The sequence below is a fragment of the Klebsiella sp. GB_Kp056 genome, assembly GCF_040064755.1.
In the GTDB taxonomy this organism is placed as follows: Bacteria; Pseudomonadota; Gammaproteobacteria; order Enterobacterales; family Enterobacteriaceae; genus Klebsiella; species Klebsiella quasipneumoniae.
The window spans coordinates 56,030-158,777 of the sequence record NZ_JBEAJA010000037.1; the positions used below are offsets into that span (position 1 = coordinate 56,030).

Here is a 102,748-nt window from a genome sequence, read left to right on the forward strand (position 1 = left end):
ACCTGACGATGGTGGAGAAACTGGACGGCGTGGCCCTGGAATCTTCCAACGGCTGGAATAACGCCGGTACCGGTCACTCGGCGAATATGGAGCTGAACTATACGCCGGAGCGGGCGGACGGATCGATTGACGTCAGCAAAGCGCTGGATATTAACGAACAGTTTATGATCTCCCGTCAGTTCTGGTCGGCACAGGTGAAGCGCGGTATTTTGCACGATCCGCACTCCTTTATTAATTCCACGCCGCATATGAGTTTCGTCTGGGGCGATAATGTCGACTATCTACAGAAGCGTTATACCGCGCTGCAGCAGACCACCTTATTCCAGGGGATGAAATTCTCCACCGACCACGCGCAAATTAAACAGTGGGCGCCGCTGGTGATGGAAGGCCGCGATCCGCAGCAGAAAGTCGCTGCCACCTGGACGCCGGTCGGTACCGACGTGAACTACGGCGAAATCACCCGTCAGCTAATCGGCAGCCTGAAGAAAAACAGCCATTTCACCCTGCAAACCTCCTCTGAGGTCACCGATTTCAAACGCAATGCCGATAACTCCTGGCACGTGACCATTAAGAACGTGCAGAGCGGGGAAGCGCAGACTATTGACGCGAAATACGTCTTTATCGGCGCCGGCGGCGGCGCGCTGAAGCTGCTGCAGAAAACCGGTATTCCGGAAGCGGACAACTATGCTGGCTTCCCGGTGGGCGGTTCGTTCCTGATGACCGAGAACCCGGCGGTCACCGCGCAGCACCTCGAGAAAGTGTATGGCCAGGCTTCGGTCGGCGCGCCGCCGATGTCGGTACCGCACCTTGACGCCCGCTACCTGGATGGCAAGCGCGTGGTGCTGTTTGGGCCGTTCGCCACCTTCTCGACCAAGTTCCTGAAAAACGGATCCTTCTTCGACCTGTTGAGCACCACCACCACTGACAACGTGTTGCCGATGACCCACGTCGGACTCGATAACTTCGACCTGGTGAAATATCTCGTCAGCCAGGTGATGCTCAGCGATGATGACCGCTTCGCCGCGCTGAAAGAGTACTACCCGGACGCGCGTAAAGAGGACTGGAAGTTGATCCAGGCCGGCCAGCGCGTGCAGATCATTAAGAAAGACGCAGAGAAGGGCGGCGTGCTGAAACTGGGTACCGAAGTGGTGGTCGATCAGCAGAAAACCATTTCCGCGCTGCTCGGCGCGTCGCCGGGGGCTTCCACCGCCGCGCCGATCACCCTCAATGTGCTCAAGCAGATGTTCCCGACGCAGTTTAACTCGCCGGAGTGGCAGACCCGTATCCACCAGATCGTGCCGAGCTACGGCCAGAAGCTGAACGGTAACGTGGCGCTGACCCAGCAGGTTTGGGATGATACCGCCGCGACCCTGCAGCTGACGAAACCGCCGGTGATCCAGATGCCAGCGGCTGCGCCCACCGCGACCGCGAAGCCGGCGGAGCCGCAGCGCGACGCCTCGCCGCAGCACGATATGGCGCTGTAAAAGCAAACTCGATAGAGAACAAAAGGGAAGACCACGGTCTTCCCTTTTTTGCGTTCCTTGCCGGCCTAAGCCGCTCTCTGCCTGCAACTTTGCCGTCATAAACGATATACTGATTTGAATTGAAAAAAGAAAAGCAAATCAGGAGCGTGGAAGGGCTATGCAAGACGATATCAACCAGGAGATCACCTTCCGCAAGCTGTCGGTCTTTATGATGTTTATGGCGAAGGGCAATATCGCCAGAACCGCCGAAGCGATGAAGCTTAGCAGCGTCAGCGTTCACCGCGCGCTGCATACCCTGGAAGAGGGGGTGGGCTGCCCGCTGTTTGTCCATAAAGGGCGCAATCTGCTGCCGCTGCAGGCGGCGTGGACGCTGCTGGAATATTGTCAGGATGTGATGAGTCTGATGAGCCGCGGCCTTGAGGCGACGCGCAAAGTCGCCGGCGTCGGCCAGGGGCGGCTGCGCATCGGCACCCTCTATTCCCTGACCCTGGAAACCGTCCCGCGCATTATCATGGGTATGAAGCTGCGTCGCCCGGAGCTGGAGCTGGATCTCACCATGGGCTCTAACCAGATGCTGCTGGATATGCTGGAAGATGACGCTCTCGACGCTATCCTGATCGCCACCAATGAAGGGGAGTTCAACAATACCGCTTTCGACGTGGTGCCGCTGTTTGAGGACGATATCTTTCTCGCCGCCCCGGCGACAGCGCAGCTGGATAGCACACAGCTTGCTGACCTGCGCGATTACGCCGACCGGAAATTCGTCTCGCTGGCGGAGGGGTTCGCCACCTATGCCGGGTTCCGGGAAGCGTTTCATATCGCTGGCTTCGAGCCGACGATCGTCACCCGGGTGAATGACATCTTTTCGATGATTAGCCTGGTGCAGGCGGGCGTCGGGTTTGCGCTGCTGCCGGGGCGGATGAAAAAAGTCTATGAAAAAGATGTACAGCTGTTAAAGCTGGCGGAACCGTACCAGATGCGCCAGCTGATCTCGATTGTCTATTCACACCATCGCGAACGCGATGCCGACCTGCTGGCGCTGGCGGCGGAAGGGAGAATGTACGCCCGGAGCCTTAATCGCTAAGCCGCTGCGCCAGATGGCGGGCGACGTCCGCGCCGCTGCGTTCCAGCGAGAGGGTCTCCCCGCGCCAGCCCGCCTGGCGGGTCAGGCAGGTCAATACCCCGCCGGGGGGCATCTCAATGGCTAAGCGCGCGTCGCGCTCATCGGCGGCGATCATCGCCTCCTGCCAGTGGACAGTGCGCGCCATGTTCATCGCCAGATCGTCGGCGATCCGCTGGGGATCCCACAGCACGCGCGCCGTCGAGCCGCTTAAATAGGCGCATTGCGGGCGCGTTAAGGTCACGTCGGCAAAGGCTGTTGCCAGCGCGGCGGCGGGTTTATCCAGCAGCGCGCAGTGCGACGGGACGCTGACCGCCAGCCGCTGCGCCTTACTGGCGCCCGCCTGCAGCGCCAGCTGCGCCACCTCGGCCATGGCTTCATCGCGTCCGGCGATCACGATCTGCGTTTCGGCGTTCAGGTTGGCAAGATAGACCTCGTGACCCTGCATCAGCGCCTCAACCCGCGGGCGGGTCAGGCCCATGATCGCCGTCAGCCCGTAACCTTCGGGATAGGCCTGCTCCATAAGATCGCCGCGCAGGGCCACCAGGCGCAGCGCGCTGGCGAAATCGAGCGCGCCGGCAATCACCGCTGCGGGAAAGGCGCCGATGGACAGGCCGCTGACCATCTGCGGATTGACGCCCTGGCGCTGTAGCTCGCGCGCCCAGGCTACCCCGGCGATCAGCAGGCAGAGCTGGACCGCACGGGTATGTTTTAGCGATCCGGCGCTATCGAGGGCCTCGACTTCATTCCCCAGCACGGCGCGCGCCTGGCTGAGGATCGCTTCGCGGTCGGGGATAGCCGCCAGCATGCCGGGACGCTGGGCACCCTGTCCGGGAAAAGTAAACAAAATCTTCATCATTCCTCCCTGCGCCACGGCGCAGCGGTTAAGCGCGCGCCGCGGGACGTTTTCAGCAGCGCTCGCCCATCGCGTAGCCACTCATTGAGGGCGAAGGCGCCGTATGGCGTTTCGACCTGGGTATCGGCGCGGCACGGGAGCTGGGCCACCCGGGACTGCCATTCCAGCAGCGCCTCGCGGGCCAGCGGCTGCGGGGCGCGGATCAGTAGATCCAGATCGCTTGCCGCATGGAGTACCGGGATTTCGGTCGCCAGCGCGTAGCCGGTGCTGCCGGTGACGCCCCAGCGCCAGGGCCAGTCGCCCAGCGTCAGGGCGATGGCCGCCTGGACCGGCGGCTGCGAAACAAAAGGGGAGCCCAGCAGGCGCTCGCGCTCCACCAGCATCTCCGGGGTGACGCTGCGCACGATATTGTGCGCCTGTACCCAGCCGGCGGCGCGCTGTTCGCGCTTCATGCCCCGCACCCCAACCGGGATGCGGGCCTGGCCGTCAACATCGCGCCTCACCACCACCGGCAGCGCGGCTCGCCACTGCTGAGCCACCCACGGCTCGACAACATCTTCCAGGGCGCTGGCGTGGTTTAACCACACTAAATCGTGGGGACGCGGTGTTGATGACATGGTTTACAGTCCTGAAGTCAAAGAGATAAATAGCGGTAGCGACAGGATACACAGAACCGAGCTCAACAGCAGCACGGCTTCAGCATCCGGGGACTGCACGCCGAAGCGGTTGCCGAAGACCACGCCGAAGAAGCCGGCGGCCAGGGCAATCATCAGGATCGCGGTGATGGCGATGGCGCCGTGCAGACCCAGCAGCATCACCAGTCCCCAGGCGATAAACGGCTGCACCAGCAGTTTCACGATGGTGGAGGTGGCGATCAGCGCATTGAGCTGCAGTTTACGCGCCGAGAGGATCACCCCGGTGAGGAACAGCGCCGCGGCGGTGGCGGCCAGGCCCAGCGGTTTGATGGCGGCCAGCAGCAGGTCCGGCATTTTAATGCCGATAGCGGAAAGCACCACCCCGAGCAGCGGGCCCCAGACGATCGGCTTTTTCACCGAACGCCACATCAGCACCGGCAGCATCGCCAGCGTAGAACCGGTGGTTTCCCCCGCGGCGCGGGCTTTTTCACGTTCCAGAATCAGCAGGCAGAAGGGGGTCATCAGTACCGAACCGCAGGCGATAGAGACCGCCACCGACAGCGAAGTCGATGCGCCTTCGCCGAGCACGCTGCCGAGGATCGGCAGGCCCAGCGCGGCATAGTTCGGCAGGGCGACGGTGAGGGTCAGCACCGCGGCATCCTGCGGGGTGCGTTTGAAGACGCTGGTGGCGAGGAAGTAAATCCCGGCGTAGGTGATCCACATCGCGCCAGTGAGCACCAGCACCAGCGGCGACTGGGCGACGATACCGGCCCACGGAGTTTGCACCGTGGCGCTGAACAGCGTAGCGGGTAAGGCAAAGTCCATTACAAAGATATTGAGCAGGGAGACATTTTTGTTATCTACCATCCCGGCCTTACCGGCCCAGAAGCCCAGCAGCATAATGACGAAAATCGGGGCAAGAGCATGAATAATCACATAAGTCATAAATCACCTGTAAATAAAATAGAGTACTGGCGCGATTGTTATTTTTTCTAAAAGCCGTCCCTACCCGGCGCGGTTATTACGCGCTCCGGGGGACGGCTTCCGGCAGATTTTCTTCTACTACTTACGTACGAACGTGTTACCAGCTGGCGCGCATCAGGTCGCGGACCCGCTGCGAGCTGCGGCGGTTTTCCGCACCCAGGCGGCACTTCAGCGAGGGATCCTGGCGCGCGTCAGCGATGGCGTCGCGCAGGGTGTGGCTGACCAGCGCCAGATCGTGGTCGTCAGGGGCGTCCGGATGGCTGATGTCAAGCAGAGCGGAGAGCAGGCCGAGCGTGGCGTAGTTGCTGACGTCATAGGCCATCGGCGGGATGGTCGCCGCCAGTTTCTCCAGCGCCTCCACGCTGCGCAGGGTAATGCGCGCGGCCGACGCTTTACCCATCGCGTGGACCAGTACGCCGCTGTCGTTAAAGGCGATCAGACGGTTGGCCTGGTAGCCGTGGGCCAGAAACGCCCCGGACATCGCTTTGCCGACGATCAGGCCAATCACCGGGTGGCCGGCCAGACGGGCTTTGGCGTAGGCGCCTGCCGCTCCGGCCAGCGCCTGGTGAATACCAAAGGCTTCTTCGCGACGGCCATAGGCCTGGCTGGGGACATCGATAACCGCGATAATCGGGCGCTTTACCGTTTTATCGGCATCGGCGTCGAGGGTTTCGTTGACCACTTTTGCCAGCGTCCAGCCTTCGAGCAGGCCGACTTCGCCACCGGCGGCGCGCGGGTAGTGGTTATTGGCGTCAGGCACTACGGCGATAAAACGCACCTTTTCGCCATTAAGCTGGCCGTCTGCCACCTGCACGGAAGGGCACAGGCCGCTCATCAGCGGCGCCTCGGGTGCCAGTTTGTTCAGCCATAGCGCGGCGCGGTTTGGGAACTGACTCATTATTTTTCCTCCCGGGCAAAAAGCTGTTTAATCTGCGCGGTATCCGCCTGCTGGCGGGTGTCGAACTGGCTCAAACGGCGCAGATAGTCGTCATAATTGTCGCTGCGGTGCTGCGCCGGTACGCCTTTGGCGATCGCTTCGTTCATCGCGGTTTTGACGGCCTTGACGCCATCGTTAACCAGCGCGTCGACCAGGCCGCTGGCGGCGCGAATTTCGCCGCCGGTCATGCTCCAGATAAACGGCCGGTTACGCGAGTCGTACTCTTCAATGCCGGCTTCCTGCTCGATAACCTGCGGGCCGTTGAGGCCGAGACGGGCTTCTCGGGTGACGATGAGATAGCTGCACAGCGCGGCGGCGATGGACATGCCGCCGAAGCAGCCGACGGTGCCAGCGATGATGCCGACTACCGGGGTGTAGCGGCGCAGATCGACAATCGCGGCGTGAATATCGGCGATGGCGGCCAGGCCAAGGTTGGCCTCCTGTAGCCGGACGCCGCCGGTTTCCAGGCACAGGACCGCCTGCGTCGGAATACCGTTGCGGTTATCCTCCGCCGCCAGCTCCAGCGCGGCGGCCATTTTGGCGCCGGAGACTTCGCCCATACTGCCGCCCTGGAAGGTGCCTTCGATGGCAATCACCACCGCCGGCTGGCCGTTGATAGCGCCTTTGGCGACCACCATACCGTCGTCGGACTGTGGGACAATGCCCTGCGCGCCGAGCCACGGCGACATAATGCCGTCAAACGGATCCAGTAGTTCGCGGTAGCTGCCGTCGTCCAGCAGTGCGTGGGCGCGTTCGCGAGCGCGCAGTTCGATAAAGCTGCGATCGTTACGCATGAGCGGCCTCCTCAAAGACTTGTTCGATACGAATACGGGCGACGCCCGGCGTGGCGCCGAAGTCGTGAATAACCAACTGCCCGGCGGGCAGGCCGTTGATCAGGCTCAGCCGGTCGAACAGCGCCTGCCAGCGCGCCTGGCTGTTATCCACCGAGGTGGTAATTTGCACGCTGAGCGTATCGCTTCCGGCGGCGGTATAGAGCACTTCCATATCGCCTGAACCTACAACCCCTGCCAGCGCTCGGCCGCGGAGGGCGCGGCTGGCAGGAAATGACAATGTAATCTGTTCCATAACATCCTCTGAATGCGTTAGCCGGCAACCCGGTCGAGAAACAGGGTGGCGGCAAGGAGATCGGCGGCGCCGCCCGGCGAGGCGTTGTGCGCCAGCATCTGCGCGTCAAGCCGCGCCAGGGCGGCGCGTCCGGCGACGCTGGCGCACCCGCCGGCCGCCAGCACCGCGCGGGCGCCCTGCTGCATGGTCTGCAGGCCGGTCATGCCGGCGCGCGACAGCACGCAGGTATCGCTCAGCGAGGTCATGATGGCCATCAGCGCGTCAAGTCGCGCCTGCGGCTCGCTGGCGCCCCGGGCGCGGCTTTGCTGTAACTGCGGCAGCGCCAGGGCGGTGATATGCGGGAAACCGCGCTGCGCCTCTTCGCGCGCGCCCGGCACCTGCCAGCGGCGGCAGGCGCGTAGCCCTTTACTGAAGCTTTTCGGCGCCAGGCCGTCGGGCAGACGGGCGAGGGCGGCGGCGGTGTCGGCGATCGCCTGTGAATGACCCGCTCCCCCCAACATCGCTACCGCGCTGACCAGCAGCCCCAGCGCCCAGATGGCGCCGCGGTGGGTGTTGACCCCGCCGGTGGCCTGCATCATCTGCGCTTCGCCTTCCCGGCCGAGGCGGCCGACGGTTTCGCGCAGCGCGATATCCGCCGGGCGGCGCCAGCTTTGCTGGGCCAGCGCGTGGAAGGTCGGCTGCAGGCTGCGGGCGGAGCGTTCCATCAGCGCCAGCGTGAGGTCCTGATGCGCGCCGCTGCCGCGGCTGTCGACCAGACCCGGTTTCGGGCTCAGACGGGCTTCGTCAATCAGACAGGCGCTGGCGGTATCCGCCAGCCAGCTGACGCGGCTTTCTGCGTGCAGGGGGGAGAGAATTTTCATTACCAGCTCCGGAATTTTGCCGGTGGGTTGTACAGTCCGTCGGACCATTCCACCAGGTCGGCGACGCTGCCGGCGGCCAGCAGCGAACGGGTGGCCTCGCTACGGCGAATGCCGAGATCTTCCGGGTAAACCACTTTGCCGCTCTGACGCAGGGCAGCCACGCGTTTCGCGTCCACTCCGAGACCGATGTCGGTGATCCCGGCTACGGCGGCGACCATCGCCCGGCGCTCTTCCAGGCTTTCCGCACGATACAGGTAGGCGATACCCTCTTCGGTCAGCACGTGGGTGACGTCATCGCCGTAAATCATCACCGGCGCCAGCGGCATGCCGGAGGTTTTGGCGACGTCGACCGCGTCGAGGGTCTCAACAAAGGTCGGCTTCACCCCGGCCTGAAAGGTTTCGACCATCTGCACCACCAGTTTTTTACCGCGCTGCATGGGGTCTGGCTCGGTGATCATATTGAGCCAGGCAGGGGTGGCGTGGCGGCGGCCGTGCGGATCGTGGCCCATGTTCGGCGCGCCGCCGAAGCCGGAAAGGCGGCCGCTGGTGACGGTCGAGGAGTTAGCCAGACCATCAACCTGCAGGGTCGAACCGATAAACATATCCACCGCGTACTGCCCCGCCAGCTGGCAGAAGGCGCGGTTGGAGCGCATGGAGCCGTCCGGGCCGGTAAAGAAGATATCCGGACGGGCGCGGATGTACTCTTCCATCCCCAGCTCGCCGCCGAAGCAGTGCACGCTCTCCACCCAGCCGCTCTCGATCGCCGGGATCAGCGTCGGATGCGGGTTCAGGGTCCAGTGTTTACAGATTTTGCCTTTCAGACCGAGCTGTTCGCCGTAAGTCGGCAGCAGCAGTTCGATGGCGGCGGTGTTGAAGCCGATCCCGTGGTTGAGGGACTGCACCTGATGCTCGGCGTAGATGCCCTTGATCGCCATCATCGCCATCAGAATGTGCTCTTGCTTAATCAGGCGCGGGTCGCGGGTGAACAGCGGTTCAATAAAGAACGGCTTGTCGGCGACCACCACGTAATCAATCCACGAGCCGGGAATATCGACGCGGGGCAGATCGCACTCGTCGTCCACCAGTTCGTTAACCTGGGCGATAACAATACCGTCGTGGAAGGCGGCGGCTTCCACCAGCGCCGGGGTATCTTCGGTACTCGGCCCGGTATACAGGTTACCTTTACGGTCGGCTTTGTAGCCGGCGATCAGCGCGACGTTGGGCGACAGATCGACGTACAGGCGGGAGTAGAGTTCGATATAGGTATGAATGGCGCCGATTTCTAGCAGGCCATCTTCCAGCAGCTGCGAAATGCGCAGGCTTTGGGTACCGGAGAAGGAGAAATCGAGTTTGCGGGCGATACCTTTTTCAAACAGGTCCAGATGCTCGCTGCGACCGACGCTCGGCATGATCATATGCAGATCGTGGATTTTCTGCGGATTGACTTCCGCCAGCATGCGGGAGAGGAAATCGGCCTGCTTCTGGTTGTTGCCTTCCAGCACCACCCGGTCGCCAGGGGCGATCAGGTTTTCCAGTACGCTGACCAGCTGGTCAGTGGGGATGACTTTGCCGGGGATGTTGGCCTCGGCCAGCCGCCGCTGCTTTTCCGTCCGGCGACGGTTCCAGACCCGCCCCGTCGTTTGTTCGGCATTCATTATTAACCTCCTGATTCGACAAATCGTTTTGTTTGTCCTGGTGGAGGGTAGTGTGCGATGCGAGGCGCGGAGCATCAATTAAGCACGGCGGCCAATCGTTAGCCTGAGAGTAACAATTGTGATTGGCCCTTTGTGATGAGGATCAATAATACGAAAGGCGTAGTGGTCTACCACAGGTGTCAGGGAGAGGGGGCCGGCCAGTCGCCGGCCCGGGGAAGGGTTACTCTTTGCTCACATCACTTAATAAGAATGCGATGCTCTGGCCGCCGCTGGTCTGCTCGAGGGCGATTTTGACGATGATCGTCAACGGCACCGACAGGAGCATACCGACCGGACCCAGCAGCCAGCCCCAGAAGATCAACGACAGGAATACCACCAGGGTGGAGAGTCCCAGGCCACGCCCCATGATCCGCGGTTCGAGAATATTGCCGAACACCAGGTTAACGATCAGATAGCCGGCCAGCACCACCAGCGCCTCGTACAGACCGCCGAATACCAGGACCTGCAGGATCGGCGGGATGGCCGCCAGCACGGAGCCAATATTGGGAATATAGTTCAGCGCGAAGGCCAGCAGCCCCCACATAAAGGCGAAACGCACGTCCAGCAGAACCAGCATGCCCCAGACCACCAGCCCGGTGACCAGGCTAATCGCGGTCTTCAGCACCAGATAATGCGACACGCTGTCGATGGCGCGCTGAATGGCCCCCATGCCTTCTACCGGGCGGGACATTAGCTGCTGCAGTTTGGCGGGCAGTTGCGGAACCTCCAGCAGCATAAACACCACCGTCAGCAGCAGCAGAAAAATCGAGGACATGGCGTTCGACAGCTGAGTGAGCAGACCGGTGACCAGGGTCATCACGGCGTTGGGGTCGATGTATTTGTTAAGCTCCACCACCGAGACGGTAAAGCCCAGGCGCTGCAGCCAGGGAGCGATGGTTTGCATCGGTTCGTAGAGATAGTTGCGGTACTGCGGCAGGGTGCGCGCCAGCTCGTTAAGCGAAGTCCCCAGCGAGGCCAGCAGCACAACGGCTAACATGACGATAAGGCCGATCAGCAATGAGATCGCCAGCACGCGTGGCACCCGGCAGCGGACCAGCAACTGGACCAGCGGATTAATAATCACCGCCAGAAAAAGCGCGAGTATAAACGGGACAATAATGTCTGCCGCAAAGCGAATGCCGGTCAGGATGATCACCAGCATGCCCAGCATGATGACCATCTTTAATCCGTTAAGTGTAATAATAGGTTTAGCCATAGGATCCCGTCCTCAATCTTCCTTGCCTGTTAACAGGTTGCGTTACATTAGCATAATGACGTTTTTTTTCAGAAAAAACGCATTGCAGCAAAACCGCGGCGTAAAGAATTGCAAAGTCTTTGAATAAAATGTAGCACTATGCTACAAATCTACCTGTGTTTAACTACTGAGGACAATTTTCATCCGCACCGGACGAGAAGCAACACCGCGGATAATTGTAATTTTATGGACAATCAGTTCAGGATGTATATTTTAAATCACCCCGCAGTATCCCTCACTTTTTCCCGTTTTGCCGGCGAACAGCACTGGCATTCGGCGCTATAGTCACCTTCTTTCTGCCTGAGCTGGCGCCAAGCGCACAGCGAAATCTACGTCAGAAATTTTCCTGTTTACGCGTCGCGTAAACGGTAATGGATTATATTCTCAAGCAGGAGAAGGGATCATGTTTTATTGGATTTTATTAGCTTTAGCGATTATTGCTGAAATTACCGGCACCTTGTCGATGAAATGGGCAAGCATTAGCGGTGGGCATACCGGCTTTATTTTAATGCTGGCCATGATTGCCCTGTCATATATTTTTCTCGCCTTTGCGGTTAAAAAAATTGCCCTCGGCGTGGCCTACGCGTTATGGGAAGGGATTGGTATTTTGCTGATCACCCTGTTCAGCGTACTGTTGTTTGATGAAAGCCTGTCGCTGCTGAAAATAGCCGGTCTGACCACCCTGGTGGTGGGGATCGTCTTAATTAAGTCCGGCACCCAGAAAAAAGCGTCGTCGAAGCCGGAGGTGGCTCATGCAGCAGTTTGAGTGGATCCACGCCATCTGGCTGGCTATCGCCATTGTTCTGGAAATTATTGCCAACGTCTTTTTGAAGTTTTCCGACGGTTTCCGCCGCAAGGTCTATGGCATTCTGTCGCTGGCGGCGGTGCTGGGCGCGTTCAGCGCCCTGTCGCAGGCGGTGAAAGGCATCGATCTGTCGGTCGCCTATGCGCTGTGGGGCGGCTTCGGTATCGCGGCGACCATCGCCGCCGGCTGGGTGCTGTTTGGCCAGCGCCTGAATAACAAAGGCTGGGCGGGAGTCATCCTGCTGGTTGCCGGCATGGTGTTAATTAAACTCGCTTGATGTCGCGCCGCCTGCAAAGCCAGGCGGCAAAACGGGTTCGCTGTAGTATGCTTACTCAAGACCGGCCCCGCAGGTATTGTGCCCGGTGACGATGAGGACTGCGCATGCTCACAGCTTTCGGCTGGCGGAAAATTCCTTCCGCCAGGACGTTGTCAATAATGATTTTTCTCGCCGGGCTCGGCCTCACCGCGTCGGTGATCTCCCTGCTTTACCTCTCGCAACACCTCATTGCCAGCAAATCCAATGAAATTGATCAGCAGCGCTCGGTCCTGTCGGTGGAAGGGGCGGTGCAGACCTCGGTCAACCGGGTGCTGTCGCTGGTGCTGGACAATGCCATCTGGGACGATGCGGTGACCCAGACTTACGCTCCCAGCCTGGATCAAAAATGGCTGTACGACTCCTGGGGATCCGGCTTCAAAATCAATAACCTGTATGACGGCACCTTTGTCCTTGATGAACATTATCACATCCTGTGGGGCGCCTTTCAGAGTCAGGTCATGCCCCGGGCAGACCTCTCATTTCTCGGCGCCGGGCTGACCAGCCTGATCCGCTATCATGCACAGGCTCTGCGCGAGGGGAAAAACGCCTTCGCCGGCATCACACGTACCGAGGCCGGGATCGCTTTCGTCGGCATCGGCCTGATACGGCCGACGAGCGGCCGGCTGCAGGTGGCTGACGAGACCCGACGCTATCTGGTCATTACCCGGCACATCAGCCCTCAGCTGCTGGAGCGTTTAGGCGACACCTTCCAGATAAGCCATCTGCATCTCAGCGACGGCCCAGGCGAACACAGGATCCCGCTGCGCACGCAGGGAGGCGAGGTTCTGGGCTATCTGGCGTGGCAGCCGCGTCTGCCCGGCGCCGAAGCGGCCCTGGCCTCGTCAGGCAGTATGCGGCTCATCGCCGGGGTGGCCGCCAGCCTGATCCTGCTGTTTATTCTGTTCAGCAGCCTCGGCATGTATAAGCTGGCCCGCGGCGAACGTCAGGCGCGGGAGATCGCCCTGATTGACTGGCTCAGCCGCCTGCCCAACCGGCGTGCGCTGCTGCTGCGGCTCAGCCAGGTGTGCGACACGAGTAAGCACGATATGCAGTGCGTGGTGTTTATCGATCTGGACGGTTTTAAGGATGTGAATGATAACTATGGCCACGATGTGGGCGATACTCTGATCCGCCATATCGCCAGCGCGCTGCAAAAACGGGTGCCGGCGGGGGCCATGCTGGCAAGAATGGGCGGGGATGAGTTCGCCATGGCGGTGAGCGGCGAACAGGCGATCGACCGGGCCGCGGCGTTCGCCTGGGCGGCGCTGGAGCTGCTTAAAGCGCCGGTGGCGCTGAGTAAACGCACAATTTATATCGGCGCCAGCATCGGCATCGCCAGCGGTACTCCGGCGGAATGCTCCAGTACCGAACTGTTTCGCCGGGCGGATATCGCCATGTACCACGCCAAGAAGAGCGGCAAGGGGCGGACGGCCTGGTATGACGACGCGCTGGATGCCGTGCGACGTCATCAGCTGATGATTGAGAATGGCATCCGTCAGGGGCTGGAGCAGGATGAATTTGAGGTCTGGTATCAGCCGGTGGTCGATGCCGATACGCTGGCGATGACCGGCGTTGAAGCGCTGCTGCGCTGGCCGCGTCGCCCGCAGGGTGCGCTGGCGCCGGATGCGTTTATCGCCATTGCCGAGAGTAGCGGCCTGATTGACACCCTCGGCCAGTTCGTCCTGCAACGCGCCTGCAGCGACCTGCAGCCGGTGGGCGATCTGCTGCTGTCGGTGAACATCTCGCCGGCGCAATTTCGCGATCCGGCGTTTGAAAGCCGGGTGATGGAAACGGTCGCTGCCTGCCGCTTTCCGCCGTCGCGCCTGCAGGTGGAGGTGACGGAGAGTTATGTGCTGGAAAATCCGGAACGTTCGCAGGCGGTGGTGGAGAATCTGAAGGCCCAGGGCATCGCCGTGGCGCTGGACGATTTTGGCACCGGTTACTCCAGCATCGGCTATTTACGCCGCTTTCGCTTTGACAGCCTGAAGATTGACAAATCCCTCGCCGGGCGGGTGGATTGCGATGCGCAGGCGGCGGAGATGGTGCGCGGCACGGTGCGCATCGCCCGCGCGCTGGGGATGACGGTCGTGGCGGAGGGGGTTGAAGATCCGCAACAGCTGGCGCTGCTGCGGCGGGCCGGTTGCGACCGGCTACAGGGCTTTTATTTCAGTAAACCGATGCCGATCGCCGACCTGCTGCAGCGGCGTCGGCAGCAGGAGTAATTACTCTCCGGCCAGCGCCTCCAGCTTATCGCGAAAGCCGGTCACCGCGATGGCGCGGTTGTCCGCCCGCCAGCGATCCTGCGGGCCGGGAGCCGAACTTTGCACGGCGATCACTTGCCAGCCGTCCGCGGTTTTCAGCAGCAGCGGCGAGCCGCTGTCGCCGGGCAGGGTGTCACACTGGTGCGACAGGACGCTGTTTTGCGCCCAGCCGGTGACGATGCAATCCTGATGGCTGTAAAGATTGTCCAGATGATCTTCAGGATAACCTGACTGGGTCACTTTCCGGTCCGCCGCCTTCAGCGCGGCGGTTAACTCGGCCTTACTGCCGGGGAAGAGCGGGATCGGCGTGATGCCCGAGGGAGCATAGCGCAGCACGATCAGGCCAAAATCCGAGGGCGCCGCGGCGGAGGGAACGATCCAGCCGTCACCGTCGGCTTTCAGACGCTTGCCTAATCCGGGATCCACGCGTCCGTCAATGCCGTGGATCTCATACACCCAGTTACCCTTGCGGGAAATAAAGCGCAGAGCGACCGCTTTGTCCGGCTTGCCGCGCGGGGGCGTTAACAGGCAGTGGCCCGCGGTCAGCGCCAGGTTGGGGGAGATGAGCGTCGCCGTGCACAGATTGCCGCTGGCGGTCTCCAGCTGGCCAATCGCGTCCCACGGACTCTCCTCCGGGCGGCTCACCGCTTTACGCTCATCGTGGCCGAAAAACAACGTCTTAATATCTTTGGCGCTCAGTCCGCTATCTTCGGCATGTGCGCCCAGAGGTAACAGATAAAATGAACACAGTAATAACAGAACGTCTCTACGCATATCACTCTCTGGGGGAGGCTATGATGTCTATTGACAGTAGCAGGAGATTTAAGTTTTTGAAAGTAAACAATAATTCTAATCAGGCCAAACGGCATGTCTCATCTGCGCGCGACGGGCTCTGGCGCGGGTAAAACCTTCTGATTTCAATCGGTTAATACCATTAACCTTCTGCTGCTATTTCCGCAGAAAGCACGGTCTGGCGCAAGCACATTCGTGTATCAGAACGTACTGAAATTGGCGAATAATGCAGCAATACCTCTTTGAGGTTATTCCTGGTTTGGCAGCATAATGCGCAAAAATAATACTTTTACCCGCCAGAACTTCACCAGAATTCGCACTTCTTTACGCCTCACGTAATTATTTTCAATGCGAAACATTTTCTCACCGAAAACGTTGTTACCGTCACCCGGCCGTTGAGTAAATAGAGAGGTAATACCGGCGATGATAGCCTGAATTCTATTTCCCCGGCGTTCGGAGGGTATATGTCTAAAAAAGGTATTCGCGCACTGGTCTATGTTTCCCTGGTCTCGGTGGCCATCTGGGGCGCAACCGGCTATCTGGTGATGGAAGCGGTACGTGCGATGTGATGAGTCTGGCCGCCGCGTGGGGGCCAGGCGCGCGATGGTGTATTGCTAACGTGTCTGGCGTCTTCGGGCGCCGGGCATGATTTTCGCCGCTGGCAGCGGCAGGGTAAAAGAGAGTGATAAGGGTGGGCAACAATATTCGCGCGACATTCACCTTGCGGGAAGTCTGAGCCAGGCGGCAAAACGGGAGAGAAAGGCGAAATGATTAATAGAGGAAAAAGCGGGTCGCAACCACTGCGCAAATGATTAACAGGATCAGGATGAGCTCAAAACGATAACGCCGCAGCATAGTGCTCTCCAGAAAAAACGGCGCTGAAGCAGCGCCGATTATTTAAGAAGGTTGGTTCACCGGGAGGAATTAGGCTGCCGGCTGTGCAGCAGGTTTAGCGGCCTGGTGTTTGGTGGTTTTGTGGTGTTTTTTCGCTGCCTGAGCTTTCTGGGCTACCGGTTTAGCGGCAGCTTTGTGGTGCTTTTTCGCGGCCTGGGCTTTCTGCGGAGCGGCGGGTTTGGCTTCTGCTTTTTTGTGTTTTTTAGCGGCCTGGGCTTTCTGGGCAGCGGCTGGTTTAGCTTCTGCTTTCTTGTGTTTTTTGGCAGCCTGAGCTTTCTGCTCTGCAGCTGGTTTGGCCGCGGCTTTATGGTGTTTTTTGTGATGGGTGGTCTTGGCAGCAGTGCTGTGGGTAGCAGCTGGCGCCTGAGTGGTGCTTACTGCGTCAGCAGCGAAAGCGGCGGAAGAGAGACCCATAGCAGCGGCAACGACCAGAGCTAATACTTTTTTCATTCTGATATCCTCGAAAAGTTTTCTTAATTTCAACCCCACTGCGGGGCCGGTGAAATCACTATATGCTTGTCTTTTCGGGCTTTCCGTGAGTGTTTGGTATCGGCGTGTAACCGAATGTACAAGGCGGGGAGTGGAAGGACGCGCCGGGCAGCCCGGCGCGGACGATCACAGATAGCGGGCGGTAAGGTGGTCGCGGAAGTAGCGGCTGTTAAGATCCTCGCCGGTGGCCTGCTGGATCAGCTGCGAGGTGGTGAAGCGGCTGCCATGCTGCCAGATATTCTGCCGCAGCCAGTCAAACAGGGCGCTGAAATCCCCTTCCGCGATATCGCGGTCTAACGTCGGCAGCGCGCGACGGGCGGCGGCCATCAGCTGCGCGGCATACATCGCCCCCAGCGTGTAGGAAGGGAAGTAGCCGAAGCCGCCGTCGGTCCAGTGAATATCCTGCATACAGCCGTCCCGGTAGTTGCCGGTGGTCGACAGTCCCAGCCAGTGCTGCATTTTCTCATCCCACAGCGACGGAATATCTTCCACCTCTATCTCGCCGTCGATCAGCGCGCGTTCAATTTCATAGCGCAGGATCACATGCGCCGGATAGCTGACCTCATCGGCATCAACGCGAATAAAGCCTGGTTTCACCCGCTGGTTCCAGGCGATGAAATTCTCCTCGCTAAAGGCCGGCCGATCGCCAAAGCGTTCGCGCACCGCCGGCAGCAGGCGTTTCAGGAAGCGCTCGCTGCGTCCCAGTTGCATTTCGAAGAACAGGCTCTGCGACTCATGGATAGCAGTAGAGCGGGCCAGTCCTACCGGCTGGTCGACCCACGGGCGAGGCAGATTCTGCTCATAGCGGGCGTGGCCGGTCTCGTGGATCACGCCGAACAGAGCGCTGAGCAGGTCGTTTTCGTTGTAGCGGGTGGTGATGCGCACATCCTGAGGGACGCCGCCGCAAAACGGGTGGGCGCTGATGTCCAGACGCCCGCCGTCAAAGTCAAAGCCGAGGATGCGCATCGCCTGCAGACCCAGTTCGCGCTGCTCAGGGATCGGGAACGGCCCCTGCGGGGCGATCAAGGTTCGCGTCGCCTGCTTATCGACCGCTTGTCGCAGCAGAGAAGGCAGCCAGGACTTGAGATCGGCAAACAGGCTGTCCAGCCGGGCGCTGGTCATATCCGGTTCGAAAATATCCAGCAGCGCGTCATAGCGTGAGCCGCCCCGGGCGTCGGCGCGGATCTGCGCTTCCTCGCGGCTCAGCCTGACCACCTCGCGCAAATTATCGGCAAAGCCAGCCCAGTCATTAGCCGGCCGCTGACTGCGCCAGGCATGTTCGCAACGGCTACCGGCCAGCGATTTGGCCTCCACCAGGCTCTCCGGCAGCAGCGCCGCCTGATCGTACTGGCGCTGCATTTCCCGCAGGTTGGCCTGTTCGAGGTCGTTGAGATCCTGCTGGCGGGCCGCCTGCAGCCATTGGCCCACTTTTTTATCGGTCAGGATCTGATGCTGTAGCACGCCGAGTTCCGCCAGCGCTTCGCCGCGGGCGGCGCTACCGCCCGGAGGCATCATGGCGAACATATCCCAGCCGGCGATAGCGGAGAGATGCGAAAAGCGCGACAGGCGCTGAAAGGTGCGGGTAAGCTGCTGATAAGGCGTATTTTCAGTCATAGTAGCGTTCGGTCCGTGACAGGTGAATGAACAGATTATCGGTATGCCTCTACACTATCCTGATACGCTTGGCGGGTCGAGCGTGGCGCACAGGGGGCGGGGTAAAGCATTAGCCGCGTAATAGCAGGAAAAAAAGCGTGGCTCTGTGAGCAGTATTGCAGAAATCGGTAACGCATCGTGACTAAACTGTGATCGATAACGCAAGTCTGGAGGTTCGGGGGTGGTTTATGAATCCGTTCACCTGGCTGTTTATTGCCTTACTGTCCGTTGATGCCGTCAGAGAGCTGATGGGCTTGTCATCTATCATGGGCATGTGGTGAAACGTGGCCCGCAGGCCACGTCACGCGCGATTATTTGAGTCGCCGATACAGGCAAGTGCCGGTCAACAGCGCGGCAAGGAGCAGCAGCGCAATAAATCCGCCGACGCCGTTCCAGCCGTAGCGATGCCAGAACACCCCGCCTAATGTCCCCGCCAGGCTTGAGCCAAGATAATAGCTGAACAGATACAGCGATGACGCCTGACCGCGGGCGCGGCGCGCGCGCGGGCCAATCCAGCTGCTGGCGACGGAGTGCGCGGCGAAGAAGCCGGCGGAGAACAGCAGCATGCCGAGGAAAATAAGCCACAGGGAAGAAAAGAGCGTCATCAGCAGGCCGCAGAGCATCACGCCGGTAAAGCCGAGCATCACCGGACCGCGGCCATAGCGTACGGTCATGGCGCCCGCTTTCGGCGAGCTCCAGGTCCCGGTGAGATACGCCACCGACAGCAGACCCACCACCGCCTGGCTTAACGACCACGGCGACATCATCAGACGGTAGCCAATATAGTTAAACAGGGTGACAAAGGCCCCCATCAGCAGGAAACCCTCGACGAACAGCAGCGGCAGGCCGCGATCGCGCCAGTGCAGGCGGAAATTAATCAGCAGCGTTTTTGGCCGCAGCGAGGTCGGGCGGAAATGGCGCGACTCGGGCAGGATTCGCCAGAACATAATCGCCGCGGCCAGGGCGAAGCCGCTGATCACCGCCAGCGCCACGCGCCAGCCGAAAAAATCGGTAAAGACCCCGGTGAGCAAGCGGCCGCTCATGCCGCCGATGGAGTTGCCGCTGATATAAAGTCCCATAGAGAAGGCCACAAAGCTGGGGTGGATCTCCTCGCTCAGGTAGGTCATACCGACCGCCGCCACGCCGCTCAGCGACAGGCCAATCAGGGCGCGCATAATCAGGATACCGTGCCAGCTGGTCATCATGGTCGACAACAGCGAGCAGCAGGCGGCCAGCAGCAGCGCGGTGACCATCACCGGCTTGCGGCCTATGGCGTCCGACAGCGGGCCGGTAAACAGCAGGCCCACCGCCAGCATCGCCGTGGAAATGGAGAGAGAGATACTGCTGCTGGCCGGCGATACGCCGAACTCGTTAGACAGCACCGGCAGGATCGGCTGCACGCAGTAGAGCAGGGCGAAGGTGGCCAGACCGGCGGAGAACAGCGCGAGCGTGACGCGCATAAACTGCGGGGTGCCGCGCTTAATAAACGGATCCGGGCGGGATGCACCAGCGACGCTGACCTCGCCCGCCGGCACGGTGTCAACGGTTGTTGTACGACTCACAGAGAATTCCTTGGGTAGAAGTTGCTGCTTACCAACAGAGTGTTGTGACCATTCAGCTCACATTTTTAGGGTATGAAAATGTAAATATTCTGTCTAATATATTAATAATCTCAAATAAGACGTTTTAAATATGAATATCGAGTTGCGTCATTTGCGCTACTTTGTCGCTGTCGCCGAGGAGCTGCATTTTGGCCGCGCCGCGGCGCGACTGAACATCTCTCAACCGCCGTTAAGCCAGCAAATTCAGATCCTCGAGCAGCAGACCGGCGCCCGCCTGTTCGCCCGCACCAACCGCAGCGTCAGCCTGACGGCGGCGGGGAAACAGTTTCTCGCCGACAGCCGACAAATTCTCGCCCAGGTGGAGGACGCGGCCGCCCGCGCCGCCCGCCTGCACCATGGGGAAACGGGCGAACTGCGTATCGGCTTTACCTCCTCGGCCCCTTTTATCAAGGCGGTATCCGATACGCTGTCCCTGTTTCGTCAGCGCTACCCGGATGTGCATATTCTCACCCGCGAGACCAATACCCGCGAACAGATTGTCCCGCTGAGCGAGGGAGCCCTCGACCTCGGCCTGTTGCGCAATACCCAACTGCCGGACACCCTGGCGTGGCAGCGAGTGCTGCGCGAGCCGCTGCTGGCGATGGTCCCGGCGGACCATCCGCTGGCCCGCCAGCCCTCGGTCAGCCTGGCGGCGCTGGCGCGGGAGCCGTTCGTCTTTTTCGACCCGCACGTCGGTACCGGCCTGTATGACGATATCCTTGGCCTGCTGCGCCGCTACGGCCATACGCCGGTGATTGCCCAGGAGGTGGGGGAGGCGATGACCATTATTGGCCTGGTGGCCGCCGGGCTGGGGGTGTCGATCCTGCCGGCCTCCTTTCAGCGCGTGCAGCTCAGCGAAATGCGCTGGCTGCCGATTGACGAACAGGATGCGGTGTCGGAGATGTGGCTGGTGTGGTCGAAACACCATGAGCAGGGGGCGCTGGCAAAACGCTTTCGTGACACGCTGCTGGCCTGGAAAAACGAGCGCAATTGAGGCAAAAAGGGGCTGGAAATGTGCGGTAAATCACAAGGCTAAGCAAAAATTTGACGTTCACCATCGAAGTGCTTCACCATAGCCGAAAGTTTATTTCGAAGCGCGAAAATAAAGGGAGTCAATGGTGGTAGCGGATAGTCAACCAGGCCATATCGATCAAATTAAGCAGACCAATGCGGGCGCCGTCTATCGCCTGATTGATCAGCTCGGCCCGGTATCGCGTATCGACCTCTCCCGATTTGCGCAACTGGCGCCCGCCAGCATCACCAAAATTGTCCGCGAGATGCTGGAAGCGCATCTGGTGCAGGAGACCGAGATTCAGGAGCCCGGCAGCCGCGGGCGCCCGGCGGTGGGTCTGATGGTGGAAACCGAGGCCTGGCACTATCTGGCGGTGCGTATCAGCCGCGGCGAGATCCACCTTTCGCTGCGCGATTTAAGCAGCCAGCTGGTGGTGGAGGAGCAGCTGGAGCTGGCCCTTACCGACAGCACGCCGTTTCTGACGCGGATAATCGACCATATCGATCGCTTCTTTATTCGCCACCAGAAGAAGCTGGAACGCCTCACCTCCATCGCCATAACGATGCCGGGTATCATTGATACCGAAAACGGCATTATTCATCGCATGCCGTTTTATGAAGAGGTCAAAGACGTCCCGTTGGGCGAAACGCTGGCCAACCATACCGGGGTGCCGGTCTATATTCAGCATGACATTAGCGCCTGGACCATGGCGGAATCGCTGTTTGGCGCCTCGCGCGGCGCCCGGGACGTCATTCAGGTGGTGATCGATCATAACGTCGGCGCCGGGGTTATCACCGACGGACGTCTGCTGCACGCCGGCAGCAGCAGCCTCGTGGAGATCGGTCATACCCAGGTCGACCCCTACGGCAAACGCTGCTACTGCGGCAACCATGGCTGTCTGGAAACGATCGCCAGCGTGGAGAGCGTGCTGGAGCTGGCTCAGATGCGGATGGCGCAGTCGATGAGCTCGCTGCTGCATCAGCGTCCTCTGAGCGTGGAGTGGCTGTGCCAGGCGGCCTTGCAGGGCGACCTGCTGGCCCGGGACATTATCAGCGGCGTCGGTCATCACGTCGGTCGCATTCTGGCGATCATGGTCAATCTGTTTAACCCGCAGAAAATCCTGATCGGCTCGCCGTTTAACCTGGCGGCAGACATTCTTTTTCCGGCAATTTCCAGCTGCATTCGGCAACAATCACTCCCGGCCTACAGCCAGCATATCGCGGTTGAAAGCACCCAGTTCTCCAACCGCGGAACGATGGCTGGCGCGGCGCTGGTCAAGGATGCGCTCTATAACGGATCCTTACTCATACGACTGTTACAGGGTTAACATTTTTTCATAGTCACACCAAAAATTGCGCTATCTCAAGCTGACCCCCAGCGGCTTCACGTAGACTTTGCCCACTGTTGATTATTTCTCTCCCGTATATTTCATCGACAAAACTGTGGGGTTAGTGATGTTTAAGCGTTTCTTTATTACAGGTACAGACACCTCTGTCGGGAAGACAGTGGTTTCCCGTGCGCTGTTGCAGGCACTTGCTGCCAGAGGCAAAAGCGTGGCCGGGTACAAGCCTGTGGCGAAGGGCAGCAAAGAGACGCCGGACGGTTTGCGTAATAAAGACGCGCTGGTGCTGCAGAGCGTCTCCACGCTGGCGTTACCCTATGAAGCTGTCAATCCCATCGCCTTAAGCGAAGACGAAAGCAGCGTGGCGCACAGCTGCCCGATCAACTACGGTCTGCTGTCGGATGGTTTGCAGCGGCTGGCCGGGCAGGTTGAACACGTGGTGGTTGAAGGCACCGGCGGCTGGCGCAGCCTGATGAACGACCTGCGACCGCTCTCCGAATGGGTGGTACAGGAGCAGCTCCCGGTGCTAATGGTGGTGGGGATCCAGGAAGGGTGCATCAACCATGCGCTGCTGACGGCCCAGGCGATCGCCAATGACGGGCTGCCGCTGATCGGCTGGGTGGCCAACCGCATCAACCCCGGTCTGGCGCACTACGCCGAAATCATTGATGTGCTCAGCAAAAAGCTGCCGGCGCCGCTCATTGGCGAGCTGCCGTATCTGCCGCGCGCCGAACAGCGTGAGCTAAGCCGCTACGTCGACTTAGACATGCTCGGCAACGTGATGGCGATAGATCGAATCCCGGCGTAACGTCCGCGACAGCACCGACGCCACCACGCAGGTGATCAGCAGGCCGGGCAGCAGCACATACTGCCCGGTCATCTCACAAATCATCAGAGTCGACATGATTGGCGCATGGGTAGTGGCGGCAAGAAACGCCGCCATGCCGGTCAGTCCCATCATCATAGCCATCTCCTGCCCCCCCGGTAGCCACAGCCCGCTGAAGCGGGCCAATAGCATGCCCATCGCCAGGCCGACAAACAGCGTGGGGGTAAACACCCCGCCCGGCGCGCCGGAGCCACTGCTGGCCAGCACCGCCAGCAGTTTGCACAGGAATACCGCCACCAGCAGCGCGCCGGGCGGGGGCAGCAGCAGATAGCTTTGCACCACGCTGTAGCCGTTGCCCCACACCGCCGGCGTGATGAGCGATAAGCCGCCGACGATCAGACCGCCCAGCGCCAGCTGCCACGGCGGCGCCAGTTTCAGCCTGACGAACCCGCGGTGGCTGTATTCCATCAGCCAGATAAACAGCGGCCCGCACAGTCCGGCCAGCAGTCCGGTGGCGAGCATCAGGCCATAGTGCAGCGCGCTGAGATCCTGCTGCAGGACAACATGGTACAACGGCGCGGCGCCGCCGTTGAGAAACTGGGTCAGCAGCAGGGCGATCACTGCCGAGATCACTACCGGCCCAAGCGAGGCCAGCATCAGCGTGCCAAACAGAATTTCAGCGATAAACAGGCTGCCGGCCAGTGGAGCATGATAGGCGCTGGCCATCCCGGCGGCGGCGCCGCAGGCGACCCACAGTTTCCATTCGGCCTGCGGCGTGAAGCGGTGGGCGAACAGCGAGGCCGCCAGCGCGGCCAGCAGGATCATGGCGCCTTCCCGGCCAATCGCGCTGCCGGTGACCACCACCAGCAGCGAGGCCAGCGACTTCACCAGGCTTGCCGGCGTATCGAAGCAACCGTCTCCGGTCTCCAGGGCTTCCATATAATCGGTGGCGGCGTGCGGGCGGGCAACGCGGCGTCGTTGCCACAGCCAGAGAAGTGCCCCTGCCGCCAGTCCCCCCAGCGCCGGGGTAATCAGCCGTCGCCACGCCGGCAGCGACTGCGCGGCGTTGACCAGGCTCCCGCTGTCGTTACCGAGAAACAGCGTTTCCAGCACCACCATGGCATGGCGAAACAGGGCCACCGCCAGGGCGGCGAGAAGGCCAATCAGCGTGGCGATCAGCAGGCGACGAAACATCACCTGCACCTCAGGATAGGGATGAAGACGGTGCATCGGTCACAGCGAGATTGGGAAAACATGGCCTTATTGTGATAGGGAATAAACTTATATGCAAAAGCGATAAGTGCGGGGCACGGAGAGCGGAGCCATCAAGGAAACCGCGCCGACTCCCGGCGCGGCAAAGGGATTAGCGATAGAGCGGCTTTTCCGCCACCGCGAGGGGCAGACCTGCCTGCCACTGCGCCAGGGTCGCCTGCGCCAGCTGGCCCAGCGCCTGGTAGAAGGGGTGGGCGGCATGTTCGACAAAGACGCTCAGGAAGCGCCCGGACCACGGCAGCAGATGCCAGGCCAGCAGCTGGGCAAACAACGCCTCCTGTTCCGTTTCGCACAGCCACGCCGCCAGCAGCAGCAGGGTGCCGAAATGGTCTTCCGGCTCGTTGCGTTCGGCGTCCAGTGCGATGCCGTTCGCGCGCATCCATTCGCGCAGGGCCAGTGTGGATTCGCCGAACAGCACCGACTCTTTATCCAGCCAGACGGATCCCCATGGCGGCGCCGGCAGGGCCCACGGTCCGATAAACAGGCGCTGCCAGGCTTCCGGCAACGACTCTTCAACCGACGCGGCAAACCCCGATGCCAGCGGGGCGGCAACCGGGAAGGGCCACTGTTGCTGCCAGCTGCCGTCCTGGAAGGCGGCCACCAGCGGCGCGATTTGCGGGCTATTCGGCGCATAAGAGAACAACGCGCCCAGGGTACGGGCGCTTAAGGCGACAGCGTCGCGGTGAGGGAACGGCATCATCACTTATTCCTTTCTGCGGCGCGCGCCGGCGCGCCGTCTCATTAACGGGCAACCGCCATACCGACGGTCATATGGAGCCCATAAAACAGGCCGCGGCCAATAAATTCCGCGATCAGGACCAGCAACAGACCGGCCAGCAGCCCCGCAGCGCGCGGCGGCTGACGGCGGATCAGCGGACACAGCCAGCAGCCAAGTCCCAGCGCCAGCAGGATCAGACGTAAGGCCTGCAGTCTGCCGTAATCCGGCAGCAGGGTGGCCGCCTGCTGAACGGCGCTGTGAATGGCGCCGAGCCCGGCGCTTTGCATCACGATAATCGCGGCGCTGATGACCAGCGCGGCCACGCTCAGCCCGGCAATAAACCAGACGTTAACGTCGACTTTCGCCATACGCAGCAGCAGGGCGGCGAACAGCGGCCCGCTGAGGAGTACCGTCAGGAAGAAGGCGCTGGTGGTGTAGCCAGTGTACCATGTCGGCACGGTATCGATTTGATAAACCCGGGTCATCGCCAGCACAAACACCAGCCCCAACAGCAGGGCGATCGCCAGCCAGACTTTCCCCAGCGCCGCCGGCATTTTTTCCAGCACGGCCAGCAGCCACCAGAATCCGCCCACGACGAAAAACAAGGCGCCGCTGGCGATTTCGTTGCTCAGCGCCGAGGCGCCGACGCGATTCAGCGAGTTAAACGCCCGCAGCGGCGAACCGAGATGCATCACTGAGGCGAGAAAACCGATCCCCATCAGCAGCCAGATAAAAAACATGCTGCGCACCAGCCGCTGCCGCGCTTCGCGCTGGTCAGCCAGCGCCAGCCAGACCAGACCGCTGACGAGGGTCGCGCCGACCACGCATTGCCCCAGTACCGTAAACAGCACCAGCGGCCATTCCTGCCATCCGCTTCCCATCTCACACCTCCTTCGGATTTGCCAGATAACCGGTGGTATCGCCACACGGCCGGGCGTTGCGGTTAGGTTTGATCGCGATGCTCGGCTGAGTGAAGTGCGCCGAGGGCAGCGGGGCCACCGCCGCTAGCTGGCCGTGCTTAGCGCGCAGTTCGGCAATGGGGCCGAAATCGAGCGCCCGCAGCGGGCAGGACTCGACGCAGATCGGCTTTTTCCCTTCGGCGACGCGCTCGTGGCAGCCGTCGCACTTGGTCATATGGCCTTTGTCGGCGTTATACTGCGGCGCGCCGTACGGGCAGGCCATATGACAGTAGCGGCAGCCGATGCACACCTCTTCATCCACCACCACAAAACCGTCTTCGCGCTTGTGCATCGCTCCGCTCGGGCAGACCTTGGTGCAGGCCGGATCGGCGCAGTGGTTACAGGCGATGGAGAGGTAATAGGCGAACACGTTCTGCTGCCAGACGCCGTTGTCCTCCTGCCAGTCGCCGCCGGCGTACTCATAGATGCGACGGAAGCTGACCTCCGGAGTCAGGTTCTTATAGTCCTTACAGGCCAGCTCGCAGGTTTTGCACCCGGTACAGCGAGCGGAGTCGATAAAGAATCCATATTGCGTGCTCATGGTTTACTCCTTAAACCTTCTCGATGTCGACCAGGTTGGTATGCTGCGGATTCCCTTTCGCCAGCGGCGACGGGCGATGGGTGGTCAGGGTATTCATGCAGGCGCCATGGTCAACCCGGTCCCCGGCCATATTGGCGTCGTGCCACGCGCCCTGGCCCATCGCCGACACGCCCGGCATGATGCGTGGCGTCACTTTCGCCGGCAGCCGGACTTCGCCGCGCTGGTTGAACACCCGCACCAGATCGCCGTTTTTAATCCCGCGTTTTTCCGCGTCCAGCGGGTTGATCCACACTTCCTGACGGCAGGCGGCCTGCAGCACGTCCACGTTGCCGTAGCTGGAATGGGTGCGCGCCTTATAGTGAAATCCAAACAGCTGCAGCGGATACTGGCTGCGCAGCGGATCGTCCCAGCCTTCAAATGTGGAGGCATAGACCGGCAGCGGGCTGATGACTTCGTCTTTCTCCAGCTGCCAGCGGGCGGCAATTTCGGCGAGCCGGCTGGAGTAGATCTCAATTTTGCCGGACGGGGTTTTGAGCGGATGCGCTTCAGGATCGCGGCGGAAGTCGCGATAGGCGACGAAGTGGCCGTTCGGGTCCTTGCGCTTGTAGATGCCCATTCGCTTCAGCTCATCGTAGGCCGGCAGCGCCGGATCTTTCGCCACCATTTTGGCGTACAGATGCTGCAGCCACTGCGCCTGAGTACGTCCCTCGGTAAAACGCTGGTAGACATCGTCGCCGAGCCGTTTCGCCACTTCGCTTAAGATCCAGTAAATCGGTTTGCGTTCAAACTTCGCCGAGGTGGCGGGCTGGATGAAAATCAGATAGCCCATATTGCCGGCGTAATCGTTGGGAATAATATCTTCCTGCTCAACGGTCATCAGGTCGGGCAGCAGCAGGTCGGCGTATTTCGCCGACGAGGTCATAAAGTTGTCGATGACCACGATGGTTTCGCACTTGCTTTCGTCCTGCAGGATCTCGTGGGTCTTATTGATGTCGGAGTGCTGGTTGATGAGGGTATTGCCCGCGTAGTTCCACAGGAACTTGATCGGCACATCCAGCTTCTCTTTGCCGCGCACGCCGTCGCGGGTGGCGGTCATCTCCGGGCCTCGAGCGATGGCGTCGGTCCAGGTGAAGCAGGAGATGGCGGTTTTCACCGGGTTTTCCAGCACCGGCAGACGCTCGATGGTGATGGTGTAGGTCGATTCGCGGGCGCCGCTGTTGCCGCCGTTGATGCCGACGTTGCCGGTTAAGATCGGCAGCATGGCGATCGCCCGGGCGGAGAGTTCGCCGTTGGCCTGGCGCTGCGGCCCCCAGCCCTGGCAGATGTAGGCCGGTTTGCTCATGCCGATGTCGCGCGCCAGCTTAATGATGCGATCGGCGGGGATGCCGGTGATACGCGAAGCCCACTGCGGCGTTTTGGCGACGCCGTCGTCGCCCTCTCCAAGAATATACGCTTTGTAGTGGCCGTTTGCCGGCGCCCCGGCCGGCAGCGTCTTCTCATCGTAGCCGACGCAGTATTTATCAAGGAACGGCTGATCCACCAGATTTTCGTTAATCAACACCCAGGCGATACCGGCGACCAGCGCGGCGTCTGTGCCGGGGCGAATGGGGATCCACTCATCTTCGCGACCGGCGGCGGTATCGGTGTAGCGCGGATCGATAACGATCATCCGCGCGTGGGAGCGCTCGCGGGCCTGTTCCAGATACCAGGTAATGCCGCCGCCGCTCATGCGGGTTTCCGCCGGGTTGTTGCCGAACATCACCACCAGCTTACTGTTTTCAATATCCGAAGTGCTGTTGCCGTCGTTACTGCCGTAGGTGTAGGGCATGGCGCAGGCGATCTGCGCGGTGCTGTAGGTACCGTACTGGTTAAGCGAGCCGCCGTAGCAGTTCATCAGCCGCGCCACCGGCGAAGCGGAGGGCGAGGAGCGGGTCATGTTCCCGCCGACAATTCCTGATGAGTAGTTAATGTACACGGCTTCGTTGCCATATTGCGCGACGACGCGTTTCAGACGGTCAGCAAGGGTATCCAGCGCTTCCTGCCAGCTGATACGCTCAAATTTGCCTTCTCCGCGTTTGCCGACGCGCTTCATCGGATAGTTAAGGCGATCCGGGTGGTTGATGCGCCGGCGAATCGAACGCCCGCGCAGGCAGGCGCGGACCTGATGATCGCCGTAGCGGTCGTCGCCGGTGTTATCCGTTTCCACGTAGACCACTTCATCATCACGCACGTGCAGCCGCAGGGCGCAGCGGCTGCCACAGTTGACCGAACAGGCGCCCCAGACAATGCGGGTGTTGTCGCCGGCAGCCTGCTGGACCGCCGCCGCGGCGCTGCGCAGCGTAAAGGGCAGGGGAAGCCCGCCGGCGGCCAGCGCCAGAGTACCGAGGGCTGTGGATTTTAGTAGCGCGCGTCGGGTGACGCCGCCGGAAGATTCCTGATTCGACATTGCTCACTCCATGATAGTTATGCTGGGCGGAGAAGGGCCGCCGCGTCATTAACAGACGCCGGGGTGAGCGATAATACGTTATGGGTCGCCGGCAGATCTTATCCCTGGTCAATGCAGGGATAAGATCTTTCGTTTGAAAGCGAGGCGGGTTTACTGAGCGTCGTTTTCGGCGGGACTGTCGCTGTTACGGGTGTAGGTGATTTTGAAGGTGTCGTTGGCGCAATGACCCACCACCTGAGCGCCGGGTTGGTCCGCCTGGTCGTTTGGCACGATGGCCAGACTGAAGGCCGTTTCCGGTACGCCATTGTTAATGATCTTCTGTTGAATATCATTTTTGACCCGTTCACAGGAGTCGGGGGCCGCCAGCACGGTCGTGGAGCACAGCAGCAGCGCGGCGCCTGTCCAGAGGGATAGTTTCATCTTACGCTCCTTATCGATGTTATCCAGATTTAAGCATAGCAGAACTGGTGTAAACAATTGTATTTGCTAATATGATTGGATGTACACAAAAGGAATCATCTGTGAAAAGACTGTATTGGCTGATCCCGGCAGCGCTGCTGCTGACGGCGTGCGACCGCGAAAGCGCCCCGGAAGCCTTCACCCCGGAGATGGCGAGTTTTTCCAATGAGTTTGAGTTCGATCCGCTGCGCGGTCCGGTGAAGGATTTTAGCCAGACGTTACTGGACGAACACGATGTGGTGGTCAAGAAGGTGAGCGCGCAGCTGTCAAAAGAGGGATGTTTCGATCTGCTGACGCTGGAGGATGTGGAGAATAACACCGGCGCCACGCTGCTGCTGGACGCCAACTATTACGTCGATGGCCGCACCCATGAAAAGCGGCTGCGTCTGCAGGGGAAATGTCAGCTGGCGGAGATGCCCGCCACCGGCGTGAGCTGGGAAACGGATGATAACGGCTTTATTATCAGCGCCCGCGGCAAAGAGACTACCGCCACCTACCGTTACGACAGCGATGGCTATCCGCTGGGGAAAACCACCACCGCCAAAGAGGAGCGATTTACCGTCGCCTCCACGCCGTCGAAGGATCCGCGCAAGAAAATGGACTATACCGCCATCAGCACCTTCAACGACCGCACGCTGGGCACGGTGCGCCAGACCTGCGACTACGATCGCCATGACAATCCGCTGAGCTGTGAGCTGCAGGTGATCGATGAAAGCGTCCAGCCGCCGCTGACCCGTCACTACACGATTAAAAACCGCATTGATTATTACTGAGCCGTCGGCTTCAGCAGAGACGGGCCCGGCGTTTTGTGTTCCGCCAGATACTGATGCTGGAACAGACACATGCGGATGGTGTTGCGGTACTCGCCGTTAATGAAAAACTCATGGATCAGTTCACCCTCGACCATAAAGCCGAGCTTGCGGTAAATATGGATCGCTTTTTCATTCTCTTTATCCACAATCAGATACAGCTTATACAGATTGAGCACGGTAAAGCCATAGTCCATCGCCAGCCGCGCGGCGCGGGTGGCGAGGCCTTTTCCCTGGAAGTCGGGTGAGATGATGATCTGAAATTCGGCCCGGCGGTGCACATGGTTGATTTCCACCAGCTCCACCAGTCCGGCCTTATCGCCATTGCATTCGATCACAAAGCGACGCTCGCTTTGATCGTGAATATGCTTGTCGTACAGATCGGAAAGCTCAACGAAGGCTTCATAGGGCTCTTCAAACCAGTAGCGCATCACGCTGGCGTTGTTGTCGAGCTGGTGAACAAAGCGCAAATCTTCGCGCTCAAGGGGGCGGAGTCTGACGTGTAGCGCGTCGGTCATGGGAATTCCTGTGGTCAAAGCGGAAAAGAGGGTACTGAAAGGCGGCGCCCGCAGGCGCCAGCGTGCTCAGGGATTGATCGCCCGGCCGGTGCGGCGGTCAAGGCAGCGCAGGGTGTTTGGTTCCCAGTAGGCATTGACGTTGGCGCTCTTCTGGCAGTTATCCTGCGCGTCAAAGGCGACATCGGTTTTGTCCCACTCTTTTTCCGCCCGTTTGTTCACCTTCTGGCGCAGGCTGCGGGTGTCGTTCCATTGCTCTTTTTCCATCGACGCCTGCTGACGGCTTTGCGCGCTGTCGCCGGACTCAATCACCAGCCGATCGGTGGCCGCGAACGAGCTGGAGGTATAGACGACGGCGCTTAACGCCAGAATGGCGGTCAGGCACCAGCGTTTGTTCAGTGTCATGTTCATCACGGTTTCCTTTAAGTGATGGGTTAACCCTCAGGTTAAGTTTACTACAGCTCTTTTGCCGGGCATAGCCGACGAAACAGCGTAGGGAAAGGGCTATTATCGCGTAGAATAGTTCAACGCTTTGTCTCTTTTACGAATCTTTTAATGCTCAAAACAACGCTGCTGTTCTTTGCCACCGCCCTGTGTGAAATCGTCGGCTGCTATCTGCCGTGGCTATGGTTAAAGCGCGGGGCCACGCCGCTGCTGCTGATCCCCGCCGGCCTGGCGCTGGGTCTGTTCGTCTGGCTCCTGACGCTCCATCCGACCGCCAGCGGGCGGGTATATGCCGCCTACGGTGGCGTGTACGTTTGTACCGCATTGCTCTGGCTGCGGGTCGTTGATGGAGTCAAATTAACCCATTATGACTGGGCAGGCGCGGCCATCGCCCTGTGCGGCATGCTGATCATCGTGGCGGGCTGGGGACGAGCGTAAGCCCGCCTTGTGTGATCCCTGCCACTTTTTTAAACCCTAATTCTTGTATGGTAGTCGACCTGTTGCCTTACTTATCAGACATCATATTGGGTTATGACTCTGTAAGGAATCACGATGGCTATTGAGACATTTGCCCCACAGGCGGGCGCGACGCCGCTGCGCATCCGTCGGGTGCAGAAGATCACCCTGACGCTGCTGTTTATCGCCGGGATCGTTAACTTTCTTGACCGCTCTTCCCTGAGCGTCGCCGGGGAGGCGATACGCGCCGATCTGGGTCTGAGCGCCACCGAGTTCGGGGTGCTGCTCTCCGCTTTTTCGCTCTCCTATGGCTTCGCGCAACTGCCCTCGGGCATTTTGCTGGATCGCCTCGGACCGCGGGTTGTGCTGGGCGCCGGGCTGATATTCTGGTCAGCGATGCAGGCCCTGACCGGGATGGTCAATTCATTCTCGCATTTTATTCTGCTGCGCATTGGCCTCGGGATCGGTGAAGCGCCGTTTATGCCCGCCGGCGTGAAATCGATCAACGACTGGTATGCGCAAAGAGAGCGCGGCACGGCGGTGGGGATATTTAACTCCTCGACGGTGCTGGGGCAAGCCATCGCCCCGCCGGCCCTGGTCATCATGCAGCTGGCCTGGGGCTGGCGGACAATGTTTGTGGTGATTGGTTTGGCCGGTATTCTGGTCGGCCTGTGCTGGTATGTGGGATACCGTAACCGGCGGCAATTCACTCTCCAGGAAGAGGAACAACGCTATCTGGCCAGCGAGGAGGCGGCCCGGCCGGCGCTGAAACTGAGCGAATGGCTGGCGCTGTTTAAACGGCGTACCACCTGGGGGATGATCCTCGGCTTCTCCGGGGTGAACTATACCGGCTGGCTATATATCGCCTGGCTGCCCGGCTATTTGCAGGCTCAGCAGGGGTTAAGCCTGGCGCGCACCGGCTGGGTGGCGGCGATCCCGTTCCTCGCCGCGGCGGTGGGGATGTGGGTCAATGGTCTGGTGGTCGACGCCCTGGCGCGCAGAGGCTACGACCTGGCGAAAACCCGCAAAACGGCGATCGTTGCCGGTCTGGTGCTGTCGGCGCTGGGAACGCTGCTGGTGGTGCAATCGTCCACGCCGACCCAGGCGGTGGCGTTTATCTCCATGGCGCTGTTCTGCGTCCATTTCGCTGGCACCTCGGCCTGGGGATTGGTACAGGTGCTGGTGGCGGAGCATAAAGTGGCGTCGGTGGCGGCGATCCAGAACTTTGGCAGCTTTGTGTTTGCCTCCTTCGCGCCGATAGTCACCGGCTGGGTCGTGGATACCACCCATTCTTTCAATCTGGCGCTGGTGATCGCCGCCGGGGTGACCTTCGCCGGGGCGCTGTGCTACTTCTTTATCGTCAAAACCCGCATCGATTAACCGACCAGGAAGCCACAGGCCCGCAGGGAGGCGCGGCCTGCGCCATGTTCCATCTTCTCTTACCGCTTCGCGGCGGATTTTCTCCTGCCATCCCAGAGATTTTGTGATCGCTCGCCAGCGACCACAACCCGCCAAATGCTTCTTGTATGGTAGTTGACAGAAATCAAAGATGTTATACCAATTGCGTGAGATGGTTGAGGCACAAAGGCATTCTCCTCGAGAGTTCTCCCAGAGAATGGTTGATGAGCCACATAACAACGAGAGTCATCATGGAAAACACCCTCTTAACCGCTAACGCCATACAGCCGGACTACGATCGCCGCGCGCTGGTCCCCCGTATCGTCCATCTGGGTTTTGGCGCGTTCCACCGCGCCCATCAGGCGGTCTACGCCGATATACTGGCCAGCGAGCACGGCAGCGACTGGGGCTACACTGAAGTCAACCTGATTGGCGGCGAGCAGCAGATCGCCGATCTCCGGCAGCAGGATCTGCTGTACACCGTGGCAGAAATGTCCGCCGACGCGTGGACCGCGCGCGTGGTCGGGGTGGTGAAGCAGGCGCTGCACGCCCAGGTCGATGGTCTCAAGGCCGTGCTTTCGGCGATGTGTGAGCCACAGGTGGCCATTGTCTCCCTGACCATTACCGAGAAAGGCTATTGCCATTCGCCAGCCAGCGGCGAGCTGCAGCTCGATCACCCGCTGATCGCCGCCGATCTCGCTAACCCGCGCCAGCCGAAATCGGCAGTGGGCGTGGTGGTGGCGGCCTTAGCGCGTCGCCGGGAGGCAGGGCTGTCGGCCTTTACCGTGATGTCCTGCGATAACATGCCGGAAAACGGTCATGTGATGCGCAACGTCGTCTGCGCCTACGCCCGGGCGCTGGACGCGGACCTCGCCGCATGGATAGAACAGAATGTCACCTTTCCGTCGACCATGGTGGACCGTATTGTCCCGGCGGTGACGGCGGAAACCCTCGATAAAATTGAACAGCTGACCGGCGTGCGCGATCCGGCTGGCGTGGCCTGCGAGCCTTTCCGCCAGTGGGTGATTGAGGATAACTTTGTCGCCGGACGTCCACAGTGGGAGAAAGCGGGGGCGGAGCTGGTCGCCGATGTGGTGCCTTTCGAAGAGATGAAGCTGAGGATGCTCAACGGCAGCCATTCGTTCCTCGCCTATCTCGGCTATCTGGCCGGTTATCAGCATATCAACGACTGTATGCAGGATGACAACTACCGCCGCGCGGCGCTGGCGCTGATGCTGGACGAGCAGGCTCCGACCTTGAAAGTGCAGGGGGTGGATCTGTCACACTATGCCAGTCTGCTGATTGACCGTTACTGCAATCCGGCGCTCAAACACCGTACCTGGCAGATTGCCATGGACGGTAGCCAGAAGCTGCCGCAGCGCATGCTGGACTCGGTACGCTGGCACCTGGCGCACCAGCATGACTTCACGCTGCTGGCGCTGGGCGTGGCGGGCTGGATGCGCTATGTCGGCGGTGTTGACGACGCCGGCCAGACGATCGAAATTTGCGATCCGCTGCTGCCGGTGATCAAGGAGGCGGTAGCCGCCAGCGCCGATGGCGAAGCGCGCGTCAAAGCGCTGTTGGGCATTGAGGCCATCTTCGGCCGTGAGCTGCCGCAGGAAGCGCGGTTCGTTTCGGCGGTGACCCGCGCCTATGTTGCGCTGCAGCGTCAGGGGGCCAAAGCCACCGTTGCCGCATGGGCTGAGGCGCAATAATCGTTTATTTCCGGTGTCGGTCATGAGGTCGACACCGGCTCTTCTGCTGTTTCCGCACGGTTCCGCTGATATTTCATTTTTTGCTGTCGATCGCTTTTAGCAGACTAAAAATATGATCGAACGCAATGTCCTTACATAACTCTATATTTCCCTGATTTACTAAAGATAATTAGCTGTTATTTTTCCGAATAAAGGCTGGTCATTCACCGCAAAAATGGCATAGTTAAGTTATTGAAAAATCACTTTCTCTGGAAAAGGAGTGCGGGCCATGTATAAAAAGATTTTATTGCCTGTTGATGTTTTTGAAATGGATTTAAGCGATAAGGCAGTGCGTCACGCGGAATTTCTCGCGTCGGCGGAAAATGGCGAAATCACCTTGCTCAACGTTCTGCCGAACAGCAGCCGTTCGTTATTACGCGGGTTTACGGCGGATATTCGTAAATTCGAAGCCTATATGCAGGAAGAGTCGGAGAAAAAGATGCGCGAGGTGGCGCGACTGTTCGACATACCGATGTCGCGGATCCATACCCGGGTCGTCTTTGGTAACGTGCGCGATGAAATTCTGGCTATCAGTAACAACGAAGCGTTCGATGTGATAGTGATTGGCTCCCGCAAACCGGGGATCTCCACCCATCTGCTGGGCTCCAACGCCGAATCCATTTTGCGCTACGCCAAAACGCCGGTGCTGGTGGTCAGATAATCCTTTCCATTACGACGGCTGCGTCTGCCTTATTTCGCAGCCGTCTGATCCTTACTCTTCGCTAAACCAGTCGCGATTCTCCTGGCGGATCAACAGCACGGATTCGCTGATTTCATGCAAATGAATACTCATGGCTTTCTCGACCGCCTCGGCGTCGCGTTTTTCCAGCGCGGTGAAAATTTCATGATGCTGGCGCAGCAGCATCTCCGGGGAGGAGACATGGTCGAGGCTCATGTAGCGCACGCGGTCAATAGCGGCTTTGATGTTTTCCACCGTATCCCAGGCCAGCTGACAATCGGCAATAACTGACAACTTCTGGTGAAATTCATCATCAAGCAGGAAAAAGTCGTTTAACTGCTGACGGTCGACGGCAATACGCTGCTGATGAAGATTCTGCTCCAGCTGATAGACTTGCTCATCGTTAATCATGCCAGCGGCACGGCGGACCACCGCGCATTCAATCGCCTGGCGGACAAAGCAACCATTGCGCACCTGAGACAGGGAAATTTTGTTGACGTAGCTGCCGCGCTGGGGACGGATCTGGATAAGTCCATTCTCCGCCAGCTTAATAAAGGCCTCGCGCACCGGCTGACGAGATACCGCAAAACGCACGGAGACTTCTTTCTCCGACAGCGGCGTGCCAGGCGGGATCAGGCAGTGAACGATATCCCGGCGGAGGATGCGATAAATTTGCTGATTGACGGGTTGCGTCGGATTCAGTTGCGATTCTGCGGCCATTGATGGTTACTTTTTATGGGGTTATGCGCACTATTTTACGCGTTTTTTGCGGTTCCGCCCATACCCGGCCAGCAGGCCGGGTGGCTGACGGTTAGCCCTGGCGGTGAACGCTGAGTCCGGCAAAGCTCTGGCTCACCGGCATCATCTCCAGGGTGTTGATGTTGACGTGTTTCGGCAGGGTGGCCACCCACCAGACCGCCTCGGTCACATCTTCCGGCGTCAGGGCTTCGGTGTTCTCGTAGGTTTTACCGGCTTTGGCGTCATCGCCTTTAAAGCGGACGTTCGAGAACTCGGTGCCGCCCACCAGACCCGGCTCGATGTCGGTGACGCGCACCGCGGTGCCGTGCAGGTCGGTGCGAAGATTGAGGCTGAACTGACGGACGAAGGCTTTGGTCGCCCCATAGACGTTACCGCCGGCGTAAGGCCAGCAGCCTGCCGTGGAGCCGATGTTGATGATGTGGCCGCGATTGCGCGCCACCATGCCCGGCAGGACGGCGCGGGTCATGTACACCAGCCCTTTATTATTGGTGTCGATCATATCTTCCCAGTCTTCCACGCTGGCGCGGTGCGCCGGCTCCAGACCGAGCGCCAGACCCGCGTTGTTCACCAGCACATCGATTGCCTGCCACTCGGCGGGCAGGTCGGCAATCAGCGTCTCAATAGCGGCGCGGTTGCGAACGTCCAGTTGCGCGATATACAGATTATCGCCCAGCTCGTCTTTCAGCGTCTTCAGGCGCTCTTCGCGACGTCCGGTCGCAATCACTTTATGACCGTTAGCGACAAAACGGCGAGTAATACTTTCACCAAAACCGGCAGTGGCGCCGGTGACCATGATAATCATCTTACTGTTCCTCAACGCTTTTTGTGTTTTCATACCATAGCACGCACAGGCGGCGACCGGTAACGGAAATCATTGCGACCCCTTAAGGAGAAGCCTAATCTTACAGGATAAGCCTGTACAGGAGAGAAAGATGTCCGAACAAAACCCCTTTTTTAGCGTCAGTCTGTTGCCTTACCAGGCGCCGCGGTTTGATCTGATTGAAGACAGTCACTATCGGCCGGCGTTTGATGAGGGCGTCCGGCAGCAGCGAGAGGAGATCCGCGCCATTATCGACAATCCGCAGCCTGCCAGTTTCGCCAACACGCTCGAGGCGCTGGAGCAGAGCGGACAGCTGCTGGCGCGGGTGACGCGGGTCTTTTTCGCCATGGCCAGCGCCCATACCAACCCTTATCTGCAGACACTGGATGAACAATTTTCCGCCGAGCTCGCCGGGCTGGGGAATGACATCTGGCTCAACGAGGCTTTATTCCAGCGGGTGAACAGCGTCTACGAGCAGCGCGAGACGCTCTCGCTTGACGGCGAATCCCGGCGTCTTCTGACCCTGACATGGCAACGCTTTGTTCACGCCGGGGCAACGCTGGCCCCGGCGCAGAAGGCGGTGCTGCGCGCCCTGAACACCGAAGCGGCCACTTTGCAAAGTCAGTTCCAGCAGCGGCTGCTGGGGGCGGCGAAAAGCGGTGGCCTGGTGGTCGATGACCGGCATCAACTGGATGGCCTGACCGATGAGGAGATAGCGGCTGCGGCCGACGCGGCGCGCGAAAAAGGGCTCGGCGATCGCTGGCTGCTGACGCTGACCAACACCACCCAGCAGCCGCAGCTGCTTGCGCTGCGCGATCGGCAAACGCGGGAGAATCTCTTCGCCGGCGGCTGGACGCGCAATCAACAGGGCGATGAGCATGATACCCGTAGTCTGGTGCTGCGGCTGGCGGCGATCCGCGCGCAGCAGGCGGAACTGCTGGGGGCGGCAAATTACGCCAGCTGGGCGCTGACCGATCAAATGGCGGCTTCTCCGGCGGAGGCATTGGGCTTTATGCGTCAGATCGCGCCGGCGGCGCGGGCGAGGGCGGAACGTGAGCTGGCGGACATCCAGCAGGTGATCGACAACGAAGGCGGGGAGTTTCGCGCGCAGGCATGGGACTGGCTCTACTACAGCGAGCAGGTGCGGCGGGCTGCCTATGCCATTGATGACGCACAGCTCAAACCCTATTTTGCCCTCGAGCGCGTGCTGCAGGACGGCGTCTTCTGGACGGCATCGCAGCTCTTTGGGCTCCGCTTCGTGGAACGCTTTGACATCCCGGTGTACCACCCGGATGTGCGGGTTTGGGAGATTTTCGACCACAATGGCGAAGGGATGGCGCTGTTTTACGGTGATTATTTCGCGCGCGATTCAAAGAGCGGCGGCGCCTGGATGGACGTGTTTGTCGAACAGTCGACCCTGCGGGAGCAGCGCCCGGTTATCTATAACGTCTGCAATTATAGCCGGCCGCAGAGCGGACAGAGCGCGCTGTTGTCATGGGATGAGGTGATCACCCTGTTCCATGAGTTTGGCCACGCCCTGCACGGACTGTTCGCCAGCCAGCGCTATGCCAGCCTCTCCGGGACCAATACCCCGCGGGATTTTGTCGAGTTTCCGTCGCAAATCTTCGAACACTGGGCCAGCCATCCGCAGGTATTCGCCCACTATGCGAAGCACTATCGCTCCGGAGAGCCGATGCCGGAGGCGCTGCGCGACAATATGTTGCGTGCGGCAACCTTCAATAAAGGGTATGACATGAGCGAGTTGCTAGCCGCCGCGCTGCTCGATATGCGCTGGCACACGCTGTCGACCACCGGATTTCCGGACGAGGTGGACACATTTGAGCAGAGGGTACTCCGGGAAGAACACCTCGATCTGGCGGCCGTTCCTCCGCGCTATCGCAGCTGCTACTTCTCCCATATCTTCGGCGGCGGCTATGCGGCAGGCTATTACGCCTATCTGTGGACCCAGATGCTGGCCGACGACGGCTATCAGTGGTTCGTGGAGCAGGGCGGTTTGACCCGAGAGAACGGTCAGCGCTTCCGGGAAGCGATTCTGTCGCGTGGTAATAGCGCTGATTTAGCTGAACTTTATCGCCAGTGGCGCGGACACGATCCAAAGATTGAGCCGATGCTGAAAAATCGCGGGTTGAGCGCATAGGCCATCGGGCGGTGAGAAGCGATCGATTGGGTGTTTTCCTTATCAGGCGCTTTTCACTGGCCATGCTTTGATCGCAGGGGATTGCGCCAGGCGCCGGTCAGGAGAAATAGCGCGAAAATAATCAAATACACATTTAGAGAAAAGCCACTTAATCCCGTTGCGATATCGAGGTAGTCTTTCAATAACGTCATGCAGGTGGTAATAAAACCACCTGCCACGATATCTCTCCCTGGAAAACGGATAAATAAATGGTTTTGATCGTTACTATGCTTATGTTTGCGCTGGCCCTGTCATTTTCGCCAGGTCCGGTTAATATGGTTATTATCTCTTCCGGCGCTGCGCATGGATTCAGAAAAACATTTTCTTTCGTCTCGGGCGCCACTATTGGTTTTACATTGTTACTGGTTTTTATTAGTTTTGGACTCTACGCGGCCATCGCAACGCACCCCTGGTTTTTTAGCTATCTGAATATCGTTGGTTCGTTATTTATCTTGTTTCAGGGCTATAAAATTGCTACTTCACATCCGGAATGGTCACTGAAAAAAGCACAGGCGCCGGGGTTTGCGCAGGGTTTTTTAATGCAATGGCTCAATCCTAAAGCCTGGGCTGCCTGTGCCTCTGGCGTCGCCTTGTTTTCTGAACCCTCGTCGCGCCTGAGTATATCGCTATTTATTATCATCTACTTTTTTGTCTGCTATCTGTCCCTGGCGGCCTGGGCGATATTCGGTGATAAAATGTCAGCGATTCTCAAAAGCAGAGCACAGATCCGCCTGTTTAATCTGGTGATGGGCGGATTATTGTGCATGACTGCGGGTTACATACTGTATTCGCAGTATATTACCTATTCATAGCGGCTGATGTTCAATGGCATTATAGATATAATTAATCAGTTTATAGGCCGCGCCGCTAACTGAAATATTGCCAGGCCATAGGGCATACACTTTTAGCGGGGCTAATGACCAGTCAGGAAGTAGTTCCTGCATGTCGCCGCGGCGGATATCCTCTTCGCAGAGAAAACGCGGCGGAGCGGCCAGGCCAATTTGTTGTCTGGCAAGGGCATAGGCGGCCTCAACACTATCGACATACACGCCGGGTGTATACTTTATTATCGCCTGTTCGCCGTTGCGATGTCTGAACTCGCGCACATTCTCCCTCATCGTCAGCCCAATCCACGGCATTGATTCAAGCATAGCGGGATGATCAATGGGGGGATAGCGCAGGAGAAAGCCCTTTGCTGCCACCAGCTTTCGCGGCAGAACAAACAGGTGCCGTGCCTTGAGAGCGCTATCGGGGAGCTCGCCAATGCGAAAGGCGACATCAATACTGTCGGCAATAATGTCCTCGCGCAGGTCACTATAAGAAATGCTCAGAGCAATATCCGGGTTCTCTTTAATGAAATTTGCAAGATGGTGAGTGAATGGGCTGTTTAAAAAAACGGCAGGTATGGAAATACGCAGCTTACCGGCTGTGGATACCGAACGTTGCTTAAACTCAATGACGCCTTTTTCATAAAGCTCGAGCATCGACCTGGCGGTCTCCAGCACACTTTCGCCATCTTGTGTTAGAGAAAGCTTTCGGGTATTTCTGTAGAGCAAAGCGCTGTTAAGGTTTTTCTCAAGCCTGGATAAATGTGCGCTTGCTGTTGCGGTCGACAACCCTAAGGCCGCGGCGCCGCCTGAAACAGAACCGCTCTCGACAATTTTGGCAAAGACTATCAGGTAGCGGATGTCATCGATCATTTACAGTCCTGTGTTCACTCGGTAACGATATGCGTGGCGCCGACAAAAAGGGATCCCGTTTCCGGATTACCATATCCTATTTTTATTGCCGGAAGTATCTGTTTAATCGCGCTTCTCAGGTTCGCTTGAACGAGTCCCAGGCATCCACAACGGCAGGGAGGGTTCGCGAAGCGTCGCGGGCCACCTCACTCGTCAAGGAGATACGTTTGCTTATTGAGACTCATCGCTTGCGGCTTCGCCCTGTCATGGCTGAAGATGTCGCCGATCTTTACCGAATTTATGGCGATCCGGCGACCAATACCTTTAACCCCGCAGGACCCTACCCGGATATTGACTATGCCAGTACGGTTCTCCAGCGCTGGCTTGCCCACTGGCACGATCGCGGGTTTGGCAACTGGGCCATATCGGCGCGTGATGCTCCGGAAAAAATCATTGGCTTTGGCGGCTTAACTATTCGTCGCTATAACGATGTCATCCTCAACAATCTTGGCTATCGATTCGCAACAGAGGCATGGGGAAAAGGGCTGGCCACCGACCTCGCGACCTCGGCGGTAAGATATGGCTTCGAGGCGATCAAACTCACGGAGATTTCAGCGGTGGTGAGGGCGAATCACCTGGCTTCGCGAAAAGTGCTCGGGAAAGCAGGCTTGAGGTTCATCAACGAGATTGCCGATATAGAAAATGCGCCGCCGAGTCTGCTTTATTCGTTGACCTTAAGCGAGTGGTTAAGCCAGTCGGGGTAACTCGCGGGGGCTTATTGGCAAGGCTGGATCGCACCGCAGCCGGCGCATCCGGCGGGGGATCGGCCACAGAGTTAGGCGCTCACTCTACTGGCTCAATTAACGCTGGCCCCTGATTGTTCACATTGCCGACCGCCCGCGATACCGCGTGCCAGGTGAAATCGTCGGCGGAGACGCTTCCGTCCCTGGCAATCTCCGCCGCATCCGCGCCGGTGAGATCCTGCCTCATCCATTCCCGGGCGGCTTCCGGCGTCAGGACCAGCGGCCGGCGGTCATGTATATCGACAAGACCGCGATCGGCGGCAGCGGTCACCAGCAAAAATCCTTCGGCGCTGTCCCCGCGTTCGAAGGGGGTGCTGCCAATAGCGGCCATAAATATCGGCTGGCCATCCTTCCGCTGGATGAAGTAGGGCTGCTTTTTGTCTCCGACCTTTTTCCATTCAAACCAGCCATCGGCGAAGCAGATCGCCCGCCCGTGCTGCCACAGCGGTTTGAACATCCTGCTGGTGGCAGCGGTTTCAACCCGGGCATTAATCAGCGGTGATTTATCCCACCATCCCGGCGCATAGCCCCAGTGAACGGGATCGAGGTGGAGTTGCTCATTCCTTTCACTCAGGAGTAACACTTTTGTCCCGGGCGCGACGTTATATCGCCCAATGGGCACCGGGTCCCAGAGGATATCGCGTTCGGCCTCTTCTGCGAGAAACGCCAGGTATGCTTCCCGCGTCTGCGCTTGCGCAAAACGTCCGCACATCGCCACCTCCAGCCAGATATCTGAAGGAAAGTATAGTTCAGCAGGGAAGGGGCGCGGTTAGACATGATTTTGAAATCATGCGATTGTGAATTCTTTTCGCAGGCTTATGGCTGACGCTTAGGCACATACTACTTAAGTTGCCTACATTGCAGGCCTTAATTCTGGCCTGAACTATATTAATTGAAGTTACACATTCGCCATGTGAATTTTTATTTCGAAAAAGGGTACGCGGGCGCAAATACTGAGCATTTGTCGCCTGAACAAGAAGTGTGGATGGGGTAGAGGGTGGTGTATTGACCCGCCGCTGCATCAGGTGAATGGCAACGGCGTCCAAAAAGGATTAGTTATCCGGGTTGTTGGAGATGCCTTTCCATACCATCCCCAGACCGATCAACATCGACGCGAAGAGGGCGAACAGGGTGGTAGAGATAAAAATGCCGGTCATAGTGATGCCTCAGAAAGTGCGTATGCAGGTTATTAGGCACGGAGGGAGGTGAAAGGTTCCTTCCCTGACGGCGTAAATTTTCGCCAGGGTCTTCCGGCTGGCGCCAGCGAGGCCAAAGTGATGTCGAGGCCGCCGCAGTTGGCGAAACGATCGTCAGGAGAACCGCATTTCTCGTGGCGCTATTGCAGGGCGACGGGTGAGGGGGCGCGATTCGGGCGTTGACATCCCCTTGAACAAGTAATATATACATGACGCTTCTGTTTATTGAATGTTAAACAGCATCAGTTATGGGACTCAGAAGCACCCCAGCCCCCGCCGTCTGGCGGGGGTCACTTTGCCACCTGACCTGGTTATTTCTTTCTGTGACTGACGAAGAAATTTTTTTATTTCAGGTCTTGAAAAACGCGCTTTAGCTATTATTTTATAAAGCGGACAAGCAATGCTTGCCTTTATGTTGAGCTTTTGAATGGATATTCAGGAGGTTAATTATGGCACTCAAAACCTTGTCAGCACTCCCGGTATTTGCTGATTCCCTTTTTGCCGATCGCTTTAACCGTATCGACCGTCTTTTCAGCCAGTTAACGGGCGATACGCCGGTGGGGACCTTACCAGCCTACGATTTACAGAAAGTGGATGACAGTAATTTCCTGCTCAGCGTCAGCGTGCCTGGCTGGAAAGATGATGAACTGGAAATAGAGACCGTAGGCGGTAATCTGCATATTACCGGTAAACGCGCGCAATCCGAAAATCATTCCGGAAACAGCCAGGGCTGGATTTATAAAGGCATTCGCCGGGCTGATTTCCAGCTTAGTTTTTCGCTTCCGGAACACGCCCAGATTAATCAGGCGCAGCTGGAGAGCGGGATCTTAAAAATCGCTATCCATCAGGAGATCCCCGAGAGCGAAAAACCGCGCAAAATTGCCATTGAGAACCAGGGGCGGGTGATCGAACACAAAGTGTGATTCCGCTTCTGTGCCGAGGTAGTTCCTTTCAAGGCCCGCGCTGCGGGCCTTTTTTTATCCACTCAGGGTGGCGTAAACGGCCTCCAGGCGACGAGAGAAATCACTATGCTATCCTGTTAACAGGGCAGTGAGGCGGTGATACTTTTCAAATTCGGCGAGGAGTGAGAATGGCTGAGGAGATCGATAAAGACGCACAACATACTCATCAACTGACGGCCGAGGTGGCCCGGGCGCTTATCGCGCGCGGCTGGCGGCTCACCACTGCGGAATCCTGCACCGGCGGCAATCTGGCGGCAGCGCTCTGTGCTCAGGCTGATACCGCGGCCTTTTATGATACCGGCGTGGTCACCTTCAGCGATGAAGCCAAGCGCAATGTGCTGCAGGTGCGCGCGGAAACCCTGGCGGAACACAGCGCTGTCAGCGAAGCGTGCGTGAAGGAGATGTCCAGCGGTATGCTGGCGATAGCCGGGGCCGACATCGCCATCGCCATCAGCGGCTATGCGGGACCGGAGGGGGGAGAGGATGGTACCCCCGCCGGCACGGTATGGTTTGCCTGGAACTTTCGCGGCCAGATCGAAACCCAACGGCTGCGCTTTACCGGTGACTGCGAGACAGTGGTGGCGAAAGCGGTGCGCTTCGCCCTGGCGGCGCTGGGCGAAAAGCTCCCCCACTGGCAGTGACGCTGCCGCCTACCGCGGCCTTACAGATCCGTGGCCTGACGCGCTATCGGCCAGCAAATTTCCCCGATGCCGTTCAGGCACGGTCGGGAGAAAAGGAACCCCTGAAACAGGCGAATGCCCACCGACTGCAGCCAGCACCACTCTTCCAGGGTTTCGACGCCTTCCGCCACCACCGTGATGCCCAAATCCTCGCAGCAGCGCACGACCGAGGCGACAATCGCCTGCTTGGCGCCGCTGATATGAATATTGCGCACCAGCTCCGCATCCACTTTGATTTTATCGGGCTGAAAGCGGGTCAGTAACGACAGGCCGGAGTAACCCGCGCCAAAGTCGTCGATGGCCAGCTTCATGCCCGCGACGCGCAGCGCTTTGAGCACCTTGCGGAACTGGTCAAAGCAGGTGATCACCTCCGTTTCGGTAACCTCTATCAGCACCTGGTCCGGCCGGAGGCCGGCCGCCAGCAGGCTGTTCATCAGCCAGCCTACGGCGTCAGGGTGGTTATACAGCGAACCGGGCAGCAGGTTAATGGCCAGCTGGTGTTTACCAAGCGGTAACTGACCGGCGAGAGAGAAGGCATACGCTTTGCTCTCGAGGTCGAAACGGTAGCGATCCTCCGCCGGGATGGCGGCAAACATCTCTACAGGAGATCCGCCGGTGGGGCTGCGGATCAGCGCTTCAAAGGAAGAGACCCGCTTCTTGGCCGGCTCGACGATGGCCTGCAGGGCAAACTGGCAAGGTTGATCGGGCAGGTGGCGCGCGGGGGCAGTGGCCGGGGCAGGCATCATCGTCCAGCGAGAAGGCTGCAGCGGCTCGGGCAGACAATAGCGCCCACCGTCGGCGATAAAGGCGCTAATCAGGCGGAACATCCGGTCGTTGACCGGCTCGGTGACCCCAAACGAGCTAAAGCGCAGGAGCTCCTCCAGCGCGCTGTCGGCTTCGAAAAGACGAAGATCCAGCAGGCGCATTCCGGTGTCGTGAAAACGACGGTAGGCCGAATAGTCGCGCATCAGTTCCACCACGTCGCGATGGCGCGGATCGCTCTGTATCTCGTGGAATAACGACTCAAGATCTTCCTCGCTTCCCTCCAGCACCTGGAAGAACTGCAGCCCGTTAAACAGCAGAATACCGGTGATGCCAAGAGGCATGTTTTTCCCGCTGGCGCGATGAATTAAAGCGTCGAGATCGGTGGGCGGGCGGGCAGGATTAACCTGGCTGCGGTATATCAGGGTGGTTAGCATAATCATTCCGGTCGCTGCGGCAGCGCGTGATGCTCCGTACAGCGCGTATTGAGGGAGGTATGGCCAGCCCCTCGGAGAAGGGAGGCTGTTTTTTTATGACATTTAACCAACCGTGATGTCCGCTACGCGGAACGGGGGCTTCACTTTGTGATTACCTTCACTCTACAGGGAATCTGAGGTTTAGCTATCATTTTCTCATTCCCAATGCAAAAAAGGGCAAACAGGCCGCTCATTCCGCCTGCGGTATTGGTCCACCGCCTTAAATTATCGGTTAACATTCGCCACCAGGAATTATCCTGCCATTATATTGCCCGCTCTCAAAAAGAGATACTGGTCTTGCCTGATTAAAAGCAAATCCATATTATCAACGTAAGTTTAATTCCTTTTTTCAGGTCTGATATGAGCGACTTATTTATTATTTTGTGTCTGATTTTTTGTCCCGTCATTTCTTTATGGAGTGGTCTTTCTTATATTCAGGAAAGACGCAAAAGACGTTACGTCTTCCGTTCCAGAAGATAATCTGCAGAGGTAATATAATGACGATTGTATTAACGTCTGGCGAGTAGTTTTACGAGGTTGTTAAATTGCTGGCGGCTGTGCAAATTGAACTTGCTCATAATATTCTTTTTATGTGAATGAATGGTTTTGTGGCTAATTTTTAGCGCCGCCGCGACTTCATGCGGACTCAGACCAATACTGAACGCGTAAATGACTTTGGTTTGCGCATCGCTGACCGACTTGCAGGCGCAATTGATGCAACGCCGCAGTCGATTGAAGGACGGGTCATGCTGAGGAGGCAAGGGGCGCTGAATCGCGCTGACTATCTCATCTTTAAGACGCTGAACGGGAGCATGGGGAGGTATAAACACCGCCTGCCGCAGACAGTTGGGTAAGCCCTCTTCGACGGTAGCTTGTTCATTGTCCTGGAAAATAAAAAGCGTGTATTGCTCTGGGGCATGCTGCAACAGGTCATGACACAGGTACCATTCTCCCGCCACCATTTCCGTGAAGAACACCTGAGATTGCGCTATCGACTCCAGGTCCCATTGTTCAGAAAACTGATAGGCTGATCCCCCGTAGGTCTTCATCGCTTCATCCACCAGCTCCGCAATAGCGACTCGCAAATAGTGATTTTTTATATTGATCAAAAAATTCGTCATATAACTTCCCTGTGGGGTATGAAAAAGGTGTCAGAATAAATTAAAGAATATAATGGTGATGCGCAGGTCTTTTTTAGCTGGGGTAATCTAAGGGATGTTTTTCATTAATGCAATATCTACCAGGAAAAGTGAGATAACGGTGTGTTGGTATGCGAAAGTTCCTAATAAACAAAATGATGAGCCTATATTAGATGCCGTTTTAAGCACTTTGATAATTTTTTATTTTTGCGATGCATAAAAAGCTTAGTGGTAGCCAGTATCTGTTGTTAAAATTAGCGGAGGACAAGATTACAAGAAGTATGCGGTGCTTATGAAGCAAATGCTCTATTTAAAAATGCTGGCGTGGCTGGAGGATAATATCTACTGTAACCCGGCGATCGATGACCTGGCGCAGTATATGGGCTATTCGCGTCGGTTTGTGTACGAGGTGTTTTATCAATATGGCCGGTTACCCATCGGGCAGTATATTCGCCTGCGGCGGCTGACCATCGCAGCGGTCAGTCTGCGTTTAACGCGGCAACCGATCGCCGCCATAGCCTGGCAGTTAAGTTACGATTCGCCGCAGACCTTCTCCCGGGAGTTTAAGAAACGTTTCTCGCTTTCGCCACGGGAGTACCGCTGCGCGGCGCACTGGGACACGGCAAAACTGTTAAAAAAATTCCCCACGGATGATGAGAGCCTGCCTTTGGCTCGGATCTGTTCCCTGCCGGAGCGGGTCTATTATGGCTACCCGATGAAGTATGAACTGCGCCTGTCGGATATGGTGTTGCAAAGTACCGGCAAGACGGCTATCAGACAAAAGGTTGACCGCTTTTTCGCCGCTGGAGGCGGTTCGCTTTCCATACTTTCCGATTACGCGGCAGCGAGTCAAAATGAGCTTAACGTCGAGGTTAACGCCTTTGTCGGTTGTCACGAGGCGCGAAAGCCGTCGTCCGCGTTGACCACCCGGTCGGGGCTGTATGTGGGGGTTGAATTCTACGGCAGCTGGTCACGCTATGCCCGTTTGTCCAGCGATCTCTATCTGGAACAGTTGCCAACGCTGGGGGTAAGCCGTCGGGATGGGCATGACATTGAATGCTTTATGACCCGTCATGCGGAAGGAGGAGAGGCAGAGGAGAAGCGCTATCACGTACGCTATTTTATACCGGTGACGCTGTCAGCGGGAGGTCAGCTGCCGGGCAGCGATAATGAGTTAGTCCCCGCGAAGGGGACACGATAAGGTGGCCGGAGCCACCCGGGTGAATATTACAGTACAAACCACAGCAGCCAGGTGATCAGGAAGCCCGTCACCCCCATGATGGTGGTCAGTACGGTCCAGGTTCTGAGTCCGTCCGGCACCGAGAGCCCGAGATAGCGCGTGACCACCCAGAACCCGGCGTCGTTAACGTGCGATAACCCGAGCGAGCCGAAACAGGTCGCCAGCGTCACCAGCACCAGCTGCAGCGGCTCCAGCCCGACGACCGCCTGTGACAACAGGCCGGAGGTGGTAAGGATCGCCACGGTGGCCGAGCCCTGCGAGGCCCGAAGCACCAGCGACAGCAGGAAAGCGGCGGGCATCAGCGGCAGATGAATCGTCTCCAGCGCCTCGGCTAAGGCATTGCCGATGCCGGAGGCGACCAGCACCCCGCCAAAGGCGCCGCCGGCGCCGGCGACGAGGATCACGTCCGCCGAGGAGGGGATCGCGCTGCCGGTGACTTCTCCCAGCTTTTTCAGGTTCATCCCCCGCCGGATGCCCAGCGTCCAGCTGGCCAGCCCCAGGGAGATCAGCAGGGCGACGGGCGGGGTGCCAATGACGGTCATCAGCTGGCGAATCGCGTTATCCGGCAGCAGCAGGGCCTGACACAGCGTTCCGGAAACAATCAGCACGATGGGCACCACGATCAGCCCGCCGATAACCAGCGCATTCGGCGGCGCCAGTCGGGTCTGCTGGGCGTTGACGGAGAGGTCGGGCACCTCGGCCGTTTGCTGCTGTTCCAGCACGTTAATCGACAGATGATAATGGCGCTGATTGATAGACCGGGCGACAAAATAGCCCACGATACCCACGACGATCGACACTCCAATTCCCGCCAGCATCAACCAGCCGACATCGCTATGCAGAATACCTGCCGCCGCCGCCGCGCCAGGGTGGGTTGGCAACGCCACATGGACGGTTAACATCACTCCGGCCATCGGCAGGCCAAATTTCAGCGGCGACAGATGGGCGACTTTACTGAAGCCGTAAATTAACGGAATGATGATAATAAAGCCGACTTCAAAGAAGACTGGCGTGCCGAGAATAAAAGCCACGATGGTTAAGGCGGCAATAGTCCGTTTAGAACCCAGCACGCCGGTCAGCGTTTTCGCCAGCGATTCGGCGCCGCCAGATATTTCAATAAGCACCCCCAGCATTGATCCCAAAATAATTATGCTGGCGATGTGGCCGAGCAGGCCGCCCATGCCTTTTTCAATGGTGGTAATGATTTTATCCGCCGGAATGCCGGTGGCGAACGCCACCAGCAGGCTGACGATCAGGAGCGCCACAAAAGGATGCGCTTTCGCTTTGATCACCAGCAGGAGCAACAGCACTACGCTGGCTAACGCAATAAGTAACAGCGCCGATGTCGACATAGTTTTGCCTCGGGTATTAACAGGTGTACAGAGAGTTATATTTTTAGAACCGCGCTTTATTTTTTCCGGTAGGGCGAGAACCATTCCAGTCCGGAAAGGGTATCCGCCCTGGGGATATATTCGCAGCCGATCCAACCGTCATAGCCGACGTTATCCAGCAACGCATAGATCCATGAATAATTAATCTCGCCCTCGTCCGGTTCATGGCGGTCGGGCAGGGAGGCTATCTGAATATGGCGGTACTGACCGGCATACTCGGTAATAAGATGGCTTAAATTGCCGTCCACTTTCTGCGCATGAAACAGATCTAATTGCACGGCGATGTTTGGCCGGTCGACCCGCTGCGCAATCTCCAGCGTCTGATATTGACTGTGGTAGAAATAGCCCGGTTTGGTCTGCGGATTCAGGGCTTCAATAAGCGCCCGCTTGCCGTGGCGGGCAAAGCGCTCGGCGGCGTAGCGCAGGTTATCGAAAAGCTCCGCCTCGCAGGCCGCGCGATCCATCCCCGGCTGCACCACGCCGGCCATAATATGCACCTGCGGACAATCCAGTTGGCAGGCGTACTCCAGCGCCAGCTCGATATCACGCCGGGCCTCGGCGCTCCTGCCCGGTAGGGCGGCGAGTCCCCATTCCCCGGCGTTAACGTCGCCGGGCGGGGTATTGAACAGCACCAGCTGCAGCTGGTTTTCCTGCAGGCGCTGTTTAATTTCCCCGGCGGCATACTCATAGGGGAACAGAAACTCCACGGCTTCGAAACCGGCGCGGGCGGCGGCGGCAAAGCGGTCCAGGAACGGCAGTTCGGTAAACAGCATGGATAAATTTGCAGCAAATTTTGGCATGGTTTTATCTCAGTTCATCCACTTCGTCAGCGGTCAGGTAACGGATCTCGCGATTGCCGAGGGTAAACATCAGCCGCGCGGTCTCTTCCAGCTCTTCGGTATTATTGGTGGCTTCGCGCAGCGATGAGCCAGTGACCACCGGACCATGGTTGGCCAGTAAAAAGGCGTTATAGCGCGGCGCCAGGCCGGCCAGCGCCTCGGCAATGCGGTCGTCGCCCGGTCGGTAGTAGGGAACCACCGGGACGTCGCCGACCCGCATCACCACGTAGGGAGTAAAGGGGCGAATGCAATTCTGCGGATCGAGCCCCTGCAGGCAGGAGAGCGCGGTCAGATAGTGGCTATGCAAGTGGACGATCGCCTTGCAGGCCGGGTTATGCAAATAGACCGCCCGGTGAAAAGCGATCTCTTTCGACGGTTTGTCGCCGGCGATCCATTCGCCTTGCAGGGTGACCACCGACAACCGCTGGGCCTGCAGCTCGCCCAGGCAGGAGCCGGTCGGCGTCGCCAGCAGGTTGCCGTCCGGCAGCAGGAGCGACAGATTGCCGGCGGAGCCGGTGGCATAACCGCGGTTAAACAACGAGGCGCCAATCTGCACCATCTCATCTCGCAGCTGTTGCTCAGTCATGACAAAACTCCTGCTGGGCACGGGCAAAGAACTGGATATCGCCGAAATTACCTGACTTCAGCGCCAGGGAGAGCGGCTGGCGGGTGTCACGCACCCAGGGAACCCCAGGGGAGATCGTCGGCCCGATATGGAACGCCTCGACCCCCAGCGTCTGCGCCACGATGCTCGACGTTTCCCCTCCGGCCACAATAAACCGGGTGAATCCTTTCTCCTTCAGCGCGGCGGCGAGGGCGGCGAACAGCTGTTCGATCCGTTCGCTGCTGGCCTTGTCGCCATACTGCGCCTGGATCCGCTGCAGCGTTTGCGGCTCAGTCGTGGCATAGACCATCGGCGCCAGCGGCGAATCGCGGTTTGCGTCCACCCAGGCCGCCAGCGTCCCGGCATAGCCCTCCAGATCGGTAAAGCAGGCGCTTAAGTCGACGGCGCGGGCGGGAGCCTGTTCACGATAGGCCGCCACCTGGCTGTTGGTCATCAGCGAACAGGAGCCCGAGAGCACTACCGCCGGGCCGGGCAGCGGCATGCCCGCCTGGGATCCTTCACCCTGGGTTCCGTGGCGCTGCGCCCAGTCGCGGGCGAAGCCGATGGCGAGACCAGAGCCGCCGGAGACCAGCTTCATCTCCCGCAGCGCCGCCCCCTGGGTCAGCAAATGCTGTTCACTGAGGGCGTCGAGCACCACATAGCGCACCGCCGGGTCGCTGATTGCCGCCAGCGCTGCAGCGACCGCCTCCGGCCCCTGATCGATAATCGGCCAGGCGATCAGCGCCGCTTTTCCGCCGCCCTGGCGCTCGATTAAGCGGCCCAGGTGGGCATCCTCCATCGGCGTCACCGGATGGTGGCGCATCCCGGACTCATTGAGTAACTGCTGGCCGACAAACAGATACCCCTGATAGACCGTGCGGCCGTTTACCGGCAGCGCCGGGGAAATCACCGTCCGGGTCTCGCCCAGCTCTGCCAGTAGAGCATCCAGTACCGGGCCAATGTTGCCCTGCGCGGTGCTGTCGAACGTGGAACAATACTTAAAATAAAATTGCTGACAGCCCCGGGCCTGCAGCCAGCGCAGGGCCGCCAGCGACTGGCTGACGGCGGTTTCCACCGGGCAGGAGCGCGTTTTCAGGCTGATCACCACCGCTTCGCTGGTCAGCGGCAGTTCGTGGGGCGGTACGCCGTTTAGCTGCACCGTCGGCATGCCATTGCGTACGAGGAAGCTGGCAATATCCGTGGCGCCGGTAAAGTCATCGGCAATGACACCAAGCTGCATCTTGTCTCTCCTCACTGTTTATGGCCCGGCAGGGTAATGCCGTTGAAGATCTTGATCACCGCGCTGTCATCTTCCCGGCCGAATCCGGCGTTGCTGGCGGAGGTGAACATATTCAGCGCGGTGGTGGCGAGCGGCAGCGGGAAGGCCAGCGCCCGGGCGGTGTCATTCACCAGGCCGAGATCTTTGACAAAAATATCGACGGCGGATTTTGGCGAGTAATCGCCATCCAGGACGTGCTGCATACGATTCTCAAACATCCACGAATTACCCGCCGCGTGGGTCACCACGTCGTACATCGTCTCCAGCGGGATGCCGGCGCGGGCGGCGAGGGCCATCGCTTCGGCGGCGACGGCGATATGCACCCCGGCCAGCAGCTGATGGATGATTTTTACCGTCGAACCGAGGCCAATGTCGCTCCCGATGCGATAGACTTTGCCGGCCACCGCGTCCAGCACTGGCGCGAGGCGGGCGAAGACGGCATCGCTCCCGGAGGCCATCACCGTCATGTCGCCGGCGGCCGCTTTCACCGCGCCGCCCGATACCGGCGCGTCGAGCATCAATAGCTGATATTCCGCCAGCGCCGCGGCAATCGCCTGGGCATCGGCGGAGGCGATGGTTGACGACACCATCACCGCGGTACCCGGCTTCAGATGGGCGGCGAGGCCGCTCTCGCCGAACAGGATCCCTCGAACCTGGGCGGCATTGACCACCAGCAGCACGACCGCATCCAGTTCAGCGGCGAAAGGCACCGCGCTGGGGCCTGCGCCTTTGGCGCCCGACTCCAGCAGCGCGCGGCAGTTGTCGGGATTGATGTCCACCCCCCAGGTGTTCAGGCCCGCCTGCAGGCAGGCGCGTGCGGCGCCCATGCCCATCGAACCCAGTCCAATCACGCAGACGTTAGTGTGTGCAGTCATGCCGGTCTCCTTGTGAATATTCGTTAATTAATGTGATTTAATGATAGAATAAAGCGTTGTCATGTGAAATTATGTGAGAGTTATCACGAATAACCCACATGAATATAAAAAATTCACAGACGGAAAGTGGCTGCGCGACGGCGATTCTTGCCCTAAAATAGCGTAAAAACAGCGGTAAAGCAGCGATAACAGCACAGGGGATCTTCAGGTTCCCGGCGTGAGTGGTAAGCTCTGGTGTGAAAAAATGGTAAGGGGAGAGCGGTGATTCCAATAGAACGTCATCAGCGTATTTTAGCCCTGGTGGAGCAGCGTGGGGCGGTGAGCATTAATGAGCTGACGGAGATCCTCGGCGTGTCCCATATGACTATCCGTCGCGACGTCAGTAAGCTGGAAGAACAGGGGCTGCTGGTCAGCGTCTCGGGCGGCGTGCGCGCCGTCAGCCGGCTGGCCGCAGAGCCCAGTCATCTGGTGAAAAGCACACTACAGAGTGAAGAGAAACAGGCCATCGGCGCGCTGGCGGCCAGTCACATCGCCAAAAACAGCTGCATCTATCTCGATGCCGGCACCACCACCCTGGCGCTGGCGCGGGCGATCCTCGACCGGGACGACCTGCAGGTGGTCACCAATGATTTTGAGATAACCCAGCTGCTGATCGATGCCAGCCAGTGCGGCGTGATCCACACCGGCGGCACCCTGTGCCGGGAGAACCGCTCCTGCGTCGGCGAGTCGGCGGCGCGGACCTTGCGCCACCTGGCTATCGATACGGCCTTTATCTCCGCCAGCGGCTGGGACAGCCGCGGGATTTTCACCCCTGATGAGAACAAGGTCACCGTCAAGGAGACCGTCAGCCAGGTCAGCGCCAGAAGCATCCTGCTGTGCGACAGTTCGAAATACAATCAGGTGGCCACGTTTATGGCGTTACCCTTGACCCGCTTTACCACCATCATTACCGACCGGCATCTCTCCGATGCAGCCGCCACACATATCGCCCGGCACGCTTGCGAGGTGCTGCGCGCCGGGTAAGGCGCGCGACCTTCGCCGGGCTAGCGCTGCCAGTGCTCGATCAGCGCCGCGCCTATTCTGGCGATCTGCTGGTTACGCTCGGCCATGGTCGCCGGCGTATCCCGCAGATAGATCACCACGATGCGCTCCGCTTTGCCATTCGGGCCGAGCAGGGCGACAATGCCGCGTGAGCCCCGCTCGCCGGCCCCTGTTTTATCGGCGATAAACCAGCCCGCCGGCAGCACGGCGCGGATCAGCGGACCGGCCACCTGGTCGTCCACCATCCACTGCAGCAGCTGCTGCTGCGAACGGGCGCTCAGCGCGTGGCTGGTTAGCAGCTTGCGCAGGGTGGCGGCCATGCTGGCTGGGGTGGTGGTGTCGCGCACGTCGCCGGGAAGCGCCTCATTGAGCTCCGTTTCCCAGCGGTCAAGGCGGGTGACGTTGTCACCGATCTGGCGCAGAAAAGCGGTCAATCCCGCGGGGCCGCCAACGCTCTTCAACAGCAGATTGCCGGCGCTGTTGTCGCTCATGGTGATGGCGGCGGCGCAGAGTTCGCCAACGGTCATCCCGTCGGCAAGGTGTTTTTCGCTGACCGGGGAGTAGTCCACAAGATCCTGCTGGCGGTAGCGGATCCGCCGATCCAGCTGTTCGTCTCCGGCATCCACCCGGGCCAGCACCGCGCCGCAGAGCAGCACTTTAAAGGTGCTCATCAGCGGAAAGCGCTCACTGGCGCGCCAGGCGGCCAGCGTGCGGCCGCTGGCCAGATCCATTTCCACATAGCCCACGTGGCCCGCCAGCTGACTTTCGCTGCGTGTAATTTGCTCAAGCGGCGGAGGGCTGGCGAATACCGCCAGTGGCAGGGCGGCAATCAGGGAGATAAGGCACAGGCGAACATAACGCATAACCGCAATACTTCCTTGAATCAGGGCCATTAAAGGCGAGTAGAGGAGTGATAAAATAGAATAACCTGGCGTTTTGCTGATTCACAATTCCTCTTTTTTCCTTCATCATTTGTCATCTTTTATTTCGAATAATCAATATTTAGCTCAGCCTAAGCACGCTATTTTTTGACTCAAGGCCGCAATGAACTATAAGAAAGTACTTAAGACCGCACTCTGGCTGGCGCCGCTGATTGCTGACGATACGCCCGCCGCGCTGCGCGGTTTGCCAATGATCTATGCCATCCCGGGAGGAACTGGTGCACCCGATAATTAAGGTCATGCTGGTGGGCGGTAAGGCGGATGGACTGCTGGTCAGCGTCGCCGACGATGCGACCGAGGTCTCAGTGACGCCTGCGCAATACGGTGCGCCGTCCGGCCAGCCGCTCAGCTATCGTATCGTGAGTCAAACCATTGACGATGAACGCTATTTCTTTGGCGTTTTCAGTGATGCCCATCAGGATAGCGACAAGCTGACGCGGGTGGCGCTGACCCGCGGAATGAAAAAAATGTTCTGTTAAACCCGGTCGGAGAGAGGGGGCGATAGTATCCCTGCCGCGGCTTTGCTACTGTGGCAGCCTTCTCTCTCCGGGCCAGGACGCATCATGATTCAGTACATCCGTATTCAAAACTTTCGCTCAGTCAGGGATATCGCGCTGGAGCTGGGGCCGCTGAACATTGTCTTCGGCCCTAACGGCTGCGGCAAATCCAATATTTACAACGCTATCCATCTGTTGACCGCGGCTGCCGACGGCAGGCTGTCGGGATTTATCAGCGAAGAGGGGGGCCTTGAAAATATGATGTGGTCCGGAGATCGTTCTCCCCTCGATCGCCATCCCCGCCGGCTGCAAATCGCCTGTCGGACGGAGAGCTTTGATTATGAACTGCAGGTTGGTTTCCCGGAAAAATTGCCCTATCCGACGCAGTTCATGCTCGATCCCATCGTCAAAGAAGAGAACATCTGGCTGGCGGGCTATTCCCGTCGGCCTTCCTCCCGCGTACTGCAGCGTAAGAATCAGGCGGCATTCCTCGTCGATGTCGCCGGGGAGAAAAGCACCTTCACCGAGAGTATTTATGAAAACGAGTCGGTGTTCGGTCAGCTTGGCGAGCCGCACCGTTTTCCTGAGGTGTCGCGGGTGCGCGAGACCCTGCGCCGCTGGCGGTTTTACCATGAATTCGCTATCGGCCGCCACTCACCGCTGCGCCAGCCGGCCGTCGGCTACCGTTCGCCGGTGCTCGACAGCGACGGCCATAATCTGGCGGCCGCCTTTCAGACCATTGTCGAGATCGGCGCGGAGGAGATTTTGCACGAGATCCTCGCCGACGCCTTTCCCGGCTGCCAGTTTTACTGTGAAAACGAGCACTCGCGTTTCGCGCTGAAAATGCGCCGGGAGGGGATCCGCCGCCCGCTGCTGGCGGCGGAGATGTCCGACGGCACGCTGCGTTTTCTCTGCCTCGCCGTCGCGCTGCTCAGCCCGCGCCCGCCGGCCTTTCTGGCGATCAATGAACCGGAGAACAGCCTGCATCGCGACATGCTCCCGGCGTTGGCCAGGCTGATCGTCGAGGCCTCCCGCTACAGCCAGATCTGGCTGACCAGCCACTCGGCAGAGCTGGCGGATCTTATCGCCGCCGGGGCTGCCTGCCAGCGCTATGCGCTGGAGAATAGCGGCGGAGAGACGCGCATTGTGGAGTGAACCCCGTCATCCCTGACGGGCGCGCCCGGTCAGGCGGGGGTCTGCGTCTCCGCTGCCGGCAGCAGGCTTTTGCCGCCGCGTAAGGTGATGAACGAGAGCAGGGTAAAGCTCAGGGTGATGCAGCCGAGGATCAGATAGGCCTGATGGAAGCCGACGGTGTCGTACATCCGGCCCACCCAGGCGGAAAGTACCACCCCGGACAGCTGTTTTGACAGGTTAAAGCCGATCAGAAACAGGGTGGCCGAGAGCCGCGGGTTAAAGGCGGAGGAGATATATTTAAAGGTCCCGACCAGCAGGAAGGGGATCTCAAACATATGCAGCATCTTGAGGATCACCACCTCCACCGCCGATGAGGCAAAAGACGACCCGAGAATACGCACCGACATGATCATCCCCGCGGTCAGCAGGGCGTTTTTGGCCCCGATACGGTTAACGATGGCCGGGGCGCAGAACATGATCACGGCATTGAGCAGCTCGCCACCGGTGGTGACGAAGCCAAACACTTCGGTACCGCGCTGCGGACTGGCGAAGAAGCTTTTGAAAAAGTTAGCAAATTGCTGGTCAAACACGTCGTAGACGCTGGCGACCCCCACCACATAGACGATAAAGCCCCAGAAGCGCGGCATACGCAGCAGCTCTGCCGCCGTGCGCAGCGAAAAGGCCTGGCGATTGGCCCCGAGCGCCTCGATAACCTGGGCGCTGTTGCTGCTTTCCGGGCGCGACAGCCAGAGCAGAAGACCCAGCACCAGCGCAAAGCCGGAGGCGATCCAGAAGGTAATATTGGGGTCGATGCCGAACAGCACGCCGGTTATCGAGGCGCACAGCGCCCAGCCGACGCAGCCAGCGACCCGCACTTTGCCATATTCAAAGCGGTTTGCCCGGCTGACGCGCTCGATATAGGCTTCCACCGCCCCGGAGCCGCTGGAGAAAACAATCCCCAGGTAGATCCCGCCCACCAGCGAACCGGCGATAATATTCATCTGCAGCAGCGGGGAGAAAACGAAAATAAAGAACGGCGCGAACAGAATTAACAGCACCGTAATAGTCCACAGCAGATGTTTGCGCAGGCCGAGCTTATCCGACATTAAACCAAATACCGGCTGAAAAATAATCGCGAACAACGAGATGGAGGAGAAGACGATCCCGGTTTCCGTTTTGGTTAAATGGTTAACGTCCGCCAGCCACACCGGGAAAAACGGAAAATAGGCCGACATAATGAAATAGTAAAAGAAAAAGAACAGCAGGAAATAGACAAAATTATGCCGTTCTCGCGGCGCCAGTTCAGAGAATTTCATCACCATGATCCCTTGTTATTCTGTTTGTAGGGTGGGGGCTGCCGCCCCCACGGATTAAAGGCAACGCAATGAGACCTCGTACTGCCAGCGCGTTTGGGTCAGGAGCCACTGCGGCAGCACGCTTGGGGTCCAGGAGTCATCGCCTCCCACCCCCATATGCAGGCCGTCAAGGGTGATCCACACGCCGTCTTCGGCCTCCATCTTGTGCCAGTGGTCGGTCTCCATCAGCTGACGGGTGCTCCACGGCTGAACGGAGAAGTGGAAATGACCGCTGACGTGCCAGCGTCCCCAGTCCAGCGCCTGAGTATCACAGCGCAGGCCGTTTTCCGTCGGGAAGATGTAGGGGGTGGTCATCGCCGCCAGCGGCTGCTCCCAGCGGGCGAAGCAGGCGCTGCTCCGCCGGTCGGGGTAGTTCTCATGCGGCCCCAGCCCCAGCCAGCTCACCGGCGCCTGCTGATCCGCCACCTGGAAGTGCAGCCCGACCCGCGGCAGCGGCGGCAGCGTTTCCGCGCGCTCGCCGTCCACCGCCAGCCGCACCGTTCCGTCCGCGGTAAAGCGCAGGCGCCAGTGGCTGACAATCACCACCTCGTCGCCGCGCAGGTAGTGCCAGCGGCTGTCGACAAGGGTCTCATTCGCCAGACGCTGGGCGTCGCACTGCACGCAGCGTGCCTCAAGGTCGAACAGGCCGGCGCTTTTCCAGCGCTCCACCCAGGCGTTGGGGTCGATGCGCTCCACTTCGCTGACCCCGATGTCGTTGTCGAGCGGCGCACGGATAAACTGATCCCGCAGGGGGGTCAGCAGCTGCTCCTGACCGGCAACCGACCAGCCACTCAGCAAACCGGTCCGGCGATCGACGGTCCAGCACTGCGTGCCGGCGCGGATCTGCCAGGCCTCATCGCTGACGATAAGATCCGGGGCGCCGGCTGGCACCGTGGGCGCAGGCAGCGCCAGCGGCGCCGGCAGGGGATATTGCTGCCAGGCGACGCGATGATCCGCCGGGGACCAGGCTGTCGCCTGGGGCTGGACCACCTCCAGCGTCAGCCACACGGCGCGGGCGCCTGGCGGCAGGATCAGACTGTCGAGCAGCGTTATCTCGTCGCTGCCCTCAGGAGGGAGCGCCAGCGTCAGGTTGCCGTGGTACAAGGTTTCACCGGCCGCCTGCACCTGCCAGCGCAGCGCTTCGTTATCGGTCTGGCGGAACAGGTATTCGCTGGCGATGCGCACCCGCAGCGGCGAGGTTGACAGCAGGGCGAACTGGAAATACTGCTGGGCGTGCTTCGCCTCGACCAGCGACGGATGCGGCGTGCGATCGGGGAACACCAGACCGTTCATACAGAACTGGCGATCGTTCGGCTTATCGCCAAAGTCGCCGCCGTAGGCCCAGCCGACGCTGCCGTCGTCAAAGATTTTGCGGATCGCCTGGTCGGCCCAGTCCCAGATAAACCCGCCCTGCAGCCGTGGATACTCGCGGAAGGCCTGCCAGTAATCGGCGAAGTTGCCGAGGCTGTTGCCCATCGCGTGGGCGTACTCGCAGAGGATCAGCGGCCGCTGCTCACCGGGCAGGCTGATCCATTTTTTGATCCCCCACTTCGGTACCGCCGGGATCGGCTGGTCGCGTTCGACGCGGGCGTACATCGGACAGATAATATCGGTGGCGGTGGTATCCGCGCCGCCGCCCTCGTACTGCACCGGACGGGTCGGGTCGTTACGCTTCAGCCAGTGGTACAGCGCTTCGTGGTTGCCGCCGCCGCCGGATTCGTTGCCCAGCGACCAGATGATAATGCACGGATGGTTGCGGTTGCTCTGTACCATCCGGGTGACGCGGGCGCTGAAGGCTGGCAGCCACGCCGGATCGTCTGACAGCCGATTCATCGGCACCATGCCGTGGGTTTCAATATTGGCTTCATCGACCACGTACAGACCGTAGCGGTTGCACAGCTCATACCAGTGCGGGGCGTTGGGGTAGTGCGAGCAGCGGACGGCGTTAAAGTTGTTCTGCTTCATCAACAGAATGTCCTGCACCATATCCGCCTCGCTGACCACCTGACCGCGTAAATGGTGGTGTTCATGGCGGTTAACGCCGCGGATCAGCAGCGGTTTGCCGTTAAGGCGCAGCAGGCCGTCGGCGATCTCGATGCGGCGAAAACCGATATCCCACGCCTCTGCCTCCAGCAATGCCTCGCCGCGCCACAGGGTGACCACCGCCCGGTAGCAATCCGGGGTTTCCGCGCTCCAGTGCGCCGGCGCCGCCACCGCCAGGGAGAAATCGACCCGTTCGGCGTAACGGCCGCGCTCATCCACCGTCGGGGTGCCTAACGGCTGACGGTGGGCAACGACAGGCTGCTCGCCGCGCCACAGGCTAACCCCGACGCTGAGCCCGGCAAGCGCCGCTTCTGTCGCCTCGACGGTCGCCTGGACCTGCAGAGCGCCGTCGCGGCAGAGGGCGTCAAGGGTCGGCGTCAGCTGGACGTCGCTCAGCCGCTGGTGCGGCTTATTCAGTAGCCACACCGAGCGGAAAATACCGCTCATCCGCCACATATCCTGGTCTTCCAGCCAGCTGCCGGCACTCCAGCGCATGACCATCACGCACAGGCGGTTGTCGCCCGGACGCAGAAAGGGGCTGAGATCGAACGCCGCCGGCAGGCGGCTGTCCTGGGAGTAACCGACCCAGGCGCCGTTGCACCAGAGATGAAAGGCCGAGTTAACGCCGTCGAAAATAATCTGCGTCTGCCCGTCCGCGCGCCAGGCGTCATCGATCGCAACGTGCAGGGAGTAACAGCCGGTTGGGTTATCCTCCGGCACCCGCGGCGGGGTGGTGTCAATGGGGTAGCGGACGTTGGTGTAGATCGGCGCGTCATAGCCCTCCATCTGCCAGTTGGAGGGCACCGGCGTGCCGCGGCTGCCCGGCAGGTCCTGCGTCAGCCACTGCGCATCGACGGCAAACGGGCTGCGGGCGTAAGCAAATTGCCACTCGCCGTCCAGCTGACGACGATGGGGCGAAGGATGATTATCGCGGGCGGCAAGCTCATCGCGCCAGCTGGCGAACGCGGGATGGGCCGGCAGGCGGTTGAGATGGGTAATGGTCTGGTTCTGCCAGTCTTCGCGGGCGAGGACGGCGTGGAAGTCAGGCGCGTGGCGGCGACTGGTATCGCTTATTGGCATAGTAATCCCCGGCAAGTCAGAAAATGTCGATCGCTAAACAGGATGAAGAACGTTATCGGGTAATTTGTTTTTTCCAGCAACGACGGCGGAAATGAAATTAACAGACGATCACGAAAGCGGGGGTAATACGCTGTTTTTTGTCGTGCGTTAAACATAAAATGTTAGCGCACGACATTTTGTCGATGAGGAGAAACTATGCCGCGTCGTACCGCAACCCTGGAGGATGTCGCCCGCGCGGCGGGCGTCTCCCAACAGACGGTCTCCCGGGTCCTGAACCGTCCGGAAGTGGTGTCAGCCCGCACCCGCGAGCAGGTGATCCGCGCAATGCAGACGCTGCACTACGTGCCTAACCGCTCGGCGCAGCTGCTCGCCGGCAAAGCGGCGCCCTCCATTGGGCTGATTACCGCCTCGCTGACCCTGCATGCCCCCTCGCAGATCGCCGCCGCGGTAAAGAGCCATGCCAGCCTGCACCAGCTGGAGGTGGCGATAGCGATGCCAGCGCAGGCCGACTTCGCCGCGCTGCAGGCCCGGCTGGACGAACTGCGCGCCCAGCATATTCGCGGGGTGATCGTCAGCCTGCCGCTGGAGAACGCCACCGCCGAGCGGCTGGTTAAAGAGAACCCGGATATGGCCTGCCTGTTTCTTGACGTCTCCCCGGAGGCCGATGTCTGCTGCGTGCGCTTCGACCATCGCGACGGCTGCGGAGCCTGCGTGCGCCATCTGTGGGAGCTCGGGCATCGCGAATTCGGCCTGCTGGCGGGGCCGGAAAGTTCGGTTTCCGCCCGTCTGCGTCTCGCCAGCTGGCGCGAGGCGCTGCACAGCCTGAACATTGCCCGTTCAACCACGGTGTTCGGTGACTGGAGCGCCGCCAGCGGCTGGCAGAAAACCTTCGAACTGCTGCACCTCCAGCCGCGGATCAGCGCCATTGTGGTGGCCAACGATCAGATGGCGCTCGGGGTACTCAGCGCGCTGGCCCAGCTCAATCGCAGCGGCAGCCAGGCGGTGTCGGTGACCGGCTATGACGACACCGCTGACAGTCTCTACTTTCAGCCGCCGCTCACCACGGTGGCGCAGGACTTTGATCTGCTGGGCAAACGGGCCGTGGAGCGGCTGATTGCTCTGATGGCGGCCCCGCAGATGCGGATCCGCGAGCTGCTGCCGACCCGGCTCATCGTGCGCCAATCGGCGTGGCCGCTCGCCGCCGCGGAGGACCGGCAGCAGACCCTGGCGCAGCTGAAAGCGTTGGTGGAGAAGCTTTAGCCGCAGGCCGTTGAGGATTTATTGAGGTTGACCATGCTAACCTCGGGATCAAACGTAGAGAGGTCAGGATCCTCTGCCTGCGAAAAATGCAAAATACAATCTATCCATGCAAGCATTGATTTACCGCCAGTCACATGGCGGTTTTTTTTTGCCTCACTCCCGTTTTCCGCGTTCTTTCGTTGGTTTTTTCGCCTGGCATCCCCGGCGGCGGCATGCTACATCTTTCTTCCGGGATAGATGCCGAACACGGCGGGAGACAAGGTCATGATGGTGATTGAGGGCAAAGAGGCGATTGCGCGGGTAGACTGGCGGCGGGTGCGGACCATCGTCGCCGAGGCCGGGCTGAATGAACGTGATGTTCAGCAATTGGAGCAGGCGTTTCGCCAGAGCACCTTTTGCTGGTTCGGCTATGAAAACGGTCAGCTAATTGCCGTGGCGCGCGCCATCAGCGACTGCACCTGGAGCAGCTACTTGTCGGATGTGGCGATCGTCCCCGACCGACAGGGGCAGGGTTACGGACAACAGCTGATGCTGGCGGTCCGGGAGCAGCTGCTGCCCTTTGGCAAAATTTTTATCTATGCGGTGGCCGATAAAATCGCGTTCTATCAGCGTTTTGGTTTTGCCATGCTGACCACCGGGATGGTCTGCGCTGGCGAGGAGGGCATGCGCAAAATGCACGAGCAGGGCTATATTCGCCAGCCCTGAGCGCGGATGCCGGGCAACGCCTGGCTTAAGCGTGTAAACCAGGCGCAGGCTCCGTCAGAGGGGCCTTTCAAGCACAAACAGATACGCTTCCCGCGACCAGAACAGGGCGGTACGGCGGCGCTCCACCGACATGGTTTTTACCTCCCAGCCCTCGCGGGTATAGCTGCTGAGAAACTGGCTCATTTTGTCAGGGTCGGCTTTGGCTTCGCCAAAAAACAGGCTGCCCAGCAGGCCCTCTTTATAGATCACTACCCGACACTCTTTCTTCATCATCGACCATCCTGGCGACCGGTTTACTGTGGCCGTCTATTGTCCGTGGCTGCGAGGATTTTGCAATCGGAGAAGTAGCAAACTGTTTACGGTACTGCAGCGGGCTTAGCGCGAAGCGCAGGCGAAAATGGTGGCGCAGGGTGCCAGCGCTGGCAAATCCGCAGCGCTCAGCGATTTGGTCGATGCCCATCGTGCTCTCCGTCAGGTGCTGACGGGCGCGCAGCAGACGCTCCTCCAGCAGCCAGCGGGCGGGGGTTTTACCAGTGGCCTCTTCAAAGCGGCGCAAAAAGGTGCGCGTCCCCATGCCGGCGCGCTGCGCGAGGGAGGCGACGGTGTGGCTGGCGGCGAGATGCTGGTGCAGATAATCAAACAGCTGGCCAAGGCGCAGGCTCTCCCGGCTGCGGGCCACCGGACGCAGGACCTGCTGCGCCTGACCGCCATCGCGATGGGGAGAGACCACCAGGCGGCGAGCGACCACATTCGCTGCCTCGCTGCCGAAATCCTCGCGCACCAGATGCAGACAGAGGTCGATCCCCGCCGCGCTGCCGGCGGACGTCATCAGCAAATCATCGCCCACGTAAAGGACATCCTCCACCACCTGGATCTGCGGAAAACGGGACTGCAGCGCCGCGGTGTAGCGCCAGTGGGTTGTCGCCTGGCGGCCATTGAGCAGCCCGGCGGCGGCGAGAACGAACACTCCGGAACAGATGGAGATTATTCGGCATCCGCGGGCGTGAGCGGCGGCCAGGGCGGCGCACAGCGCTTCGGGGACCGGGGCGTCGATGCCGCGCCAGCCCGGGACCACGATGGTCTGCGCCTGGGCGAGAAGCTCAGGGCCGCCGTCGGTCATCAGGCGGAACCCGCCGGTGGCTCTCAGAGGCCCTTCATCGACGGCGGCGACGGCGAACTGGTACCAACGCTCGCCCATTTCCGGGCGCGGCAGGCCGAAGATCTCCACGGCCACGCCAAACTCAAACGTGCACAGGCCATCGTAGGCGAGGACCACCACGCGGTGAGGTGACAGTGTCACCGAAGGGGTTGTCAGGATGTTAGCGTTTTCTGTCATGGTTGCCGGCAGATAAGGGTGATGGGCGTCAGTAAAGTAGTGTTATCACAGACAAGGAGAAGACGCCATGAGTGTAGTAAGCCAATTTACCCCTGCCACCTCCGCCGAGGCTATCCGCTGGTTCCGCCATAAGCTGCATCTCGAGACCGACTGCGCCGATGTGCACAGCGCCCAGCGTGCCGGCGAGGTCGACTTTGTCCTGCTGCACGTGGTCGGCAGCGAGGAGGCCTTCGCCCGGCGTCACCTGCCCGGCGCGCTGCATCTTCCGCACAGCCAGATCAGCGCCGAGAGAATGGCGGCCTGGCCGGCGGAGACCCTGTTTGTGGTCTATTGCGCCGGGCCGCACTGCAACGGTGCCGACGTTGCCGCGCTGAAGCTGGCCGAACTGGGGCGGCCGGTGAAAATGATGCTCGGCGGGATCACCGGCTGGGAAGATGAAGGTTATGCGTTTGTCGCCGGTAAGTGAATATTTTTCATGTACCATGAAATATTCTCGTTTGCGGCCCGTCGACCTGCATGCCAGTATCTGGACATATAGCCATCCAGAAGTCTAAAAATTCAAATAATGAACTATCACGGTGGGCAACTAACGCGCCCACCGCTAAGGAGACAGCATGCAACGTCAACAGGCCCCGTTCCGCGCAGACATCGTCGGCAGTTTTTTGCGTCCGGACAGTATCAAACAGGCGCGTCAGCAGCTGGCGGAGGGGCTTATCGACGCCGGTCAGCTGCGCGAAATTGAGAATAACGCTATCCGTCATCTGGTCCAGCAGCAGTGCGACTGCGGCCTGCACGTGGTCACCGACGGCGAGTTTCGTCGCGCATGGTGGCATTTCGATTTCTTCGACGGCCTGCAGGGCGTTGAGCGTTACGATGCCGAGCAGGGGATCCAGTTCAACGGCGTGCAGACCAAAGCCCACGGCGTGCGCGTTACCGGCAAGCTGGCGTTCGGCGACCACCCGATGCTGGAGGATTTCCGCTATCTGAAAAGCATCAGCGGCGACGCGCAGCCGAAGATGACCATTCCCAGCCCGAGCGTGCTGCACTTCCGCGGCGGTCGGAAAGATATTGATGCCACCGTTTACCCGGATCTCAGCGACTACTTCGACGACCTGGCCACCACCTGGCGCGACGCGATCCGCGCCTTTTATGACGCCGGCTGTCGCTATCTGCAGCTGGACGATACCGTCTGGGCCTATCTGTGCTCCGATGCCCAGCGTCAGCAGGTGCGCGAGCGCGGCGACGATCCGGATGCGCTGGCGCGCATTTATGCCCGGGTGCTGAACCAGGCGCTGGAGGGCAAACCGGCCGATCTGACGGTGGGCCTCCACGTCTGCCGGGGTAATTTCCGCTCAACCTGGATCTCGGAGGGCGGTTACGAGCCGGTGGCCGAGGTGCTGTTTGGCGGCGTCAATGTCGATGCCTTCTTCCTCGAATATGACAACGACCGCTCCGGGGATTTCGCGCCGCTGCGCTTTATTCGTCCCGGCCATCAGCAGGTGGTCCTCGGGTTGATCACCACCAAAAACGGCGAGCTGGAGAACCCGCAGGGGGTCAAAGCGCGTCTCGCCGAGGCGGCGCAGTATGTTCCGCTTGAGCAGATCTGCCTGAGTCCGCAGTGCGGTTTCGCCTCCACGGAAGAGGGTAACGCCCTCAGCGAAGACCAGCAGTGGCAAAAAGTTCGCCTGGTGACCGCCATCGCCGCCGACGTCTGGTAATGCCTTTCTTAGCGCAGCGTTGCACCGTGATGAGGCAACGCTGCCATCTCCTTCGTCTCCGCCCTCCGCCTGCGCCGCGTCCCGCTGTTCTCACAACCTGGCACCGTTTTTGCCTTATCACCTCTGGTTAGCTGTTAATTCTTTATTTTTGCGCTACTCAGGAGTGAATCATGCAACGAAGAACGTTATTAAAAGCTTTTGCACTCTCCGCCTCTGTAATGGCTATGGGTCTCTCATTCCAGGCCTATGCCGCCGACACCATTAAAGTCGGGATTATGCATTCGCTCTCCGGGACGATGGCGATTTCCGAAACGCCGCTGAAGGACGTCGCCCTGATGGCCATCGACGACATCAACGCCAAAGGCGGGGTGCTGGGCAAAAAGCTGGAGCCGGTAGTGGTCGACCCGGCCTCCAACTGGCCGCTGTTCGCCGAGAAGGCGCGCCAGCTGCTGGCCCAGGACAAGGTGGCGGTGGTGTTCGGCTGCTGGACCTCGGTCTCGCGTAAATCGGTGCTACCGGTGTTTGAGGAGCTGAACGGCCTGCTGTTCTACCCGGTACAGTACGAAGGGGAAGAGATGTCCCCCAACGTCTTCTATACCGGCGCGGCGCCTAACCAGCAGGCCATCCCGGCGGTGGAATACCTGCTGAGCGAGGACGGCGGCGGCGCCAAACGCTTCTTCCTGCTGGGAACCGACTACGTCTATCCGCGCACCACCAACAAGATCCTTCGCGCCTTCCTGCATGCCAAAGGGATCCAGGACAAAGATATCGAAGAAGTCTACACCCCGTTCGGCTATAGCGATTACCAGACCATCGTCGCCAATATCAAAAAATTCTCCGCCGGCGGCAAAACGGCGGTGGTCTCCACCATCAACGGCGATTCCAACGTGCCTTTCTACAAAGAGCTGGCTAACCAGGGTCTGAAAGCGACCGACGTGCCGGTGGTGGCCTTCTCGGTGGGGGAAGAGGAGCTGCGCGGCATCGATACTAAACCGCTGGTCGGCAACCTCGCGGCATGGAACTACTTTGAGTCGGTCGATAACCCGACCAATAAAGCCTTTGTCGCCGACTATCGCGCTTACGCCAAAGCGCACAAGCTGCCGAATGCCGATACGGTGGTGACCAACGACCCAATGGAGGCGACCTGGGTGGGTCTGCATATGTGGGCGCAGGCGGTGACCAAAGCCGGCACCACCGACGTGGACAAAGTGCGCGACGCCATGGCCGGGCAAACCTTCAAAGCGCCGTCCGGTTTTACCCTGACGATGGATGCCACCAACCACCATCTGCATAAGCCGGTGATGATCGGTGAAATCGAAGGCAACGGCCAGTTCAATGTGGTCTGGCAGACCGATGAGCCCGTCCGCGCACAGCCGTGGAGCCCGTGGATCCCCGGTAATGATAAGAAACCTGACCATCCGGTGAAAACCGTCAGCCAGTAAGCGCCAGGGCCGACGGGGCGGGAGCGTCGCGCCCGTCGGCCGCTGACCAGAGGAGAACGACATGAACGCATTGCGTCTCATGAGTGTGTTGGCGCTGCTGCTGAGCTTGCTGCCATGGCGGGCGCAGGCTGCGGAGGCGGATGATTTCGTCGCCGCCAGCCGCAGCCAGCAGGCGCAGCTGTTGACCCAGTGGGCGGCAGCGCCGCAGGCGGATCGCCTGCCGTTGCTGCGGGCGTTAACCAGCGAGAGCCTGGTGATGGACGACGGAAAACATGCCTTCCGCGCCCGACAGGGCGGCTTACAACCGCTGGGCGCCGCCGCCGCGCCGCAGGGCGACACCCGGCCGGTCCGTCTGACCAACCGTCTGCGCAATCTGGCTGCCGGCGCGCTGGCCAGCCATCTTATTTTAAGTGACAACGTCACAGAGCGAGCGTCCGCGGCGCGCACCCTGCAGCGGGAAGCGACCCCAGCCATGGCCGCTCTGCTGCAGCAGCGGCTGAAGGCGGAAAGCGATGATAATGTGCGGGGCCTGCTGGAGGTGGCGCTGGCGCGCCTGCAGTTGACTCAGCCTGAGGCCAGCGCGCGGCTGGCCGCCGTGACGTTGCTCGGCCATTCCGCGGACCCGGAAACCCAGGCGCTGCTGATCCCCTTTACCGATGCCCAGCATGAGCCGGATGCGGCGGTGCGCGAGGCGGCCAGCGACAGCCTGCAAAAGATCAAACATCGGCTGCTGCTCGGCGATCTGCTGGGTCAGGCCTTTATGGGGCTGTCGCTGGGCTCGGTGCTGCTGCTGGCCGCGCTGGGGCTGGCGATCACCTACGGGCTGCTGGGGGTGATTAACATGGCCCATGGCGAGATGCTGATGATCGGCGCCTACAGCTGCTGGCTGGTACAGCAGGTCCTGGCGCAGCTCGCGCCGCAGTGGCTGGCCTTTTATCCGCTGGTCGCGCTGCCAGTGGCCTTCCTGGTCACCGCCGGGATCGGCATGGCGCTCGAGCGCACCATTATCCGTCATCTGTATGGTCGGCCGCTGGAAACGCTGCTCGCCACCTGGGGGATCAGCCTGATGCTTATTCAGCTGGTGCGGATGCTGTTCGGCGCGCAGAACGTGGAGGTGGCGAACCCCGCCTGGCTCTCCGGCGGCGTGCAGGTCCTGCCGAACCTGATCCTGCCGTGGAACCGGCTGGCGGTGCTGGCGTTCGTCCTGCTGGTGCTGTGCTTCACCTGGCTCATCCTGAACCGCACCCGCCTCGGAATGAACGTCCGCGCCGTGACGCAGAACCGGGCGATGGCCGCCTGCTGCGGCGTGCCTACCGGGCGGGTGGATATGCTGGCCTTTGGTCTCGGCTCCGGTATTGCCGGGCTGGGCGGCGTGGCGCTGTCCCAGCTTGGCAACGTCGGCCCGGAGCTGGGTCAGGGCTATATCATCGACTCGTTCCTGGTGGTGGTCCTGGGCGGCGTCGGCCAGCTGGCCGGCAGCGTGGCGGCAGCCTTTGGGCTGGGCATTTTCAACAAAATTCTTGAACCTCAGATGGGCGCGGTGCTGGGCAAGATCCTGATCCTGGTGATGATTATTCTGTTTATTCAGAAACGCCCGCAGGGCCTGTTCGCGCTGAAAGGGAGGGTGATTGACTGATGAGCCAACCCATTACCTTAACGCTGGCGCAGCGCGCGCCGCGGCCTCTGCGCTGGCTGGGGATCCTGTTAGTGCTGGGGCTGCTGGGCATGCCATTCCTGGCGCTGCTGCCGGCCTCCCATCCGCTGGCGGTGCCGAGCTGGCTGCTGACCCTGAGCGGTAAAATCCTCTGCTACGCCATCGTGGCGGTGGCGCTGGATCTGGTCTGGGGCTACGCGGGTATGCTATCCCTTGGCCACGGGATTTTCTTTGCCCTCGGCGGGTACGCCATGGGCATGTACCTGATGCGCCAGGCGGCGGGGGACGGTCTGCCGGCGTTCATGTCTTTTCTCTCCTGGAACGAGCTGCCCTGGTTCTGGTGGGGCACGCAGCATTTCGCCTGGGCGATGGCGCTGGTGGTGCTGGTTCCCGGCCTGCTGGCGCTGGTTTTCGGCTGGTTCGCCTTCCGCTCGAAGATCAAAGGGGTCTATTTCTCGATCATGACCCAGGCCTTGACCTATGCCGGTATGCTGCTGTTCTTTCGCAACGAGACCGGGTTTGGCGGTAACAACGGCTTCACCGGATTTACCACGCTGCTGGGCTTTCCGGTCACCGCCACCGGCACCCGGGCGGCGCTGTTTATGGCCACGGTCCTGCTGCTGTTGCTGACCCTGTGGCTGGGCTCGGCGCTGGCGCAGAGTAAGTTTGGCCGCATCCTCACCGCGGTGCGGGATGCCGAGAACCGCCTGATGTTCTGCGGGTACGACCCGCGCGGCTTCAAGCTGCTGGTGTGGACGCTGTCGGCGGTGCTCTGCGGCCTGGCGGGGGCGTTATACGTCCCGCAGGTGGGGATCATCAACCCCAGCGAAATGTCGCCGACCAACTCCATCGAGGCCGCCATCTGGGTGGCGCTCGGCGGGCGCGGCACCCTGATCGGCCCGGTGCTTGGCGCCGGGCTGGTCAATGGCGCGAAAAGCATTTTCACCGTGGCGATGCCGGAGTACTGGCAGCTGTTTCTTGGCCTCATCTTCATTATCGTGACCCTGTTTCTACCCCGCGGGGTGATGGGTCTGCTGCGTCGAGGAGACCGCTAATGCAACCGGATGAAGGACTGTTTACCCGCCAGCTGCCCGGAGATCGCTTCCGTGCGCAAACCGACCCGGTACTGCAGCTGGAGAACATTAACGTCAGCTTTGACGGTTTCCGGGCGCTGACGGATCTGTCGCTGGCGATAGGCGTCGGCGAGCTGCGCTGCGTGATCGGCCCCAACGGCGCGGGCAAGACCACCCTGATGGACGTGATCACCGGCAAAACCCGGCCGCAGAGCGGCAAAGCGATCTATGACCAGTCGGTGGATCTGACCACTCTCGACCCGGTGGCCATCGCCCGCCAGGGTATCGGGCGCAAGTTTCAAAAACCGACGGTCTTCGAAGCGCTGACGGTGGCGGAAAATCTCGCCCTGGCGATGAAGGGGGATAAATCGGTGTGGGCCAGCCTGCGCGCCCGGCTGAGCAGCGAACAGGACGATCGGCTGAATGAGGTGCTGCGCCTGCTGCGCCTCGACGGCGAACGCTACCGCCAGGCGGGTCTGCTGTCCCATGGCCAGAAACAGTTTCTTGAGATCGGCATGCTGCTGGTGCAGGAACCGCATCTGCTGCTGCTTGATGAGCCAGCGGCCGGCATGACCGATGCGGAAACCGAATATACCGCGGAGCTGTTTCGCACGCTGGCCGGACAGCACTCCCTGATGGTGGTGGAGCACGACATGGGGTTTGTCGAGACCATCGCCGACCGGGTGACGGTCCTGCATCAGGGCCAGGTGCTGGCGGAGGGGTCGCTGCGGGAGGTGCAGGCCAATGAGCAGGTCATTGAAGTTTATCTGGGACGTTAAGGAGCGCCAATGTTACAGGTGAGTCAGTTACATCAGTACTACGGCGGGAGCCACATCTTGCGCGGGGTGGATTTTACCGCCCGTCAGGGCGAGGTTACCTGCCTGCTGGGGCGCAACGGCGTCGGTAAGACCACGTTGCTGAAATGTCTGATGGGGCTTATTCCGGCGCGTAGCGGCGAGGTGCGCTGGCAGGATCAGAACATCACCCACCGTAAACCGCACCAGCGGGTGCAGGCCGGGGTGGCCTACGTCCCCCAGGGACGCGAGATTTTTCCCCGCCTGACGGTGGAAGAAAACCTGCTGATGGGGCTGTCGCGCTTTCCCGCCCGCGAGGCGCAGCAGGTGCCGGAGGAGATTTACCAGCTTTTCCCGGTGCTCAAAACCATGAAGCAGCGGCGGGGCGGTGACTTATCCGGCGGTCAGCAGCAGCAGCTGGCGATCGGCCGCGCGCTGGCCAGCCGTCCGCAGCTGCTGATCCTCGATGAGCCCACCGAGGGGATCCAGCCCTCGGTCATCAAAGAGATTGGCGAGGTGATCCGTCAGCTGGCGTGCCGCGGGGATATGGCCATTCTGCTGGTGGAGCAATTCTATGACTTTGCCGCCGGGCTGGCGGACCACTACCTGGTGATGTCGCGCGGCGCCATCGTCCAGCAGGGAAAGGGCGGAGATATGGAAACCGACGGCGTGCGCGCCCTGGTGACTATCTGATCGGGCCGGCGGCGCGCGCCGCCGGTTTCCATGCTATTTACGCAGCAGCCGCTGCAGGCGCGCCTGGCGCCAGTTTTTGATCCATTCGCCAAAGACGAACAGACGTAATCCTCTCACCACCAGCAGAGCGCCCCAGATCAGGGCGACCCAGCCGGACCAGTAGTACTGCGGGTTCGTGTACCGGTTGAGCACCGCCAGCAGCACGCAGACCACCAGCGCCACCGACAGCGAACGAAAAAAGCGGCTTTCCTGCTGCACCCGCGCTTTCGCTTCCTCTATACGCAGATCCAGCGAAGCTTGCGGACCCGGCGCGCCCTCCCGCGAGGCTTCGCCGCCGATCTCGGCCACTGTCACCTCAAAGACCGCGGCGAGGGCGCTGAGGGTCTCCAGCCCCGGGCGTTCACCATTCTCAATGCGCTGGATCGTGCGGACGCTGAGCCCCGCCATTTCGGCCAGCTGTTCCTGGGACCAGGCGCGCTGCAGCCGTAATTGTTTGACCTGATTGATGCTGTTCATATTCATATGCTCCATGACGTTCTGCGGATGTAAACCTGTGATGGAGTATGGAAAAGCGGGCCGCCAGCCACCACGACAGCGACCCGACAACGGCCCGACAGCAACCTGACAGCCGCATGTCAGCTGGCGTCAGGCCCTGGCCAGCGGAGAATCCGGCTGCCAGGGACGGGCATTCATCCCCCGAAAAATCATCAGCCAGGCGGCGACAATAGCCACGATAAGAATGACAAACAGCGACCAGTGCGGCAGATGGGTGAGGATCAACCCGGTGAACATCGGGTTGAAGGCCGCCCCCAGCCATCCCAGCGACTGAGCGGAGAAGTAGCTGGCCTTCATTCCCGGCGGGGCGATATGGTCAATCAGCATATACTCGCCGGGGGCATAAATCACCTCGCCAAGGGTGAAGATCGCCGCCGAGATCCCCCACGCCCACAGGCTGGCGCCGGAGAACATAAAGCCCACGAGGCCGATCACAAAGCAGACGGTACCGAAGGTCATCAGCGGGCGGATATTTCTCGCGCTCAGCCGCCGGCCAACGGCGTACTGCAGGGCGACGACCACCGCGGCGTTAACCGGCAGCACTACGGCCACGACTTTCTCTGCGAAGTCGCTGCTGGCGACCACCAGCACGTACTGCGAGATACAGGAGGCGAAGGCGCCGCCGACGAAGGAGGCCAGCAGCCCGGAACAGGTAAACCACAGCAGCGCGCGGTCGCGCAGCAGCACCGAAGGCGTCCAGGCGGCAGCTCCCGGCTGGGCGGCGGCGGCCCCATCCCGCTGGAGAAACAGCTGAATAAACACCAGCGGGAAGGCGGCGCAGGCCGCCGCCAGCCAGAAGGGCAGATTAATGCTGTGCATCACCAGCAGCGTGCCGATAGGCGGCCCGACGGTCCAGCCGATGTTGAGGATGGTGTAGTTCAGCGAGAAGATGCGCGCTTTTTTCTCCGCCGTCAGCCGGTCGGCGAACCAGGCTTTCAGTACGGTGGAAAAGACCGAATAGGCGCAGTTGATCAGCGCAAAGAAGATCACCACCAGGGTCGCGTTATGGACCAGCGGTATCGCGCTGAAACCGAGGATAAATACCAGCACTGACCACACCATATAGCGCTTTTTGTCGAACTTGTCCGCGAGGATGCCAAAGCCCATGCTGAACAGCACGCCGACCACCAGGGCCAGCGACAGGGCGTAGCCGATCACATCCACCTCCAGCTGATAGCGTCGGGTGAGGTAGATGGTCATAAACGGCAGTGTGGCCCCGCGGCCGATAGTCAACAGTAACGACGATGCCAGCAGCGCGATGGTGGAGCGCCGGAGTGTGGTGATCATGATTTCCTTGCCTGTCATGTTGTTATAATTTTATGTCTTCGATCACAAATAACACGGTCATCACGCCTTGTACAGGTCGCCCCGGTCGCGATCGGCACTTCTGAACCTGCCAAAAATAATGATCTATCCTGGCGGCCGCTTTTTCGCTACTTTGATTTTGTTCACAAAAATTCTAATAACGACAGAGGCAGGGGTATGACGAGGAAAGATGGACTGCTGGCGCTGCTGGTAGTGGTGGTGTGGGGGCTTAACTTCGTGGTGATTAAGCTGGGATTGCACAATATGCCGCCGCTGATGCTGGCGGGCCTGCGCTTTATGCTGGTGGCCTTCCCGGCGCTGCTGTTTGTCGCCCGGCCAGTCATTCCGTTGCGCCTGCTGTTGGGCTATGGCCTGACCATTAGCTTTGGCCAGTTTGCCTTTCTGTTCTGCGCTATCGGCCTGGGCATGCCGGCGGGGCTGGCGTCGCTGGTTCTACAGGCGCAAGCCTTCTTTACCATCATCCTCGGCGCCTTCGTCTTTGGCGAACGCCTGCAGGGCAAGCAGCTGGCGGGGATCGCTCTGGCGATCTTCGGCGTGCTGGTGCTGGTGGAGGGGAGCCTCGGAGGGGAACATGTCCCGCTGGTGGGCTTTATGCTGACCCTGGCGGCGGCGCTCAGCTGGGCCTGCGGCAATATTTTTAACAAAAAAATCATGTCCCAGGCGACCCGGCCGCCGATCATGTCGCTGGTGGTGTGGAGCGCATTGATCCCGGTGCTGCCGTTTATGCTCGCCTCGTGGCTGATCGATGGCCCGCAGCTGATGCTGGCGAGTCTACGCCAGATCGATGTGCTGACGGTTCTCTCGCTGCTTTACCTGGCGTTTATCGCCACTATCGTCGGCTACGGTATCTGGGGGGCGCTGCTGGGGCGGTATGAAACCTGGCGGGTGGCGCCGCTGTCGCTGCTGGTGCCGGTGGTGGGGATGGCCAGCGCCGCGCTGCTGCTGGGAGAGACGCTGAGCGGACTGCAGCTCGCCGGGGCGGCGCTGATCCTGGCCGGGCTCTATATCAACGTTTTCGGTCTGCGTCTGGTGCGGCCGGGCATGGCGCGCGGGTAAAAAAAAAGCCCCGGAGACGGGGCTATACACAAGTATGCGTGTAATGGCATCACAGGTCGTGCTGCTGGTAGTACGGCACGCCAAGTTCGTCAGATTTATCATTGCCGGCCGCCATATGATTGAAATCAAACGGCGAGTCGTTATGTTCCGAAGGGATAATCATTGTGTCACGCTGGTTTTGCCGCACCGGCGTGGTGGTTTGCTCCGCATAGCTGAAGCTGGATGCCAGCGACAGAACGACGATGGCTGCGGCAGCGAATAGTTTCATGATTTCCTCAATACGTCTTTAATAATGCAGGCGATTAACAACAGTTATTTAGCGGATGCAGATAGCGGGATTCGCCAGGTACATTCGTTATGCGATATTTGTGGGGCGGAACATCGAAATAGTTTTTAAACGTTCGCGTCAGGGTCTGCTGCGATTCGAAACCGTAGCGTTCCGCCAGGTACAGGATTGGCTCATTGCTCTGCTTGAGCTTTTGCGCAATCTCCGTCAGCTTACGGCTGCGGATGTACTGGCCGAGGGAATGGCCGGTCTCTTTCTTAAACATACGTTGCAGGTGCCACTTGGAGTAACCTGAGCGCTCAGACACTTTTTCCAGCGACAGGGGCGATTCCAGGTTATCCTCGATCCACGACAAAATACTATGGATAGTGATGGCGTCATTATTACGTCTGGACATCATCTTACCTCTTCTTATTTTTACGGCAGGACCTTCTTGAGGAGTTGCTCAAGCATGGCGACTTCGTCCGCCGACAGATTTTTTGTTAACTCCTGGTGTAACTTCTGACCCACAACCTGATGACACTGCTCGCAAAGGGCTGCGCCGTCTGGCGTCAACTGCACCAGCACGCCGCGCTTGTCAGCGGGGTTGGGTAACCGTTCAATCCAGCCTTTACACGCCAGGCGGTCGAGCATACGCGTCATCGCGCCCGGGTCGACGGAAAGCACGGTTTTCAGCTCAACGGGGGTAATACATACCTCGCAACGAATGGAACAGAGCACCCGGAACTGGGTCGCGGTAATATCCATGGGTGAGAGGTAGTCGTTGAGCAGGCGATCTTTTTTCTGGTTAACCATCTGGATCAAGCGGCCCAGCGGGATCATCTCGTTGAACAGGTCGCTGGTACTTTTCATGATGGTTGCCCAGGCAATGATTTAGTTGCGAGTGATACTATTGCCCAGGCAATCATAAGTCAACATTATGAATTGGCCAATGCCACGATTTGCTAAAACAAGAAAATTCGACACGGGTCACTGTTTGTGAATTTTCTAACGCTTGTTAATTTTTGGCAAAGGTGATTTATCAGCAGGCTGGCGTTGGAATTGTTGAAGCCGGTATACTCACGGCGTGAAACCATCCTTAAAAAATGAATATTTACGGGACTTTTTTTAACTATGTTTGATTTGTTTAAAGCGATAGGGCTCGGCCTGGCGGTGCTGTTACCGCTGGCGAATCCGCTGACTACCGTGGCGCTGTTCCTTGGCCTGGCGGGCAATATGAACAACGCCGAGCGGAACAAACAGGCGTTGATGGCTTCGGTGTATGTCTTCGCCATCCTGATGGTGTCGTGGTATGCCGGCCAGGTGGTGATGAATACATTCGGCATATCAATACCTGGGCTGCGTATCGCCGGGGGGTTGATTGTGGCCTTTATCGGTTTCCGCATGCTGTTCCCCCAGCAAAAAGCCCACGATTCGATGGAAGCGAAGATCAAATCGGAAGAGCTACAGGATGAGCCAACCGCCAATATCGCCTTTGTGCCGCTGGCGATGCCAAGCACCGCCGGTCCGGGCACCATCGCGATGATCATCAGTTCCGCCTCAACCGTGAAGCACGGCGTGGACTTCCCGGAGTGGGTGGTGCTGGCGGCGCCGCCGATTATCTTTGCCCTGTTGGCGATCATTCTCTGGGGTTGCCTGCGCAGTTCGGGGGCGATTATGCGTCTGGTAGGCAAAGGCGGCATTGAGGCCATTTCGCGGCTGATGGGCTTCCTGCTGGTCTGCATGGGCGTGCAGTTCATTATTAACGGCGTGCTGGAGATCATTTCGACCTGGCATCCCTGACCGCGGTGATGCGCAGAGAGACAAAAGCCCGCCGGAGCGATACCGACGGGCTTTTTTTTGCGGCTCAATCAAGAGTGGTGCGGCTGGTGCTCTTCCAGCGATACCGGCCAGCGACGGAAGATCAGCAGGGCCCAGATCAGGCCTGCCAGCGCCGGGATGGCGCCGATGTAGCCGATGGAGGCCATAGAGAGGTGCAGACTCACCTGGCTGCCTACCAGCGCGCCGGCGCCAATACCGATGTTAAAGATGCCCGAGAACAGCGACATGGCGACGTCGGTGGCGTCCGGGGCGGAGGCCAGCACTTTCACCTGCATGCCGAGACCGATAATCATGATCGCCACCCCCCAGAAGATGCTGAGCAGCATCAGGTGGTGCGGGTTATGCGAGGCCGGCAAAAGCAGCAGCAGACAGGCCAGCAGCAGGCCGATGGCGAGGCTTATCAGCCCCGAAGCGTGCTGGTTACCGAGCTTGCCGAACAGAATGCTGCCGATAATCCCGGCCCCGCCTAGGATCAGCAGCAGTACGGTGGCAAAATTGCCGCTCAGACCCGCCACCGTCTGGACGAAGGGTTCGATATAGCTGTAGGCGGTATAATGGGCGGTCACCACCACCACGGTCAGAATGTACACGCTGACCAGCGCCGGGCGACGGAACAGCACCGGCAGGCTTTTCAGCGAGCCTGAGTGTTCGCTCGGCAGCGTCGGCAGCAGTTTCACCAGGCAGGCCAGAGTGGCTAAGGCGCCGAGGCCGATCGCCAGGAAGGTCATCCGCCAGCCAAAATACTGGCCGATGATGCGGCCGATCGGAATGCCAAACACCATCGCCAGCGCGGTACCGGTGGCGATCAGGCTCAGCGCCTGCGCCCGTTTGCCCGGGGGCGCCATGCGGATGGCCAGCGCCGACGTTATCGACCAGAACACCGCATGGGCGAAGGCGATGCCGATGCGGCTGATGACCAGCACGTCAAAATTCCATGCAAAGAACGACAGCACATGGCTGGCGATAAACAGAATAAACAGGCCGATGAGCAACCGCCGACGCTCCACTTTGCTGGTCAGCAGCATAAACGGCAGCGACATTAACGCCACCACCCATGCGTAGATGGTCAGCATCATGCCCACCTGGGCGGTTTCCATGCCGAAGCTGTCGGCAATATCCGACAGCAGACCGACCGGGGCAAATTCTGTGGTGTTAAAAATAAACGCGGCGATGGCCAACGTCACGACACGTAGCCACGCTACCTTGCGTGAGACCGTATTCGTAGTCATAAGCTCTGGACTGGTGATTCAGGGGAAGATGTGACGCTGATCTTAAAACGTTTGCTGGCGAAAAGACAATCATTTTGTGATCTGCATCTCATTTCACTGCAAACGGCCAGGTGCGGTTAAGCAATTAATTTTGCTATGGATAGTGTCAGGGGGGCGCTTTTATGTCATGTTGAAGGAAAGTAAAAAAAAATAAGGACAGTGTATGCAGGAAATACAATTTTATCTGGTCGATGCCTTCAGCGATAAAAACTTCGGCGGCAATGCCGCGGCCGTTTGCCCCCTCAGCGAGTGGTTAGCCGACGATGTGCTGCTGAAAATGGCCCAACAGCATAACCAGTCCGAAACGGCGTTCTTCGTCCGCACCGACGAAGGCTATGAGCTGCGATGGTTTACCACCCTTGGCGAGATCAACCTCTGCGGCCACGCCACCCTGGCGACGGCGCACGTTATTTTTGAATATCTCGACCATCCCTCGGCGACGATTACCTTTAGCACCCGTTTTGTCGGCGACCTGCGGGTGACCCGCAGCGGCGACTGGCTGACGCTCGACTTCCCGGCGTGGACGACCACCCCGGTGGCCAATCCGCCGGCGGACCTGCTGGCCGGGCTGGGCCTCGAGGCGGCCGTCGAGGTACGGGAAGGGCGCGATTATCTGGTGCTGCTGGCGGATCGCCGGCAGGTTGAAGCGGTGCAACCGGACATGGCGCGCCTGCAGACGCTCGGCAAAATGATCTGCGTGAGCGCGCCGGATGAGGAATATGACTTTGTCAGCCGCTTCTTCTGCCCGGGAGAAGGGGTGCCGGAGGATCCGGTGACCGGCTCCGCCCACAGCATGCTGATCCCCTGGTGGGGCGACAAGCTGGGGAAAACCACCATGATGGCGCGCCAGGTCTCCGCCCGCGGCGGGGATCTGCGCTGCCAGTGGCAGGGCGACCGGGTGCTGATCGGCGGCCAGGCCACCACCTATCTGCGCGGAACTGTCTATTTACGTTAATCCTCACCGCCGCGTCGTTCCGTTGCCGGGGACGGCGCGGCGTGCGTCATCAGGCAAGGGAGGCGCCACCGCACATCACCAGCTCCTGTCCGGTCATCGCCGATGCGCCCTCACTCAATAACCAGCTTATCAGCGAGACCACCTCCTGCGGGGTAATGAGCCGCCCCAGCGGCGGCAGCCGCGGCGGAGAGCTTTCCCTGCCAGGCTGATGGAGCATCGGCGTATCGGTTGCCCCGGGCGCCACCACGTTGACCGTCACCCCTGCGGGCGCCAGCTCTGCCGCCCAGCTTCTGGCAAGGGCGACCAGCGCGGCTTTGGTGGCCGTATACTGGGAACGACCCGCTGCGCCTCGTGATGTTCGGCTTCCCAGCAGAACAACCCTCCCGCCCGGCTCCATGGCCGGGGCGAAGTGATTGACCAGCGTTTGGGCCGCGTCGACATGTAAACGCCACAGCGACTCGCCGCGCAGTGGATCAAGATTGCCCAGGGGCGCGGCGGTCATCGAACCCGCGGCGTGGATGATGGCCTGAGGAGGCTCAATCCGTTCCAGCGCCGCCAGCAGCGCGCTGCGTTGGCTGACATCGACCTCCAGATGGCGAAAGTTCGGCTGTGAGAAGGGCGGCAGCGAACGGCTCATGCCGACCACCTGCCAGCCGTCCTCCAGCAATTGCCTCACCACCGCGGCGCCGATTCCGGAGCTGGCCCCGGTGACTATGGCCCGCTTCATTGCGCCTCCAGCATCGCTGCCGGTATCTTGAATACCGCCTTTCTGACCGGCGCTGGCGTCGAAACCGCACACAGCGCCTGGTGCGGTTCGCCGGGGTAAAAGACCGCGAAGTCGCCGGGACGCAGCAGAATAGAGACACTCTCCGGGGCCGGCTGACAGAGATAGAGGTCGGGCTTAAGCTCATTATCCTGCGGGCGCATCACGGCAGCCATGCCCGCCTGGATCCGCTCCTCGCCGGCCAGGATGACCTGAATATCCGCCCACTGGCGATGATATTCCGTATGCCGCTCGGCCGCAGGCTGGGTTTGCGCCACGCCGAGGGTGCAGAACCACGGCGCGCCGTCGGGCTGGAAGCGGCCATCCTCTCTGGCGCTCAGGGCGGCCAGCGAACAGGCCTCGCTGCTCAAAAGCTGCTTTAACGCTGGCGGCAGACCAGCCTTGTGCAGCGCCTGCAGGGTACCGATAATCATGCGCTTTCTCCTTTCACCCACTGTGGCGAAACGCGAACATACTTGATCGCCTGACGGTACCAGGTGTAGGCGATATGCAAATTACCGTCTGCTCCCTGTTTGATGCTGGGGTAGGAGAACTCCCGGTTCAGCTTCTGCTCCGAATTATTGGTCATGCAGTAGCCGTCGCCCTCGTCAAGATTACGCAGCCACGGCCAGCTTTTGCCGCCGTCAGGCGAGATCGCCACCGTCATCGGCGCGCGGGGCGCGCCCCAGAAGGCGCTTTTTCCGGTTGTTTCCGGCTCCTTACGGCCATCGTCATCCGCAATTTCATCGTACAGTGAGGCTCGGCGTTCGGTGGCCCCGGCGGCGCTCATATTATTAAACACCAGCGCCAGTTCGCCATTGTCGAGAGTCGTCGCCTGAATGGACGAGTTGTTGTTCGGCAGCGTCGTTGGCACCGGCGCAGACCAGCTTTCACCCTGGTCGCTGGAGCGGCTGAACCAGATGTGATCCGCCCAGCGACTGCGAAAGAAGGCCGCCAGTCCGCCGTCGGGATGCGCGGTGATGCTCATATGGACGCAGCCAAGACTCTCCGGGACCGCTACGTCGCGCCAGCTTCTGCCGCCGTCGGAGGAGATCTTCACCGCGCTGACGTCATTGTTACCCACCCATTTCTCGCCGGGTGCAGTGCGGCAGTAAAACACCGGCAGCAGCCAGCTGCCGTCAGGCATGACGCTAATCGGCTGGCGAATAAAGGTACCGGGCTGATCTAACAGGGTGTCGATGGGTCCCCAGCTTTGCCCGCCGTCGTGTGACTGGCGGTAGCGCACAATGGCGGTATCCTGGTTGCCGGCGAATTGCGCCGTCCATAACAGCCACACTACCTGGTCCGGCGCCTGAAACAGCACCGGATTTTGTTCCGAGCGGTCAGGATCGTCGGAGAGCTTAACCGCTTCGCTCCAGCGATCGCTGCCGGGGGCTAACCGCGAACCCCAGATCGAAATGTCGGCTTTCCCCTCCTGGGAGCCGCCGAACCAGACGCACATCAGGCTGCCATCTTCCAGCTGAAGCAGGTTGGCGGCATGATTTTGCGGGCAGGCGCTGGGGAGCATCGCCCATGCGATATGTTCATCTTGCTGGTGCTGGCGAATGACGCCGTCGAAAGAAGGAATTGCGGACATGTTTTAGACTCCACGTTGCTCAACAGGGGCAGGGGATGATTGTGATTTATTCGGGATCAGGCGATCGATGACCATAATGATCGCCGGGGTCGCCAGGGCGACATACATGTTATTGATGCCGAACGGATCGCCAAGTAAATACCAGACGGAGGTCACCACGCAGGCGCCGATCAGACCGGCATTGGCGCCGCGGGTGCTCCTGAAGAAGGGGGCATAGAAGGCGATGACCGCCACTACGGTAATGGACAGGCGGATGGCGCGGGTGAAGAAGGAGAGTTTCAGCACTTCCGGCACCAGCAGCACAAAGATCAGCGGCAGGAAGCCGATAATTAACGATGCCCAGCGCGTGGCTCTGAACTCCTGGTCCGGAGTTGGGTTACGCCATGGTACGTAGAAATCTTTCACCACCAGCGAGGCAATGGCCAGAGCAACGGTACTTACGCTGACGAATATCGAGGCCACAAGTGACGTTGTCACGAGTCCCGCCAGCCAGGGATTCATGTCCTGCAGAAATACCGGCAGGGCGTACAGGCTGTTGATTTCCGGATGCAGATACTTCGCCGCCACGCCGATGATGGCGATGGCAAGGGCGATGGGCAGGCAGAAAAAGAAGGCGATCCACGTGGAGCGCTTTGCTGACCGGACGTCTTTGGTGGAGCTGATCGCCTGGATAACAAACTGGGTGCAGAAGATGGAGCCGATAGTGCCGATAAGCCAGGCGAAGATAGTGCCAGCGCCAATGTTGCCATCCCACGTCCAGTAGTAATCCGGCATCTTCTCAATCATCGGCGTGAAGCCGCCGGTTTTGGACAGAGCAAAACCCAGAATGATCAGCAGACCAGCGTATTTTAACGCGCTGTGTAACATGGTGACCCAGGCGACGCCTTTCATGCCGCCGAAGGCGAAATAGAAGGTACTAACGATGGCGGTAATAAAGGCGGCCACGGGTAAGTTGACTTTTAAGACGGTGGAAATAGCCGCGGCGCCGCTGACGTAGTTGCCCACGTTAACCAGCAACAGCGCATAAATCATGATCAGGGAGATAATATTTTTGGTACTGGTGCCATATTTCTCAGCGATAGCCCCGGATATGGTGATTTTCCCGGTGTTATAGATGCGCTTTACCAGAATCAAACCGAACAGCGGGAAGCCGATGGCCGCCCCCAGCACGGACCATGAGGCGGCAATTCCGCTCTCAAAGGCGGCCTGAGCGGTACCGATGGTTGATTTGGCGCCAATATATTCCGACATCAGTAATATACCGACAATAAAGGCCGGCATGGCGCGCGAGCCTTCCATAAAATCCCCGGAATTCTTACTACGAATACGGAATGTCAGCCAGGTGGTAAACAGAATATAGGCAATGACAATGCCGACAATAATAAAGGTATCTTCAGCGGTAAAATGATTCATCTTAGCCTCTCTCTGGGCGTACGAATCCTGGGTACGGCGGTACCCGGTCTGTTTTATTTACGAAACGCAGCGGGTATTACGCTAAATAACGGGCAATGATGCCGCGTATTTCCTGCAGCTGCTGGTCACTAAACTGCACCGCGTAGCGGCTGTCGCCCACCTCATGGCCCATCAGCTGCAGCGCTTTTTTCACCGCCGCGGGTGAGAACGCTACCTTGTACAGGTCGGTGCGCAGGCCCGTTACCCGCTCCTGCGCCTGGCGCGATCCGGCGATATCTCCAGCATGGAACAGCGACCAGATAGCGTTGATCTCGGCAGGCGCGACGTTGGCAAGCCCCGAGATGCAGGCTGAGCAGCCGTCGACAAACCCCTGATGGATAAGCGAGTCCGGGCCGTTGAGAACGTCGAAACCGTCAATGTCGCGTACCGCGTCAAGAAAGCCTTTCAGACTGTCGTAGCTGCCGGCGCTATCCTTGATGCCAATGATATTGTCGTGCTGCGCCAGCTTACGCGCTGTCTCCGGCGCAAGGGTGTTACCGGTGCGGGCGGGAATGTTGTAAAGAAAGAGCGGGACGCTCAGCGCGTCGGCGATCGCCGTATAGTGGTTTATCAGCTCTTCCTGCTTCAGGGGCACGAACCACGGGGTAATGGCCGATACCGCGTCAACCCCGAGGCGGGCGATCTGCTGGCCAAGCCGGCGAGTCTCCCGGGTGGAAACCTCCCCGATGTGGGCTACCACCGGCGCGCGACCGGCGGCCGCCTCCACGCAGGTTCTGGCGACGGCGATCTTCTCTTCCTCATTGAGGACAAAAAACTCGCCGTTGGTGCCGCCGCAGAATATGCCGTTGCCCGCGGCGATCTGGCGTTGCACCTGCTGCTGCAGCGCTGGCAGGTTAAGGGCTCCCTCGGTGGTAAAGGGGGTAACGATGGCGGTGAGTACGCCGCTAATGGCTCTCCTCATTTGATTTTCTCCTGTTAGGCATGTTCCGGAAACAGCGTCTGGTAGATAGCCGCGATCTCTTCACGGCTGACGCTGCAGGGGGCGTTATTCATCAGGCGCTTAACGTTCTGCGCCGCCGCGCTGAGGGCGGGGATGCTGTCTGCGGGAACGCCGAGCGCGGCGAGGTTATCGGGCAGCGGTAAGCGTTTGACCAGCGCCGCCAGCCATGCCACCAGCGCATGGGATTTCTCTTCCTCGCTGAGGGTGAGGTCCGCGTCGGGGATTAGATCCCAGACCTGAGCGAACTTCGCCACCGCGTGGGGGCGGACCACCCGCATGCAGGGCGCCAGCAGAATGGCGTTGGCCACCCCGTGCGGCAGGTGCCAGGTGCCGCCGAGCGGATAGGAGAGCGCATGCACCAGATGGGTGCCGGCATAGTTGATCGCCGCGCCGCCGTACCACGAGGCCCAGAGCATCTCCAGCTTCGCCGTCAGATCCTGCGGCTGATCCACCGAGCGTTCGATATGACGCACCAGCTTGTGTAAACCGATTAACGCCGCGTTATCGCTTACCGGGTTGGCCACGGTGGAGGTGAAACACTCCAGCAGATGGCACAGAGCATCGATCCCGGTCGAGGCTGCGATGCTGGCCGGCATGCTGGTGGTCAGCTCCGGCAGCAGGGCGACGTAGTCCGGGAGCAGCACCGGGGAGATGATCCCCACTTTGGTCTGCTGCTCGGGGATCGCCAGAATAGCGTTCGGCGTTGCTTCGGAGCCGGTCCCGGCGGTGGCAGGGATCAGCAGGGAGCAAAGCCGTCGTTGCGGCTGTTCACCCGCCAGCAGGGCCGTCAGAGTGGGGGCTTGCGGATGCAGCAGCACCGACAGCAGTTTCGCCACGTCCAGCACGCTCCCACCGCCAATGCCGACGACCATCTGCGGTTGAGAAGCGCCCAACTGGCTGACGATCTCCGCCACATCCTGATGACTGGGCTCGGCAGGCACACTGTTAATGACCTCAACCTGGCGCCCGTCAGCCGCCAGCAGGCGATGGATCGCCCGGGTCGCCTCCAGCGCCCCGACGTTCTGGTCGGTCACCAGCAGGATACGGGTTTTATCTGCCAGCAGCGGGAGCAGTGCCGATGAGGCGCCAGCCCCGCTGATGATCGTGCTGTGTATCGTCGCCACGCGTTTCTCCTTGGTAGTGGTTGATTGAATTCAATCATTCACGAGTCGTTCTACTCGTCTGGTGGGGAAAAGTTATAATTTATACGGCGGTTTAATAACTTGAGCTTGCTCACATTTAATCAAATATGATTGAATATAATCAATTTCAGATTTGCAACGTTTACAACGACCACAAGGCAGGACAATGAAAGACGGCAATAACAGCGTGCTGGTGCTGGCAGATGACTTTACCGGAGCCAATGACGCCGGGGTCAGCCTGGCGGAGGCGGGCATGTCGGTAGAAGTGGCATTCTTCGCCGGGCAGGCATCATCCGCCCGGGCGTTAATACTCAACAGCGACAGCCGGGCGATGACCGCCGGCGCGGCCGCCGACAAGGTCACCGCTCTGCTGCGCGGCGCGGCGCGATTCGCCCCGCGCTGGCAGATAAAGAAGATCGACTCCACGCTGCGCGGCAACCCCGGCGCCGAACTGGAAGCGATGATGACGGCGCAGGGCTGCCGGGTGGCGGTTGTGGCGCCGGCTTACCCGGCGGCCGGGCGGCATACCCGGGACGGACGCTGCTATGTACACGGGATACCCCTCGATCACACCGAATTTGCCAGCGATCCGAAGACGCCGGTTAGCCGGGCGGATATTGCCGGCATTCTCGCCATGCAGAGCCGGCTGCCGAGCCGGTCGCTGAGCGCCGCCCAGCTTCCGGGAGCGTTAGCGACGGCAGGCGAAGCGAGGCAGGTACTGATTATCGACGCCTGGGAAGAGCGTCATCTGGATCAGGTTATTGACGCCGTCGCTCCTCATGCGCAGGAGACCCTGCTGGTCGGCTCGGCAGGCCTTTGCGAGGCGCTGGCGCGCCGCCTGCGCCGCAGCGAGCAGGGGCCGCTGCTGGCGGTGGTCGGCTCGATGAGCGAGATGGCGCAGCGCCAGGTCGCGGCGCTGCAGGCTCATTCCCGAGTGAGAAAGATCGAAATTGATGTCGAACAGGCCTTTAGCGGATCGCCGAAGGAGGAAGCCTCGCGGATCGCCGAGGTGCTGCGTGAGGGTGATCACTGCGTGGTGACCACCCGCCCGAATAACGCCGTCCGGCAGGGGATTGAAGCCCAGTGCCGCGAACGCGGTCTCAGCCGTGCGGCCTACGGGGAGCACATCTGCGCCTGGCTTGCCGACGTTACGGCACAGGCGGTGGCGCTGTGTCCCCCTGGCGCGCTGTACCTCTCCGGTGGCGATGTGGCCATCGCCGTGGCTCAGGCGCTCGGCGCCAGCGGTTTTCAGATCCGCGGCCGGGTCGCGGAGTGCGTCCCATACGGATACTTCCTCGGCGGCCGCTGGTCGCGGCCGGTGATGACTAAAGCCGGAGGATTCGGCACCGACACCACGCTATTACATGTTGTGAATTTTATTGAGGAGAAACTGAGTGTCTAACATCATTGCAGTCACAATGGGCGACCCGGCAGGGATTGGTCCGGAGATTATTATCAAATCCCTCGCCGAAGGAGCGCTGAGCGGCGCGCCGGTGGTGGTGGTGGGCTGCGCGCAGACGCTGCGGCGTATCCTGGCGTTGAACATCACCCCGCGGGCGGAGCTACGCATCATTGACCATCCCGCCGAGGCAAGCTTTGCCCCGGCGACGATTAACGTCATCGATGAGCCGCTCAGCGACCCGCAGGGGCTGCGTCCTGGCGAAGTGCAGGCCCAGGCCGGGGATCTGGCGTTTCGCTGCATTGAGCGGGCGACCCGCCTCGCGCTGGAGGGCGCCGTCGCGGCCATCGCCACCGCGCCGTTGAATAAAGAGGCGCTGCATCTGGCGGGGCATGCTTTTCCCGGCCATACGGAACTGTTGGCCCACCTGACGCAAACCACCGATTACGCCATGGTGCTGTATACCGAAAAGCTTAAGGTTATCCATATCACCACCCATATCGCCCTACGCCAGTTCCTTGACACCCTCAACCAGCCGCGGATCGAGACAGTGATCGGCGTGGCGGATCGCTTTCTGCGCCGGGTCGGCTATCAGCGTCCGCGCATTGCGGTCGCCGGCGTGAACCCGCACGCCGGGGAGAACGGCCTGTTTGGCGATGAAGAGATCCGCATCGTCGCCCCCGCGGTTGCCGCCATGCGGGAGCAGGGAGTGGAGGTAACCGGCCCCTGTCCGCCGGACACGGTGTTTATGCAGTGTCATGAGGGGATGTACGACATGGTCGTGGCGATGTATCACGACCAGGGGCATATTCCGCTGAAGCTGCTGGGATTCTATGATGGGGTCAATATCACCGCCGGGCTGCCGTTTATCCGCACCTCTGCGGATCATGGCACCGCGTTTGATATTGCCTGGACAGGTAAAGCGAAGTCTGAGAGCATGGCAACCTCCATTGAGCTCGCCATGCACATCGCGCAGGAATAACATGAAGGGATATAACCGGTTAGAGCAGATTATGGACTTCCTGAAAAGCCATAATCTGGTGACAGTCGACCAGCTGGTGGCGGCGACCAACGCCTCGCCAGCCACCATTCGCCGCGACCTGATCAAACTCGATCAGGAAGGGGTGATCAGCCGCACGCATGGCGGGGTGACGTTGAACCGGTTTATTCCTGCCCAGCCGACGACGCTGGAGAAAGCCCAGCGCAGCCCGCTGGAAAAGCAGGCTATCGCCAGCGCGGCGGCAGCGCTGGTGAAAGCCGGCGACGCCATTGTGCTCGATGCCGGCACCACCATGATTGAGCTGGCGCGGCAGATCACCCATCTGCCGCTGCGGGTGATCACCAGCGATTTACATATCGCCCTGTTTTTGTCGGAATTTAAGCAGATTGAAGTGACGATTATCGGCGGGCGCATCGATGACAGCAGCCAGTCGTGCATCGGCGATCACGGCCGCCGCCTGCTGCAGACCATCTGGCCCGATCTCGCCTTCGTCAGCTGCAACGGCTGGGACCTTGAGAAAGGGATCACCGCCCCGACGGAGGAGAAGGCCGCCCTGAAACGCGACCTGATGGCCAATGCCCGCCGGCGCATTCTGCTGGCGGACAGCTCCAAATACGGCGCCTGGTCACTCTTCAACATTGCCCCGCTGGAGTTGTTGACCGATATCGTCACCGACGGCCACCTGCCGGAATCGACCCGCGAGGCGCTGGTGACCCTTTCCCCTCAGCTGATCATTGCCGACTGATCCAGACGTCGCCGTCTGCCGTCAGGGCAGACGCGCGATATTGGCTTTGATCACCGCAACCGACTGGCTGAACTTCGCCTGTTCTTCGCCGGCCAGCCGCAGTTCGATAATCTGCTCCACGCCCCCCTGGGCCAGCACCGCCGGCACCCCAGCCGCCGCGCCGCTGACCCCGTACTCACCGTCAAGAATGCAGGAGACCGCCAGCGCGCGGTGGCTGCCGGTAAAAATATTGCGGCAGATCTCGGCGATGGTGCCTGCCACGCCATATTCCGTACAGCCTTTGCCGGCGTAGATCTCAAACCCTAGCTTGCGCACTTTGTCGGCCATCGCCTCCCGGTCGAGCGGCCGGCCGGTGCGTTGCTGGTAGAGGTCGGCGATCGGCGTGCCATATACCGAGGAGTGCGACCATACCGGAAACTGGGTATCGCCGTGCTCGCCGAGGATAAAAGCGTCGATGCTCTGGGCGCCAATGTTAAGATCCTGCGCCAGCAGACGGCGCAGGCGGGTGGTATCCAGCCAGACGCCGGTGCCCAGCACCTGGCTGCGCGGCAGGCCGGAGAGCTGCCATACCTGCCAGGTGATGATGTCACACGGGTTGGTGGCCACCAGGAAGATGCCGTTAAACCCGTTGGCCATCATGGTCGGCACAATGCTCTTGACGATTTTCGCGGTAGTGGTCAGTTCATCGAGACGGCTCTGGCCGGGGCGCAGCGCGCCGCCGGAGACGGTGATCACCGCGATGTCGACATCGGCGCAGTCGCTGGCCTCGCGGGTGGAGATGGTCATCATCCCCGGCAGATAGGCCGCGGCATCGCTGAGGTCCTGAGCGTGGGCCTCGGCGCGCGGCTGGTTAAGGTCGACGAGGATCAGCTCCTCGCAAATGCTCTGGTTGAGCAGGGCGTAGGCCGCTGACGCGCCGACGTTACCGGCGCCAATAATCATCACTTTACGGGCTTTGGTGCGCATATTCAGGTCTCAAAAACGGACGGCAGGGAATAAAGTTACTGCGTTTCAGTTAGTTAGCGCAAGTGGTGGGCGGCAATATAAGTTAATGCTATGGCGGAAACCGTTCCGGGGCGCGCTACAGTGGCGTAAAAAAAGGAGCTCACCTATGTATACCATCACCGACATCGCCCCCACCGACGCCGAATTTACCGCCCTGATTGCCTCCCTCGACGCCTGGCAGGAGACACTCTACCCGGCGGAGAGCAACCATCTGCTGGACCTCGGCCAGCTGCCGCCGGAGACAGTGATCGCCATGGCGATCCGCAGTCCGCAGGGCGAAGCCGTTGGCTGCGGGGCTATCGTCCTCAGCGATGAAGGTTTTGGCGAGATGAAGCGGGTCTATATTGATCCACAGCATCGTGGGCAACAGCTGGGAGAAAAGCTGCTGGCGGCCCTGGAGGCGAAAGCGCGCCAGCGCGACTGCCATACTCTGCGCCTGGAGACCGGCATCCATCAGCATGCGGCCATCACCCTCTATACGCGCAACGGCTATCAGACCCGCTGCGCGTTTGCTCCCTACCAGCCCGATCCGCTCAGCGTCTTTATGGAGAAACCGCTGTTTGCCGATCTTCGTTCAGCAGCGCTATAAACGCTTCCAGCTGGCGGGTTTTGGCGCCCCGGCGCCACACCAGCCAGGTGGTGAGCCAGCGCCACTCTTCCGCCAGCGGCCAGGCGGATACCTGCTGATGGCCCGGCATACTCTCCAGCATACTGCGCGGGATCAGCGCCAGCCCGGCGCCGGCGATCACGCAGGCCAGCATCCCGTGATAAGACTCCATCTCATGGATCCGGCCCGGAGTGGCTCTGTCGGCATGGAACCAGCTCTCAAAATGCCGGCGGTAGGAACAGTTGGCGCGAAAAGCGTAGACATTAGCCCCGTTCACTTCGCTGGCGCGGGCGATGGGCGCGTGGCCGTAGGGAGCGACGATCATCATCTCTTCAGGGAACACCGGCAGCCCCTCCAGGCCCGGGTGCACCAGCGGTCCGTCAACGAACGCGGCGCTCAGGGCTCCCTCCAGCACGCCGTCGATCATCGTCCCGGAGGGGCCGGTGGAGAGGGCGAGATGAATTTTCGGGTAGCGCTGATTAAAGTGGGCCAGGGTGGTGGGGATCCGCACCGCCGCGGTGCTCTCCAGCGAACCGAGAGAGAAGAGTCCCTGGGGTTCGTCGCCCGCCACTACCATTCGCGCCTCGTCCACCAGGGCGAGGATCTGCTGGCTGTAGCGTAAGAAGCTGTGGCCCGCGGGCGAGAGGCGCAGCCGCTGGTTCTCGCGGATAAACAGCTCAACGCCAAGATCCGCCTCCAGCTGGCGGATGCGGGTGGTGAGGTTGGACGGCACGCGATGCACTTTCTGCGCTGCCTGGGTAATGCTGCCGGTGCTGGCGACGGCGTTAAACATCTCTAGCTGAGTCAGGTCCATACTATTCTTCTTTTGTGAATGCGTTGCTTAATATTATTCATTTTCAATGAATGGAAAGGTAAGCCAGAATACGTTCACTTCGCAAGCAACGAGAGAGAGAATAACGATGAATTTATCTGCAACGCACGCCGTCTCCGTCAACCCGACTACCGGCGAGGTGGTCTCCTCGCTGCCGTGGGCCAGCGAACGCGAGGTCGACGCGGCTATCGCTCTCGCCGCGGCGGGCTATCGCCAGTGGCGTCAGACGCCGCTCGCCGCACGCGCCGACGCGCTGCGCCGCATCGGGGCCGAGCTGCGCGCCCGCGGTGAAGAGGTGGCCCAGACGATCACTCTCGAGATGGGCAAACCGATTGCTCAGGCTCGCGGCGAGGTGGCGAAATCCGCCAATCTCTGCGACTGGTATGCCAAACATGGCCCGGCGATGCTGGCGACCGAAGCCACCCTGGTGGAAAATAACCAGGCGGTGATCGAATATCGTCCGCTGGGGGCCATTCTGGCGGTGATGCCGTGGAACTTCCCGGTCTGGCAGGTGCTGCGCGGCGCGGTGCCGATCCTGCTGGCCGGCAACAGCTACCTGCTGAAGCACGCCCCGAACGTGATGGGCAGCGCCCGCCTGTTGGGCGAGATTTTTGCTGCCGCCGGCCTGCCGGAGGGCGTGTTTGGCTGGGTCAACGCCACCAATGACGGCGTTTCGCAGATTATCAATGACGACCGCATCGCGGCGGTGACCGTCACCGGCAGCGTCCGCGCCGGGAAAGCGATTGGCGCTCAGGCGGGCGCGGCGTTGAAGAAATGCGTGCTTGAGCTGGGGGGATCCGATCCCTTTATCGTTTTGAACGATGCCGATCTGGATGAAGCGGTGAAGGCCGCCGTCACCGGCCGCTATCAGAACAGCGGCCAGGTGTGCGCCGCGTCGAAGCGCTTTATCCTCGAAGCCGGCATTGCCGAGGCCTTCACCCGCAAATTTGTCGACGCCGTCGCGGCGCTGAAGATGGGCGATCCGCGCGACGAGCAGAATTACGTCGGGCCGATGGCGCGATTCGATCTGCGCGATGAACTGCACCAGCAGGTAACGGCGACCCTCGATGAAGGCGCAACCCTGCTGCTGGGGGCGGAAAAAATCGAAGGGGCGGGCAATTACTATGCGCCAACGGTCCTGGGCAACGTCACCGCCGGCATGACCGGCTTCCGCCAGGAGCTGTTTGGTCCGGTCGCGACCCTGACCACCGCCCGTGACGCAGACCATGCGCTGGCCCTCGCCAACGACAGCGAATTTGGCCTGTCGGCAACGGTCTACACCACCGACGAGGCGCAGGCCCAGCGCTTTGCCCGCGAGCTGGAGTGCGGCGGTGTCTTCCTTAATGGCTACTGCGCCAGCGACGCCCGGGTGGCTTTCGGCGGCGTGAAGAAGAGCGGTTTTGGTCGCGAACTGTCGCATTTTGGCCTGCATGAGTTCTGCAATGCGCAGACCGTCTGGAAAGACCGTCGCTAATCTGCGTTTGCCCCTGACGACCGTCGTTCTCGTCTGCTATACTCGCCCACCAAAATTCGACGGTGGGCAAGGAGCCGCGTGTGGCGACGGTGATCAATAACGCAATGCTGGAAGCCATTCTGGCAGAAATCAGGCCGCTGATTGGCCGCGGTAAAGTGGCGGATTATATTCCGGCGCTGGCCAGCGTCAGCGGCGATAAGCTTGGCATCGCTATCTGTACGGTGGACGGGCAACATTTTGCCGCCGGCGATGCCCATGAACGATTCTCCATCCAGTCGATCTCCAAGGTATTGAGTCTGGTGGTGGCCATGAACCACTATCAGGAAGAGGAGATCTGGCAGCGGGTGGGGAAAGATCCCTCCGGTCAGCCCTTTAACTCGCTTCTGCAGCTCGAGATCGAGCAGGGCAAACCGCGCAACCCGTTTATCAACGCCGGGGCGCTGGTTGTCTGCGACATGCTGCAGAGCCGGCTCAGCGCGCCGCGCCAGCGAATGCTGGAGATTGTCCGCCGCCTGAGCGGCGTGGCCGATATCGCCTACGATCCGCTGGTGGCCCGCTCTGAGTTTGAGCATTCGGCGCGCAACGCCGCTATCGCCTGGCTGATGAAATCCTTCGGCAACTTCCATAATGATGTCGCCACCGTGCTGCAGAACTATTTCCACTACTGTTCGCTGGAGATGAGCTGCGTCGAGCTGGCGCGAACCTTTCTGTTTCTCGCCGACCGCGGCATCGCCCCGCATCTCGAAACGCCGGTTATCGCGCCGATACAGTCCCGCCAGGTGAATGCCCTGATGATGACCAGCGGCATGTACCAGAACGCCGGCGAGTTTGCCTGGCGCGTGGGTCTGCCGGCGAAATCGGGCGTCGGCGGCGGAATTGTGGCAATTGTGCCGCAGGAGATGGCGATCGCGGTCTGGAGCCCGGAGCTTGACGAGGCGGGGAACTCCCTGGCCGGCGTGGCGCTGCTGGAGAAACTGACTCAGCGGATGGGGAGGTCGGTGTTCTGATGGTCGATCAGGATCGATTATTTGCTCGCCTGGCGCGTTCGACGTTTCGTTCACGCTTCCGGCTGGGGATGAAAGAGCGGCAATACTGCCTCGATAAAGGGCCGGAGGTCATCGACCAGCATGCCGCCGATTTTATCCGTCAGCGGCTGGCGTCCGCCGCGCCGGCCAATGATGGCAAGCAGACACCGATGCGCGGTCACCCGGTGTTTATCGCCCAGCACGCGACCGCCACCTGCTGTCGCGGCTGCCTGGAAAAATGGCACGCCATTCCCCACGGCCGCGCGCTGAGCGAGCAGGAGCAGCGCTATATTGTGCAGGTGATCCACCGCTGGCTGGTGCTGCAGATGAACGGCCCGTCCGTGCGCTAATTTGCATTTGATTGGCGCCGGAGTATGCCTGATAAATATTCTCATGTTATGATAATCCGCTAACTAACTATTAACATAATAATTGCCTGAAACAATTAGACGGATAATTACTGAATGTCTTCACTGTCGATTCGGTCATTTACGCTGTTTCGTGAAGAACAACCCGTGCGCGATGCACTGGTCTTATTTACGTTAACGCTATTGCTGCATTTTCTGGGCGCGATGCTGCGTCTGGTGCAGGAGCTCTCTTTCTTCTGGCCGCTCAACGCAGTGATGGCCGGGATCTTTGCGCGCTACGTATGGCTTAATCGCAGCTATTTTTATGCCGTCTGCTTTGCGGCAATGCTGGTCTATGACGGATTAACTTCGCGCTGGGGAATGGGCTTTGCCTCATTGCTGATTAACTTCTCCAATATTGTCTTTATTGTGACCCTGGCGCAGCTGGTGCTGTGGGATAAACGACGCGCCGACTCGATGCCCGGCCCGATTAACGCGCTTAATTTATTCTGTTTCTGTCTGTTAGCCGCGCTGCTGTGCGCAGCGGTCGGCGCGTTGGGGTCGGTGGACGTCGAGCGCGCCACCTTTATTCCCCAGCTGGCGGACTGGTTTAGCGAGCAGTTCTCGACGGCGGTGCTTATTCTGCCGTTTATTCTGACCCTGACGCTGCCCTCCGCGTTAAGCGGTTTTCGCTTTCGCCAGCTGCTGCCCGCGCTGGCGCTGGTGCTGTCGATTGCCCTCGGCGTGGCGGTGGGCGGCGCCGGCAGCATTACCTTCCCGTTACCGGCCCTGATCTGGTGCGCCGTGCGCTATCCGCTGCCGCTGACCTGCCTGTTGACCTTTCTCACCGGCATCGGCGAGATACTGCTGGTGGCCAACTCGTTAATTCACTTTGCGCCGGATACGCGAATGCAGCCGTGGCAGCTGTTCTCCACTCGCCTGGGGATCGCGGCGATGCTGATAAGTCCGGTGATCGTCGCCTCCAGCGTCGAGGCGATCAATATGCTGGTGAAACAGCTGGCCCTGCGCGCCGATTTTGATTTCCAGACCCGGGTTTATTCCCGTTCCGGGCTGAGCGAGGCGCTGAAACGTCAGGCCTTGCCGGCCGATAAACTGCTGACGGTGATGGTGCTGGACATCGATGGCTTCAAAAGGGTGAACGATGCCCTGGGCCATGAGGGCGGAGATTGCGTACTGACTCAGTTTGCCCAGCAGGTCAGACAACTGGTGGGCGAGCAGGGTATGGTCGCCCGTATCGGCGGCGAGGAGTTTGCGGTCGCCGCCGTGGTCGACAGTACCCAGCAGGGTTACCTGCTGGCGGAGAAGATCCGCCACGGCGTAGAGTCGCAAGCTTTCGGTTGGGGACATAACCCGATCCACCTGACCATCAGTATGGGACTGGAGACACGCGAGGTGGGCCAGGCCCGTATTACCGAGCTGTTTAACCAGCTGCTGCTGGCGGCGGACGATGAAATGGTCAAAGCCAAACGGACAGGCCGTAACCGCATCTGTATGCCGACGCTGACGGAAAGCGCACCATAAGAAAATCCTATAGGTGTTATGCTTGTGTTAATGATTGGTTAAAATATAGTGATGTGGTCAAAAACAAGGAGCTATTATGATCACATCATTTTCACTGCGCACGTTATCGCGTGACGATATTCTTCATCACCTTCCGGCATTAAGCGATATCCTGGCGAGCTGCGTGAACGGCGGCGCCTCGGTGAGCTTTATGCTGCCTTTCAGTCAGCAGACGGCGACGACCTTCTGGCAAAATGTCGCCAACAGCGTGGCGGCCGGGGAGCGCATCGTGCTGGCCGCCCTTGACGCTGAGGAACGTCCCGTCGGCACCGTGCAACTTATCACCAGCCAACCGGAAAACCAGCCCCATCGTGCGGACGTGGCCAAACTTTTGGTTCACCAAAATGCCCGCCGCCTGGGGATTGCCAACGCGCTGATGGCGGAGCTGGAGCAAACCGCCCGCCGGGTAGGTAAGACGGTGCTGGTGCTGGACACGGCGACCGGCAGCGGGGCGGAACAGTTCTATGTCCGCTGTGGCTGGGAAAAAGTGGGCGAAATTCCGCGCTATGCGCTGATGCCTGACGGTGCGATGACCGCCACTTCACTGTTCTATAAGTTTCTTCCCTGACGGCGGTTATTACAGAATCCTTTGATCAAAACAGGGTTTCACTGGTAGTAAAACCTGATAAGTTATTGGACCAATTACTCAGGTTGTATGACTACTCTTAGAGGGAACCCATTGTGAAAACGTTAAACCGTCGTGATTTCCCCGGCGCGCAGTACCCTGACCGTATCATCCAGTTTGGAGAAGGTAACTTCCTGCGCGCATTCGTTGACTGGCAGATTGACCTGCTCAACACGCATACCGACCTGAATGCTGGCATCGTGGTCGTTCGTCCTATCGCCACCGATTTCCCCCCCTCCCTGAATACCCAGGACGGCCTCTATACCACCATCATTCGCGGTCTCAACGAGCAGGGCGAAGCGGTGAGCGACGCGCGGCTGATCCGCTCGGTCAATCGGGAAATCAGCGCTTACGCTGACTACGACGCTTTTTTACGTCTGGCGCATAACCCCCAGATGCGGTTTGTCTTTTCCAATACCACTGAGGCGGGCATCAGCTACCATGCCGGGGATCGGTTTGATGACGCGCCGCCGGTAAGCTATCCGGCAAAACTGACCCGCCTGCTGTTTGAACGCTACCAGCATTTTGCCGGCGCAGCCGATAAGGGATGGGTGATCATCCCCTGCGAACTGATCGATTATAACGGCGAGGCGTTGCAGACGCTGGTGCTGCGCTATGCCTCCGAGTGGCAGCTGCCGCAGGCCTTTATCAACTGGCTGACGTCGGCAAATACCTTCTGTTCCACGCTGGTGGATCGCATAGTGACAGGTTACCCGCGCGATGAAGTGGCGGCTCTGGAGGCGCAAACCGGCTATCAGGACGCTTTCCTCGATACTGCCGAGCACTTTTATCTGTTCGTTATTCAGGGGCCCGCCTCATTAGCCAGCGAGCTGCGACTCGATAAGCTGCCGCTCAATGTGCGCATCGTGGACGATATCAAGCCCTATAAAGAGCGCAAAGTGGCGATCCTCAACGGGGCGCACACCGCCCTGGTGCCGGTGGCCTTCCAGGCCGGGATCGACACCGTCGGCGAGGCGATGAACGATGCGGAAATTTGCGCGTTTGTCGAAAAGGCGATTTATGACGAGATTATTCCGGTGCTGGATCTGCCGCGCGATGAGCTGGTGTCATTCGCCAGCGCCGTGACCGGGCGCTTCCGTAATCCCTATATCAAACATCAGCTGCTCTCGATCGCTCTCAACGGCATGACCAAATACCGCACCCGTATTCTGCCGCAGCTGCTGGCAGGACAGAAGGCGCATGGCGCGCTGCCGCCGCGCCTGACCTTCGCCCTGGCGGCGCTGATCGCCTTCTACCGGGGAGAGCGGGAGGGGACAAGCTATCCGGTACAGGATGATGCGGAATGGCTGACGCGCTACCAGACGCTTTGGGCCCGCCATCGTGACGGCCAGATATGCACCCGCGAGCTGGTTTCCGCTGTGCTCAACGTGGAGTCCCACTGGGAGCAGGATCTCAGCCAGATCCCCGGCCTGGTGGAGCAGGTCGCCGCTGACCTTGACGCTATCCTGACCCGCGGTATGCGCGACGCCGTCAGGCCGCTCTGCTGATAGCGGAGTCTATTCACCCGGCTGCGGCCGGGTTTAATCGCAATCGAATTAGTTACAACATACTTTTTTATTAACCAGATTTAGCCGGTCGGCAGCCTCGCTGCAAAAGGCTTTTTAGTGCCAAATCGCCCTGCACAGGGGGAGAATTGTGGTTAAGCCGCTTGAACAAATACCTGCGCAGGAAAATAATGGCCTTAACACATATTTCCTGCCAATGTTCGCAGGCTAATTCATTCATCTGTAAGGAAACTCGCATGGTCATCGATATCCGGGAAGTTCGGCCGCATGACAAAGCCGAATGGCTTCAGCTCTGGGAAGGCTATACCCGCTTCTACGGCAGCCCGCAGCCGGAAGAGGTGACCGAATGCACCTGGCAGCGGATGCTGGAGGTGAACTCACCCGTGCTGGGCAGAGTCGCGGTGGTGGATGATACCGTGGTGGGGTTCGCTATCTGCATTCTGCACGAAGGCACCTGGGTCACCACGCCGATCTGCTATCTGGAGGATCTGTTCGTCGATCCTGCCTTCCGCGGACAAGGCATTGCCAGAACGCTGATTAAGTCGCTGCAAACCGAAGGGGCTGAGAAAGGCTGGTCACGTCTGTACTGGCATACTCGCCGTGATAATCCCGCCCGCCACCTGTATGATGAATTCACCCCGGCTGACGATTATGTGCGCTACAGGATCACCCTCGACTCCTGAAGCGATAAGATGTTGTTAAGCTTTTCCCGCTATAACAGGGGAAACAGGCTCAGGAGAAGCAACGATGGAAAAACGTCTCGAAACAGTGGTCAATCTGATAATGTTTCTTTCGCTCTTGGCGACGGCCTGGGATCTGTCACTGGTGCATCATCTCGCCTGGTAGCAACAAAATAGCCTGAATCGCGGCGCCCTGCAGGTGCCGCCTGTCTTATTCACCCGCCATTATGCCGGCGCTGAAACTCCAGTCCTCCAGCTGGTTAAACTGGATCACCACCATCACGTCCTGCGGGCTGACCGCCATCTCATCGGCTAACCGCGCGCACAGCCGACGGTAGAGCCCCTGTTTCTGCGCCCGGCGGCGAGGCTTCCCGGCGAAAATATGAAACAGCACGAAGCGGGCGCTGCGCCCGCCGCTGAGATAATGCGGGTCGTAAATGCGCTGTCCGTCGGCGGTCTGCTCGATAAACTGAAATTTGTCCGCCGGCGGCACGTCAAACTCCGCCACCAGGCATTCATGGAATAGCGCCGACAGTTGAGCAAACTCCGCGGGACGCCAGGCCGCGCCAAGCGAAATACGCGTCAGAGGCATGGCGCCTCCTGCGCGTTCAGGCAGGTCAGGGCGCTGGCCGCCGCCGGCCAGCCGGCGTAGAACGCCAGGTGGGTAAACAATTCGACCATCTCCTCCTGGCTCAGGCCATTTTGATAGCCGTAGGCGATATGCCAGGGCAGTTGCTCCGTTTTGCCCAGCGCCGTCAGGGCGGAGAGGGTGATTAAGCTGCGTTCGCGGAGCGACAGCTCGCTGCGCGCCCAGATATCGCCAAACAGCACCGTTTCGGTCAGTTCGGCCAGTTTTGGCGCAATGGCGGCCAGCGTGTGGCGATCGACAGAGGGGGTATGCATAGTGACTCCCGTTACAGGTTGAAGTGGTCGTCACTGTCGCACGCTGAGGAATATGTTGAATATCGCAATGTTCAGGATGGTTAATCCTGAAAATCAGGATGGTCAGCTGGCCCGCTCTTATTTTTGTGTTGGTTATGTTTTACGACTTACTCAGGCCAACCGTCAGGCGGCTCTTTTTCGCGCCACGATAAACAGACGCGGGAAGCGCAGAAGCACCATTCCGTTACACTGTAACGGATAGTGGTCGGCCAGCAATGCCAAATAGCGGGTCAGAAAGGCGCTCCTGGCCGGTTCATCGAGGCCCGTCAGATAAGGTCGCAGTCCGGTGCCCTGCAGCCAGTCGACGATTGCCTGATGGGAAGCGAGCGGATGAAAATAGGTGGTGCGCCAGATATCAACTTCACAGCCCTGACGGGTGAGCAGATCGTACCAGGCGTCCGGCGGAAGCAAGGGCTGGCGACCACGGTCCGGTAATCCCAGCTCGCCGGCGACCTGACGCATCAGAGTATGGGAGGGCTCCTGCCAGTTATCCGGCATCTGCACCGCCAGCGTACCGTTCTCCGCCAGCTGGTTAACCAGATGCGGAAACAGCGTCTCATGATCCGCCAGCCACTGCAGCGAGGCGTTGGCATAGATCACGTCCGGCGGTTGCGCAGGCCGCCAGCTGGCGATATCGGCCTCGATAAACTCACAGTCAGGTAAGGCCTGCGTCGCCTGGTCCAGCATGGCCGGGGAGTTATCGATACCGACGATCGCCGCCAGCGGCCAGGCGGCACGCAGCAGGCGGGTACTGTTGCCCGGCCCGCAGCCAAGGTCAACGACGCTCTCGACCTGCAGGTGAGCGATACGGGAAAGCAGGTCAGCCGCCGGGCGGGTGCGCTCAGCGTCAAACTGCAGATACAGCGTGGGGTTCCAGTCGGCCATCGGGCGTTGTCCTGTGTAAGGGAGACAGGGCAAAGCATAGAACGCCCGGGGCCGCCTGTCAGGGGGAAATGATCCACTGCAGCATCTGCCTTGCGTGACAGTGTCACCGATAAAATAACCTCAGCAGGCTATCCCGTGCGTGATGGGCACATTGTCAGGGAGTAAGCGGATTGGGCAGCATCTGCGCCCGCAGCGGGCGCAGTGGCTTATTCGGCGTTCTTGAGCGCTTCGGCGCGGCTGGCGGTGGCGTAAACAAAATCCAGCATCGGCTCGAGATCGGTATCGTAGCCGGCCTGAATAATCTTCCCGCGCAGCCATTCTATTTCACTGGTGATATCGGGAGGGAAAATGTTGTTATCCTGCGCCCGGCGCAGCCATTTCAGCAGAAAGTTGTTCTTTCCTCTGATACCGCCCGACTTTTTCGACTTTCCGTGCATCTTCAGCGCGACCAGGACGCAGTAATAGAAATGAACGCGCTGATTAAAACTTTGGTGCATGTCTGTGTTTCCCGCCAGAATCAGGAATTCACCGTGTGGGTCAGTGATTCGGATTGGACTACGGCGGCGGGCCGGATCGTTGCGCGATCTCTGTTGTTTTCCGCCACCGTCCTTGCATCTGTCGCCAGACGCTGAAGGGGATGTTGGCACGGAAGCCGAATCGTCGTCAATTGCCGATTCGTTTTTTGCCGGTGTCGGCGGCCCGCGGCGTTCCGCTAGCCGGGCCTGGCTACGTCCTGACCGCGGCCCGCTGTTGCAGATATACGCGTAAAATCAGCAGGAAAGCGAACACTACGACGATTGCCGCCAGCAGATACAGGGTGGCGAGATCGTAGTAACCGGCGACCCAGCCGGCCAGCGGCCCGGTCAGCCCCAGCGCGAGATCAAGGAACGCCGAGTAGGTGCCAAGGGCGGTCCCCTGGTTTTGCTCTTCCACCTGTTTTACCGCCTCAACCCCCAACGCCGGGAAGACCAGCGAAAAACCCGAGCCGGTGAGAAAGGCGCCGATCCCCGCCACCCAGGCCGACGGCGCCAGCCAGATAAGCAGCAGGCCGAGACATTCGATGACGAAGCAGGCCAGGGATACCGGGACCCCGCCATAGCGAGTGATGGTGTTCCCCAGCACCAGGCGAACACAGATAAAGCCGACGCTGAACAGCGAGAGGGTAAACGCGGCGCCCTGCCAGCTGTGCGCGGCAAAGTAGAGGGTGATAAAGGTGGCAATAACGCCGAAACCGACGGTGCCAAAGGCCAGCCCCAGCCCATAAGGCCAGATTTTGCGCACCACCGCGTGAAAGGGCGCTCTGACGCCGGCGGTCACGCTGACGTCCTGCCGCGTGCGGGCGAACAGCAGGCCGATGGCGGCGACCAGCACCACCACCGTGGCAAAGCCGCTGATGCCGAAATACTGGTTCAGGGTGACCCCCAGCGGCGCGCCGACCGCCATCGCCACATAGGTTGCCACGCCGTTCCAGGAGATCACCCGCGACGTATGGATCGCGCCGACGGTTTTGATCCCCCATAGCGTGGCGCCGGTGGCGGTAAAGCTTTCGCCGACGCCAAGAAACACCCGGCCCGCCAACAGCGCGGCAATCGCCAGCATCGGCATCGCCTGCAACATTACCGCCAGCAGCGTGAAGGCGCCGCTGAGCAGACAGCAGACGATCCCGAGGCTAACCACTTTTTTCGGGCCCCAGATATCGGTGTAGCGCCCGGCGTGCGGCCGGCTTATCAGCGTCGAGATGTACTGCAGGCTGATCACGATCCCGGCGACAAAGGTGCTGTAGCCCAGCTGATAGTGAATATAACCCGGCAGAACGGCCAGCGGCAGACCAATAGAGAGATAACAGATACAGGTAAAAACAACGATCGAAATGATGCGCAGATTAAGTTGCGTGGTGCTGACGGAAGTGCTCATAGGGATAAAGGGTTAATACATAGGGATGTTTAGCATAACGCGCCGCGAAGAGGCTGGCGAGTGGCGAGGGAGTTTTATCCGTGATCGATGGCCTCGCCGCCGTCATTAACGGTGTTGCCGCTGACGCCGGCTTCGGGGCATGATGACGGTATCTTGCCGCCGCCTTGAGGAGAGAATATGTCCCAGGAATTCGCCGATATTGACGTTATGTTCATTGCGGGCTTCGGCCCTATTACCCAAAGCACCTCGCAAAGCCGTGATTTCTATTGTCAGGCATTGGGATTACCGCTGAAGCCGATGCCGGGTAACGAGGCGTATCTGCTTAGCGAGCAGGATGCCATCGGCGGGGTGAAGCATTTTGCGCTGTGGCCGCTGGCGCAGGCGTCGCAGTCCTGTTTTGGTCAGGAGCAGTGGCCGGAGACGGAGCCGGTGCCGCAGGCGTGGATTGAATTTGAGGTCCGCGACCTTGCCGCGGCGACGGCGCGGCTGCAGCAGCAGGGGTACCACCTCCTTGTTGCCGCGCGCGACGAGCCGTGGGGGCAGACCGTCACCCGTCTGCTCAGTCCGGAAGGTCTGCTGGCCGGGCTTACCGTGACGCCGTGGCTGCGGGCGGAACAGGCTTAACGCCCCCGCCGGGCGCGGTGCGGGTCACCTCAGGGAGGTTATTGAGGCTCCTCGTGATGTGAAACATTTCGCACTTCCCCCCAGGCGCGGTTTTGCAGCACGGTGCGATAGCCGTCGCGGTCGACGAAAGTGACGCCGTTGACCTCCCAATAGGGGTTGAATGCCGTGACGCGCAGAAACCCGGCGGCGTCCATGGCGCTGCATTGTGCCTTCCAGGCCTCAGGCTGCGGATAGTACAGCACCAGCAGATCTTCATCTCCTGGCGAGGGGGTAACGGGATGGTGGCGGCAGTGGGTGAATTCCAGATGCCAGCTGGCATCCGGCGAACCGACCATCATCCCGCTGAATCCTTCATGATCGGTAAAGCTTCCAAGTTGCTGCAGCCCCAGCCCGGCGCAATACATGCTGGCGGTGCTCTCCAGTTCGCTGACCGGTCTGGCGATGCGCATGTGGCAGAACGACATAATGACTCCCAAAAGGCGTAGGCCGGGTCAGGCGCAGCCGCCACCCGGCAAAAAGCGGCATCATGGCCGCGA

At 60.0% G+C, this 102,748-nt stretch carries 110 protein-coding genes (1 of these 110 only partly in view); 50 read left to right on the forward strand and 60 right to left on the reverse strand.

Annotated features, from left to right (window positions below):
• Both mqo and ABLV52_RS04790 read left to right on the forward strand, forming a co-directional pair.
• Positions 1-1,484, forward strand: partial view of a malate dehydrogenase (quinone) gene (gene mqo, locus ABLV52_RS04785; protein ID WP_135734263.1) — the 3' portion only. It extends 127 nt beyond the left edge of the window; only the last 1,484 of its 1,611 coding nucleotides appear in the window; the start codon falls outside the window, past its left edge; the stop codon is at positions 1,482-1,484.
• A gap of 157 nt (positions 1,485-1,641) precedes the next feature.
• Positions 1,642-2,568: a LysR substrate-binding domain-containing protein gene (locus ABLV52_RS04790; protein WP_023289529.1), complete on the forward strand. Its 927-nt coding sequence runs from the start codon at positions 1,642-1,644 to the stop codon at positions 2,566-2,568.
• On the opposite strand, the gene mdcH is transcribed toward ABLV52_RS04790, so the two are convergent.
• From mdcH to ABLV52_RS04835, 9 genes are all read right to left on the reverse strand, one after another.
• Positions 2,558-3,460 (reverse strand): malonate decarboxylase subunit epsilon, encoded by a 903-nt coding sequence (mdcH, locus tag ABLV52_RS04795; protein ID WP_348890078.1) that lies wholly within the window; start codon positions 3,458-3,460, stop codon positions 2,558-2,560. The two genes, ABLV52_RS04790 and mdcH, sit on opposite strands and share 11 nt — an antisense overlap.
• On the reverse strand, positions 3,460-4,077 hold the full coding sequence (locus ABLV52_RS04800) for a malonate decarboxylase holo-ACP synthase (RefSeq protein ID WP_032452725.1): 618 nt from the start codon (positions 4,075-4,077) through the stop codon (positions 3,460-3,462). The genes mdcH and ABLV52_RS04800 overlap by 1 nt, the downstream gene beginning before the upstream one ends.
• A 3-nt stretch (positions 4,078-4,080) precedes the next feature.
• Complete coding sequence (locus ABLV52_RS04805; RefSeq protein WP_044522774.1) at positions 4,081-5,040, reverse strand: AEC family transporter; 960 nt, start codon at positions 5,038-5,040, stop codon at positions 4,081-4,083.
• A 136-nt stretch (positions 5,041-5,176) separates the two neighbouring features.
• Positions 5,177-5,977, reverse strand: coding sequence for a biotin-independent malonate decarboxylase subunit gamma (gene mdcE, locus ABLV52_RS04810; RefSeq protein ID WP_086076203.1), 801 nt, complete (start codon positions 5,975-5,977; stop codon positions 5,177-5,179).
• The gene (locus ABLV52_RS04815; protein WP_023289534.1) at positions 5,977-6,810 is read right to left on the reverse strand and encodes a biotin-independent malonate decarboxylase subunit beta; all 834 of its coding nucleotides are present in this window, start codon (positions 6,808-6,810) and stop codon (positions 5,977-5,979) included. Before ABLV52_RS04815 ends, mdcE begins: the two co-directional genes overlap by 1 nt.
• On the reverse strand, positions 6,803-7,102 hold the full coding sequence (mdcC, locus tag ABLV52_RS04820) for a malonate decarboxylase acyl carrier protein (protein WP_023289535.1): 300 nt from the start codon (positions 7,100-7,102) through the stop codon (positions 6,803-6,805). Before mdcC ends, ABLV52_RS04815 begins: the two co-directional genes overlap by 8 nt.
• A gap of 17 nt (positions 7,103-7,119) precedes the next feature.
• Positions 7,120-7,962: a triphosphoribosyl-dephospho-CoA synthase gene (locus ABLV52_RS04825; protein ID WP_048297445.1), complete on the reverse strand. Its 843-nt coding sequence runs from the start codon at positions 7,960-7,962 to the stop codon at positions 7,120-7,122.
• Positions 7,962-9,617: a malonate decarboxylase subunit alpha gene (mdcA, locus tag ABLV52_RS04830; protein WP_348890079.1), complete on the reverse strand. Its 1,656-nt coding sequence runs from the start codon at positions 9,615-9,617 to the stop codon at positions 7,962-7,964. Before mdcA ends, ABLV52_RS04825 begins: the two co-directional genes overlap by 1 nt.
• Positions 9,618-9,837: 220 nt before the next feature.
• On the reverse strand, positions 9,838-10,872 hold the full coding sequence (locus ABLV52_RS04835; RefSeq protein WP_023289538.1) for an AI-2E family transporter: 1,035 nt from the start codon (positions 10,870-10,872) through the stop codon (positions 9,838-9,840).
• 442 nt (positions 10,873-11,314) lie between these two features.
• On the opposite strand from ABLV52_RS04835, the gene kpnE reads away from it, so the two are divergent.
• Both kpnE and kpnF read left to right on the forward strand, forming a co-directional pair.
• A complete protein-coding gene (kpnE, locus tag ABLV52_RS04840; RefSeq protein ID WP_032452729.1) occupies positions 11,315-11,677 on the forward strand; it encodes a multidrug efflux SMR transporter subunit KpnE in 363 nt (120 codons plus the stop codon).
• Entirely contained in the window at positions 11,664-11,993 is a 330-nt protein-coding gene (kpnF, locus tag ABLV52_RS04845; protein ID WP_023289540.1) for a multidrug efflux SMR transporter subunit KpnF, read from the forward strand. The genes kpnE and kpnF overlap by 14 nt, the downstream gene beginning before the upstream one ends.
• A 55-nt stretch (positions 11,994-12,048) precedes the next feature.
• On the opposite strand, the gene ABLV52_RS04850 is transcribed toward kpnF, so the two are convergent.
• A complete protein-coding gene (locus tag ABLV52_RS04850; RefSeq protein WP_258315333.1) occupies positions 12,049-12,138 on the reverse strand; it encodes an ArsR family transcriptional regulator in 90 nt (29 codons plus the stop codon).
• On the opposite strand from ABLV52_RS04850, the gene ABLV52_RS04855 reads away from it, so the two are divergent.
• Positions 12,098-14,254: a bifunctional diguanylate cyclase/phosphodiesterase gene (locus tag ABLV52_RS04855; protein WP_186977652.1), complete on the forward strand. Its 2,157-nt coding sequence runs from the start codon at positions 12,098-12,100 to the stop codon at positions 14,252-14,254. The genes ABLV52_RS04850 and ABLV52_RS04855 overlap by 41 nt on opposite strands.
• On the opposite strand, the gene ABLV52_RS04860 is transcribed toward ABLV52_RS04855, so the two are convergent.
• The 3 genes from ABLV52_RS04860 to ABLV52_RS04870 form a co-directional block, all read right to left on the reverse strand.
• Positions 14,255-15,067: a serine protease gene (locus tag ABLV52_RS04860; RefSeq protein ID WP_023289542.1), complete on the reverse strand. Its 813-nt coding sequence runs from the start codon at positions 15,065-15,067 to the stop codon at positions 14,255-14,257.
• A 942-nt stretch (positions 15,068-16,009) separates the two neighbouring features.
• Positions 16,010-16,429 carry an acid resistance repetitive basic protein Asr gene (gene asr, locus ABLV52_RS04865; protein WP_004206052.1) on the reverse strand — a complete coding sequence of 140 codons (420 nt, stop codon included), beginning with the start codon at positions 16,427-16,429 and terminating at the stop codon, positions 16,010-16,012.
• A gap of 165 nt (positions 16,430-16,594) precedes the next feature.
• The gene (locus tag ABLV52_RS04870) at positions 16,595-18,082 is read right to left on the reverse strand and encodes a carboxypeptidase M32 (RefSeq protein ID WP_023289544.1); all 1,488 of its coding nucleotides are present in this window, start codon (positions 18,080-18,082) and stop codon (positions 16,595-16,597) included.
• Positions 18,083-18,309: 227 nt separating this feature from the next.
• Between ABLV52_RS04870 and ABLV52_RS04875 the strand changes: the two genes are divergently transcribed.
• Positions 18,310-18,402 carry a hypothetical protein gene (locus tag ABLV52_RS04875; protein ID WP_004206050.1) on the forward strand — a complete coding sequence of 31 codons (93 nt, stop codon included), beginning with the start codon at positions 18,310-18,312 and terminating at the stop codon, positions 18,400-18,402.
• Positions 18,403-18,432: 30 nt separating this feature from the next.
• On the opposite strand, the gene ABLV52_RS04880 is transcribed toward ABLV52_RS04875, so the two are convergent.
• Entirely contained in the window at positions 18,433-19,683 is a 1,251-nt protein-coding gene (locus ABLV52_RS04880; protein WP_023289545.1) for an MFS transporter, read from the reverse strand.
• A 130-nt stretch (positions 19,684-19,813) separates the two neighbouring features.
• On the opposite strand from ABLV52_RS04880, the gene ABLV52_RS04885 reads away from it, so the two are divergent.
• The 3 genes from ABLV52_RS04885 (at position 19,814) to bioD (ending at position 22,884) form a co-directional block, all read left to right on the forward strand.
• Entirely contained in the window at positions 19,814-20,716 is a 903-nt protein-coding gene (locus tag ABLV52_RS04885; protein ID WP_023289546.1) for a LysR family transcriptional regulator, read from the forward strand.
• 124 nt (positions 20,717-20,840) lie between these two features.
• Positions 20,841-22,061 carry a sugar metabolism global transcriptional regulator Mlc gene (gene mlc / locus ABLV52_RS04890; RefSeq protein WP_048298665.1) on the forward strand — a complete coding sequence of 407 codons (1,221 nt, stop codon included), beginning with the start codon at positions 20,841-20,843 and terminating at the stop codon, positions 22,059-22,061.
• 127 nt (positions 22,062-22,188) lie between these two features.
• The gene (gene bioD, locus ABLV52_RS04895; RefSeq protein WP_023289548.1) at positions 22,189-22,884 is read left to right on the forward strand and encodes a dethiobiotin synthase; all 696 of its coding nucleotides are present in this window, start codon (positions 22,189-22,191) and stop codon (positions 22,882-22,884) included.
• Here the strand turns inward: bioD and clcB are convergent.
• From clcB to ABLV52_RS04925, 6 genes are all read right to left on the reverse strand, one after another.
• Positions 22,837-24,132, reverse strand: coding sequence for a voltage-gated ClC-type chloride channel ClcB (gene clcB / locus ABLV52_RS04900; RefSeq protein WP_348890080.1), 1,296 nt, complete (start codon positions 24,130-24,132; stop codon positions 22,837-22,839). The two genes, bioD and clcB, sit on opposite strands and share 48 nt — an antisense overlap.
• A 133-nt stretch (positions 24,133-24,265) precedes the next feature.
• Positions 24,266-24,874, reverse strand: coding sequence for a Tat proofreading chaperone DmsD (gene dmsD, locus ABLV52_RS04905; RefSeq protein ID WP_023289550.1), 609 nt, complete (start codon positions 24,872-24,874; stop codon positions 24,266-24,268).
• A 41-nt stretch (positions 24,875-24,915) separates the two neighbouring features.
• Positions 24,916-25,773, reverse strand: a complete 858-nt coding sequence (locus ABLV52_RS04910) for a DmsC/YnfH family molybdoenzyme membrane anchor subunit (protein ID WP_348890081.1) — start codon at positions 25,771-25,773, stop codon at positions 24,916-24,918.
• A 1-nt stretch (position 25,774) separates the two neighbouring features.
• Entirely contained in the window at positions 25,775-26,392 is a 618-nt protein-coding gene (locus tag ABLV52_RS04915; protein WP_137916284.1) for a DMSO/selenate family reductase complex B subunit, read from the reverse strand.
• A gap of 10 nt (positions 26,393-26,402) precedes the next feature.
• Positions 26,403-28,838 carry a selenate/tellurate reductase subunit YnfE gene (gene ynfE, locus ABLV52_RS04920; protein ID WP_348890083.1) on the reverse strand — a complete coding sequence of 812 codons (2,436 nt, stop codon included), beginning with the start codon at positions 28,836-28,838 and terminating at the stop codon, positions 26,403-26,405.
• A 150-nt stretch (positions 28,839-28,988) separates the two neighbouring features.
• Positions 28,989-29,258 carry a DUF1161 domain-containing protein gene (locus tag ABLV52_RS04925; protein ID WP_004206039.1) on the reverse strand — a complete coding sequence of 90 codons (270 nt, stop codon included), beginning with the start codon at positions 29,256-29,258 and terminating at the stop codon, positions 28,989-28,991.
• A gap of 101 nt (positions 29,259-29,359) precedes the next feature.
• Between ABLV52_RS04925 and ABLV52_RS04930 the strand changes: the two genes are divergently transcribed.
• Entirely contained in the window at positions 29,360-30,070 is a 711-nt protein-coding gene (locus tag ABLV52_RS04930) for a YnfC family lipoprotein (RefSeq protein ID WP_044522806.1), read from the forward strand.
• Here the strand turns inward: ABLV52_RS04930 and speG are convergent.
• A complete protein-coding gene (speG, locus tag ABLV52_RS04935) occupies positions 30,064-30,624 on the reverse strand; it encodes a spermidine N1-acetyltransferase (protein ID WP_004206037.1) in 561 nt (186 codons plus the stop codon). The genes ABLV52_RS04930 and speG overlap by 7 nt on opposite strands.
• 66 nt (positions 30,625-30,690) lie before the next feature.
• Positions 30,691-31,032, reverse strand: coding sequence for a DUF1283 family protein (locus ABLV52_RS04940; protein ID WP_004206035.1), 342 nt, complete (start codon positions 31,030-31,032; stop codon positions 30,691-30,693).
• A 108-nt stretch (positions 31,033-31,140) separates the two neighbouring features.
• Here ABLV52_RS04940 and ABLV52_RS04945 point away from each other — a divergent pair, with 108 nt between their 5' ends.
• The 4 genes from ABLV52_RS04945 to ABLV52_RS04960 all read left to right on the forward strand — a co-directional run bounded on the left by ABLV52_RS04945 (position 31,141) and on the right by ABLV52_RS04960 (position 35,334).
• Complete coding sequence (locus ABLV52_RS04945) at positions 31,141-31,503, forward strand: YnfA family protein (RefSeq protein ID WP_072140454.1); 363 nt, start codon at positions 31,141-31,143, stop codon at positions 31,501-31,503.
• 114 nt (positions 31,504-31,617) lie between these two features.
• Positions 31,618-32,901, forward strand: coding sequence for an MFS transporter (locus tag ABLV52_RS04950; protein ID WP_023289556.1), 1,284 nt, complete (start codon positions 31,618-31,620; stop codon positions 32,899-32,901).
• A 269-nt stretch (positions 32,902-33,170) separates the two neighbouring features.
• Positions 33,171-34,634 carry a fructuronate reductase gene (locus ABLV52_RS04955; protein WP_348890087.1) on the forward strand — a complete coding sequence of 488 codons (1,464 nt, stop codon included), beginning with the start codon at positions 33,171-33,173 and terminating at the stop codon, positions 34,632-34,634.
• Between the two features lie 268 nt (positions 34,635-34,902).
• Complete coding sequence (locus ABLV52_RS04960; RefSeq protein ID WP_048334875.1) at positions 34,903-35,334, forward strand: universal stress protein; 432 nt, start codon at positions 34,903-34,905, stop codon at positions 35,332-35,334.
• 51 nt (positions 35,335-35,385) lie between these two features.
• Here ABLV52_RS04960 and ABLV52_RS04965 read toward each other — a convergent pair whose 3' ends face one another.
• Positions 35,386-36,072, reverse strand: a complete 687-nt coding sequence (locus ABLV52_RS04965; RefSeq protein WP_004206025.1) for a GntR family transcriptional regulator — start codon at positions 36,070-36,072, stop codon at positions 35,386-35,388.
• Between the two features lie 91 nt (positions 36,073-36,163).
• Complete coding sequence (gene ydfG / locus ABLV52_RS04970; protein WP_023289559.1) at positions 36,164-36,913, reverse strand: bifunctional NADP-dependent 3-hydroxy acid dehydrogenase/3-hydroxypropionate dehydrogenase YdfG; 750 nt, start codon at positions 36,911-36,913, stop codon at positions 36,164-36,166.
• Positions 36,914-37,043: 130 nt separating this feature from the next.
• Here ydfG and dcp point away from each other — a divergent pair, with 130 nt between their 5' ends.
• Entirely contained in the window at positions 37,044-39,089 is a 2,046-nt protein-coding gene (gene dcp, locus ABLV52_RS04975; RefSeq protein ID WP_348890089.1) for a peptidyl-dipeptidase Dcp, read from the forward strand.
• A gap of 53 nt (positions 39,090-39,142) precedes the next feature.
• Here the strand turns inward: dcp and ABLV52_RS04980 are convergent, their stop codons facing one another.
• Positions 39,143-39,307 (reverse strand): hypothetical protein, encoded by a 165-nt coding sequence (locus ABLV52_RS04980; protein WP_157855516.1) that lies wholly within the window; start codon positions 39,305-39,307, stop codon positions 39,143-39,145.
• A 30-nt stretch (positions 39,308-39,337) separates the two neighbouring features.
• Between ABLV52_RS04980 and ABLV52_RS04985 the strand changes: the two genes are divergently transcribed.
• A complete protein-coding gene (locus ABLV52_RS04985) occupies positions 39,338-39,940 on the forward strand; it encodes a LysE family translocator (protein ID WP_049014036.1) in 603 nt (200 codons plus the stop codon).
• Here the strand turns inward: ABLV52_RS04985 and ABLV52_RS04990 are convergent.
• Positions 39,935-40,828 (reverse strand): LysR family transcriptional regulator, encoded by an 894-nt coding sequence (locus ABLV52_RS04990; protein ID WP_087849193.1) that lies wholly within the window; start codon positions 40,826-40,828, stop codon positions 39,935-39,937. The genes ABLV52_RS04985 and ABLV52_RS04990 overlap by 6 nt on opposite strands.
• Before the next feature lie 206 nt (positions 40,829-41,034).
• On the opposite strand from ABLV52_RS04990, the gene ABLV52_RS04995 reads away from it, so the two are divergent.
• On the forward strand, positions 41,035-41,571 hold the full coding sequence (locus tag ABLV52_RS04995; protein ID WP_348890091.1) for a GNAT family N-acetyltransferase: 537 nt from the start codon (positions 41,035-41,037) through the stop codon (positions 41,569-41,571).
• A gap of 79 nt (positions 41,572-41,650) precedes the next feature.
• Here the strand turns inward: ABLV52_RS04995 and ABLV52_RS05000 are convergent, their stop codons facing one another.
• Both ABLV52_RS05000 and ABLV52_RS05005 read right to left on the reverse strand, forming a co-directional pair.
• Positions 41,651-42,322: an SOS response-associated peptidase gene (locus tag ABLV52_RS05000; protein WP_348890092.1), complete on the reverse strand. Its 672-nt coding sequence runs from the start codon at positions 42,320-42,322 to the stop codon at positions 41,651-41,653.
• 340 nt (positions 42,323-42,662) lie between these two features.
• The gene (locus ABLV52_RS05005) at positions 42,663-42,767 is read right to left on the reverse strand and encodes a YnaM/YnfT family protein (protein ID WP_022065603.1); all 105 of its coding nucleotides are present in this window, start codon (positions 42,765-42,767) and stop codon (positions 42,663-42,665) included.
• Here ABLV52_RS05005 and ABLV52_RS05010 point away from each other — a divergent pair.
• The 3 genes from ABLV52_RS05010 (at position 42,718) to ABLV52_RS05020 (ending at position 44,409) form a co-directional block, all read left to right on the forward strand.
• On the forward strand, positions 42,718-42,819 hold the full coding sequence (locus ABLV52_RS05010; RefSeq protein ID WP_224222711.1) for a hypothetical protein: 102 nt from the start codon (positions 42,718-42,720) through the stop codon (positions 42,817-42,819). The two genes, ABLV52_RS05005 and ABLV52_RS05010, sit on opposite strands and share 50 nt — an antisense overlap.
• A 436-nt stretch (positions 42,820-43,255) precedes the next feature.
• Positions 43,256-43,729 (forward strand): Hsp20 family protein, encoded by a 474-nt coding sequence (locus ABLV52_RS05015; protein ID WP_348890093.1) that lies wholly within the window; start codon positions 43,256-43,258, stop codon positions 43,727-43,729.
• 167 nt (positions 43,730-43,896) lie between these two features.
• The gene (locus ABLV52_RS05020; protein ID WP_348890094.1) at positions 43,897-44,409 is read left to right on the forward strand and encodes a 2-oxo-tetronate isomerase; all 513 of its coding nucleotides are present in this window, start codon (positions 43,897-43,899) and stop codon (positions 44,407-44,409) included.
• A 20-nt stretch (positions 44,410-44,429) separates the two neighbouring features.
• On the opposite strand, the gene ABLV52_RS05025 is transcribed toward ABLV52_RS05020, so the two are convergent.
• Positions 44,430-45,647 (reverse strand): diguanylate phosphodiesterase, encoded by a 1,218-nt coding sequence (locus ABLV52_RS05025; protein ID WP_348890095.1) that lies wholly within the window; start codon positions 45,645-45,647, stop codon positions 44,430-44,432.
• Between the two features lie 399 nt (positions 45,648-46,046).
• Between ABLV52_RS05025 and ABLV52_RS05030 the strand changes: the two genes are divergently transcribed.
• Positions 46,047-46,166 (forward strand): small membrane protein, encoded by a 120-nt coding sequence (locus tag ABLV52_RS05030; RefSeq protein WP_137910593.1) that lies wholly within the window; start codon positions 46,047-46,049, stop codon positions 46,164-46,166.
• Positions 46,167-46,195: 29 nt separating this feature from the next.
• On the opposite strand, the gene kbvR is transcribed toward ABLV52_RS05030, so the two are convergent.
• Complete coding sequence (gene kbvR / locus ABLV52_RS05035) at positions 46,196-46,807, reverse strand: LuxR family transcriptional regulator KbvR (RefSeq protein ID WP_348890096.1); 612 nt, start codon at positions 46,805-46,807, stop codon at positions 46,196-46,198.
• Between the two features lie 310 nt (positions 46,808-47,117).
• On the opposite strand from kbvR, the gene ABLV52_RS05040 reads away from it, so the two are divergent.
• A complete protein-coding gene (locus ABLV52_RS05040; RefSeq protein WP_101861565.1) occupies positions 47,118-48,026 on the forward strand; it encodes a helix-turn-helix domain-containing protein in 909 nt (302 codons plus the stop codon).
• A 26-nt stretch (positions 48,027-48,052) separates the two neighbouring features.
• Here ABLV52_RS05040 and ABLV52_RS05045 read toward each other — a convergent pair whose 3' ends face one another.
• Genes ABLV52_RS05045 through ltnD form a run of 5 tightly spaced genes read right to left on the reverse strand, consistent with a single transcriptional unit; the run spans position 48,053 to position 53,053 of the window.
• On the reverse strand, positions 48,053-49,417 hold the full coding sequence (locus tag ABLV52_RS05045) for a GntP family transporter (protein ID WP_072421711.1): 1,365 nt from the start codon (positions 49,415-49,417) through the stop codon (positions 48,053-48,055).
• A gap of 56 nt (positions 49,418-49,473) precedes the next feature.
• The gene (locus ABLV52_RS05050; protein WP_032452753.1) at positions 49,474-50,256 is read right to left on the reverse strand and encodes an HPr family phosphocarrier protein; all 783 of its coding nucleotides are present in this window, start codon (positions 50,254-50,256) and stop codon (positions 49,474-49,476) included.
• A gap of 4 nt (positions 50,257-50,260) precedes the next feature.
• The gene (locus ABLV52_RS05055) at positions 50,261-50,881 is read right to left on the reverse strand and encodes an aldolase (protein ID WP_023289601.1); all 621 of its coding nucleotides are present in this window, start codon (positions 50,879-50,881) and stop codon (positions 50,261-50,263) included.
• Complete coding sequence (gene otnK, locus ABLV52_RS05060; protein ID WP_348890097.1) at positions 50,874-52,139, reverse strand: 3-oxo-tetronate kinase; 1,266 nt, start codon at positions 52,137-52,139, stop codon at positions 50,874-50,876. Before otnK ends, ABLV52_RS05055 begins: the two co-directional genes overlap by 8 nt.
• A gap of 11 nt (positions 52,140-52,150) precedes the next feature.
• On the reverse strand, positions 52,151-53,053 hold the full coding sequence (ltnD, locus tag ABLV52_RS05065; RefSeq protein ID WP_348890098.1) for an L-threonate dehydrogenase: 903 nt from the start codon (positions 53,051-53,053) through the stop codon (positions 52,151-52,153).
• 261 nt (positions 53,054-53,314) lie between these two features.
• Between ltnD and ABLV52_RS05070 the strand changes: the two genes are divergently transcribed.
• Complete coding sequence (locus ABLV52_RS05070) at positions 53,315-54,076, forward strand: DeoR/GlpR family DNA-binding transcription regulator (protein ID WP_023289604.1); 762 nt, start codon at positions 53,315-53,317, stop codon at positions 54,074-54,076.
• A 20-nt stretch (positions 54,077-54,096) separates the two neighbouring features.
• Here the strand turns inward: ABLV52_RS05070 and blaOKP are convergent, their stop codons facing one another.
• Positions 54,097-54,957, reverse strand: coding sequence for an OKP family broad-spectrum class A beta-lactamase (gene blaOKP, locus ABLV52_RS05075; protein ID WP_348890099.1), 861 nt, complete (start codon positions 54,955-54,957; stop codon positions 54,097-54,099).
• Between the two features lie 181 nt (positions 54,958-55,138).
• On the opposite strand from blaOKP, the gene ABLV52_RS05080 reads away from it, so the two are divergent.
• From ABLV52_RS05080 to ABLV52_RS05090, 3 genes are all read left to right on the forward strand, one after another.
• Complete coding sequence (locus tag ABLV52_RS05080; protein ID WP_258959434.1) at positions 55,139-55,270, forward strand: hypothetical protein; 132 nt, start codon at positions 55,139-55,141, stop codon at positions 55,268-55,270.
• On the forward strand, positions 55,254-55,514 hold the full coding sequence (locus ABLV52_RS05085; protein ID WP_004205993.1) for a hypothetical protein: 261 nt from the start codon (positions 55,254-55,256) through the stop codon (positions 55,512-55,514). Before ABLV52_RS05080 ends, ABLV52_RS05085 begins: the two co-directional genes overlap by 17 nt.
• 84 nt (positions 55,515-55,598) lie before the next feature.
• On the forward strand, positions 55,599-56,687 hold the full coding sequence (locus ABLV52_RS05090) for an AAA family ATPase (RefSeq protein WP_023289607.1): 1,089 nt from the start codon (positions 55,599-55,601) through the stop codon (positions 56,685-56,687).
• Between the two features lie 29 nt (positions 56,688-56,716).
• On the opposite strand, the gene ABLV52_RS05095 is transcribed toward ABLV52_RS05090, so the two are convergent.
• Both ABLV52_RS05095 and ABLV52_RS05100 read right to left on the reverse strand, forming a co-directional pair.
• The gene (locus ABLV52_RS05095) at positions 56,717-57,982 is read right to left on the reverse strand and encodes an MFS transporter (RefSeq protein ID WP_023289608.1); all 1,266 of its coding nucleotides are present in this window, start codon (positions 57,980-57,982) and stop codon (positions 56,717-56,719) included.
• A gap of 54 nt (positions 57,983-58,036) precedes the next feature.
• Positions 58,037-61,144, reverse strand: a complete 3,108-nt coding sequence (locus ABLV52_RS05100; protein ID WP_348890101.1) for a beta-galactosidase — start codon at positions 61,142-61,144, stop codon at positions 58,037-58,039.
• Between the two features lie 195 nt (positions 61,145-61,339).
• Between ABLV52_RS05100 and ABLV52_RS05105 the strand changes: the two genes are divergently transcribed.
• Positions 61,340-62,404, forward strand: a complete 1,065-nt coding sequence (locus ABLV52_RS05105; RefSeq protein WP_348890102.1) for a LacI family DNA-binding transcriptional regulator — start codon at positions 61,340-61,342, stop codon at positions 62,402-62,404.
• A gap of 264 nt (positions 62,405-62,668) precedes the next feature.
• Positions 62,669-63,109 carry a GNAT family N-acetyltransferase gene (locus ABLV52_RS05110; protein ID WP_023289611.1) on the forward strand — a complete coding sequence of 147 codons (441 nt, stop codon included), beginning with the start codon at positions 62,669-62,671 and terminating at the stop codon, positions 63,107-63,109.
• 54 nt (positions 63,110-63,163) lie between these two features.
• Here ABLV52_RS05110 and ABLV52_RS05115 read toward each other — a convergent pair whose 3' ends face one another.
• Together ABLV52_RS05115 and ftrA are read right to left on the reverse strand one after the other, a co-directional pair.
• Positions 63,164-63,379 carry a DUF4177 domain-containing protein gene (locus ABLV52_RS05115; protein ID WP_004205985.1) on the reverse strand — a complete coding sequence of 72 codons (216 nt, stop codon included), beginning with the start codon at positions 63,377-63,379 and terminating at the stop codon, positions 63,164-63,166.
• The gene (gene ftrA / locus ABLV52_RS05120) at positions 63,348-64,445 is read right to left on the reverse strand and encodes a transcriptional regulator FtrA (RefSeq protein WP_182962003.1); all 1,098 of its coding nucleotides are present in this window, start codon (positions 64,443-64,445) and stop codon (positions 63,348-63,350) included. The genes ABLV52_RS05115 and ftrA overlap by 32 nt, the downstream gene beginning before the upstream one ends.
• A gap of 67 nt (positions 64,446-64,512) precedes the next feature.
• On the opposite strand from ftrA, the gene ABLV52_RS05125 reads away from it, so the two are divergent.
• From ABLV52_RS05125 to urtE, 7 genes are all read left to right on the forward strand, one after another.
• Positions 64,513-64,911 carry a rhodanese-like domain-containing protein gene (locus ABLV52_RS05125; protein ID WP_023289613.1) on the forward strand — a complete coding sequence of 133 codons (399 nt, stop codon included), beginning with the start codon at positions 64,513-64,515 and terminating at the stop codon, positions 64,909-64,911.
• Positions 64,912-65,059: 148 nt separating this feature from the next.
• The gene (locus tag ABLV52_RS05130; protein WP_004205982.1) at positions 65,060-66,163 is read left to right on the forward strand and encodes a cobalamin-independent methionine synthase II family protein; all 1,104 of its coding nucleotides are present in this window, start codon (positions 65,060-65,062) and stop codon (positions 66,161-66,163) included.
• A gap of 170 nt (positions 66,164-66,333) precedes the next feature.
• Entirely contained in the window at positions 66,334-67,605 is a 1,272-nt protein-coding gene (gene urtA / locus ABLV52_RS05135) for an urea ABC transporter substrate-binding protein (protein ID WP_004205981.1), read from the forward strand.
• A gap of 61 nt (positions 67,606-67,666) precedes the next feature.
• The gene (gene urtB, locus ABLV52_RS05140) at positions 67,667-69,241 is read left to right on the forward strand and encodes an urea ABC transporter permease subunit UrtB (RefSeq protein WP_048334859.1); all 1,575 of its coding nucleotides are present in this window, start codon (positions 67,667-67,669) and stop codon (positions 69,239-69,241) included.
• Positions 69,241-70,314, forward strand: coding sequence for an urea ABC transporter permease subunit UrtC (gene urtC, locus ABLV52_RS05145; protein ID WP_348890103.1), 1,074 nt, complete (start codon positions 69,241-69,243; stop codon positions 70,312-70,314). The genes urtB and urtC overlap by 1 nt, the downstream gene beginning before the upstream one ends.
• Positions 70,314-71,111: an urea ABC transporter ATP-binding protein UrtD gene (gene urtD, locus ABLV52_RS05150; protein ID WP_023289616.1), complete on the forward strand. Its 798-nt coding sequence runs from the start codon at positions 70,314-70,316 to the stop codon at positions 71,109-71,111. The genes urtC and urtD overlap by 1 nt, the downstream gene beginning before the upstream one ends.
• 9 nt (positions 71,112-71,120) lie before the next feature.
• Positions 71,121-71,819: an urea ABC transporter ATP-binding subunit UrtE gene (gene urtE / locus ABLV52_RS05155; protein WP_348890104.1), complete on the forward strand. Its 699-nt coding sequence runs from the start codon at positions 71,121-71,123 to the stop codon at positions 71,817-71,819.
• Positions 71,820-71,852: 33 nt separating this feature from the next.
• Here the strand turns inward: urtE and ABLV52_RS05160 are convergent, their stop codons facing one another.
• Both ABLV52_RS05160 and ydeE read right to left on the reverse strand, forming a co-directional pair.
• On the reverse strand, positions 71,853-72,335 hold the full coding sequence (locus ABLV52_RS05160; RefSeq protein WP_023289618.1) for a helix-turn-helix domain-containing protein: 483 nt from the start codon (positions 72,333-72,335) through the stop codon (positions 71,853-71,855).
• A gap of 129 nt (positions 72,336-72,464) precedes the next feature.
• Positions 72,465-73,661, reverse strand: coding sequence for an efflux MFS transporter YdeE (gene ydeE, locus ABLV52_RS05165; protein ID WP_065806117.1), 1,197 nt, complete (start codon positions 73,659-73,661; stop codon positions 72,465-72,467).
• A 195-nt stretch (positions 73,662-73,856) separates the two neighbouring features.
• Between ydeE and eamA the strand changes: the two genes are divergently transcribed.
• Positions 73,857-74,756, forward strand: coding sequence for an O-acetylserine/cysteine exporter (gene eamA, locus ABLV52_RS05170; RefSeq protein WP_348890106.1), 900 nt, complete (start codon positions 73,857-73,859; stop codon positions 74,754-74,756).
• 49 nt (positions 74,757-74,805) lie between these two features.
• Here eamA and marB read toward each other — a convergent pair whose 3' ends face one another.
• Genes marB through marR form a run of 3 tightly spaced genes read right to left on the reverse strand, consistent with a single transcriptional unit; the run spans position 74,806 to position 75,894 of the window.
• The gene (gene marB / locus ABLV52_RS05175; RefSeq protein WP_048297476.1) at positions 74,806-75,024 is read right to left on the reverse strand and encodes a multiple antibiotic resistance protein MarB; all 219 of its coding nucleotides are present in this window, start codon (positions 75,022-75,024) and stop codon (positions 74,806-74,808) included.
• A gap of 34 nt (positions 75,025-75,058) precedes the next feature.
• A complete protein-coding gene (gene marA / locus ABLV52_RS05180; protein ID WP_004205971.1) occupies positions 75,059-75,439 on the reverse strand; it encodes an MDR efflux pump AcrAB transcriptional activator MarA in 381 nt (126 codons plus the stop codon).
• Positions 75,440-75,459: 20 nt separating this feature from the next.
• Positions 75,460-75,894, reverse strand: a complete 435-nt coding sequence (gene marR / locus ABLV52_RS05185; protein WP_004143563.1) for a multiple antibiotic resistance transcriptional regulator MarR — start codon at positions 75,892-75,894, stop codon at positions 75,460-75,462.
• A gap of 261 nt (positions 75,895-76,155) precedes the next feature.
• Between marR and ABLV52_RS05190 the strand changes: the two genes are divergently transcribed.
• Positions 76,156-76,824: a MarC family NAAT transporter gene (locus ABLV52_RS05190; RefSeq protein WP_004205969.1), complete on the forward strand. Its 669-nt coding sequence runs from the start codon at positions 76,156-76,158 to the stop codon at positions 76,822-76,824.
• A 68-nt stretch (positions 76,825-76,892) separates the two neighbouring features.
• Here ABLV52_RS05190 and ABLV52_RS05195 read toward each other — a convergent pair whose 3' ends face one another.
• A complete protein-coding gene (locus ABLV52_RS05195) occupies positions 76,893-78,092 on the reverse strand; it encodes a sugar transporter (RefSeq protein ID WP_032452773.1) in 1,200 nt (399 codons plus the stop codon).
• A gap of 202 nt (positions 78,093-78,294) precedes the next feature.
• Between ABLV52_RS05195 and ABLV52_RS05200 the strand changes: the two genes are divergently transcribed.
• Complete coding sequence (locus tag ABLV52_RS05200) at positions 78,295-79,086, forward strand: PhzF family phenazine biosynthesis protein (protein ID WP_023289623.1); 792 nt, start codon at positions 78,295-78,297, stop codon at positions 79,084-79,086.
• A gap of 49 nt (positions 79,087-79,135) precedes the next feature.
• Here ABLV52_RS05200 and ABLV52_RS05205 read toward each other — a convergent pair whose 3' ends face one another.
• The 6 genes from ABLV52_RS05205 to ABLV52_RS05230 all read right to left on the reverse strand — a co-directional run bounded on the left by ABLV52_RS05205 (position 79,136) and on the right by ABLV52_RS05230 (position 84,983).
• Entirely contained in the window at positions 79,136-79,813 is a 678-nt protein-coding gene (locus tag ABLV52_RS05205) for an SDR family oxidoreductase (RefSeq protein WP_348890107.1), read from the reverse strand.
• Positions 79,810-80,283 carry a YhcH/YjgK/YiaL family protein gene (locus ABLV52_RS05210; RefSeq protein WP_348890108.1) on the reverse strand — a complete coding sequence of 158 codons (474 nt, stop codon included), beginning with the start codon at positions 80,281-80,283 and terminating at the stop codon, positions 79,810-79,812. Before ABLV52_RS05210 ends, ABLV52_RS05205 begins: the two co-directional genes overlap by 4 nt.
• Positions 80,280-81,446 carry an exo-alpha-sialidase gene (locus ABLV52_RS05215; protein WP_023289626.1) on the reverse strand — a complete coding sequence of 389 codons (1,167 nt, stop codon included), beginning with the start codon at positions 81,444-81,446 and terminating at the stop codon, positions 80,280-80,282. Before ABLV52_RS05215 ends, ABLV52_RS05210 begins: the two co-directional genes overlap by 4 nt.
• Positions 81,447-81,449: 3 nt before the next feature.
• Positions 81,450-82,859: a sodium:solute symporter family protein gene (locus tag ABLV52_RS05220; RefSeq protein ID WP_023289627.1), complete on the reverse strand. Its 1,410-nt coding sequence runs from the start codon at positions 82,857-82,859 to the stop codon at positions 81,450-81,452.
• 76 nt (positions 82,860-82,935) lie between these two features.
• Positions 82,936-83,820 carry a dihydrodipicolinate synthase family protein gene (locus tag ABLV52_RS05225; RefSeq protein WP_032452779.1) on the reverse strand — a complete coding sequence of 295 codons (885 nt, stop codon included), beginning with the start codon at positions 83,818-83,820 and terminating at the stop codon, positions 82,936-82,938.
• A gap of 14 nt (positions 83,821-83,834) precedes the next feature.
• Complete coding sequence (locus ABLV52_RS05230) at positions 83,835-84,983, reverse strand: iron-containing alcohol dehydrogenase (protein WP_044522920.1); 1,149 nt, start codon at positions 84,981-84,983, stop codon at positions 83,835-83,837.
• 184 nt (positions 84,984-85,167) lie between these two features.
• Between ABLV52_RS05230 and ABLV52_RS05235 the strand changes: the two genes are divergently transcribed.
• The 3 genes from ABLV52_RS05235 to ABLV52_RS05245 are packed head-to-tail and all read left to right on the forward strand — an operon-like array spanning position 85,168 to position 88,145.
• On the forward strand, positions 85,168-86,403 hold the full coding sequence (locus tag ABLV52_RS05235; protein WP_348890109.1) for a four-carbon acid sugar kinase family protein: 1,236 nt from the start codon (positions 85,168-85,170) through the stop codon (positions 86,401-86,403).
• Positions 86,396-87,382, forward strand: coding sequence for a D-threonate 4-phosphate dehydrogenase (locus ABLV52_RS05240; RefSeq protein WP_348890110.1), 987 nt, complete (start codon positions 86,396-86,398; stop codon positions 87,380-87,382). The genes ABLV52_RS05235 and ABLV52_RS05240 overlap by 8 nt, the downstream gene beginning before the upstream one ends.
• Position 87,383: 1 nt before the next feature.
• Positions 87,384-88,145 carry a DeoR/GlpR family DNA-binding transcription regulator gene (locus tag ABLV52_RS05245; protein WP_348890111.1) on the forward strand — a complete coding sequence of 254 codons (762 nt, stop codon included), beginning with the start codon at positions 87,384-87,386 and terminating at the stop codon, positions 88,143-88,145.
• A gap of 21 nt (positions 88,146-88,166) precedes the next feature.
• Here the strand turns inward: ABLV52_RS05245 and ABLV52_RS05250 are convergent, their stop codons facing one another.
• A complete protein-coding gene (locus tag ABLV52_RS05250; RefSeq protein WP_348890112.1) occupies positions 88,167-89,111 on the reverse strand; it encodes an L-lactate dehydrogenase in 945 nt (314 codons plus the stop codon).
• Between the two features lie 145 nt (positions 89,112-89,256).
• Here ABLV52_RS05250 and ABLV52_RS05255 point away from each other — a divergent pair, with 145 nt between their 5' ends.
• Positions 89,257-89,739 (forward strand): GNAT family N-acetyltransferase, encoded by a 483-nt coding sequence (locus ABLV52_RS05255; RefSeq protein WP_348890113.1) that lies wholly within the window; start codon positions 89,257-89,259, stop codon positions 89,737-89,739.
• Here the strand turns inward: ABLV52_RS05255 and ABLV52_RS05260 are convergent.
• Positions 89,693-90,571 carry a LysR family transcriptional regulator gene (locus tag ABLV52_RS05260; protein ID WP_023289635.1) on the reverse strand — a complete coding sequence of 293 codons (879 nt, stop codon included), beginning with the start codon at positions 90,569-90,571 and terminating at the stop codon, positions 89,693-89,695. The two genes, ABLV52_RS05255 and ABLV52_RS05260, sit on opposite strands and share 47 nt — an antisense overlap.
• A 106-nt stretch (positions 90,572-90,677) precedes the next feature.
• On the opposite strand from ABLV52_RS05260, the gene sad reads away from it, so the two are divergent.
• The 7 genes from sad (at position 90,678) to ABLV52_RS05295 (ending at position 97,850) form a co-directional block, all read left to right on the forward strand.
• Positions 90,678-92,063, forward strand: a complete 1,386-nt coding sequence (gene sad / locus ABLV52_RS05265; protein WP_348890114.1) for a succinate-semialdehyde dehydrogenase — start codon at positions 90,678-90,680, stop codon at positions 92,061-92,063.
• 80 nt (positions 92,064-92,143) lie between these two features.
• The gene (gene glsB / locus ABLV52_RS05270) at positions 92,144-93,070 is read left to right on the forward strand and encodes a glutaminase B (RefSeq protein ID WP_050534214.1); all 927 of its coding nucleotides are present in this window, start codon (positions 92,144-92,146) and stop codon (positions 93,068-93,070) included.
• On the forward strand, positions 93,070-93,438 hold the full coding sequence (locus ABLV52_RS05275) for a DUF4186 domain-containing protein (protein WP_023289638.1): 369 nt from the start codon (positions 93,070-93,072) through the stop codon (positions 93,436-93,438). Before glsB ends, ABLV52_RS05275 begins: the two co-directional genes overlap by 1 nt.
• A 114-nt stretch (positions 93,439-93,552) precedes the next feature.
• The gene (locus ABLV52_RS05280) at positions 93,553-94,977 is read left to right on the forward strand and encodes a diguanylate cyclase (protein WP_348890115.1); all 1,425 of its coding nucleotides are present in this window, start codon (positions 93,553-93,555) and stop codon (positions 94,975-94,977) included.
• A 76-nt stretch (positions 94,978-95,053) separates the two neighbouring features.
• Entirely contained in the window at positions 95,054-95,584 is a 531-nt protein-coding gene (locus tag ABLV52_RS05285; protein WP_348890117.1) for a GNAT family N-acetyltransferase, read from the forward strand.
• A 113-nt stretch (positions 95,585-95,697) separates the two neighbouring features.
• On the forward strand, positions 95,698-97,149 hold the full coding sequence (locus tag ABLV52_RS05290; RefSeq protein ID WP_348890118.1) for a tagaturonate reductase: 1,452 nt from the start codon (positions 95,698-95,700) through the stop codon (positions 97,147-97,149).
• Between the two features lie 254 nt (positions 97,150-97,403).
• Positions 97,404-97,850 carry a GNAT family N-acetyltransferase gene (locus ABLV52_RS05295; protein WP_032452801.1) on the forward strand — a complete coding sequence of 149 codons (447 nt, stop codon included), beginning with the start codon at positions 97,404-97,406 and terminating at the stop codon, positions 97,848-97,850.
• 208 nt (positions 97,851-98,058) lie between these two features.
• Here the strand turns inward: ABLV52_RS05295 and ABLV52_RS05300 are convergent, their stop codons facing one another.
• The 5 genes from ABLV52_RS05300 to ABLV52_RS05320 all read right to left on the reverse strand — a co-directional run bounded on the left by ABLV52_RS05300 (position 98,059) and on the right by ABLV52_RS05320 (position 101,588).
• A complete protein-coding gene (locus ABLV52_RS05300; protein WP_023289643.1) occupies positions 98,059-98,439 on the reverse strand; it encodes a tautomerase family protein in 381 nt (126 codons plus the stop codon).
• Complete coding sequence (locus ABLV52_RS05305; protein ID WP_044522959.1) at positions 98,430-98,750, reverse strand: carboxymuconolactone decarboxylase family protein; 321 nt, start codon at positions 98,748-98,750, stop codon at positions 98,430-98,432. The genes ABLV52_RS05300 and ABLV52_RS05305 overlap by 10 nt, the downstream gene beginning before the upstream one ends.
• 162 nt (positions 98,751-98,912) lie before the next feature.
• A complete protein-coding gene (gene tam, locus ABLV52_RS05310; protein ID WP_348890120.1) occupies positions 98,913-99,674 on the reverse strand; it encodes a trans-aconitate 2-methyltransferase in 762 nt (253 codons plus the stop codon).
• A gap of 206 nt (positions 99,675-99,880) precedes the next feature.
• Positions 99,881-100,171 carry a hypothetical protein gene (locus ABLV52_RS05315; RefSeq protein ID WP_008804940.1) on the reverse strand — a complete coding sequence of 97 codons (291 nt, stop codon included), beginning with the start codon at positions 100,169-100,171 and terminating at the stop codon, positions 99,881-99,883.
• A gap of 229 nt (positions 100,172-100,400) precedes the next feature.
• Entirely contained in the window at positions 100,401-101,588 is a 1,188-nt protein-coding gene (locus ABLV52_RS05320; RefSeq protein ID WP_023289646.1) for an MFS transporter, read from the reverse strand.
• 177 nt (positions 101,589-101,765) lie between these two features.
• Here ABLV52_RS05320 and ABLV52_RS05325 point away from each other — a divergent pair, with 177 nt between their 5' ends.
• Positions 101,766-102,212, forward strand: a complete 447-nt coding sequence (locus tag ABLV52_RS05325) for a VOC family protein (protein ID WP_348890121.1) — start codon at positions 101,766-101,768, stop codon at positions 102,210-102,212.
• Between the two features lie 38 nt (positions 102,213-102,250).
• Here the strand turns inward: ABLV52_RS05325 and ABLV52_RS05330 are convergent, their stop codons facing one another.
• On the reverse strand, positions 102,251-102,676 hold the full coding sequence (locus ABLV52_RS05330; RefSeq protein WP_180263393.1) for a VOC family protein: 426 nt from the start codon (positions 102,674-102,676) through the stop codon (positions 102,251-102,253).
• Between the last annotated feature and the right edge of the window lie 72 nt (positions 102,677-102,748).

Excerpts from the sequence above, each read along its gene's own strand:
- ABLV52_RS04985 (WP_049014036.1), top strand. The coding sequence starts at position 39,338 with ATGGTTTTGATCGTTACTATGCTTATGTTTGCGCTGGCCCTGTCATTT.
- mdcH (WP_348890078.1), bottom strand. The coding sequence starts at position 3,460 with ATGAAGATTTTGTTTACTTTTCCCGGACAGGGTGCCCAGCGTCCCGGC.
- ABLV52_RS04925 (WP_004206039.1), bottom strand. The coding sequence starts at position 29,258 with ATGAAACTATCCCTCTGGACAGGCGCCGCGCTGCTGCTGTGCTCCACG.
- mdcA (WP_348890079.1), bottom strand. The coding sequence starts at position 9,617 with ATGAATGCCGAACAAACGACGGGGCGGGTCTGGAACCGTCGCCGGACG.
- ABLV52_RS04960 (WP_048334875.1), top strand. The coding sequence starts at position 34,903 with ATGTATAAAAAGATTTTATTGCCTGTTGATGTTTTTGAAATGGATTTA.
- urtC (WP_348890103.1), top strand. The coding sequence starts at position 69,241 with ATGAGCCAACCCATTACCTTAACGCTGGCGCAGCGCGCGCCGCGGCCT.
- ABLV52_RS04855 (WP_186977652.1), top strand. The coding sequence starts at position 12,098 with ATGCTCACAGCTTTCGGCTGGCGGAAAATTCCTTCCGCCAGGACGTTG.
- ABLV52_RS05205 (WP_348890107.1), bottom strand. The coding sequence starts at position 79,813 with ATGAAGCGGGCCATAGTCACCGGGGCCAGCTCCGGAATCGGCGCCGCG.
- ABLV52_RS05020 (WP_348890094.1), top strand. The coding sequence starts at position 43,897 with ATGGCTGAGGAGATCGATAAAGACGCACAACATACTCATCAACTGACG.
- ftrA (WP_182962003.1), bottom strand. The coding sequence starts at position 64,445 with ATGACAGAAAACGCTAACATCCTGACAACCCCTTCGGTGACACTGTCA.
- dmsD (WP_023289550.1), bottom strand. The coding sequence starts at position 24,874 with ATGATGCCGTTCCCTCACCGCGACGCTGTCGCCTTAAGCGCCCGTACC.
- ABLV52_RS05125 (WP_023289613.1), top strand. The coding sequence starts at position 64,513 with ATGAGTGTAGTAAGCCAATTTACCCCTGCCACCTCCGCCGAGGCTATC.
- ydeE (WP_065806117.1), bottom strand. The coding sequence starts at position 73,661 with ATGATCACCACACTCCGGCGCTCCACCATCGCGCTGCTGGCATCGTCG.
- mdcC (WP_023289535.1), bottom strand. The coding sequence starts at position 7,102 with ATGGAACAGATTACATTGTCATTTCCTGCCAGCCGCGCCCTCCGCGGC.
- ABLV52_RS04805 (WP_044522774.1), bottom strand. The coding sequence starts at position 5,040 with ATGACTTATGTGATTATTCATGCTCTTGCCCCGATTTTCGTCATTATG.
- ABLV52_RS04990 (WP_087849193.1), bottom strand. The coding sequence starts at position 40,828 with ATGATCGATGACATCCGCTACCTGATAGTCTTTGCCAAAATTGTCGAG.
- ABLV52_RS05015 (WP_348890093.1), top strand. The coding sequence starts at position 43,256 with ATGGCACTCAAAACCTTGTCAGCACTCCCGGTATTTGCTGATTCCCTT.
- ABLV52_RS05330 (WP_180263393.1), bottom strand. The coding sequence starts at position 102,676 with ATGTCGTTCTGCCACATGCGCATCGCCAGACCGGTCAGCGAACTGGAG.
- ABLV52_RS04815 (WP_023289534.1), bottom strand. The coding sequence starts at position 6,810 with ATGCGTAACGATCGCAGCTTTATCGAACTGCGCGCTCGCGAACGCGCC.
- otnK (WP_348890097.1), bottom strand. The coding sequence starts at position 52,139 with ATGCAGCTTGGTGTCATTGCCGATGACTTTACCGGCGCCACGGATATT.
- kbvR (WP_348890096.1), bottom strand. The coding sequence starts at position 46,807 with ATGACGAATTTTTTGATCAATATAAAAAATCACTATTTGCGAGTCGCT.
- ABLV52_RS05105 (WP_348890102.1), top strand. The coding sequence starts at position 61,340 with ATGCCGCGTCGTACCGCAACCCTGGAGGATGTCGCCCGCGCGGCGGGC.
- ynfE (WP_348890083.1), bottom strand. The coding sequence starts at position 28,838 with ATGTCGAATCAGGAATCTTCCGGCGGCGTCACCCGACGCGCGCTACTA.
- ABLV52_RS04885 (WP_023289546.1), top strand. The coding sequence starts at position 19,814 with ATGAATATCGAGTTGCGTCATTTGCGCTACTTTGTCGCTGTCGCCGAG.
- ABLV52_RS05000 (WP_348890092.1), bottom strand. The coding sequence starts at position 42,322 with ATGTGCGGACGTTTTGCGCAAGCGCAGACGCGGGAAGCATACCTGGCG.
- ABLV52_RS05300 (WP_023289643.1), bottom strand. The coding sequence starts at position 98,439 with ATGCCTCTGACGCGTATTTCGCTTGGCGCGGCCTGGCGTCCCGCGGAG.
- ABLV52_RS05195 (WP_032452773.1), bottom strand. The coding sequence starts at position 78,092 with ATGACTACGAATACGGTCTCACGCAAGGTAGCGTGGCTACGTGTCGTG.
- ABLV52_RS05250 (WP_348890112.1), bottom strand. The coding sequence starts at position 89,111 with ATGCGCACCAAAGCCCGTAAAGTGATGATTATTGGCGCCGGTAACGTC.
- ABLV52_RS04825 (WP_048297445.1), bottom strand. The coding sequence starts at position 7,962 with ATGAAAATTCTCTCCCCCCTGCACGCAGAAAGCCGCGTCAGCTGGCTG.
- marR (WP_004143563.1), bottom strand. The coding sequence starts at position 75,894 with ATGAAAAGTACCAGCGACCTGTTCAACGAGATGATCCCGCTGGGCCGC.
- clcB (WP_348890080.1), bottom strand. The coding sequence starts at position 24,132 with ATGCACCGTCTTCATCCCTATCCTGAGGTGCAGGTGATGTTTCGTCGC.
- ABLV52_RS05220 (WP_023289627.1), bottom strand. The coding sequence starts at position 82,859 with ATGAATCATTTTACCGCTGAAGATACCTTTATTATTGTCGGCATTGTC.
- ABLV52_RS05190 (WP_004205969.1), top strand. The coding sequence starts at position 76,156 with ATGTTTGATTTGTTTAAAGCGATAGGGCTCGGCCTGGCGGTGCTGTTA.
- ABLV52_RS04965 (WP_004206025.1), bottom strand. The coding sequence starts at position 36,072 with ATGGCCGCAGAATCGCAACTGAATCCGACGCAACCCGTCAATCAGCAA.
- ABLV52_RS05040 (WP_101861565.1), top strand. The coding sequence starts at position 47,118 with ATGAAGCAAATGCTCTATTTAAAAATGCTGGCGTGGCTGGAGGATAAT.
- mdcE (WP_086076203.1), bottom strand. The coding sequence starts at position 5,977 with ATGAGTCAGTTCCCAAACCGCGCCGCGCTATGGCTGAACAAACTGGCA.
- ABLV52_RS05210 (WP_348890108.1), bottom strand. The coding sequence starts at position 80,283 with ATGATTATCGGTACCCTGCAGGCGCTGCACAAGGCTGGTCTGCCGCCA.
- asr (WP_004206052.1), bottom strand. The coding sequence starts at position 16,429 with ATGAAAAAAGTATTAGCTCTGGTCGTTGCCGCTGCTATGGGTCTCTCT.
- ABLV52_RS05325 (WP_348890121.1), top strand. The coding sequence starts at position 101,766 with ATGTCCCAGGAATTCGCCGATATTGACGTTATGTTCATTGCGGGCTTC.
- ABLV52_RS05045 (WP_072421711.1), bottom strand. The coding sequence starts at position 49,417 with ATGTCGACATCGGCGCTGTTACTTATTGCGTTAGCCAGCGTAGTGCTG.
- ABLV52_RS04955 (WP_348890087.1), top strand. The coding sequence starts at position 33,171 with ATGGAAAACACCCTCTTAACCGCTAACGCCATACAGCCGGACTACGAT.
- ABLV52_RS05030 (WP_137910593.1), top strand. The coding sequence starts at position 46,047 with ATGAGCGACTTATTTATTATTTTGTGTCTGATTTTTTGTCCCGTCATT.
- ABLV52_RS05200 (WP_023289623.1), top strand. The coding sequence starts at position 78,295 with ATGCAGGAAATACAATTTTATCTGGTCGATGCCTTCAGCGATAAAAAC.
- ABLV52_RS05235 (WP_348890109.1), top strand. The coding sequence starts at position 85,168 with ATGAAAGACGGCAATAACAGCGTGCTGGTGCTGGCAGATGACTTTACC.
- ABLV52_RS05115 (WP_004205985.1), bottom strand. The coding sequence starts at position 63,379 with ATGAAGAAAGAGTGTCGGGTAGTGATCTATAAAGAGGGCCTGCTGGGC.
- urtE (WP_348890104.1), top strand. The coding sequence starts at position 71,121 with ATGTTACAGGTGAGTCAGTTACATCAGTACTACGGCGGGAGCCACATC.
- ABLV52_RS05225 (WP_032452779.1), bottom strand. The coding sequence starts at position 83,820 with ATGAGGAGAGCCATTAGCGGCGTACTCACCGCCATCGTTACCCCCTTT.
- ABLV52_RS05100 (WP_348890101.1), bottom strand. The coding sequence starts at position 61,144 with ATGCCAATAAGCGATACCAGTCGCCGCCACGCGCCTGACTTCCACGCC.
- ABLV52_RS05275 (WP_023289638.1), top strand. The coding sequence starts at position 93,070 with ATGGTCGATCAGGATCGATTATTTGCTCGCCTGGCGCGTTCGACGTTT.
- ABLV52_RS05285 (WP_348890117.1), top strand. The coding sequence starts at position 95,054 with ATGATCACATCATTTTCACTGCGCACGTTATCGCGTGACGATATTCTT.
- ABLV52_RS04910 (WP_348890081.1), bottom strand. The coding sequence starts at position 25,773 with ATGGGAAGCGGATGGCAGGAATGGCCGCTGGTGCTGTTTACGGTACTG.
- ABLV52_RS04835 (WP_023289538.1), bottom strand. The coding sequence starts at position 10,872 with ATGGCTAAACCTATTATTACACTTAACGGATTAAAGATGGTCATCATG.
- ABLV52_RS05215 (WP_023289626.1), bottom strand. The coding sequence starts at position 81,446 with ATGTCCGCAATTCCTTCTTTCGACGGCGTCATTCGCCAGCACCAGCAA.
- ABLV52_RS04915 (WP_137916284.1), bottom strand. The coding sequence starts at position 26,392 with ATGAGCACGCAATATGGATTCTTTATCGACTCCGCTCGCTGTACCGGG.
- ABLV52_RS05110 (WP_023289611.1), top strand. The coding sequence starts at position 62,669 with ATGATGGTGATTGAGGGCAAAGAGGCGATTGCGCGGGTAGACTGGCGG.
- ABLV52_RS05095 (WP_023289608.1), bottom strand. The coding sequence starts at position 57,982 with ATGAAATTCTCTGAACTGGCGCCGCGAGAACGGCATAATTTTGTCTAT.
- ABLV52_RS05320 (WP_023289646.1), bottom strand. The coding sequence starts at position 101,588 with ATGAGCACTTCCGTCAGCACCACGCAACTTAATCTGCGCATCATTTCG.
- blaOKP (WP_348890099.1), bottom strand. The coding sequence starts at position 54,957 with ATGCGTTATGTTCGCCTGTGCCTTATCTCCCTGATTGCCGCCCTGCCA.
- ABLV52_RS04860 (WP_023289542.1), bottom strand. The coding sequence starts at position 15,067 with ATGCGTAGAGACGTTCTGTTATTACTGTGTTCATTTTATCTGTTACCT.
- marA (WP_004205971.1), bottom strand. The coding sequence starts at position 75,439 with ATGTCCAGACGTAATAATGACGCCATCACTATCCATAGTATTTTGTCG.
- bioD (WP_023289548.1), top strand. The coding sequence starts at position 22,189 with ATGTTTAAGCGTTTCTTTATTACAGGTACAGACACCTCTGTCGGGAAG.
- ABLV52_RS05305 (WP_044522959.1), bottom strand. The coding sequence starts at position 98,750 with ATGCATACCCCCTCTGTCGATCGCCACACGCTGGCCGCCATTGCGCCA.
- ABLV52_RS05160 (WP_023289618.1), bottom strand. The coding sequence starts at position 72,335 with ATGAACAGCATCAATCAGGTCAAACAATTACGGCTGCAGCGCGCCTGG.
- sad (WP_348890114.1), top strand. The coding sequence starts at position 90,678 with ATGAATTTATCTGCAACGCACGCCGTCTCCGTCAACCCGACTACCGGC.
- ABLV52_RS04940 (WP_004206035.1), bottom strand. The coding sequence starts at position 31,032 with ATGAACATGACACTGAACAAACGCTGGTGCCTGACCGCCATTCTGGCG.
- ABLV52_RS04875 (WP_004206050.1), top strand. The coding sequence starts at position 18,310 with ATGAATCCGTTCACCTGGCTGTTTATTGCCTTACTGTCCGTTGATGCC.
- urtA (WP_004205981.1), top strand. The coding sequence starts at position 66,334 with ATGCAACGAAGAACGTTATTAAAAGCTTTTGCACTCTCCGCCTCTGTA.
- ABLV52_RS05055 (WP_023289601.1), bottom strand. The coding sequence starts at position 50,881 with ATGACTGAGCAACAGCTGCGAGATGAGATGGTGCAGATTGGCGCCTCG.
- ABLV52_RS05025 (WP_348890095.1), bottom strand. The coding sequence starts at position 45,647 with ATGCTAACCACCCTGATATACCGCAGCCAGGTTAATCCTGCCCGCCCG.
- ABLV52_RS05080 (WP_258959434.1), top strand. The coding sequence starts at position 55,139 with ATGAACTATAAGAAAGTACTTAAGACCGCACTCTGGCTGGCGCCGCTG.
- ABLV52_RS05280 (WP_348890115.1), top strand. The coding sequence starts at position 93,553 with ATGTCTTCACTGTCGATTCGGTCATTTACGCTGTTTCGTGAAGAACAA.
- ltnD (WP_348890098.1), bottom strand. The coding sequence starts at position 53,053 with ATGACTGCACACACTAACGTCTGCGTGATTGGACTGGGTTCGATGGGC.
- ABLV52_RS05255 (WP_348890113.1), top strand. The coding sequence starts at position 89,257 with ATGTATACCATCACCGACATCGCCCCCACCGACGCCGAATTTACCGCC.
- kpnE (WP_032452729.1), top strand. The coding sequence starts at position 11,315 with ATGTTTTATTGGATTTTATTAGCTTTAGCGATTATTGCTGAAATTACC.
- ABLV52_RS04800 (WP_032452725.1), bottom strand. The coding sequence starts at position 4,077 with ATGTCATCAACACCGCGTCCCCACGATTTAGTGTGGTTAAACCACGCC.
- speG (WP_004206037.1), bottom strand. The coding sequence starts at position 30,624 with ATGACCGACGCGCTACACGTCAGACTCCGCCCCCTTGAGCGCGAAGAT.
- ABLV52_RS05050 (WP_032452753.1), bottom strand. The coding sequence starts at position 50,256 with ATGCCAAAATTTGCTGCAAATTTATCCATGCTGTTTACCGAACTGCCG.
- kpnF (WP_023289540.1), top strand. The coding sequence starts at position 11,664 with ATGCAGCAGTTTGAGTGGATCCACGCCATCTGGCTGGCTATCGCCATT.
- ABLV52_RS04950 (WP_023289556.1), top strand. The coding sequence starts at position 31,618 with ATGGCTATTGAGACATTTGCCCCACAGGCGGGCGCGACGCCGCTGCGC.
- ABLV52_RS05260 (WP_023289635.1), bottom strand. The coding sequence starts at position 90,571 with ATGGACCTGACTCAGCTAGAGATGTTTAACGCCGTCGCCAGCACCGGC.
- eamA (WP_348890106.1), top strand. The coding sequence starts at position 73,857 with ATGACGAGGAAAGATGGACTGCTGGCGCTGCTGGTAGTGGTGGTGTGG.
- ABLV52_RS05315 (WP_008804940.1), bottom strand. The coding sequence starts at position 100,171 with ATGCACCAAAGTTTTAATCAGCGCGTTCATTTCTATTACTGCGTCCTG.
- ABLV52_RS04790 (WP_023289529.1), top strand. The coding sequence starts at position 1,642 with ATGCAAGACGATATCAACCAGGAGATCACCTTCCGCAAGCTGTCGGTC.
- tam (WP_348890120.1), bottom strand. The coding sequence starts at position 99,674 with ATGGCCGACTGGAACCCCACGCTGTATCTGCAGTTTGACGCTGAGCGC.
- urtB (WP_048334859.1), top strand. The coding sequence starts at position 67,667 with ATGAACGCATTGCGTCTCATGAGTGTGTTGGCGCTGCTGCTGAGCTTG.
- ydfG (WP_023289559.1), bottom strand. The coding sequence starts at position 36,913 with ATGATTATCATGGTCACCGGCGCCACTGCCGGTTTTGGTGAAAGTATT.
- ABLV52_RS05005 (WP_022065603.1), bottom strand. The coding sequence starts at position 42,767 with ATGACCGGCATTTTTATCTCTACCACCCTGTTCGCCCTCTTCGCGTCG.
- urtD (WP_023289616.1), top strand. The coding sequence starts at position 70,314 with ATGCAACCGGATGAAGGACTGTTTACCCGCCAGCTGCCCGGAGATCGC.
- ABLV52_RS05090 (WP_023289607.1), top strand. The coding sequence starts at position 55,599 with ATGATTCAGTACATCCGTATTCAAAACTTTCGCTCAGTCAGGGATATC.
- ABLV52_RS05245 (WP_348890111.1), top strand. The coding sequence starts at position 87,384 with ATGAAGGGATATAACCGGTTAGAGCAGATTATGGACTTCCTGAAAAGC.
- ABLV52_RS04870 (WP_023289544.1), bottom strand. The coding sequence starts at position 18,082 with ATGACTGAAAATACGCCTTATCAGCAGCTTACCCGCACCTTTCAGCGC.
- ABLV52_RS05130 (WP_004205982.1), top strand. The coding sequence starts at position 65,060 with ATGCAACGTCAACAGGCCCCGTTCCGCGCAGACATCGTCGGCAGTTTT.
- marB (WP_048297476.1), bottom strand. The coding sequence starts at position 75,024 with ATGAAACTATTCGCTGCCGCAGCCATCGTCGTTCTGTCGCTGGCATCC.
- dcp (WP_348890089.1), top strand. The coding sequence starts at position 37,044 with ATGTCCGAACAAAACCCCTTTTTTAGCGTCAGTCTGTTGCCTTACCAG.
- ABLV52_RS05295 (WP_032452801.1), top strand. The coding sequence starts at position 97,404 with ATGGTCATCGATATCCGGGAAGTTCGGCCGCATGACAAAGCCGAATGG.